The 115343-nt window shown below is 59.5% G+C and carries 91 protein-coding genes, 3 tRNA genes, 1 pseudogene and 1 riboswitch (2 of these 96 running past the window's edge); of the genes and pseudogenes, 46 read left to right on the top strand and 49 right to left on the bottom strand.

Annotated features, from left to right (window positions below; all coding sequences use genetic code 11):
• A protein-coding gene (locus SFUM_RS06255) for an ArnT family glycosyltransferase (protein WP_011698063.1) crosses the window boundary here: on the top strand, positions 1-640 show its 3' portion. 1148 nt of this gene lie to the left of the window's left edge; 640 of the gene's 1788 nt are visible here — the last part of the coding sequence; its start codon lies off the left edge, out of view; it ends in the stop codon at positions 638-640.
• 396 nt (positions 641-1036) lie between these two features.
• Here the strand turns inward: SFUM_RS06255 and glgP are convergent, their stop codons facing one another.
• Together glgP and SFUM_RS06245 are read right to left on the bottom strand one after the other, a co-directional pair.
• The gene (glgP, locus tag SFUM_RS06250; RefSeq protein ID WP_011698062.1) at positions 1037-2653 is read right to left on the bottom strand and encodes an alpha-glucan family phosphorylase; all 1617 of its coding nucleotides are present in this window, start codon (positions 2651-2653) and stop codon (positions 1037-1039) included.
• 497 nt (positions 2654-3150) lie between these two features.
• The gene (locus SFUM_RS06245) at positions 3151-3636 is read right to left on the bottom strand and encodes a hypothetical protein (RefSeq protein ID WP_011698061.1); all 486 of its coding nucleotides are present in this window, start codon (positions 3634-3636) and stop codon (positions 3151-3153) included.
• Positions 3637-4385: 749 nt separating this feature from the next.
• On the opposite strand from SFUM_RS06245, the gene SFUM_RS06230 reads away from it, so the two are divergent.
• The 3 genes from SFUM_RS06230 to SFUM_RS21495 all read left to right on the top strand — a co-directional run bounded on the left by SFUM_RS06230 (position 4386) and on the right by SFUM_RS21495 (position 9608).
• Positions 4386-5900, top strand: coding sequence for a PAS domain-containing protein (locus SFUM_RS06230; protein ID WP_011698059.1), 1515 nt, complete (start codon positions 4386-4388; stop codon positions 5898-5900).
• Between the two features lie 486 nt (positions 5901-6386).
• Positions 6387-6716: a substrate-binding domain-containing protein gene (locus tag SFUM_RS06225; RefSeq protein ID WP_011698057.1), complete on the top strand. Its 330-nt coding sequence runs from the start codon at positions 6387-6389 to the stop codon at positions 6714-6716.
• A gap of 153 nt (positions 6717-6869) precedes the next feature.
• Positions 6870-9608, top strand: coding sequence for a hybrid sensor histidine kinase/response regulator (locus SFUM_RS21495; protein ID WP_011698056.1), 2739 nt, complete (start codon positions 6870-6872; stop codon positions 9606-9608).
• A gap of 185 nt (positions 9609-9793) precedes the next feature.
• Here the strand turns inward: SFUM_RS21495 and SFUM_RS06215 are convergent, their stop codons facing one another.
• From SFUM_RS06215 to SFUM_RS06205, 3 genes are all read right to left on the bottom strand, one after another.
• Positions 9794-10132, bottom strand: a complete 339-nt coding sequence (locus SFUM_RS06215; RefSeq protein ID WP_011698055.1) for a hypothetical protein — start codon at positions 10130-10132, stop codon at positions 9794-9796.
• A 676-nt stretch (positions 10133-10808) separates the two neighbouring features.
• A complete protein-coding gene (locus SFUM_RS06210) occupies positions 10809-11573 on the bottom strand; it encodes a methyltransferase domain-containing protein (protein WP_391899312.1) in 765 nt (254 codons plus the stop codon).
• A 295-nt stretch (positions 11574-11868) separates the two neighbouring features.
• Positions 11869-12417 carry a hypothetical protein gene (locus SFUM_RS06205; RefSeq protein ID WP_011698053.1) on the bottom strand — a complete coding sequence of 183 codons (549 nt, stop codon included), beginning with the start codon at positions 12415-12417 and terminating at the stop codon, positions 11869-11871.
• Between the two features lie 672 nt (positions 12418-13089).
• Between SFUM_RS06205 and SFUM_RS06195 the strand changes: the two genes are divergently transcribed.
• Positions 13090-13422, top strand: coding sequence for a YegP family protein (locus tag SFUM_RS06195; RefSeq protein ID WP_011698051.1), 333 nt, complete (start codon positions 13090-13092; stop codon positions 13420-13422).
• Between the two features lie 190 nt (positions 13423-13612).
• Positions 13613-14245 (top strand): cyclodeaminase/cyclohydrolase family protein, encoded by a 633-nt coding sequence (locus SFUM_RS21490; RefSeq protein ID WP_011698050.1) that lies wholly within the window; start codon positions 13613-13615, stop codon positions 14243-14245.
• A 132-nt stretch (positions 14246-14377) separates the two neighbouring features.
• Here the strand turns inward: SFUM_RS21490 and purN are convergent, their stop codons facing one another.
• Positions 14378-15160 carry a phosphoribosylglycinamide formyltransferase gene (gene purN, locus SFUM_RS06185; RefSeq protein ID WP_011698049.1) on the bottom strand — a complete coding sequence of 261 codons (783 nt, stop codon included), beginning with the start codon at positions 15158-15160 and terminating at the stop codon, positions 14378-14380.
• 732 nt (positions 15161-15892) lie between these two features.
• Here purN and SFUM_RS06180 point away from each other — a divergent pair.
• Complete coding sequence (locus SFUM_RS06180) at positions 15893-17788, top strand: adenylate/guanylate cyclase domain-containing protein (RefSeq protein ID WP_011698048.1); 1896 nt, start codon at positions 15893-15895, stop codon at positions 17786-17788.
• A 764-nt stretch (positions 17789-18552) separates the two neighbouring features.
• Complete coding sequence (locus SFUM_RS21485) at positions 18553-19038, top strand: DUF2889 domain-containing protein (protein WP_011698047.1); 486 nt, start codon at positions 18553-18555, stop codon at positions 19036-19038.
• 37 nt (positions 19039-19075) lie between these two features.
• Here SFUM_RS21485 and SFUM_RS06165 read toward each other — a convergent pair whose 3' ends face one another.
• The 9 genes and pseudogenes from SFUM_RS06165 to SFUM_RS23280 form a co-directional block, all read right to left on the bottom strand.
• Positions 19076-19960 (bottom strand): heterodisulfide reductase subunit A, encoded by an 885-nt coding sequence (locus SFUM_RS06165; RefSeq protein ID WP_011698046.1) that lies wholly within the window; start codon positions 19958-19960, stop codon positions 19076-19078.
• 231 nt (positions 19961-20191) lie between these two features.
• Positions 20192-21859, bottom strand: coding sequence for an FAD-dependent oxidoreductase (locus SFUM_RS06160; protein WP_011698045.1), 1668 nt, complete (start codon positions 21857-21859; stop codon positions 20192-20194).
• 269 nt (positions 21860-22128) lie between these two features.
• Entirely contained in the window at positions 22129-22338 is a 210-nt protein-coding gene (locus SFUM_RS23910) for a winged helix-turn-helix domain-containing protein (protein WP_279614600.1), read from the bottom strand.
• 210 nt (positions 22339-22548) lie between these two features.
• A pseudogene (locus tag SFUM_RS23905) lies at positions 22549-22863 on the bottom strand (hydrogenase iron-sulfur subunit); the annotation flags it as partial.
• A 116-nt stretch (positions 22864-22979) separates the two neighbouring features.
• Complete coding sequence (locus tag SFUM_RS06150; RefSeq protein ID WP_011698043.1) at positions 22980-24653, bottom strand: CoB--CoM heterodisulfide reductase iron-sulfur subunit A family protein; 1674 nt, start codon at positions 24651-24653, stop codon at positions 22980-22982.
• A gap of 102 nt (positions 24654-24755) precedes the next feature.
• Complete coding sequence (locus SFUM_RS23475; protein WP_435051180.1) at positions 24756-26294, bottom strand: FAD-dependent oxidoreductase; 1539 nt, start codon at positions 26292-26294, stop codon at positions 24756-24758.
• Between the two features lie 90 nt (positions 26295-26384).
• Entirely contained in the window at positions 26385-27512 is a 1128-nt protein-coding gene (locus SFUM_RS06135) for a (Fe-S)-binding protein (protein ID WP_011698040.1), read from the bottom strand.
• Positions 27509-27928 (bottom strand): hydrogenase iron-sulfur subunit, encoded by a 420-nt coding sequence (locus tag SFUM_RS22895; protein WP_150109620.1) that lies wholly within the window; start codon positions 27926-27928, stop codon positions 27509-27511. Before SFUM_RS22895 ends, SFUM_RS06135 begins: the two co-directional genes overlap by 4 nt.
• Before the next feature lie 135 nt (positions 27929-28063).
• Positions 28064-31282 carry an FAD-dependent oxidoreductase gene (locus tag SFUM_RS23280; protein ID WP_435051179.1) on the bottom strand — a complete coding sequence of 1073 codons (3219 nt, stop codon included), beginning with the start codon at positions 31280-31282 and terminating at the stop codon, positions 28064-28066.
• A 657-nt stretch (positions 31283-31939) separates the two neighbouring features.
• Here SFUM_RS23280 and SFUM_RS06110 point away from each other — a divergent pair.
• Both SFUM_RS06110 and SFUM_RS06105 read left to right on the top strand, forming a co-directional pair.
• Complete coding sequence (locus SFUM_RS06110; RefSeq protein WP_011698035.1) at positions 31940-33130, top strand: pyridoxal phosphate-dependent aminotransferase; 1191 nt, start codon at positions 31940-31942, stop codon at positions 33128-33130.
• 10 nt (positions 33131-33140) lie between these two features.
• A complete protein-coding gene (locus SFUM_RS06105; protein ID WP_011698034.1) occupies positions 33141-34043 on the top strand; it encodes an SPOR domain-containing protein in 903 nt (300 codons plus the stop codon).
• A gap of 274 nt (positions 34044-34317) precedes the next feature.
• Here the strand turns inward: SFUM_RS06105 and surE are convergent, their stop codons facing one another.
• From surE to SFUM_RS21480, 5 genes are all read right to left on the bottom strand, one after another.
• Complete coding sequence (gene surE, locus SFUM_RS06100; RefSeq protein WP_011698033.1) at positions 34318-35070, bottom strand: 5'/3'-nucleotidase SurE; 753 nt, start codon at positions 35068-35070, stop codon at positions 34318-34320.
• Positions 35048-35629 carry a 2-oxoacid:acceptor oxidoreductase family protein gene (locus SFUM_RS06095; protein ID WP_011698032.1) on the bottom strand — a complete coding sequence of 194 codons (582 nt, stop codon included), beginning with the start codon at positions 35627-35629 and terminating at the stop codon, positions 35048-35050. The genes surE and SFUM_RS06095 overlap by 23 nt, the downstream gene beginning before the upstream one ends.
• A gap of 58 nt (positions 35630-35687) precedes the next feature.
• Complete coding sequence (locus SFUM_RS06090) at positions 35688-36530, bottom strand: 2-oxoacid:ferredoxin oxidoreductase subunit beta (RefSeq protein ID WP_011698031.1); 843 nt, start codon at positions 36528-36530, stop codon at positions 35688-35690.
• Between the two features lie 95 nt (positions 36531-36625).
• On the bottom strand, positions 36626-37771 hold the full coding sequence (locus SFUM_RS06085) for a 2-oxoacid:acceptor oxidoreductase subunit alpha (protein ID WP_011698030.1): 1146 nt from the start codon (positions 37769-37771) through the stop codon (positions 36626-36628).
• A 123-nt stretch (positions 37772-37894) separates the two neighbouring features.
• Positions 37895-38233, bottom strand: coding sequence for a 4Fe-4S dicluster domain-containing protein (locus SFUM_RS21480; protein ID WP_011698029.1), 339 nt, complete (start codon positions 38231-38233; stop codon positions 37895-37897).
• Positions 38234-38929: 696 nt separating this feature from the next.
• Here SFUM_RS21480 and SFUM_RS06065 point away from each other — a divergent pair.
• The 6 genes from SFUM_RS06065 to SFUM_RS06030 all read left to right on the top strand — a co-directional run bounded on the left by SFUM_RS06065 (position 38930) and on the right by SFUM_RS06030 (position 47294).
• Positions 38930-40435: a sigma-54 interaction domain-containing protein gene (locus tag SFUM_RS06065; protein WP_011698028.1), complete on the top strand. Its 1506-nt coding sequence runs from the start codon at positions 38930-38932 to the stop codon at positions 40433-40435.
• 392 nt (positions 40436-40827) lie between these two features.
• On the top strand, positions 40828-42408 hold the full coding sequence (locus tag SFUM_RS06060; RefSeq protein ID WP_011698027.1) for an acyl CoA:acetate/3-ketoacid CoA transferase: 1581 nt from the start codon (positions 40828-40830) through the stop codon (positions 42406-42408).
• A 495-nt stretch (positions 42409-42903) separates the two neighbouring features.
• On the top strand, positions 42904-44328 hold the full coding sequence (locus tag SFUM_RS06050) for a hypothetical protein (RefSeq protein ID WP_011698026.1): 1425 nt from the start codon (positions 42904-42906) through the stop codon (positions 44326-44328).
• Positions 44329-44478: 150 nt separating this feature from the next.
• Entirely contained in the window at positions 44479-44733 is a 255-nt protein-coding gene (locus SFUM_RS06045; RefSeq protein WP_041440008.1) for a hypothetical protein, read from the top strand.
• Between the two features lie 428 nt (positions 44734-45161).
• Positions 45162-46589 (top strand): sigma-54 interaction domain-containing protein, encoded by a 1428-nt coding sequence (locus SFUM_RS06035; protein WP_011698024.1) that lies wholly within the window; start codon positions 45162-45164, stop codon positions 46587-46589.
• Between the two features lie 258 nt (positions 46590-46847).
• Positions 46848-47294: a cache domain-containing protein gene (locus SFUM_RS06030; protein ID WP_011698023.1), complete on the top strand. Its 447-nt coding sequence runs from the start codon at positions 46848-46850 to the stop codon at positions 47292-47294.
• 165 nt (positions 47295-47459) lie between these two features.
• Here SFUM_RS06030 and SFUM_RS06025 read toward each other — a convergent pair whose 3' ends face one another.
• Both SFUM_RS06025 and SFUM_RS06020 read right to left on the bottom strand, forming a co-directional pair.
• Entirely contained in the window at positions 47460-48350 is an 891-nt protein-coding gene (locus SFUM_RS06025) for a universal stress protein (protein ID WP_011698022.1), read from the bottom strand.
• 13 nt (positions 48351-48363) lie between these two features.
• Positions 48364-49821 carry a sodium:proton antiporter gene (locus SFUM_RS06020; RefSeq protein ID WP_011698021.1) on the bottom strand — a complete coding sequence of 486 codons (1458 nt, stop codon included), beginning with the start codon at positions 49819-49821 and terminating at the stop codon, positions 48364-48366.
• A gap of 916 nt (positions 49822-50737) precedes the next feature.
• Between SFUM_RS06020 and SFUM_RS06015 the strand changes: the two genes are divergently transcribed.
• Positions 50738-51262 (top strand): hypothetical protein, encoded by a 525-nt coding sequence (locus SFUM_RS06015; protein WP_011698020.1) that lies wholly within the window; start codon positions 50738-50740, stop codon positions 51260-51262.
• Positions 51263-51387: 125 nt separating this feature from the next.
• On the opposite strand, the gene SFUM_RS06010 is transcribed toward SFUM_RS06015, so the two are convergent.
• The 3 genes from SFUM_RS06010 to SFUM_RS06000 form a co-directional block, all read right to left on the bottom strand.
• Positions 51388-52074 (bottom strand): MgtC/SapB family protein, encoded by a 687-nt coding sequence (locus tag SFUM_RS06010; RefSeq protein ID WP_244148099.1) that lies wholly within the window; start codon positions 52072-52074, stop codon positions 51388-51390.
• A gap of 302 nt (positions 52075-52376) precedes the next feature.
• Positions 52377-52991, bottom strand: coding sequence for a helix-turn-helix domain-containing protein (locus tag SFUM_RS06005; protein WP_011698018.1), 615 nt, complete (start codon positions 52989-52991; stop codon positions 52377-52379).
• Positions 52992-53420: 429 nt separating this feature from the next.
• The gene (locus tag SFUM_RS06000) at positions 53421-54188 is read right to left on the bottom strand and encodes an RluA family pseudouridine synthase (RefSeq protein WP_011698017.1); all 768 of its coding nucleotides are present in this window, start codon (positions 54186-54188) and stop codon (positions 53421-53423) included.
• Positions 54189-54306: 118 nt separating this feature from the next.
• Between SFUM_RS06000 and rsmG the strand changes: the two genes are divergently transcribed.
• The gene (gene rsmG / locus SFUM_RS05995; RefSeq protein ID WP_011698016.1) at positions 54307-55803 is read left to right on the top strand and encodes a 16S rRNA (guanine(527)-N(7))-methyltransferase RsmG; all 1497 of its coding nucleotides are present in this window, start codon (positions 54307-54309) and stop codon (positions 55801-55803) included.
• A 58-nt stretch (positions 55804-55861) separates the two neighbouring features.
• Here rsmG and SFUM_RS21475 read toward each other — a convergent pair whose 3' ends face one another.
• The 8 genes from SFUM_RS21475 to SFUM_RS05955 all read right to left on the bottom strand — a co-directional run bounded on the left by SFUM_RS21475 (position 55862) and on the right by SFUM_RS05955 (position 63957).
• The gene (locus SFUM_RS21475; protein ID WP_011698015.1) at positions 55862-56410 is read right to left on the bottom strand and encodes an OmpA family protein; all 549 of its coding nucleotides are present in this window, start codon (positions 56408-56410) and stop codon (positions 55862-55864) included.
• A gap of 709 nt (positions 56411-57119) precedes the next feature.
• Complete coding sequence (gene dsrP, locus SFUM_RS05985; RefSeq protein ID WP_011698014.1) at positions 57120-58277, bottom strand: sulfate reduction electron transfer complex DsrMKJOP subunit DsrP; 1158 nt, start codon at positions 58275-58277, stop codon at positions 57120-57122.
• A 10-nt stretch (positions 58278-58287) separates the two neighbouring features.
• Positions 58288-59070, bottom strand: a complete 783-nt coding sequence (gene dsrO, locus SFUM_RS05980; RefSeq protein WP_011698013.1) for a sulfate reduction electron transfer complex DsrMKJOP subunit DsrO — start codon at positions 59068-59070, stop codon at positions 58288-58290.
• Positions 59070-59483: a sulfate reduction electron transfer complex DsrMKJOP subunit DsrJ gene (dsrJ, locus tag SFUM_RS05975; protein ID WP_011698012.1), complete on the bottom strand. Its 414-nt coding sequence runs from the start codon at positions 59481-59483 to the stop codon at positions 59070-59072. Before dsrJ ends, dsrO begins: the two co-directional genes overlap by 1 nt.
• Positions 59470-61089 carry a sulfate reduction electron transfer complex DsrMKJOP subunit DsrK gene (dsrK, locus tag SFUM_RS05970; RefSeq protein ID WP_011698011.1) on the bottom strand — a complete coding sequence of 540 codons (1620 nt, stop codon included), beginning with the start codon at positions 61087-61089 and terminating at the stop codon, positions 59470-59472. The genes dsrJ and dsrK overlap by 14 nt, the downstream gene beginning before the upstream one ends.
• A gap of 8 nt (positions 61090-61097) precedes the next feature.
• Complete coding sequence (dsrM, locus tag SFUM_RS05965; protein ID WP_011698010.1) at positions 61098-62090, bottom strand: sulfate reduction electron transfer complex DsrMKJOP subunit DsrM; 993 nt, start codon at positions 62088-62090, stop codon at positions 61098-61100.
• Positions 62091-62132: 42 nt separating this feature from the next.
• Positions 62133-62669 carry an RsbRD N-terminal domain-containing protein gene (locus SFUM_RS05960; RefSeq protein WP_011698009.1) on the bottom strand — a complete coding sequence of 179 codons (537 nt, stop codon included), beginning with the start codon at positions 62667-62669 and terminating at the stop codon, positions 62133-62135.
• A gap of 385 nt (positions 62670-63054) precedes the next feature.
• Positions 63055-63957, bottom strand: coding sequence for a formylglycine-generating enzyme family protein (locus SFUM_RS05955; protein WP_011698008.1), 903 nt, complete (start codon positions 63955-63957; stop codon positions 63055-63057).
• A gap of 512 nt (positions 63958-64469) precedes the next feature.
• Between SFUM_RS05955 and SFUM_RS05945 the strand changes: the two genes are divergently transcribed.
• From SFUM_RS05945 to SFUM_RS05920, 6 genes are all read left to right on the top strand, one after another.
• The gene (locus SFUM_RS05945) at positions 64470-64931 is read left to right on the top strand and encodes a MarR family winged helix-turn-helix transcriptional regulator (protein ID WP_011698006.1); all 462 of its coding nucleotides are present in this window, start codon (positions 64470-64472) and stop codon (positions 64929-64931) included.
• A 234-nt stretch (positions 64932-65165) separates the two neighbouring features.
• The gene (locus SFUM_RS05940; RefSeq protein ID WP_011698005.1) at positions 65166-65957 is read left to right on the top strand and encodes a DUF169 domain-containing protein; all 792 of its coding nucleotides are present in this window, start codon (positions 65166-65168) and stop codon (positions 65955-65957) included.
• Between the two features lie 168 nt (positions 65958-66125).
• On the top strand, positions 66126-66728 hold the full coding sequence (locus SFUM_RS05935) for a VOC family protein (protein WP_011698004.1): 603 nt from the start codon (positions 66126-66128) through the stop codon (positions 66726-66728).
• A 434-nt stretch (positions 66729-67162) separates the two neighbouring features.
• On the top strand, positions 67163-67318 hold the full coding sequence (locus SFUM_RS23090; protein WP_153307203.1) for a hypothetical protein: 156 nt from the start codon (positions 67163-67165) through the stop codon (positions 67316-67318).
• A 380-nt stretch (positions 67319-67698) separates the two neighbouring features.
• Complete coding sequence (locus tag SFUM_RS05925; protein ID WP_011698002.1) at positions 67699-68364, top strand: MBL fold metallo-hydrolase; 666 nt, start codon at positions 67699-67701, stop codon at positions 68362-68364.
• Positions 68365-68415: 51 nt separating this feature from the next.
• Complete coding sequence (locus SFUM_RS05920) at positions 68416-69432, top strand: hypothetical protein (RefSeq protein WP_041439998.1); 1017 nt, start codon at positions 68416-68418, stop codon at positions 69430-69432.
• Between the two features lie 607 nt (positions 69433-70039).
• Here the strand turns inward: SFUM_RS05920 and SFUM_RS05915 are convergent.
• A complete protein-coding gene (locus SFUM_RS05915) occupies positions 70040-71233 on the bottom strand; it encodes a transporter substrate-binding domain-containing protein (RefSeq protein ID WP_049766301.1) in 1194 nt (397 codons plus the stop codon).
• A 549-nt stretch (positions 71234-71782) separates the two neighbouring features.
• Here SFUM_RS05915 and SFUM_RS05910 point away from each other — a divergent pair.
• The 6 genes from SFUM_RS05910 to SFUM_RS05890 all read left to right on the top strand — a co-directional run bounded on the left by SFUM_RS05910 (position 71783) and on the right by SFUM_RS05890 (position 77280).
• Complete coding sequence (locus tag SFUM_RS05910; protein WP_011697998.1) at positions 71783-72682, top strand: CoA transferase subunit A; 900 nt, start codon at positions 71783-71785, stop codon at positions 72680-72682.
• Positions 72682-72861, top strand: coding sequence for a hypothetical protein (locus tag SFUM_RS23465; RefSeq protein WP_011697997.1), 180 nt, complete (start codon positions 72682-72684; stop codon positions 72859-72861). Before SFUM_RS05910 ends, SFUM_RS23465 begins: the two co-directional genes overlap by 1 nt.
• A gap of 36 nt (positions 72862-72897) precedes the next feature.
• Positions 72898-73680 (top strand): CoA-transferase subunit beta, encoded by a 783-nt coding sequence (locus SFUM_RS05905; protein ID WP_011697996.1) that lies wholly within the window; start codon positions 72898-72900, stop codon positions 73678-73680.
• Between the two features lie 363 nt (positions 73681-74043).
• Positions 74044-75543, top strand: coding sequence for an MBOAT family O-acyltransferase (locus tag SFUM_RS05900; RefSeq protein ID WP_011697995.1), 1500 nt, complete (start codon positions 74044-74046; stop codon positions 75541-75543).
• Between the two features lie 58 nt (positions 75544-75601).
• Positions 75602-76687 carry an alginate O-acetyltransferase AlgX-related protein gene (locus SFUM_RS05895; protein WP_011697994.1) on the top strand — a complete coding sequence of 362 codons (1086 nt, stop codon included), beginning with the start codon at positions 75602-75604 and terminating at the stop codon, positions 76685-76687.
• Between the two features lie 326 nt (positions 76688-77013).
• Positions 77014-77280 carry a hypothetical protein gene (locus SFUM_RS05890; RefSeq protein ID WP_011697993.1) on the top strand — a complete coding sequence of 89 codons (267 nt, stop codon included), beginning with the start codon at positions 77014-77016 and terminating at the stop codon, positions 77278-77280.
• A gap of 20 nt (positions 77281-77300) precedes the next feature.
• Here SFUM_RS05890 and SFUM_RS05885 read toward each other — a convergent pair whose 3' ends face one another.
• The 3 genes from SFUM_RS05885 to SFUM_RS21470 all read right to left on the bottom strand — a co-directional run bounded on the left by SFUM_RS05885 (position 77301) and on the right by SFUM_RS21470 (position 79452).
• Entirely contained in the window at positions 77301-77906 is a 606-nt protein-coding gene (locus SFUM_RS05885; protein ID WP_011697992.1) for a hypothetical protein, read from the bottom strand.
• Positions 77907-77913: 7 nt separating this feature from the next.
• Complete coding sequence (locus tag SFUM_RS05880; protein WP_011697991.1) at positions 77914-78558, bottom strand: flagellar brake protein; 645 nt, start codon at positions 78556-78558, stop codon at positions 77914-77916.
• 396 nt (positions 78559-78954) lie between these two features.
• Positions 78955-79452 carry a PaaI family thioesterase gene (locus SFUM_RS21470; protein WP_011697990.1) on the bottom strand — a complete coding sequence of 166 codons (498 nt, stop codon included), beginning with the start codon at positions 79450-79452 and terminating at the stop codon, positions 78955-78957.
• A gap of 400 nt (positions 79453-79852) precedes the next feature.
• On the opposite strand from SFUM_RS21470, the gene SFUM_RS05870 reads away from it, so the two are divergent.
• Positions 79853-80302 carry a PPC domain-containing DNA-binding protein gene (locus SFUM_RS05870; RefSeq protein ID WP_041439995.1) on the top strand — a complete coding sequence of 150 codons (450 nt, stop codon included), beginning with the start codon at positions 79853-79855 and terminating at the stop codon, positions 80300-80302.
• Positions 80303-80405: 103 nt separating this feature from the next.
• Here the strand turns inward: SFUM_RS05870 and SFUM_RS05865 are convergent, their stop codons facing one another.
• A complete protein-coding gene (locus SFUM_RS05865; protein ID WP_150109446.1) occupies positions 80406-81173 on the bottom strand; it encodes a hypothetical protein in 768 nt (255 codons plus the stop codon).
• Between the two features lie 815 nt (positions 81174-81988).
• Here SFUM_RS05865 and SFUM_RS05860 point away from each other — a divergent pair.
• Together SFUM_RS05860 and SFUM_RS05850 are read left to right on the top strand one after the other, a co-directional pair.
• Positions 81989-83644 carry a DUF3943 domain-containing protein gene (locus SFUM_RS05860; protein WP_011697987.1) on the top strand — a complete coding sequence of 552 codons (1656 nt, stop codon included), beginning with the start codon at positions 81989-81991 and terminating at the stop codon, positions 83642-83644.
• Between the two features lie 1187 nt (positions 83645-84831).
• Positions 84832-86250 carry a DUF4115 domain-containing protein gene (locus SFUM_RS05850; protein WP_167321320.1) on the top strand — a complete coding sequence of 473 codons (1419 nt, stop codon included), beginning with the start codon at positions 84832-84834 and terminating at the stop codon, positions 86248-86250.
• A gap of 71 nt (positions 86251-86321) precedes the next feature.
• On the opposite strand, the gene SFUM_RS05845 is transcribed toward SFUM_RS05850, so the two are convergent.
• The 4 genes from SFUM_RS05845 to SFUM_RS05830 form a co-directional block, all read right to left on the bottom strand.
• Positions 86322-87968, bottom strand: coding sequence for an AMP-binding protein (locus tag SFUM_RS05845; protein WP_011697985.1), 1647 nt, complete (start codon positions 87966-87968; stop codon positions 86322-86324).
• A gap of 217 nt (positions 87969-88185) precedes the next feature.
• Complete coding sequence (locus tag SFUM_RS05840; protein WP_011697984.1) at positions 88186-90603, bottom strand: PAS domain S-box protein; 2418 nt, start codon at positions 90601-90603, stop codon at positions 88186-88188.
• Between the two features lie 363 nt (positions 90604-90966).
• The gene (locus SFUM_RS05835) at positions 90967-93714 is read right to left on the bottom strand and encodes a cation-transporting P-type ATPase (protein WP_011697983.1); all 2748 of its coding nucleotides are present in this window, start codon (positions 93712-93714) and stop codon (positions 90967-90969) included.
• Between the two features lie 197 nt (positions 93715-93911).
• Positions 93912-94337 (bottom strand): SRPBCC family protein, encoded by a 426-nt coding sequence (locus SFUM_RS05830; RefSeq protein ID WP_011697982.1) that lies wholly within the window; start codon positions 94335-94337, stop codon positions 93912-93914.
• Positions 94338-94721: 384 nt separating this feature from the next.
• Here SFUM_RS05830 and SFUM_RS23270 point away from each other — a divergent pair, with 384 nt between their 5' ends.
• Positions 94722-94886, top strand: a complete 165-nt coding sequence (locus tag SFUM_RS23270) for a hypothetical protein (RefSeq protein ID WP_167321319.1) — start codon at positions 94722-94724, stop codon at positions 94884-94886.
• A 170-nt stretch (positions 94887-95056) separates the two neighbouring features.
• Here SFUM_RS23270 and SFUM_RS05825 read toward each other — a convergent pair whose 3' ends face one another.
• The gene (locus SFUM_RS05825) at positions 95057-95458 is read right to left on the bottom strand and encodes a pyridoxamine 5'-phosphate oxidase family protein (RefSeq protein WP_011697980.1); all 402 of its coding nucleotides are present in this window, start codon (positions 95456-95458) and stop codon (positions 95057-95059) included.
• A 288-nt stretch (positions 95459-95746) separates the two neighbouring features.
• Here SFUM_RS05825 and SFUM_RS05815 point away from each other — a divergent pair, with 288 nt between their 5' ends.
• Together SFUM_RS05815 and SFUM_RS05810 are read left to right on the top strand one after the other, a co-directional pair.
• The gene (locus tag SFUM_RS05815; RefSeq protein WP_011697979.1) at positions 95747-97837 is read left to right on the top strand and encodes a M1 family metallopeptidase; all 2091 of its coding nucleotides are present in this window, start codon (positions 95747-95749) and stop codon (positions 97835-97837) included.
• A 7-nt stretch (positions 97838-97844) separates the two neighbouring features.
• Positions 97845-98702, top strand: coding sequence for a ChaN family lipoprotein (locus SFUM_RS05810; RefSeq protein WP_011697978.1), 858 nt, complete (start codon positions 97845-97847; stop codon positions 98700-98702).
• Positions 98703-99285: 583 nt separating this feature from the next.
• Here SFUM_RS05810 and SFUM_RS05805 read toward each other — a convergent pair.
• Both SFUM_RS05805 and SFUM_RS05800 read right to left on the bottom strand, forming a co-directional pair.
• Complete coding sequence (locus SFUM_RS05805) at positions 99286-100194, bottom strand: hypothetical protein (RefSeq protein WP_041439982.1); 909 nt, start codon at positions 100192-100194, stop codon at positions 99286-99288.
• Positions 100194-100532, bottom strand: coding sequence for a hypothetical protein (locus tag SFUM_RS05800; protein WP_011697976.1), 339 nt, complete (start codon positions 100530-100532; stop codon positions 100194-100196). Before SFUM_RS05800 ends, SFUM_RS05805 begins: the two co-directional genes overlap by 1 nt.
• 182 nt (positions 100533-100714) lie before the next feature.
• On the opposite strand from SFUM_RS05800, the gene SFUM_RS05795 reads away from it, so the two are divergent.
• On the top strand, positions 100715-101647 hold the full coding sequence (locus SFUM_RS05795) for a tyrosine-type recombinase/integrase (protein WP_208597112.1): 933 nt from the start codon (positions 100715-100717) through the stop codon (positions 101645-101647).
• Positions 101648-101661: 14 nt separating this feature from the next.
• On the opposite strand, the gene SFUM_RS05790 is transcribed toward SFUM_RS05795, so the two are convergent.
• Positions 101662-101749, bottom strand: a tRNA-Leu gene (locus tag SFUM_RS05790).
• Between the two features lie 363 nt (positions 101750-102112).
• On the opposite strand from SFUM_RS05790, the gene SFUM_RS05785 reads away from it, so the two are divergent.
• The 8 genes from SFUM_RS05785 (at position 102113) to SFUM_RS05745 (ending at position 110895) form a co-directional block, all read left to right on the top strand.
• Positions 102113-102185, top strand: a tRNA-Ala gene (locus tag SFUM_RS05785).
• A 468-nt stretch (positions 102186-102653) separates the two neighbouring features.
• Positions 102654-103586, top strand: coding sequence for a hypothetical protein (locus tag SFUM_RS05780; protein WP_150109445.1), 933 nt, complete (start codon positions 102654-102656; stop codon positions 103584-103586).
• Between the two features lie 89 nt (positions 103587-103675).
• The gene (locus SFUM_RS05775; protein ID WP_011697973.1) at positions 103676-105046 is read left to right on the top strand and encodes an SBBP repeat-containing protein; all 1371 of its coding nucleotides are present in this window, start codon (positions 103676-103678) and stop codon (positions 105044-105046) included.
• Between the two features lie 224 nt (positions 105047-105270).
• A complete protein-coding gene (locus SFUM_RS05765) occupies positions 105271-106614 on the top strand; it encodes an SBBP repeat-containing protein (RefSeq protein WP_244148097.1) in 1344 nt (447 codons plus the stop codon).
• A gap of 208 nt (positions 106615-106822) precedes the next feature.
• Complete coding sequence (locus SFUM_RS05760) at positions 106823-108214, top strand: SBBP repeat-containing protein (RefSeq protein WP_011697971.1); 1392 nt, start codon at positions 106823-106825, stop codon at positions 108212-108214.
• A gap of 569 nt (positions 108215-108783) precedes the next feature.
• Positions 108784-108859 (top strand) — tRNA-Ala (locus SFUM_RS05755).
• A gap of 132 nt (positions 108860-108991) precedes the next feature.
• The gene (locus tag SFUM_RS23265) at positions 108992-110086 is read left to right on the top strand and encodes a glycosyltransferase family 4 protein (protein WP_011697970.1); all 1095 of its coding nucleotides are present in this window, start codon (positions 108992-108994) and stop codon (positions 110084-110086) included.
• Positions 110083-110895 (top strand): polysaccharide deacetylase family protein, encoded by an 813-nt coding sequence (locus SFUM_RS05745; protein WP_011697969.1) that lies wholly within the window; start codon positions 110083-110085, stop codon positions 110893-110895. The genes SFUM_RS23265 and SFUM_RS05745 overlap by 4 nt, the downstream gene beginning before the upstream one ends.
• A gap of 153 nt (positions 110896-111048) precedes the next feature.
• Here the strand turns inward: SFUM_RS05745 and SFUM_RS05740 are convergent, their stop codons facing one another.
• From SFUM_RS05740 to cbiQ, 3 genes are all read right to left on the bottom strand, one after another.
• Positions 111049-111528 carry a hypothetical protein gene (locus tag SFUM_RS05740; protein ID WP_011697968.1) on the bottom strand — a complete coding sequence of 160 codons (480 nt, stop codon included), beginning with the start codon at positions 111526-111528 and terminating at the stop codon, positions 111049-111051.
• Between the two features lie 285 nt (positions 111529-111813).
• The gene (locus tag SFUM_RS05735; protein ID WP_011697967.1) at positions 111814-112614 is read right to left on the bottom strand and encodes an energy-coupling factor ABC transporter ATP-binding protein; all 801 of its coding nucleotides are present in this window, start codon (positions 112612-112614) and stop codon (positions 111814-111816) included.
• Complete coding sequence (gene cbiQ / locus SFUM_RS05730) at positions 112611-113423, bottom strand: cobalt ECF transporter T component CbiQ (protein WP_011697966.1); 813 nt, start codon at positions 113421-113423, stop codon at positions 112611-112613. Before cbiQ ends, SFUM_RS05735 begins: the two co-directional genes overlap by 4 nt.
• Positions 113424-113908: 485 nt before the next feature.
• Positions 113909-114083: riboswitch (cobalamin riboswitch) on the top strand.
• A 589-nt stretch (positions 114084-114672) separates the two neighbouring features.
• On the opposite strand from cbiQ, the gene SFUM_RS05725 reads away from it, so the two are divergent.
• Positions 114673-115343, top strand: partial view of a sirohydrochlorin cobaltochelatase gene (locus SFUM_RS05725; RefSeq protein WP_011697965.1) — the 5' portion only. Its footprint extends 214 nt past the window's final position; 671 of the gene's 885 nt are visible here — the first part of the coding sequence; its start codon is at positions 114673-114675; its stop codon lies beyond the right edge, outside the window.

Genomic DNA, 115343 nt, shown 5'->3' with positions numbered 1-115343 from the left:
GCTGACGGGAATCCTATCCATGTGGCACGGCCTGTCCACATTGACGCCGGAGCAGTTCAGCCGTTCGGTCTATGGTTCCAACCCGTTCCCCGAATCCGTCGCCGTCGCCGAATACATCGCAAAGAACACCGGCGCCGAGGAGCGCATCGCCGTCCTGGGGTCAGAGCCCCAAATCTATTTCTACGCCCATCGGAGGCCGGCGACCGAGCACATTTACATGTACGGGCTGATGGAACCTCAGCCCTTCGCGCTGCGCATGCAGGAAGCCCTGGTCGCACAGGTGGAGAAGAGCGAGCCGCAATTCATCGTGCTGGTGTTGGTTTCCACCTCCTGGCTCCAGCGCGGCGTCTCGGAGAAGAAGGTGTTCGGCTGGATGAGGGGCTACCTCAACACATACTACCAAGCCGTCATGACGGCCGAAATCCAGTCGGACCGCACCGTATGGTCGGTCGATGAGGACGTTCGGACCTCCCAAGGGAGGCGCGGATCGAGTCGGTTGATCGTCTACAGAAGGAAACCTGCCGACTCTTCTCACAACAGAGAGGGAGGCTCCGGCCTGGTGCGGCGTCCTGCGGGATGGGGAAGCGATTCATACCGGGGTGCGTTCAAGAGTACGCAACACCTGCCCGGCGGGAGGTAACGCGGGCGGGGATAAGACCCGCCCCTGCGGACCGCGATGGGCGGCAGGGCAGGGTGGAATCTACCATCCGGAGGACTAACCCCACCCCTTGCATGCGGACCGATGGGCCGGTCAGGCGGTGCAAGGGGAGGGCTTATTGCCCTTTCCGCCCGCTGCACCCATCTTGAACGCAACCCGGCATCCCGGGGCGGACGGTGTCCCTTGGTGCACGACGCCTTTCCGGCAGCCTTGATGCATTGCATGTCGTGTTTCGCGGAGGCATCGAGACGCCGCGGGCATCAACCCCTCGTTTCGCATCGGGGGCGAGGCGAGGGCCGGGTGGTCTTGGTGGAAGCCGGTTCCCGCCCCCGTTTCCCATCGCAGGGGAGGCCCGCGTGATGCACCTGGAGCGAACCCTCAAAGATAATATTTTTGCACGTACTCCCGCACCATGCGGTGCGTATTGAACACGGGCGTGATGTCGGTGATGGAGCGTTTCATGATGGACAGCCACTGCCTGGGGTTGGCGTAGTAAGTGGTGACCATGTCGTCCAGGTCCTGGTAGAAATCCGCGGATGCCTGTTCGTCCGTCTGATCTTCGTCGTCTCCGATAGCCCAGCCGTTGACCCGGTTGTTGCACGCCTCCCGCCACCATCCGTCCAGGACGCTCATATTCACGCCGGCGTTGAAACAGACCTTCATGCCGCTGGTACCGCTGGCCTCCCGGGGGCGCCTGGGTGTGTTGAGCCACACGTCCGTTCCCTGGGTCATGAGTCCCGCCGACCAGATGTTGTAGTTGGGCACGAAGACCAGTCGGAGCTTCTTTTCATACTGTTTGCCGGTGTTCACGATTTCCTTGATCAGCTCCTTGCCGGGGGCGTCCTGTGGGTGCGATTTGCCGGCGAAGATGAACTGGACGCGGTCGAACGAGAGATTGAAAAGGAATTCGAGGTCGCTGAAAATCAGGGTGGCGCGCTTGTAGGCCGCAGCCCTCCGGGCAAAGCAGATGGTGAGGATCTCGTCGGTGAAGCCGGCGCCGGAAACGGAATTGACATAGCTGATCAGTCGTTTCTTGGCCTTGATTTTCGCCGTCTTGACGGCTTCATCGGGAATGGTCAGGGCCTCAGCGAGCCTCTCCGGCTGCTGACGCCAGCCGGGAAGATGCTCGTCATAGAGGGCCTTGAAGTCCGGCCCGGTCCAACTCAGATGATGGACCCCGTTGGTGACATGCCCGATGGGAAATCCGGGGAACATCTGGCGGGATATTTCCCCGTGGAGCTCGCTCACGCCGTTGCTCGCCCTGGACAGGTTGAGGGCGAGCACGGTGGTGTTGAGCAGGTCGGCGCCCGCCAGTCTCTTGATGTTGGAAGGCAGATAGGTGCCGATCACCCGCGTCGCCAGTTCGTAGGTGAACTTGTCGTGGCCCGCCGGCACGGGGGTGTGAGTGGTGAAAACGCATTGCTGCCGGACCTTGCTCTCGTCTCCTCCGCAATCCTGCAAAAGGGCCAGGGTGAGGAAAACGGCGTGTCCTTCGTTCATGTGGTAGGTGGTGATCCCGGGCTCGAGACGCTTGACGGCGAGGTATCCGCCGATTCCGAGGACCGCTTCCTGGCAAATCCGGGTGTGTGTATCGCCGCCGTAGAGATACTGGGTGATGAGACGGTCTTCGGGGGCGTTGATCTCCAGGTCCGTGTCCAGAAAATAGATCGGCACGCGTCCTGAAATGCCCACGGTATTGTATTTCCAGACCCCGATATGCACGTCCCGCCCCTCGATCTTGATGGTGACCTTGAAAGGCAGGGGCTCCATGAAGGCGCGAGGATCGAAATACGGGTAGATCTCCTCCTGGCGCCCCATGGGATCGATGCTTTGGATGAAGTATCCCCGCTTGTAGAGCAGGGTCACGGCCACCAGGGGAATGTTGAGATCGGCGGCTGATTTGATGTGATCGCCCGCAAGGATTCCGAGACCGCCGCTGTAGGTGGGAATGTTCTCGTTCAGGCCGATTTCCATGCTGAAGTAACCAACTTTCATTCGCATTTCCTCTTTCGATTCTGCCTGGATCGATGCCGCCTGCGTGGAAAACCCGCCGGTACCGCATTCGGTGCCGCCGCCGTCGGAAGCCGAAACACGACTCCGCGCCGCCGCGGAACGAACCGCACCGAGAGAGCGCCGCGCTCCCTCGATGTTTCCGTTATGGCAATGATTCCGTATTGAACAAGCGACTGAATTTTTCTTTATACCATATTTTGTCCGGGGAGCAACAACCGTGATTGTCCGCGTGGAAAGCGGTTGGAATGTGCGAACCGGCTCCCCGATCGACCGCCGCGCGGCGGCCTTGGGGTCACGATGGATGTGCTTTCAGAGCGGTCGGAGACCCCCGGGCATACGGCATGCAGCTCAAATCGATGATGCCGGAAAGCAGCGGCCGACACCGGAGGATCAGCCAGCAGGCGGGAGAGCTCGGGTCCGTACTCCATCCGGCCCATGGACGGGGTCCGAGGATTCGAGCGCGCGGGGACGGGGGCGCGTCATCCGAAACATCCGGACAGGACGCCGAGCACCTCTTCTTCAACCGTGTCCTCGGTGATCTCATCCAGGGTGTACACGTTACGCTGGCCGGAGCAGCCTTCACGACCCGGCGTCGCGATGCTCACGTGGGTCCAGACTTCCTGCCTGCCGCCGTCCGCGATGAACGAAATGGTGGGACGCTCTCCCGGCCGGGCACGAACGCCGTCCGGGAGGATTTCCATCTGGATGCGCGCGCTCAGGATGCAGCCCTGTTCGTCCTGCGATTCATGTCGCTCGGTGATTTCGCAACCGTGGCCCTTGGACCTGATCAAATCGGCCAGTTCCTTGTAAGCGGGTCGGATGGTTTCCTTGATTTTTCTGTCGAACCGCTCCAGGAATTCCTGGCGCCCGGTCCCTGCCTGCTGCCGTTCTTTTCGGTCTTGGAGCTTCCTTTTCTCGTATTCGTCGAACAGCTCCTGAAGCCGGCGCTTCGTGCTGGCTTTCATGTCCTCAATCCTCCCTTGAAGTCGGCGCACACCCATATCTACACCAAACCGAACGAGTCACCAACCGGAAACTCTCCACGCTCAAGGCCAGACCGGGAGCATAAGCAATGTGAAGCATCCACGACGAACGGGACCATCGTGGTCGGGGTTCTGCCGGGAACACAAGAGCCGCGGGCTGTGCTGCCGCCTCACCCACACAACCGGTCGTCAAAACGGCCGCAAGAGAATGCGCCCCCCTCCTGAGAGCCGCTTTGGGGGCGATAGCGCGGGTACGTCTTTGCCGGACGAGCAACTTTCGTCCGGTTCGACGCGGCGGCGGGGGGGGTTCCGAGTCGAAGCGGCGCGGCGGTCGTGCTCGGAGCATATCCGCGGGTGATGAGAAGCGAAGCGACGAACGCCTGATTATCATAGTACAATGTTGGAGGGAACCGTCATGCGGCGAGTCGTGCCGGAGAGAAGAGAAAAGACTTTCACCCCCGTTTCTTGTGCCGGACCGGAAGACCGTTTGCCTGGTGGAGAAGAAGGAGGAGGGGATGGCGATCCCTTCCCTGATGGAATATAATGACAGGCATCCCGGGATGAGGGATCGAGAAATGGGCCGCAGCCCTTCGGACTGTTTCGAGTCGGGGCCCGACCCGTTCGAAGCGCGTCGGGGCCGCACCGCCGGCTTCACCGGCGTGTTTGCGCGCTCACAGTCCTGTTAAAGCAACCGTTGGGACCGCTGTTTCCAGCATTGTTAGGGGATACCCATGACACATCAGAAAACTTACGACGATGCGGAGAAGATCATGATCTGCCAGGGTGACATCGATTACCAGGGCATCGTGAAGCACATCAACGACGGCGTCGTCATCATCAGGGAAGGGATTGTCGTATTTGCCAATACGGCGTTTTACGAGATGGCGCAGCGCGGCCCGGAGGAGGTCATTTCGGTGGATTTCGCCCGGTTCATCGCGCCGGGCAACCGGGAGGAAGTGACGAGCTACCTTACCGAGCGGCTTTTCAGCGCGGGTCTTTCCGACCGGATCGAATTCGTCATGCCGAGAACGGATGGTGAGGCAATCATCGAAATGAAGGTGAACGTGGTGGAGTGCGGGGGGAGCCCCGCGATACTCGGAGCCCTGACCGATATTACCGAGCGCCGCAAGACCCGCCTCGAACTGCAGCGAATCAAGGCGCGGTTCGAGAGCATTATCCATTCCATGAATGAAGTCGTGGTTTCCCTGTCACCGACCGACTACTCGATTCTTGCGATCAATCCCGCCGCCGAGGCGCTCTACGGGGTCCCGCTCAGGGATTTTGCAAGCGGCGAGAACCAGCTCATGAGCTTCGTGCACCCGGACGACCGGCAGAAAGTGCATCAATTTTACCGGAACATGCCCGAGGCGGAATTCGACGAGCTCCAGTACAGGGTGATCAGCAGCAACCGGAGGGTGAAATGGGTTCGGGATGAAGGACACGTCGTTTATTCGGACAAGGGGACCATCCGCAGAATCGATCACGTGATCAGGGATATCACCGAGGAGAAGAGGGCGAGCGACGCGCTCAAGCTGAGCGAGGCGAGATACCGGGATTTCTTCGAATCGACCAGCGATATGGCCTATGCCGTGACTCCGCAGGGAGACTTCATCGACATCAACGAAGCGGGTCTGAAGCTTCTGGGCTTTGAGAGCCTCGACGAGGCGATCGAGAGCAACGTCTCCGATTCCTACGTGGATCTTTCGCAGAGAACCGGACTACTGGAGGAGCTCTACGAGAAAGGCTATGTCGAGGGAAAGCACATCAAGCTCAAGAACAAGGCCGGCGAGGTCTTCGAAGTTGCGGTCACGGCACGGGCCAAGACCGACGAATCAGGGAGGCTCCTCTACTACGACGGCATCGTGCACAACATCACCAGGGCCCTGGAAGACCAGAGAAACCGGGTCTTGCGCAACGCGGCGGGAGGCCTGTGCCATTATCTCAACACACACCTGATGCAGCTCAGCAATTCCAAGGACGCCATCGGCGAGGAGATCGAATCCCTGGGAACGCTCATCGAGGAACATGCCCGCGGGGAGAACCCGAGGGAAACGGCGGAACGGATGAAGGAAATCGTGGAGAGCATGCAGTTTTTCCATGCGGGTGTTTCGGAGGCCTACAAGAAGATTTCCGAGGTGACCATGGCGTTCAACAAGGCGTTCCTCTATCGCGAAGAGTCCTACCTGACGAGCACGATCCTCGACATCTTCAAAGCCTACGGGTACGAAGGAGACGACTTGAAATAGCCCCGAAGGCGGGGGTCGGAACGTCGGCTCCGCGCGCCGCTCCCTGCTCTTCCAGGACCCGCGGAAAGCGGGAGTGAGGATCGAGACGAGTTCCACGGTTCAGTCCATCGACGGCGATCGGCTGCATTTCCTTCGGACAACCGAAGACCCTCCGACGGCCGACACACTTTCGGGAATCGACACGTTCGTCCATGCGCCGGGTGCGCGATCCTTCGCTGACCGAAAGATCCTTGTCTTTCGCCGCCGGTGTGGGGAACTCTTTCTGAGCAAGTCCAAGGCGTTGTCAAGACATCACGCAAATGAGCCGGGAAAGGCGTTTCTTTCCTTCCCGGCGAGCTTTTGTCGGCACATCCGTGTTCGTTATGTGCCGTCGCGCGTGCAAAATGAAAATACATCGTATCTTCCAATAGTTATTAATCTTCGTCTTATTTAATAATAAATGCGGGAGAACTCTTTGCCGATAATCAAGGAAGAGTCGCTCTGATCATGAAGGCGCTGTCGAATGCCTTTTTCGGCAGAATGAAGACCGGCGCAAGGAATTGCGCGTCGCTTCGCGGGATTGCGCCGGAGGTGTTTGGAATCGAAAGGGAAAGCGATGTGGAGCACCAGATTGCCATTGTGGACAATCTGATCGCTCGAGGCTTCCGTGCCATCGCCATCGCCCCGGCGGATTCCAGGAAGTTGTTTCCCGTCTGCAAGAAAGCTCTGGACAAAGGCGTCATCGTGATCAACATCGACAATCCCTTCCGCAAGGCGACTTTGGCGGAGCACGGCATATCGATTCCTTTCGTGGGATCGGACAACGTCAGGGGCTGAGCGGCAGGGCAAGCTGACTGTAGGAATCGTTCAGCAGCCGGAAGAAACGGGACGGATTGCCGTGAAGAGCGCGGTTGAAGTTCGGCGGGGCGACCGGCTGCCTCCGTTGAAACCGGTGGAGCTCAAGTTGTTGAAACAGTAGGCAGGGTGAGGATGTTCAGGACGATAAACAGCAAATTCTATCTCATAGCGGTTCTGCTGTTGTTGCTGTTCGGCATCGGATACACGGAGGTGGCGATCTTTCTGGACCGGCAGGCGAAAGGCGTCCAGCGTGGTCTCGGCGCAAGCGCGATCGATATTGAAATCCAGGCCCTCAAGGGCACGTTCTGGGAGGTCCGTTTCTGGGAGAAGGCGGTACTCGCTCAGAAACACCCCGAAGCGGACAAGCGGTTCGGCGAGCTCATGCACGTCACGCGAAAGCGTATCGAGGAACTCAGTCTCGGGTCTTTTTCGAGCGTTCTGGCCGAGCCGGTTGCCAGGATCAGCCTCCTCCTGTCGGAGTACGAGACCTCTTTCACCCGCCTGATGCAGTTGAAAACCGAGCAGCGGATGAATCAGACGGATTTCGCGGCCAACGAGCAGGCACTCGTTTCATCCGTTCTCATGGGCGGGGAGATGGGCCTCATGAAACCGCTGTTCAACCTGGCCCGCTTTCACGGAAGTTATCTGCAGCACCACCGGGATTCGGAATACCAGGCCCTCGGGGCGGTTCTGGATTCGATGGCGGCAAGGCTCTCCGATTCTTCAGCCGGTGACGGCCGCGTGAAAACGTATCTGACAAAATACCGCAATCACCTGGACCGTGACTTTGCGCTGGAGAATGAGCTCGATGTGATCAACCGGCGTTTCGACACGCTGAGCATCGAACTGAGCGACCTTTTCACGAGCATTTCAAGGAAGACCGGCGGGCTGTCGATGGCGGAGGCCCAGTCGGTTGCCGACATGAGGAATCTGCTCAATAAATCGCTGTTCATCTCGGCGGTCTGCGGCGTGGCGATGCTGTTTCTTATTTTGCGGATCCTGGCGCGAAAACTGGTGAATCCGATCAAGGCGATCTCCTCCGTTGTCTCGCAGGTCCAGGCGGGTAACCTGGATGCGCGTTTCGTTTCCCGGGACCGCGACGACATCACGGATTTGGGATTGACCTTCAACAGCATGCTGGACACCATCAAGCGCAACAACCAGCACCTGGTTTCATACAAACTCGACCTGGAAAGAAAAATTCGGGAGTTGGCCAACTCCGAGGAGGAACTCCGCAAGCACCGCGATCATCTCGGAGAACTGGTGGACGAACGGACCGCGGAACTGGGCGCGGCCATCAAGGAACTGAAGTTGGAGATGGCGGAACGCGCACAGGCGGAGAAGGCGCTGCGGGAGAGTCGGGAAGTCTACCGCACGCTCATCGAGACCATCCCCTACGGGGTACAGGAGGTGGACCTGTCCGGGTGGATCATTTTCACCAACCCGGCACACGATGCCATCTTCGGTTATTCCCACGCCGAGATGCTCGGAATGAACACCATCGATCTGGTCATCGAAGGGGCCGACCGCGGCCTGCTCAGGCAGTTCTTCACCTCCGGAGCGGCCCAGCAGCCGCCGCCGAGCACGCGCATGTTCAGGAGCGCCACCAAGGACGGCCGGGTCATCGATCTCCAGGTGGACTGGAATTACAAGCGAAACGAACTCGGAACGGTGGTGGGATTCATCTCCGTCATCACGGACGTGTCCGAGCGCAGAAAGCTCGAAGCCCGCCTCCGGCAGGCGCAGAAGATGGAGGCCATAGGCACGTTGGCAGGTGGAATCGCCCATGATTTCAACAACATTTTGACGCCCATCATCGGCTACACGGAATTGGCCCTGGCGCGGATGGGCTCCGCCGAGCACGCGCAGCGGGATTTGCACCAGGTGCTCAAGGCGGCTCAACGGGCCAAGGATCTCGTGAACCAGATATTGGCCGTGAGCCGTCACGATCGAGAGCAGGAGCGAACGGCCGGGGATGTGAGCACGATCGTCGAAGAGGCGCTCAAGCTCTTGAGAGCCTTGATTCCAAGCACCATCGAGGTCAGGCAGAATCTCGATCCAGGCATAGCGCTGGTGGACGCGACTCAAATCCACCAGGTGTTGATCAATTTGTGCACCAACGCCTCTCATGCCATGAACGGCACGGGAGTGCTCGACGTCAGCCTGACCGGGGTCCAGATCGGGAACCCCGGTTCCGCGCACATTCCGGATCTCGATCCGGGATCGTACCTGCGGCTGAGGGTTGCGGACACCGGGCCTGGAATGGATGCGGCCACCCTGGAGCGCATCTTCGATCCCTATTTCACCACCAAGGCGGTGGGCAAGGGGAGCGGGCTGGGACTGGCGGTCGTGCACGGGATCGTCAAGCGACACAGAGGTGCCGTCACGGTCCGCAGCCGCCTGGGGCAGGGCAGCATCTTCGACGTGTATATTCCGAAAATCGAGGACCTGCCGAAGGAAGCGGCGGACGTCAGCCGGGAATTGCCCACCGGCACCGAGCGGATACTCCTGGTGGACGACGAACAGATCGTGGTTGACGTGGGCACGGGGATGCTCGAGGAACTGGGGTATCGGGTCGAGGCCGTGACGGACAGCGAGCAGGCGCTGAAAACCTTCCGGGCCAGGCCGGAAGACTTCGATCTCATCATCACCGACTACACGATGCCGAACCTGACCGGGACCGGCCTTGTCCGGGAGGTCTTCAAGACGCGGGCGGACATGCCGGTCATCCTTTGTACCGGCTTCAGCGAGCAGGTCACCGAAGAAATGGCCAAGAGCATGGGGATCATGGAATTCGCCATGAAGCCCCTGGATTGGACGCGCCTGGCTCAGATGGTTCGTCGCGTGCTCGACGCGCAAAAGGATTCGTGACGTCTCCTCCACGCGCGGGAAGGAAGCGGATGCCGACGGACTTTCAAGGCATACAAGGCCACGTCTTCCCGACGCGCGGGAAGGAAGTGCTGCCAGGTGCGGGGAAGAGCCATCTCCGGATTCTGCCCCGCCGATCGGATGGCTGAAGCGATCCCGAGGGCGGGGGAAAGCCCGCCCGATCCGGCCTATCGGGCTCTCACCTCGATGGCCGAGATGCGGTCGATCGCCACCAACGCGTCGTAAAACTCCTTCTGGCTCAGCTTCGCCAGGTGCAGCAGGTTGCCCTTGACGTCATTCACCACGCCGGTCATCGTCTGACCCGAAGACAAAATGACGGTCACGCTTTTTCCCTTGAACGCGGCCAGGTTATCCGCCATCGATGAATTGACGTTGAGCTGAACCGCCTGTTGTGATTCCGCGCCGGCTGCCCGTACGTTCCGGGACATCCCAATCAGGCTCATTCCAAGGATTATCGCCGCGGCGATCAGGACAATCTGCCGGTTCCTTCTTCCCAGTTTTCTCATGATCGTCTCTCCCGTCGTTGTTTGCACTCGATGGCCTTCTTCCGTCGGTCCAGGCGAAAACATTAGACAATTTACAGCTCCGTGTCCATGGGAATCGGTATTGCATAGAGTCGCGGGCAAATGCGCCGAAGCCTCCCGTGCCGAGCTCTTATACGAAGTTACCTAGAAAATAGATTCCCGGGTGAGTCTGTTTTCATGCTTCGCGGGTGTCGCAGGGGGCATGGATAATTGCGTTCAAGATGGATCTTTCAAGCACAAAAGAGCGGGGGAATGATTCCCCCGCACCCCCCAAGTTTCGGCCACACGCGCAAGCGCGTGAGGCCGAGTGCTCGGCGCTGTCGGCGACTGGCCGAAGGCCGCCGCCGCAGCGCCACACGGAGCCGCGAAGCGGCGAGGGGGTGTGGGGGATACGTCCCCCACGCTTTTAGAGTATCATTTTGAACGCAATTATCCATGCCCCCTGCGACTCCCCTCTTTTCCACCAACTCATTCGTTGCGGCGTTGCGCCGTGGCGTGAGACCGGGTTGCGTTGAAGAAAACAGCATCGGGCGGGCGGGCATAAAGCCCGCCCCTTGCTACGTATGATCCGCGTAACAGTCCGTAAAGGCCAAATTTATCCCAACCCGCGTCACCTCCCTCTGGGCAGGTGTTCTGTCATCTTGAACGCTGCTCGGTATCAGGCAATCGGGGTCGCGGGCTTCTCGGCTCGAAACAGCACCCCTCTCGTTACCGAGGAACTGTCGAACCCCGTCTCGGCGACCAGTTTCACGGCCGTCAATCCGGCCTCGTGCATCATTGCCAGGAAATCCTTTCCCGGTATGGCTCCTCCACGTCACCCGGCCCAGGTTTCGACCATGGATTTCGCATCGGAGGGCGGTTCGGTTGTCAGGACCTGGTCCGCCATCATGAAACGCCCGTTGGGCTTGAGCACCCTGATCACCTCCCGAAGCGCTTGCAGCTTGTCGGGCACGAGATTAAAGGCCCCGTTCGAGATGACCACGTCGAAGCTCGCTTCCGGGAAAGGCAGATTTTCCGCGGAACCTTCGACAAAGCTCACATTCTTGAGTGAAGTCCTGCTCAGGTTCCGCCTGGCCCGCTCGAGCATTTCGGGTGTGAGATCCAGGCCCACAACCGCCCCCGCGGGGCCGGTCATGACTCCGGCGACGATCGCATCCACGCCGGCGCCGCAGCCTATGTCCAGAATACGCTCCCCCTTGCGGATCCGTCCCAGGGAAAACGGGTTTCCGACCCCGCAGTACGAGGCAAGAACATCCTCGGGCAGCGCCTCGATGATTTCGGGGTCATAGTTCTGTCCCTCCAACCCCGCGCGGCCGGTGGGGTACCTGAAGGAACCCTCGGGGCTGAGGGCGACTTTGCGGTATTTGCGACCGATTTCGTCTTCGATCCGTTTCCTGTCTTCAGGAGTGAACGTCATGTCCATGGCAGGTTCCATCCTCAGCATCGTTGTCCTCTCGTTGTGTGCCCGGATTCCGCCCGGGCGATCTCGACCACTGCCTTGTCCTGCCGCTTGTTCCTTATGTTGGGAGACCTGTCCGGAATCCCCGGGATGTTGCGGTCGGGCTCGGGATTGCCGGGCGGCGAAACCCGATGCCTTCGTGAGGTTTCCGTTCCCGCACGCCATGGCGGCGTTGCCTTCAGGATGGTAAGAACCCGCCGATCAGGGGCGACATCCGTCGCGGGCCTTTTTGCTGCCGTTGCTTCTCATCGGCGGCGTCTCATTGGGCGGCCTCCGGTGACAGGACCCGGAGCAGGAACAGGACAAGGGAGCCGATGCATATCCAGCTCGACAGTATGATGCCCAGAATGGCGATCACCATCTGGGCCAGGTGGGGCCTCATGAAGACGATGCGGTGTTCGTGATCCTTCGGCCGAGGTTCTCCCGAGCCGACGAGCAGGAGGGTATATCGCCCGGGCATCGGCAGTTCGAAGATTCTCATTTCCATCCTCACCCGCGTGAAACCGGATGATCTCGCATGGAACCAGGTTGTCCGGCCCTTGACGGGAGTGCCGTCACCCGTGCTCAACCGGAAATCGACGCCGGCGAAACGCCTTGTGAACAGCGGTCCCTCGATACACAGGACGACCCGGCCCGATTCCGGGAATTCGATTTCCTGCTGCTCCAGGAGCGAAACGCTTACGATCTCGTTCTCCGCGCGGAGACGGATCACGTTCTTGATGAAAGAGACGAGCAACAGGATTCCGAAGGGGAGGAGCAGCATCGATATCCATATTCCATTGCGGTAGAGAAATTCGAAAAACGACATGCCTGCCTCCAGTTCGCATCGACTCGGAGTCCGCTTTCGATCGCTTTGCGCACGGCTTCAGGACGAACCGGGACATGCGGGGGGGATGCCGCGTCGCCCGTCTTCCATTGTCCGGTGAGTCTTGGAACCCATCGACCATTCCTCGGACGAGAATGTCCAGGATTGAAAATCTGTCGATTGACGCCATTCCCGTACGATTGTAGTATACTTTCAATATTAGAGCATGTTTTTCGCTTCAAGAGACGAACCATTCATCAGTTCCATGCGCGCAGATCGATCCGCTCCGTGTTTCCTTTCCAACGATTGAGGCGAAAGAATGACGGCAAGTGCACGGGCAGGCCGTTTGGAGGCTTCTTCCTCGAAGGACCCGGAACCCGGATCGATGAGGCGGAATACGTCGAGCGAAAAAGCATCGGGGCATCGGGTCCGGGCGGACGGGGTCCCGTCCGGGATCGCGGTTTATGCCGGTTGCAAGGCCTCCGGAGGCGATGAAGCACATTTGGTTGAAATGACAAGGGTCGGGAGAAATGGACGGGGCGATGCCGCGGTCCGCTCGCGACAGGCCGGGTTGTTCCTGTCCGGCGTCGCACGCCGAGCGAGCGGAGCGTGTCGGGGTGCATGATTCCTTCTCGAGAAATCGTTGTCGGCAACCTTCGTGAAAGGAGCACTGAAATGGCAGGATGGTATGAAGTGAGCGAAAGCGCCAAAGGTCAGTTCCGTTTTGTTCTCAAGGCAGGCAACGGTGAAATCATCCTCACCAGCGAGCTGTACAAGACCAAAGCCTCGGCCCTGAACGGCATCGCCTCGGTTCGGACGAATTGCGCTTCGGACGAGCGCTACGAGAAAAAGGAAGCCGAAAACGGCAAGTTCTACTTCAACCTCAAGGCGGCCAATCACGAGGTCATCGGTACAAGCCAGATGTATGCATCCAAGGGGTCGCGGGATGACGGGATCGCCTCGGTCAAGGCGAACGGCGCGGCAACGACCACCAAAGAAGTCGTCTGATTCTTGCCGCGGTCCGAGAGAGGGTGGACTCCCTTCCGATGGACCTGCAACCTTTCGGAGGCGACATCGAGGAAGGATGCCGTGTCCGGCATCCCGTGCCTGCAACGCGAACATCGCACCGGCCGGCCGGAAAAGCCGCTACGGAAAGCCCAGCGGTGCCCGGGCCGGCGGAAGTTGAGGTGGTTTTCCCATGAACGAGCCGTTTCTTCTCGCCCTGTCCAAACCGGAACCCTCGCCCGGGGGGGGAGCGGCCGCTGCGTACAGCGCGTGTCTGGGCCTCGCCCTTCTCAAAAAGGTGATCAACCTCGAACTCCTTCGTCCGGAGGTTTCTGAAGAGCTCGTCTCCATATGGGACGACCTGCTGGAACAGACGGAGGTCGCCGAGGAGATCCTGGAGCGGCTGCTCCACGAAGATTCGAGGGCTTACGTGGATTTTACCGAAGCAAGGTCCGGCGGCACGGAGGACTCGTTCTCCGCGGCCCTGGAAAACCTCATTGACTGTCCTTTCAAAATCATGGAACAGTCCTGTCAGGGCCAGGGGCTCATTTCCGAGGCGGGAAAGCTCTGCAAGCGATATCTTCTTTCAGACCTGCTGGTTGCGGGGGAATTCTTCCTGGCGGCGGTGCAGGGGGCATGTCACATTGCACGTACCAATCTCTATCTTGTTCCCGACGACCCATCCAAGGAGGGGCCGTACGCCGGAACGAGGGACAAGATTCTTCGGCTGCAGAACTGCTGTCAGGACGCTTACGACATGGTTCAGGAACAGATCCGGCTGAGAATCAGGCTGGGCGGGAGCGCGCCCGGCAGCCCCGCGCTCTGAGCGGTCTGCTCGGCGCCGCCTGCGGGTGATTCGCGCAGGGCGCCGTGATTGGGGCCCGAGGGGACCCCGATCGTCGCCGGTTCCCCATCCTGCTTCCCACGAGCGGGATTGCGCCGGGAATCGAATGCCCCGCTACGCATTTCCGGGCAGGATGTTCACAAGGAGCCTTCCCGTGGCGCTCCTTCCCAGGCTGAGCCGTTTTTCCGCGTAAAGCCGGATGCATTTGGGATAGAGCTCGCGTTCGAGTTCGAGTCCCTTCTGTTTGACGGTGCTCACGGTATCGCCCGGTTGGATCTTGAAGGCCTCCTGGTCGATGATGGGACCGCTGTCCACGCCATAATCCACGAAATGCACGGTACAGCCCGCCACCTTGCAGCCGTAGCGCAGCGTCTGTCCGTAGCCGTCTATGCCCGGGAAAGCGGGAGAAAGCGTGGGGTGCAGGTTCATGATCCTGGGAATTGCGGCTCCGCGGTTGATTCTCTCGATGAAATAGGGGGTCAGTCTTCGCACGAATCCGGCAAGCACCAGGAGATCGAAAGGATACTCGGCCATTTCCCGGAGCATCTGCGCTTCGGCGATCACTCGCGTCTTCATGCGAAATTCGAGATTCTCGCGAGTCATCTCCTCGGGGGAATAGAGCCTCTGCTTGGTCATTATGTCGTCAAAATCACAGTCCGACGGCAGTTGAAGCGCTGCCGGCTTTTGGTGGTGCATCTGCCTGATGGCCCCGTAATCGACCAGGAGGCAGGGAATGCCGTGTCGTCGGGCTCGAGTGAGCGCCTGGGCATCGGGGTTGTCCGAGCACACGAACACGACCCGGCCCTTGATGCGACCCGTTTCGCACGCATCGATGATGGCCTGAAGCTTGTTCCCCTTGCTTGACACAAGCACTCCGATGCGAATACCTTCGAGCATCCTCGTAACTCCTTTCCGGATTCCTCCCCCGGCAGGAACACCGTGGTTCCTCCGTGCCGCGTTTGAATGCAATTCCGCGCACATTCTCCATCTTCAGATGGAGGCGCGTTTTGAGCAGAAAAAGTTCCCTTTTCTGGAAGCCTCGCACGGATGAGGCTGCGGGTCTTCGATACAGCCTCTCGGTTCGCTCGGCCGATTCACTGCGGGACCGTGCAATGACCTGCCCGTGTCTTGAGCGGGTGCCGGGTGCATTTGCAGGTTGCAGGGCTGAGATTCACCGTAGTCGGTGTGCGAAAATCAGGCAGGAAGAGCATTCGGCGGACATCTGAACCAGAGCGATAAGGAATTCGTCTCTATGGGAACAATCGCGCCACGTCGTGTTACCTTGACTTCATGATTTCAGGCTCCTTGCTTCCGCTTTCCTTATACTCCCATTCCTTTCAAAATGTCTCAGAAAAAATCCCGGTTCCCCTGTGGGGTCAAACCTACACTTTTGACAAATCGGGTTTTCACCGAAATTTGTCAAAAGTGTAGGTTTGACCCCGCAGGATACGCTGAGTTGCACGTTGCTCTCAGTGGTTCCAAGCGATATATTCACATTAACGGGGGCTCGATAGTGTGCCCGATCTATGCCTGACCTCATCGAATTCACGCTCAGCCATTCTCAATGCGGACGACATGATCGCTCTGGACTGTCTCTTGGTCTTATCCAAGCCGTGCGGAGGGAATTCCATGGGCACAAATGGTTTCAAACGCAAGCTCGCGGCCATCCTCAGCGCCGATGTGGCGGGGTACAGCCGCCTCATGGGCGAGGATGAGGCGGCAACGGTTAGGACCCTGGAAGCGTATCGGCGGGTCATCTCGGATTTGATCCAACAGCATCGCGGCCGCGTGGTGGATTCTCCCGGGGACAACATCCTGGCCGAATTCGTCAGCGTGGTGGATGCAGTGCAATGCGCTGTCTCGGCGCAAAAGGAGATCCAGGCCCGCAATACGGAACTGCCTGAAAACCGGAGAATGCAATTCCGCATCGGAATCAACCTGGGGGATGTGATCGAAGAGGGAGATCGCATCTACGGCGACGGCGTGAACATCGCAGCAAGGCTGGAATCCCTGGCCGACCCCGGGGGAATCTGTGTCTCCAAGACTGCTTTTGAACACATCGAGAGCAAGCTTCCGCTGGGGTATGAGTATCTTGGGGAACAGACCGTCAAGAATATCGCCAAACCCATATGCGCTTATAAGGTCCAGATGGAGCGAAGGGTGACCGTGAAGGATCATGCCGAGGCGAAGTCAAAGGGGGGCACGTGGCATAGGCCCTTGATCGTTGCCTTGGCAGGCGTTCTTCTGATCACTGTGGTTGCTGCGGCACTTTGGCAATTCGACTTTCTCCCGGTCCGCACGCGGGTGGACGATACTACGGTGCAACGGATGGCTTTCCCGTTGCCCGACAAGCCGTCCATCGCGGTGATGCCCTTCGTGAACATGACCGGAGAGCAGAGCCAGGACTTCTTCTGCGACGGGTTGAGCGAAAGCCTGATCGCGGCCCTTTCCAGGGTGCCGGAGCTTTTCGTCATCGGGCGGGATTCCACCTTCATCTACAAGGGAAGGGCGGCGCCGATGCGGCAGGTGAGCGAAGACCTCGGGGTGCGGTACGTTCTGGAGGGGAGCGTGCAGAGGGCCGGCGACCGGGTACGTGTCACGGCGCAGCTGATCGATGCCCTCAAGGGTCATCATCTCTGGTCGGAACGCTACGACCGGAACGTCAAGGACATTTTCGAGCTGCAGGACGAGATCTCCATGAAGATCCTCACCGAACTTCGCGTGAAGATCACCGAGGGCGAAGCAGCTCGCATACTGCCGAAGGGAACGAACAACCTGCAGGCCTACCTGAAGGTTCTCGAAGGGGAATGGTACAGGAATCAAAACAACAAGGAAGCGAACAACGTGGCAAAACGGCTATACCACGAAGCCGTGGAACTGGACCCGGCTTACGCGATGGCTTATGTTGGCTTGGCCAGGGCGCAGGGGTTCGATGTATGGCTCGGCGCCAGCAAATCGCCCAAAGAGACTCTCGCCGATGCAATGAAATCAGCCCGGAAGGCGATCGAATTGGACGATTCCTCAGCTGAGGCCAATGCCGCAGCCAGCGCGGTCCTTGTGGCAATGCGCGAGCATGAGAAGGCGATAGAGGTTGGAGAGCGGGCTGTGACGCTCAACCCCAACAGTGCCAATGCCCTCTACACCCTTGGTATGGTTCTGAACTATGCCGGGAGGAGCGAAGAAGCCCTTCCTCTGCTTCGACAGGCTGTTCGATTCAATCCCGTCGTCCCGAAGTACTACCACCATTTCAGCACCGCTTGCCGCGAAACCGGGCGGTATGAAGAGGGGATCGCCGCACTGAAGACATCACTTGGTCGAGTCCCCGACGATGTTCTTGCAAACGTTGTTCTGGCGACTCTTTATGTGTACGCAGGGCGTGAAGATGAGGCGCGGGCCGCCGTCGCGGAAGTCCGCCGCATAGACCCCGGGTTCTCCCTGGAAAGGTTCGCAAGGGGGTCCCCGTGGAAAGAAGGGCCAAAGAGGGATCGCTTCATTGACGCCCTCCGCAGGGCGGGGCTGAAGTAGGGCCAATGCCGCAGCCATGCCCAGGCCGCGCCTTGATTCCATCGAAAACAGCTTCAACGCACGGTTCTCGTCCATGGCGTTGAGACCCCCCAGCTTCCTTTTTCCGCCGCTGTCGATCATTTCCGCTCGGCCGCTTTTCGCGAACAGGAATCGGATGTTCCGACAGGAGCCTCCGTGCGGTCATGGCTCGCCAGCGTACTTCACCCAGTGAACGGCAACGGTTTTCGGCTGATAGCCCGCCGCCTTCGGCAGCGGGTGGAGACCCCCTGCTTTTCCGACCTTCTTTAGCCGATTCTGACAGTTCGCGCGGCAGACGGGCTCCCGGCTCTTGCACTTGTGGGCAAGTTGGACGATACTGGATTCAATCGAGTTGCAGAAGAGCATGTCCGCGGTGGGGCCCGGCCCCGGGGTCATGCTTATAGGACCGGCAATTTGGGGAGGCTTGATTCCCTGGCCGTCAAAGCGGGCGCAGAAGGGGGGACAGTCCTGTGCGATAGACGGATCGAGACGGATTCTGACGTCATAATCGTCGCGTTTCCGGAGAATTAAGTGGGGAAGCGCCGGCGCAGATCAGGCAAAACGGGTCGGGCAAGGCCGAGCAAGTTGGGCAAAGCAGGAGGGGCAAAGCCGGTGCGCGGTGAGAAGGGCGACGGATGAGCACCAAGCGGGCGGTCGGGCGTCCTGGGGGACTCTGAGGACTGAGGATCGTCAATGGAGACTCCACGAGAAATGAATTTGTCAAAAGTGTAGGTTTGACCCCAATTATGGATATTTTTCAGCGAAGCATTCATCTGAACGCGAAAAAGACCGATGATGATCACCTTCAGGTTGCGGGCTCACTGTTGGACCTTGAACACTCGTTCCATCTGGAGCTCACGGTTCGGGTCTCGACACATACGATCGTGGCGGCCACAGCGTCGATGAGCAAGGCGCCGCTCACCCTCTGCTATTCCGTTCTGGGGAGTCTCGACCAGCTGAAGGGTCTGTCCATCGAACGAGGAATCATCAAGGAAATACGTTCCCGGCTCGGGGGGCCGAAGGGTTGCACCCACCTCATAGAGCTTCTCAACGATGCCCTGAGATTCACGTCCATGCTGCTCATCGGGGAAGCCGCGGGCTACGGGTCCAGGTTGGGAGAGGACCTCTCGGAAGAAGAGATCATCGCCCAAGGCAAGAAAAGGCTTCGCAACACCTGCTTCGTGTTTGCCGAGGAGCAGGGGGAGTGCCCGGGATCAAACCTGCACAATTGACACATTGAAACTGCCGGATACCGCTTGAGGTCGCTCTCTACACCTCCCCGGCCAGCGCCACGGCTTCCTTCTCGGTCGTGATGACACCGGCCCCGTCGCCCACGAGGAAACTCGCGTAGCTCAGGGTGAGGCCGAGGCTCTTGCCCAGGTCTTTGAGCTCCCTGGGTACCTGGGGCTGGGTGAGGAGGACGACGAGGTCGAAGGCGGCCGTTTCGTCGCCTGCGCCGAAGGCGACCTGGATGCTGCCGTCGGCATTCCCTTCCACGCCTTTGACCGGAGATTCGACGACCTTGGCGCCGTTCAGTGACTGTTGCGTCGCCCCGGCTTCTTTGAGGACCGCATCGAGACCTTCCGCGAAGAAGGTCACCTGTGCGAGGGGGAGCTTGCGCTTGACCAGGATGGCTTCATTCACGCCGAAGATCACGGCCGCCTTGTGCATCCGGGGAGCGGTGGAGGAGGCGTAGCTTTGAACGAAAGCGATGCGCGACGGGATGTCGCCGTCCAGCGGACGGATGATCAGACCGGCGCTCGGCCCGGAGTCGCTCAGCATTCGTTCGAGCTGCAGATCGGTGATCACGTTCAGTTCCCTGCCCAGTCCGTACTTGCGATCGACACGGTCGACGGCTCGTTCCACACCCGGGGACACGATGACCGAATCCGCTTCCAGGTCGAAGACCTCGTCCTGCATGTCGAACACGATGGCTTCCGGCTTGCACTCCGCCCAGCACAGGGCGCACCCCAGGCAGCGACGGCAGCTCAGGCAGCGCTTGGCTTCCTTGATGGCACGTTCCTCGTCGAAGCCGAGCTCGACCTCCTTATTATTCATCCGCCGTTCATCGACGTCGATTTCGATATGATGCTGGCGGGCCTTCGGGATGTCCTGGAATTCAACGATGTAGCGCCCCTTCTTTTCGTACAGCATACTTTACCTCTCGGCAGGTCTCGGATTCATTCTTTGCGGTCCAATGATCCATAGCTTGTGAGTCATGCCCCGTGCGTCACCATCGAGCGATGGTCCCGGCGGCGGCGCAGGCGCAGCATTTTTTCCGTCCGGCGTTGTCATCGGCTCGTTGAGAGCTTTCCTCGAGGCTCACGGTCGTTCGCAGGAAGGCTCCCAGGAGGCCGGGATGCCGGGAAACAGCCGCCTGTGCGATCATTTGCGCCGGGCTTTCAGGTAGGCGATGATGCCTGATGCCGCTTTTCTTCCGCCCGCGCAGGCCCGGATGGCGATGTCCGGCCCGGTTTCCACGTCGCCGGCCGAAAACACCCCCGGCACGTTCGTCATGAAGCTCGATTGGTCCACGCTGAAGGTGTTCCACCGCGTGATGCTGAGCGGGCTCCCCTCCGGAACGAACGACAGGTCGGGTCTCTGGCCGATGGCCGGGATGAGGGTTTGCGCCTCGACGACGAATTCCGACCCTTGGATAGGCACCGGGCGGCGCCGGCCGCTGGCATCCGGTTCGCCCAGTTCCATGCGCAGGCATTTCAGCCCCGTCATGCGCCCGTTCTCGCCGATCACTTCCACGGGGGCCACCAGGTACTGGATCTTGATCCCTTCCTGCTCCGCGGCGTCGATTTCCCACGGGCTCGCGGGCATCTCCCGTTTGGTGCGGCGGTAGAGGATGTGGACTTCGTCGAATCCCGCCCTCCAGCTCACGCGGGCCGCATCCATGGCCACGTTGCCGCCCCCGATGATGATGACCTTGCCCTTGGCTTTCAAGTCCTTGCCCATGTTGGCGTCGCGCAGAAAATCCACGCCGTCCACCACGCCTTCCATGTCCTCACCCTTGATCTGGAGTTTCATTCCGGCGTGCGCGCCCACCCCCAGGAATACCGCGTCGTATTCCTTCAAAATGTCCTCGTAGGCCACATCCTTGCCGATCCTGGTATTGCAGCGCAGTTCCACGCCGTGCGATAGGATCCAGTTGATCTCGCGCATCAGGGTCGGGGTGGGCAGACGGTACTCGGGAATGCCGTAACGGAACATCCCGCCCGGCTCGGGCAGGGCCTCGAAACAGACCGAACGATAGCCGGCTTTGGCCAGGAAATAGCCGCAGGTGAGCCCCGCGGGTCCGGCCCCGATGATGGCCACCTTTTCCTTCCGGAATTCATCCGGGATTTCCACCGGGGCCTTGATGTCGTTGAGCATCTCGTAGTCGGCCACGTAACGTTTGAGCGTGCAGATGGAGATTGGTTCGTCCATGGTGCCGCGGTTGCACGCGGTTTCGCACGGGTGAGGGCAGACCCGGCCGATGGAGAGGGCGAACGGCAGCCGCTCGCGAATCTTGGCCAGGGAAGCTGCGTAGTCCCCGTCCGCGATCAGGCCGACATAGGAGCGGATGTCGAGGTTCGCCGGGCACGTGGCCTGGCAGATCGGCATGTCTTCCTTGAAGATGTTGTAGTCCCGCGTATCGGGGTTGAAATAGTCGATGGCGGTCCGGAAGCCGATGCCTTCGTTGAAATCGTCGTACATGTGAATGGGGCAAACCCGGATGCAGGCCCGGCAGTCGTTGCACTTTTCGGGGTCGACCCGGGGGGCGCGCCGCCGCACTCGAAAACGGTACGTGCCGTCGCCGGCGCTCGTTTTTTCGACGGCGGCGTTGGTGATCACCCGGATGTTGGGGTGACGCTTGAGCGCCTCGACGTTCGGGTCTACAAAAGAAGTATCGTCAGCGATGATTCGAGTCTGCGGGATGTGCCCGCCCCCAAGACTCGGAAGGGACTCGACCAGGATGACCTTATTTCCGGCCTCGGCCTGCTTCAGGGCCTCGCCCACACCTGCCGGGTCGCCTCCAAAGATGATCACGCGTTTCTCTGACACAGTCGGTATCCTCCAAAAAAATGATGGGAGAAATCTTCATCCACGGTGCCGGTCGGCTGCCGGCCTGGTTCTGCCGGGGTCCTACAGGATTTATAAGTCCTATGGGTTCAATAGGACCTATTTTATGTATAGGACCTATTTTATGTATAGGACCTATTTGACTCAATAGACCTGTGGAACTCTCATTTTTCAGCCCTTGCCCGACGGCCGCGGCCCCATTCGCCGCGGCTTCGGGCTCGCCCGCCCCCTCTCAGGACATGCCGAGCGATTTAAGCCGCGGCGGAGGCAGCGGCCTGTTCAGGAACGAGCCTGTACACGGGCGATGGTCCCTCGATGCCGTCCAGGGCCACGAAGCCCCGTCGCTGCAGCGCGAGGACGTAGCGGAGCACGTGCGGGGCGGGAAGCTCCAGCCGCGCGGCCAGGTTCTTCACCGCCGCCGGTCCGTTCTTCAACTCGCCCAGGATCTGGCGGGTGGCCATCTCATCCATGATGATGGTGTCCAGCGTCCGCCACATCTCGTGTTCCGTGAAACGCTCCCCGTACTTGTTGCCCATGGTGTTGAACTCGGTGAACTTGCCCACCACCCACCGGATCTTTTCCTTCTCGAGAGCGATCCTGGCAACGGCGAGCTTCGCCTTCAATTGAGGCAGGGGCAGCCGGTCCCCCGTGCCGAGCGGTCCCAGTCGGGCGATGTCCCGGTGAAACGCGGTCACCAGGTTCACGAAGCGTTCGCCCTCGGCGGACGAGCACTGGTTGAAGGCGACCCGCGCGGGATTGAGCCCCGCGTAGGCGAGGGTCCTCCCGGCGACCCCGACTTTGACCTTGCCCTGAAAGTTGCCGGAGATGTAATGGCAGTCGCCGAAATGGCACCCCACCACCATCAGGCCGTCCGCGCCATCGATGAAAGCGTCGGCAACCATTGTCGGATCGACGCGCCCCGTACACATCAAACGGATGATTCTCACATCCGTCGTATATTGCATCCTGGAAACTCCAGCGAAGTCAGCCGCGGCATACCCTCACCAAGTGCAGCAGAGAACCAGGATTTTCGGAGTGAAATCGGACATAGGAAATTACCTCCCCCGTTTGTGGTCAAAAGCCGGTACCTCGACATTGGACTCTATTTTTCCAGGAAAGCCTTGATCTGCTCCCCGATTTGCCTGTCCGTGTACGAATTCACGGTCAACGCGTGCTGGTAACACGTTGCGGCGCAAACGCCGCAGCCCTTGCAGGCCACGGGAATGACCTTGACCTTGCGGCCCTTCTCGGTGCGCACGATCTCGAGCGCTCCGTATGGGCACAGGGCCACGCACAGCCCGCAGCCGCGGCACGCGTCCTCGTCCGCAAGAGTCGACACGATGGGTTCGACGGTCATCACTCCTTTGGCCAGCGGGATGGACGCTCGCGACGCCGCGCCGAGCGCCTGGGAAATGGCTTCCCGCACCGTGGCCGGGTAGTGCGCGTTGCCGCAGAGGTAGACACCGTCGGTGGCGAAGTCGAGCGGTTTGAGCTTCACGTGCCCTTCGAGGAAAAATTTATTCTCGTCAACCGATACGCGGAGCAGCTTGGAGATGGCCTCGTTGTCCTCTCCGGCGATCAGGGGCGTCGAGAGCACCACCAAGTCGGCTGAGAACTCGAGCTCGCGGCCGAGCAAGTGGTGGAAGACCTTCACCCGGCCTTCCTCCACCACAGGTGGCCTTTCGGGATTGTACTTGATGAACAGCACGCCCAGCTCCTTCGCGTGCGCGTACATGGCTTCATTCTCCGTCCCGTAGGCCTGGATGTCGCGGTAGAGGATGCGCACCGCGGTGCCGGGGCTGCGTTCCTTGATTTCGATGGCGTTTTTGATGGCCACCATGCAACAGATCCGCGAACAGTATTTGCGTTCCTCGTTGCGCGCGCCGGCGCACTGGATCATCACCACGCTTTTCGCGTGGAATGCGTTCGCCTTGAGCAGAGACTCGAATTCCAGCTGGGTGACGACCTTCTCTCCGTCGTAGCCGAACAGCCCGACGGGTCTGAGCACCTGGGCGCCGACGGCCACGATGATGACGCCGACGCCGAACCCGTCGGTTGCGCCGCCGCGATCCACCGTCACGCCGAAGTGCCCGATGTAGCCCGACACCTCCGTCACGGTGGCAGGCATCATCAACTTGATGTTGTGATTCCTGCGGACGAGGTCCGCCTGCCGTTCGGCGAGCGTCGAGGCTTCTATTCCGGCCGGGGCAAGTTTGTCCAGGGCGAGGAGCATGCCCCCGAGTTGGTCGGTCTTTTCCACCAGGTAGACCTGGTATCCGCGATTGGCCAGGGCGAGGGCCGCCGTCATACCCGCGATCCCGCCGCCGATCACCATGGCGTTGGGGTCCATGGCCGATTCGATGGGAACCTGCGGTTCGAGCAGCGCGGCCTTGGCCACGCCCATGCGGATGAGGTCCCTGGCCTTGGCGGTGCCCTCTTCGCGCTCCTGCATGTGCACCCAGGAGCACTGGTCGCGGATATTGACCATCTCGAACAGGTAAGGGTTGAGGCCCGCTTCCGCGCAAGTGCCCCGAAAGAGCGGTTCGTGCGTCCGCGGGGTGCACGACGCGACCACCACGCGGTTCAGCTTCTCCTGGCCTATGGCGGCCTTGATCTCGTTGATGCCGCCTTCGGAACAGGTGTAGAGGTTTTCCTTGACGTAGACCACATTGGGCAGCGTCCTGGCGTATTCAGCCAGTTCCTTGACGTTCAGGTAACCGGCGATGTTGCTGCCGCAATCGCAAACGAAAACTCCAATCCGAATTTCTTCAGCCAATTTAGCACCTCATGGTAATGAGCCCGAGCGGAGACCTGAGAGCCTGCCGTGCAATCCGCCCGGCACGTCCCCCCGCATGCCTCCTTGCCCCCGGACGGCCGTTCATTGTCCTGCCGCCGCAGCCTGCCTTGCAGGCGCCACAATCTCGGCGGCCTTGGCCGCTGCGCTGCTGGCCTGGGCCACCGACTCCGGAATGTCCATCGGTCCCTGCGCGCAGCCGCACACGAAAACGCCGGGGCGCGTCGTGTTGAGCGGAGCCAGCGGGTCCGTCTTGAAAAAGCCGTTCCCGTCCAGTTCCACTTCAAACATTTCGGCCAGCGGCCGTGTGCTCACGGAAGGCACGCAGGCGGTCGCCAGCACCACCATATCGAAGGACTCCCCGATCACCTGCTGCTGCGTGGTGGATTCAAACCAGACCACGGGGTTTTCTCCTTCACCCTCGGTGATCTCGGCGACCCGGCCGCGCACGTAGCGGATATTGGCCTGCTTGCCGCCGCGCAGCTTGTATTCCTCGAACCCGCGCCCGACGGCTCGCAGGTCCATGCAGAAGATCGACGACGTGACTTCGTTGTCGTGTTCGTGGGCGATCATGGCCTCCTTCACCGAGTGCATGCAACAATAAGATGAGCAGAAGCGGTTGTGCCGGAAGTCCCGGGAGCCGACGCACTGGATAAAGGCCAGGCGCTTGGCGGTCTGAGCGGCGGCTTTTCTTGCCCGCATCGTCGCGAGCTCCGCCTCGAGGCTTTCGAGCTTCCCGGCCGACTCCGCCCACTGCCTGCTCTCCTCATCGGATGCGGCGCCCGATGCAACCAGCCCCGCGATCTCGGCGGAGGCCTTGCCGTGCTTGTCTTCCAGTTGCTTCACCTGGCGCCCCAGCTTTTTCACCTCTTTCTCGGCGTCTTCGATGTCCTTCTCCAGGGCGATTTCTGAAGGCCGCTCCAGGTGGCCCGCCGTGGGTCCGCTGGCGCTCAACAGCCGTTCGAACTCGAGCGCAGTCACGACGTTGGGGATCCGGTCGTAGCCGTATTCCGGCATCACCGAAGGGTCGAACACTTCGTATCCGGTGGCGAGGATGACGGCTCCGACCTCGATTTCCAGCTCCCGGTCCTTCTGTTCGTAATCGATGGCGTTGGCCTGGCACACCTTGGCGCAGACGCCGCACTTCTTCCCCTGGCCCAGTTGCCGGCATGCGGCCGCATCGATGGTGAAAACCGATGGAATCCCCTGGGGGAAGTACTTGTAAATCGCCTTGCGGCTCCCCATCCCGGCGTTGTAGGCGTCCACCACGGCCGTGGGGCACTTCTCCGCGCAGGCGCCGCAGCCCGTGCAACAGTCTTCCTTGACGAACCGCGCCTTCTTGCGGACCTTGACCTTGAAGGAACCCGCTTCTCCACTCACCTGTTCGACTTCGCTGTAGGCCATGAGGTTGATTCGGGGATGTCGACCGACATCCAGCAGCTTGGGCGAGAGAATTCAGATGGCGCAGTCGTTGGTGGGGAAGGTCTTGTCCAGCTGGGCCATCTTCCCGCCGATGCTGGGAAGCTTCTCGACCATGTGCACCCGGACCCCCATGTCGGCCAGGTCCAGGGCAGCTTGAATTCCGGCGATCCCGCCGCCGATTACCAACACGTCGTTGCTCACTGTCCACCTCGTTGTTTCTCTGGTTGCGATCCTGCCGTTTCGTATCCGTCATCCGCCGAGCGCTCGACCGTAACGGCCGGAGGCGTCCGGTCATTTGTGCATAGTTTCCGCGACAAAAGTGGTCAGATCCTTTATGCCGATTTCGAGGTCCATGCTCGCGAGTGCGCAGTTGAGATGGATCTGGCACTTGGGACAGGCGGTGATCAGGGTTGAAGCCCCTGTGCTCTTGGCTTCCCGAAGTCGTTCCACCTGGATCTGCTTGGAACAGATCGAGCAGTTGGCCCAGCCGCTGGTGCCGCAGCAGACGGCGTTTTCACGGTTGCGTTCCATTTCCACGAAACGCGAGCCTTCCACCTTTTCCAGGATCCTGCGCGGGCTGTCGTAAATCTTGGCCATGCGCCCCAGCCGGCACGGGTCGTGGTAGGTGAAGGTCGATCCGCCGTCGACGAGCTTGATGGCCCCGTCGGCGATCAATTCGCTCAGGAAGTCGTAGAAATGGACGAGCTCGAAATCGAGCTTGCCGAAGTACTGGGGGTAGTGGTGCTTGAAGGTGTAGTACCCCTCGGGGCAGCTGAAAACGACGCGCCTGGCCCCCGACTTCCGGATCAGCTCGATATTGGCGGAGGCGAGTTTCCTGAACGTGTCGGGCCTGCCGTTCCAGAGCATGTCGTGGCCGCAGCAGGCTTCCTCGTCGGACACCACGGGGACGACGCCAGCCGCGTTGAGGATCTTGAGCACGTTGCGGCTGGTGGTCAGGCTGTCGACGCCGATGTCCCGGAATATCACGTCGAAGTAGGGCATGCAGCCCACGAAGAAAAACGTGTCGCCCGTTTGCGCGATCTCCCCGGCCTCCCTGGCCCAGGCCGTTTTGTTCTGACGAATGCCCTGGGTCTGCATTTCCATGACGGTCTGCAGCATGCCGTGATGGGACAGCAGCGGGGAAGTGCCCCGCCTGGCGGCTTCCTCGCGCAGCGCCCGCATGAATTCGGGGAAATCGATGTTGGTCGGGCAGCGCTCGAAGCAGCGCCCGCAGGTGAGGCACGACCAGAGCTCCCGGTCTTTGAGCAGTTCGTCTCCCAGGTCCAGCAGGGCCTTTTCGACGATGATCCTCGGGGAGAACGAAGGGTGCACCCTGGAAACCGGGCAACTTCCGGTACAGACCCCGCAGTCGAGGCAATAGAAAGTCCGATACGTCTTGATTGCTTCTTCTACATTCATGCTGCCGCTCCAACCGAAGATTTACCGAGCTTTTTGACTTTATTGGTGAAATTGGTGACGATTTCGGCAAAACGGGCCCCTTCGGCCGAAGAAACCCACTGCAGCTCCAGGCGTTCGTTATCGATTCCCATCAGGCCGAGCAACTCGCGGGTCATGCTCACGATCCGTTCCGCTTTCTCATTACCGTCCAGGTAATGGCAGTCGCCGATGTGTCACCCGCTCACCAGGATGCCGTCGGCCCCCAGCTGGAAAGCCTTCAGTATGAAATCGGGGGACACGCGGCCGGAACACATGACTCGTATCACCCGGATGTTGGGCGGGTACTGGATGCGGCTGACGCCGGCCAGATCCGCTCCGGCGTACGCGCACCAGTTGCAGCAAAAGGCAATGATTCTTGGCTCGTACTCGGCACTCATGTCGTATTCTTCCTCTATTGTGGGCTCCATAATGGGCAGCAACCCGTTGAGCGGGAGATCGCCGCCGCTCCACCCCGTCCCCCGTTTACGGCCTGCCCCGAACCAATCGGCCCGGACCGGGGCCCGCTCCGGGGGCTATTTGCAGAGCGCGGCCTCCACCATCGTGAGAACTTCCTTGTCGTTGAAATGGCGTATCGCGGCCGCACCCGTCGGGCAGGCCACGGCGCACGCGCCGCAGCCCTTGCAGAGCGCTTCCTGGATTTGCGACACGAACACTCCCTCCCCGACTTCCACCAACTGCGGAGAGCCGTAGGGACAGACGTCCACGCACTTGCCGCACCCGCGGCACATGGTCTGGTCCACGCTGGACACCACGCCCTCGACCTCGATGGTTTCCTGGGCCAGGATGGTTGCGGCCCTTGCCGCGGCCGCCTGCGCCTGGGCGATGCTCTCGTCGATGGACTTGGGATAGTGTGCAAGGCCGCAGACGAAGACGCCGTCGGTGGCAAAATCAACGGGCCGCAGCTTCATGTGCACTTCCAGGAAGAAATGGTCCTGGCTCAGCGGAACCTTGAAAAGCTGCGCCAGCTTGTCGGCGTCCCTGGTCTGAATGGCGCTGGCCAGAGTGATGAAATCGGGCCTCAGCGTGATGGGCCGCCGAAGCACGTGGTCCATCACCGTGACCTCAAGGCGCCCGTCGTCGATTTCCCGGACAACAGGCTTGTGTTCGAGGTCGTAGCGGATGAAGATCACGCCGCGTCGTCGCGCTTCCCTGTATAGGTCTTCACGCTCTCCGTAGGTGCGGATGTCGCGGTAGAGGATGGTGACGTCCATCTCGGGGTTGAGCTCTTTGAGCTCGACGGCCTTCTGCACCGAGAAGGTGCAGCAGATCCGGCTGCAGTGCGGGCGATCCGGTTCGCGCGAACCCACGCACTGGATGAATACCGCGGAGGAAGCCTTCCTGACCAGGTCGGTGTCCCGGGCCTTGTCCAGATCGTGCCAGCGAAAGACGCGGGAGTTCTTGCCGTAAAGGTATTCGTCGGGATTCAGGGAATGAGCGCCGATGGCCAGTATGGTGACCCCGTGTTCGATCTCGACGCCGTCGCCGCCACCGCTCGCGATGGTCGTCTTGAAATTGCCGACGTATCCTGATGTGGCGGAGATCGAGCTGTTCAGATGAACCTGGATGGCCTCATTGTCCTGAACATCCTTGACGAGTTGCTCGAGGAAAGAAGGTATGTCCTCGCCCTTCCAGGTGCGCGTCAGCTTGAGCGCGTGGCCGCCGAGCCGGTCCTTCTCCTCGACGATATGCGCCTGAAATCCCTGGCGCGCCAGCGTCAGGGCGCTCATCATTCCGGCCACGCCGCCGCCCACGATGAGGGCGGCGCGGTTGACGGGCACGGAAGGCATCGACAGGGGTTCGATGAGGGCGGCCCTGGCAACGGCCATGCGTACCAGGTCCTTGGCCTTTTGCGTGGCTGCATCGTGGTCCATGGCATGAACCCAGGAACACTGATCCCGGATGTTGGCCTGCTCGAAGAGATACTTGTTGAGCGAGCTGTTGCGGATGGTTTCCTGGAACAGGGGTTCGTGGGTCCGTGGGGAACAGGCCGCAACGACCACTCGGTTGAGATTCTGCTCCTTGATGACGCCGACCAGCTTGTCCTGCGCGTCCTGGGAACAGGAGAACAGATTTTCCTGGACGTAGACCACATTGGGCAGCCCGCTGGCGTACTCCACCACCTCCGGCACCCGCACGACGCTCGATATGTTGACGCCGCAGTTGCAGACGAAGACGCCGATCCGAGGGTCCTCCGACCGGACGTCGCGCTCCTCGGGGAACGTCTTCTTCTGAACCAGGGTGTGGCGCGCCGCCGCCAGGTTGCTCGCCGCTGCGCCCGCGGCCGCCGATGCTTCCATTACGGACACCGGAATGTCCTTGGGGCCCTGGAGGACGCCGCAGGCGTATATGCCCGGTCGGGATGTGGCCACCGGGGCGAAGCTGCCGGTTTTGGCGAACTGATAGTGATCCAGCTCAATGTCCAGTTTCCCGGCAAGCTCCCGTACCTCCGGGGAGGACTCGAGCCCCACCGACAGCACGACCAGGTCGAATTCCTCCTCCGCCGGCTCACCTGATTCCTTCACGTAGCCGAGGCGGAGATTGCCGGTCCCGATGTCCGGTTCGACGCTGTGGACGCGCGAACGGACGAAACGGACGCCGTTGTCCCTCGCCCGGTTGTAGTACTGTTCGAATTCTTTCCCGTACGTACGCATGTCCATGAAAAAAATCGCGGCCTCGAGGTCGCCTCCGGCGTGTTCCCTGGCGATGACCGCTTCCTTGACGGCGTACATGCAGCACACCCCGGAGCAATACCCGTTGTCGCAAACGTTGATGTCGCGCGACCCGACGCACTGGAGCCAGGCGATCCGTTTCGGCTCGTGCTCGGCCGCCAGCTTGTTCGTAAGCTCGGCCAGGGCGGCCCCAAGCCGGCCGCGGTGTTCGATCCCACCGGCAGGGGAAGAGCCGTCTTTGTCCCCGGCCTGCCTGGTCCGGCGATCGAGCTTCTCGATCTCCGTTTCGAGAGCGGAAATCTCCTCTTTAAGGACCAGTTCGGAAGGCCGGTGCAGATGGCCGGACGTGGGACCGCCTGCGCTCAAAAGCCGTTCGAATTCGAGTGCCGTCACTACATTGGGGTGCGTTGCGTAACCGTACGTATCGATCCGGGTGGGGTCGAAGGCCTGGAATCCGGTAGCCAGAATGACCGCGCCCACCTGGAGGTTGAGTAGCTTTTCCTTTTGCCCGTAATCCACCGCATCCGCCGGGCAAACCTTGGCGCAGATGCCGCACTTCTTGCCGTGTCCGAGCTGGCGGCAGTTTTCCGCGTCTATGGCGTATCCGGATGGGATCGCCTGGGCGTAATACTTGTAAATGGCCTTGCGCTTGCCGAGCCCGGCATTGAAGGCGTCGATCACAACAGTCGGGCACTTGCCCGCACACGCGCCGCAGGATATGCACTTGTCCAGGTCCACGTACCGGGGTTTCTGCAGCACCTCGGCGTGGAAGTTGCCTTCCGTGCCGCTGAGGCTTTGCAGCTGCGAGTTGGTCAAAAGGTTGATGTTCAGATGCCGGCCGACCTCGACCAGCTTGGGCGAGATGATTCACATGGCGCATTCGTTGGTCGGAAAGGTCTTGTCCAGTTGGGCCATGCCGCCCCCGATCGCCGGACCTTTCTCCAGCAGGTGAACGTAATAGCCGGAATTGGCGAGATCGAGAGCCGCCTGCATTCCGGCGATGCCGCCGCCGATGACGAGAACGGAACCGACTACCCCACTACCATGTTCTTTCACGATCATAGTACCTCCCGAGGGGAAATGACTTGGAGGCGAAAGGTCCTGCGGAGGTGCCCGCAACAATGTGCAGACCGTTCGCAATTAGCTCGTAACAGCTTAAATGTTCATAATAAAATTTCTATCATCCCGACTACACAATCTTCGGACAAAGCACTGTTCGGGAAAACCACCGCTCCGAAAACTCAGGCAACGCGGATGCTCTTTCGGTGGAAAGGTTGAATCGGGGCAGCGGGACAGGGAACTAGAGAGCTATATTGACAAGGCATTTTCACATGAAACGGGCAATTCTGGCAAGCAAAAGATGACTTGAAATGCAAAGCGCTCAGTGGAGCCACAAACACCTCGACATCGGAAACGGGATGCGCTGCAATCGTCTGCTTCGACACTGACGAGTGATACTCCGATTTTCAGAAGATTTCAATCCCGATGCTTCCAGGGTCGCAGGGTTTCGAGACGGCTCGGGGAGACTTCGCGATACCGGCTCGAAGAAGCCGCGCGGAGGGGTTGCGCTTTCGCGGTTCGGCGCGGCAACCGGGCTCTTAAGTTCTTGCATCGATGCGTCCATGTCCCTTATAGTGTCGTGTAAGGGTCGTGCGCCGCGCGCGCACGGTCACGGCCGCGGAGCGGCGAATCTTATCGTGGGTGCGGAGGAGTGCGAACATGGCAGTGGCCCGAAGAATGCTCGATTACATGGAACGATCGTCCTGGATTCGAAAAATGTTCGAGGAAGGGGCACGTTTGAAGAAAATACACGGCGAAGACAAGGTATTCGATTTCAGTCTGGGCAATCCGAACGTTCCTCCCCCCGAACTGGTGAAGCAAAAGCTGCGCGAGCTGGCGGCCAGGGACGAACCGGGCATGCACGGCTATATGCCCAACGCCGGCCTGGCGGAAACGCGCCAGGCGGTGTCCGCGTACTTGTGCACCGAGTATTGCGTATCCATGGCGCAGGATCACATCATCGCCACATGCGGCGCCGCCGGCGGGTTGAATATCATCCTGAAAGCCCTGCTCGATCCGGGTGACGAGGTGCTGGTTCCCGCGCCTCATTTCGTGGAATACGGTTTCTATTCGGAAAACCATGGAGGGACCCTGAAGTCGGTTCCCACCCGGGAAGATTTCACGCTCGACCTGGACGGCCTGGAAAGAGCCATCGGGCCGAAAACCAAGGTGATCCTGATCAATTCCCCGAACAACCCCACCGGGCAGATTTATTCCGAGGAAGAGATCAAGCTCCTCGGGGAGCTGATTTCCCGCAAGAACTATGAACTCGGACACATCATCTACCTGGTCTCGGATGAGCCCTACCGCAGGATCGTTTATGACGACTGCCGGGTCCCCTGTATTTTCGCCCATTACGAAAATTCACTCATCACGACCTCCTACTCCAAGGATCTGTCGCTACCGGGGGAACGCATCGGGTTTGTCGCGGTCAATCCTTCGGCCGACGAAGTGCAGAAGGTGCTGGGGGCGCTGACGCTGGCCAACCGTATCCTGGGTTTCGTGAACGCACCGGGGCTGATGCAGAGGCTGATCGTTGAGCTTCAGGGAATTTGCGTGGATGTCGGAATATACCGGCGCAAGAGGGACCGGCTGGTGAGCAGCCTCCGGGCGTTCGGATACGAGCTGGTGGTTCCCAAAGGCGCCTTTTACCTTTTCCCCAAGAGCCCGTTGGCTGATGACGTGCGGTTTGTCCGGATCCTTCAGGAAGAGAACATCCTGGCGGTTCCGGGAAGCGGGTTTGCGGGGCCCGGCCATTTCAGGCTCGCCTATTGCGTCGATGACCGGACGATCGAAGGGGCCCTGCCGGGATTCGAGAGAGCCTGTGCGAAAGCGCGGGGAATGGTGTAGAAGGTGATTTATGTCACAGAAGAAGAGACTTTTCGTAAAAAAGAATCCCCAATCCGGGGATCGCTCCTCTTTGAGGGTCTTCATCTGGGCCGGCGTTGCGCTGGTCCTGCTGTTGGTGGTCACGCCGCTCGTTCTTCGCCAGAAGGACGACAGGAACGGCGTCAGGCCGCCCACGGAGAAGGCAAAAGTGGTCAAGAACATTCCCAAGGCTTTCGCACCGCCGACGGGCGGCTCGGCGCAGCCGCCCGGAGCTGCTGACGAATACCCGCGCGGTCCCGCCTCTGTTCAGGGTGCGCTTCCCGATACCGGGTCGTCATCCGGGCCCGCTGTTGTCCCGGAACCGGGGACCGTCGCTCCGAAGGTGGCCGACGGAACTGAGGCCCTGCCGGCAAAACCGATGACGCCGCAGCCGTCCGAACCCGTCCCGGCGGAGCCTGCGCCCTCTGTCGTGCCGCGGCAGCCGGTGGAACCCGCTCCTGCCGCCGGCGGTGTCCGGGAAAGAGAATCGACCGGTCAGCCCAAACCCGGTCCGGCCGCCATGCCTGCGGGCGATTCCGGGCAGCGGACGGCTTCGATCGTTCCCGATGCCCGGGAGCTGAAAAAGCTGCCCCCGGGTGTGGCTCCTCCCCTCACTCCCGATGCATCCGGCGCTCGGAAACCATCCCCTGTGCGAAAGGGGAAGTATGCCGTCCAGGTGGGAGCGTTCAAAGAGAAGAAAAACGCCGACGAAATGCAGCGGCAACTTCAGAAGAAAGGTTACCAGGCGGAAATCAAGATCAGCTCCAATCGCGATCTGGGCCAGCTCTACGTGGTCGTCCTCAAACCGGTCGAAAGCCTTTCCAGGGCCAACACCCTTATGGAACAGATAAAGCACGAAGAGAAGGTGAAGCCGATGCTCATCGAATCCCGGTGAGCGATCCCTTCAACGTGCACCGTCGGGCATCAACCCTGTTCCGCCTTGTCCCGCATCAGCTCCCAGATGATGCACCGGGAGCGGTGGCGGCAGTATAGTGATGCGTCCGTGCACAGGGGGGTCGTTTCAAGGCAGGAGGCGCAGTACCCGTATGCGTATTTCTCGCAGGCTGCAAGCGCCCTCCTGTCGGGATGGAAGCGACACCGCTCGCGGCTGCGACCGGAGGCGACTTCACCGTGCGGAGGGGGTTGAGGGCCGGTGTGATCCCTCGCGCTCAAAGGTTCCACTTTCCCAGTGTGTCGATCATTTCATAATGGGTCAGATCGTGGTGGATGGGCGTGACGGAGATGTAGTCCCGGGCAAGGGCCAGCGAGTCCGTCGCGGGATCGTCGTCCCGCAGCAGGGCGGAATTGGTGAGCCAGTAATATACGTGGCCTCTTGGATCGATCCGGCGGTCGTACCTTTCGACCATTTTCATGTGCCCCTGCCGCGTCACCTTGACACCTCGTATCCGGTCGGCCGGCAGGTTCGGAACGTTCACATTGAGGCATACTCCGGGGGGAAGCCCCTCTTTGGCCACAATGCGCAGCAGCCTGGGAACGAACTCGGTCACCGCGCTGAAATCGGTGGGTTGGAATGAATCAATGGATACCGCCATGGACGGTATCCCCATTACGGCAGCCTCGGTGGCCGCGGATACGGTTCCGGAGTATATGACGTTCACGCCGACGTTGGCGCCCATGTTCACGCCCGAGACAACCATGTCCGGCGGGGGTGACATCAACTCGGCGACGGCGATTTTTACGCAGTCGGCGGGCGTTCCGGTCAGGGCGTGACCGAAAAAATGCCCGTTACGATGCACGGGCTTCACGCGAAGGGGGTCGAGCCAGGTGATGGCATGCCCCACGGCGCTCTGTTCCGTTTCCGGGGCCACCACCGTTACATCGTGTTCTTCGATCAACGCAAGGTAAAGGGTTTCTATCCCTTTCGCATAGACACCATCGTCATTGGTCAATAAAATTCTCATAGGATTGTCTGTCCGCCTTCTCCTGCAAAACCAGCTTGGCAGCCTCGATGCCCTGTGCCAGCGCACTCTTGTTCAATTGTTCCGTTCCGGCGGGAACACGGTTCAGTACCGCCGCTTCCAGACTGTTGAGGGAAACCACTCCGCTGATAGTGGCCAGAGCACCCAGGGCGATGATGTTGGCCACCATCTCTTTGCCCAGCTTCTCTCTTGCAAGCTGGGTAAAAGGAATGCCCATGGCGATGTTCGTCGGCAGCTGTTTCACGAACGTCGAATCCACGATCAGTATGCCGTTCGGTTTCAGGTCGAAGAAGAAGGCATCGCAGGACCTCTGGCTCATCGCCAGCAAAAGATCGGGCTTGACCGCCTTGGGGTAGTCGATCTCCTCGTCGCTGATGACCACTTCCGACTTGCTCGCGCCGCCTCTTGCTTCAGGCCCGTAACTCTGTGTCTGACAGACGAATTTCCCGTCATAGATTCCAGCGGCTTCGGCAAGTATGATGCCGGCTACGATCAGTCCCTGTCCTCCCGAACCGCTCAGCCTGATCTCGTATCTTGTCATGTTTGACTCTCCATGCGTGCGCGATAAAGGCGCGGCCTTCCCGGCGCGCCCGCGGGGCTCAGCGCGTCTTGGACAGGGCGGTCCTGGCCGCCTCCCTGACCTTCCGGTACTCCTGGGTGTAGATCGGCATGTCCCGGTCAACCAGTACGCCGATCGTGAACTTGTCCTTGAGCTCTTCGGGGCTCATGGAGGCGGCCTTTTCCACATGAACCGCCGACTCCTTCTGCCGGCGCAGCATCTCCACGGCGCCCCCCATCTTGTTTCTTCTCCCGAACTGGGTGTGACAGTGACTGATCACCTCCACCACGGAGAATCCGCGTTTGTATAGAGCTTTCTCGATGAGCTCATCCAGGAGGGCGGCATGATATACGGTGCCCCGGGCCACCATGCCCGCTCCTGCCATGACGGCGAGCTCCGCGATGGAAAACGCATGTTCGATGTTGCCGTACAGGGCGGTCGTGGCGTAGGAGCCGTATGGGGTGGTCGGTGAGTACTGTCCGCCGGTCATCCCGTAAATGTTGTTGTTGACGACGATGGCCGTGAGGTTGAGATTCCGGCGGGCGGCATGAATGAAATGGTTGCCTCCGATGGCCGTGGCGTCGCCGTCCCCCATGATCACGATGACGTGAAGGTTCGGATTCGCCAGCTTGATCCCGGTCGCAAAGGTCAATGCGCGGCCGTGAGTCGTGTGGAGCGTGTTGAAATCCACGTAGACCGAGATCCTTCCGGAGCAGCCGATGCCGGAAACGACAACGATCTCGTCCTTCTCGAAGTTGGTTCTGCCGATGGCCCGGATGAGCGATCCCAGCAGGATGCCGTTCCCGCAGCCCGGACACCAGACATGGGGGAATTTCTTGTCATGTCTCAGGTACTTGTGAATCAGTGTCGTGACTTCCGCCATATCATCCTCGCAAGATTGTCGTCGCCGGGACGGCAAACCCGATGGGAGCCGTCGGGAACCGAAATCAACGGACCGGACACGGAGGCCGGGCGGCCTCACAGTTTCATCAGCCGGGTGAGGATCTCCTGGGGAGTGATCAGGTTCCCGTCGATGCGGTTCAGCGTTTCGACCCGCGTCATCCCCTGGTTGATTCGCTTCACTTCGCGGGAAAGCTGTCCCATGTTCATTTCGGGCACCAGAACCGCTTTGACCCGTCGCAGCACGGGTTCCAGCGCCTGGCGCGGGAAAGGCCATATGGTGACGACCTGAATCAGGCCCGCCTTGACGCCGCGTTCCCGTGCCTCGCGCACGGCCCTGCGCGCCGATCGCGACACCGACCCGTAGGCGATCACCGCCACTTCGGCGTCCGCCGTCAATTCCTCCTCCACCAGCTGGATGTCCATGAAGTGCTGGTTGATCTTGCGGAAAAGACGGTTCATGAATGCGACGATTTCGTCCGGGCGCTGCGTCGGGAAACCCCTTACATCATGGACCAGCCCCGTGACATGATAGCGGTAGCCGTCTCCGAACGCGCTCATCGGGGGGACTCCGCGGCTGTTGTCTTCGTAGGGGATGTACCAGTCCGGGGGCATGTTGGGACGGATGCGATCGACCACTTCGAGTTGTTCGGGGTGTGGAAGGTGAATCTTTTCCCGCGTATGCGCGACCACTTCGTCCGCCAGGATAATGACCGGAGTACGGTATTTCTCGGACAGATTGAAGGCTTTCAAGGTGATGCCGAAGCAGTCCTGAGTGGTGGAAACGGCAAGAACGATGATGGGATGATCCCCGTGAGTCCCCCAGCGCGCCTGCATCAGGTCCCCCTGACTCACGTTGGTCGGCAGTCCCGTGCTCGGTCCACCCCTCATGACATTCACAATCACGCACGGAACTTCGGCTGCGCATGCGAAACCCAGATTCTCCTGCATCAGCGAAAACCCGGGGCCGCTGGTGGCCGTCATCGCCTTGGCACCGGCGAGCGACGCCCCGATAACCGCTCCGAGGCTCGCGATCTCATCCTCCATCTGGATGAATGTGCCGCCCACGGCCGGCAGCCGGTACGACATCGCCTCACTGATTTCCGTTGCGGGAGTGATGGGATAGCCGGCAAAAAATCGGCAACCGGCGGCCAGGGCTCCCTCCACGATGGCTTCGTTGCCCTGCAGCAGAAGCTGACGCCCGGGACTCTTGATAGCGGTCAAATTCGTCACCTCCTTTCAGTGGGCGGGAAACGCCGATCATCTCCGCCAATCGCCATTCCGGGGCGGCGTGAGGATGAAAATGCCCAACCTGGCGGATGGGCATTTCGCACGATGCATGTTGAATCAGAGCTCCGCTTCCTCGGCGGAAGGATGCTTCAACGGTTTGACGCTGATGGCGAAGTCGGGACAGTGCAGTTCGCACCAGCCGCAACCGGTGCAGCGTTCGGGCTGCGCCACCAGAGGCGAGCCGTCCTCGTCCAGGCGGATGCATTCCCTCGGACAAAACGCCGCGCAAATGCCGCAAGCCTTGCACCATCCCTTAAAGATATCGATATGGAAAGCTCTTTTGCCCTTGTTCGCCTTGCCCTCATTCTCCTTTCCGCCTTCGTGCTTCCGCGAGCCCGTTCGGGCTCGTGAATTTCCGCTCCCGCTCTTTTTCCCGACAGTCGTGTTCTTTGACATCGCGGCTCCTCAATCCCCGAATGTACCCTTGCGTTTCCACGTAGAGTATAAAGAATTTCACTCCACAAACAAAGCCCAACCTTCCTTGTCGTGAATGGTTTGCAAAAGATGAACCACGCGCCGCCGATTCCGTCCGCGCGCAATAGGCCTCCCGCGCGGGTGCATTCGGCGGCCGGGTTCGACTTCCGCATCCACCGGCGTCTGATACCCGTTCGCGTTCAAGGCTCCTGCGGGGGGCATGGCCGCCCGGGCTCCTTTCCGCTTCGCCGGGCGGCGGACCCGCCGTTGGCGCGCCTCGACGCGGGACGGGAAGGGACAAGGTTGGCAGACACGATTTAACGTGAAATAATTGATGGCAAAAATTGGCTTGAACGACGATTCTTTTAATGAAGAAGGAATCACGGCCCCCTCTGAAGGTCCGCGGTTCCCGAGGAAAGGGATCGATCGATGAATTGCGGAATGGGACCGCGTTCGAAAAATGCGTTTCAAGAAAGGCGAGGGCGCATCGCATTCTCGCGCGATCGACGAGTCGCGAGCGGTTCATGATCGGCGCTTCGCCGATGCATGGTCGGCACCTGAATTGCATAAGCAACTCGGGAGGGTCCGGCATTTAAACCGGATTTTTCGACGGACGAGCGGTGGTTCTTCCGCGCGGACGGCGATGTCTGACGGTTTTCGCATCAGGAGGTCCTGACGATGGTAAGTAGGCTCAATCCTTGCTTTTCCGCCATGGCGAAAACGGAAGGTTCGGCGAATAAGTGCCTCGACTGTGAACTCGAAGACATCCTTGAGGCCTCCCACGACGGCCAGTTCATCAGTGACGGCGAAGGCAACATTGTCATGGTGAATTCGGCATGGGAGCGGATCTGCGGTATCCATCGCGACTTTGTCGTCGGCAAGAACGCCCGCGATATGGTCGCCCAGAAGTTCTACACCGAGTCTTCCGTCATCGCTGCGATCGAGGCGAGAAAGAAAATCACGATCATGCTCGAGATGACCCGTGGAGAGAAGATCGGGCAGAAAATCATGGCCACCGCGATCCCCATCTGGGGGGAGGACGGCGAGATCAAGCGTGTTGTTGCAAATATCCGGGATATTACGGAAATTCTCTATCTTAAGGATCTTTTGGAGAAGACCAAGCAGCTCAACGAGATTTATGCCGCCGAGCTCGAACAGATGCGTTTTCAACAATTGACCCGGAACTGCGACGTCATCGCCAGGAGCCCGGAGACGAGGCGGGTCCTGGAGATGGCCGCACAGGTCGCCAAGGTGGACTCCACGGTCCTGATCATCGGGGAATCCGGCGCCGGCAAGGAAGTGATCGCCAATGCCATTCACCGGCTCAGCCAGCGCAACGAAGGCCCGCTCATCAAGATCAACTGCGGCGCCATTCCCGAAAACCTGCTTGAATCTGAACTCTTCGGCTACGACTCGGGTGCGTTTACAGGGGCTCGAAAACAAGGCAAACCGGGCATGTTCGAACTGGCGGAAAAGGGGACGCTCTTTCTCGATGAGGTGGGCGATATTACACTGAATTTACAGGTGAAGCTGCTGCGTGCCCTTCAGGATCATTCGATCATGCGCGTGGGAGGCCTCAAACCCGTCCCGGTCGATGCCCGCATCGTGGCGGCGACCAACCGCAACTTGCGCGAAATGGTCTCTTCCGGAGCCTTCCGCGAAGATCTCTACTACCGGCTGAACGTGGTCTCCATCGAGATCCCGCCCCTGCGGGAGCGCAAGGAAGACATCCCGCTGCTCGTCCAGTATTTCCTGGAAAGGATCAACAAACGCTATCAGTTCAACAAGCGCTTCTCCCCGGCGGTGGTGGACCAGTTTCTCTCCTATTCCTGGCCGGGTAACATCCGCGAGCTCGAAAACGTCATCGAACGCATGCTCGTGATGACCGAAGACGAGGAGCTTCACGTCCGCCACTTGCCCGCCTATATCCGCAACCAGGCGCTGCCCCTGGAAGGTGGGATGGTCGTTCCGGCAAACCTGCCGCTCCACAAAGCCATCGAACAGGTCGAAAAGCAGTTGATCGAACAGGCGCTCAAGAAATACGGAAGCACGCGCAAGGCCGCTGCCGCTCTGAAGCTCAACCAGTCGACGGTGGTGCGCAAGATCAAGCGCTACAACATTGCGGTCTGCCTGGAAGGGGACAAGATGCAAACCTGCTTCGAAGACCCCAGACTGAAAATCTGAAGCCGCCCGGGTGCCGCCGATGCGCGTCGGTGCCCGTTGCGGCCCGGATTTCCCGCCAATGCGTGAATACATCGATGAAGTGATGCTTTTCAGATCGGACGATGCCTCAAGGCATCACGTCATGTAACTGCTTGAATTATCCGCCTACTTCTCTCTCATGGGGATTCTGCATCCGTTTTTCGATGCCTCGCGGCATCGTTTGCAGCCCCGCCTTGTGCTTCCTGCCGTGCCTTGCCGTGTGCATTCTTGGCGCGTCACGCAGATCTCCGGGGTTTTTGGCCGACCTTGCGAGTCTGGCATAACGTTTGCCTTATCAAGCGGTTAGCCGATGTGCTGTCCGGCATGATGCCAACATGAGGGAACGGGGAACGAAAGGGAGAGGAGGTCGACAGATGGCGAAGTTCATGTCTGCCGAGGAGGCGGTCAAACTGATCAAGAGTGGGGATACGGTCGCCATATCGGGATTTGTGGGGATGGGTCATCCGGAGGAGCTATCGCTGGCGATGGAGAAGCGGTTTCTTGAGACCGGAGAGCCGAGGGACCTGATATTGACGCACGGTGCCAGCCAGAACGACGGCAAGTCCAACTGGGGGTTGAACCGGTGGGGCAAGGAGGGGCTGATCCGAAAGGTGATCTCGGGGCACTGGGGGCTTCAGCCGGACATCATCCGTCTGGCGGTGGAGGAGAAGATCGAGGCGTACAACATTCCGCAGGGGACGATCATGCACCTCTACCACGCCATCGCTTCGAAGAAGCCCGGGGTATTGACGCACGTGGGATTGAAGACGTTCGTGGATCCGCGGGAGCGTTGCGGGCGGTTGAATTCGATCAGCAAGGACACGTACGTGGAGCTGATGGAAATCGGGGGCAAAGAGTACCTGTTCTACAAGGCGTTTCCGGTGAACGTGGCCATCGTGCGCGGGACCAGCGCGGATGAGAACGGCAACGTCTCCATCGAGCACGAGGCGATCTCGCTGGAGTTTCTGGCCCTGGCGCTGGCGGCCAAGGGGAGCGGGGGGATCGTGATCGTGCAGGTGGAGCGGCTGGTGCAGGCGGGAACGATCCATCCGATGATGGTCAAGCTGCCCAAGGTGCTGGTGGACGTGGTGGTGGTGGCCAAGCCGGAGAACCACTGGCAGATTCCCATGGCCGAGCAGTACAACCCGAGTCTTTGCGGGGAGACGCGGGTGCCGCTGAGCGCCGTGACGCCTCTGCCCATGAGCGAGCGCAAGGTGGTGTGCCGGCGGTGCGCCATGGAGCTGGTGCCCGATGCGGTGGTGAACCTTGGGATCGGGATGCCGCCTGGAGTGGGGGTGGTGTCTGCCGAGGAGGGGATCAGCGGGAGCCTGACCATGACCGTTGAGCCCGGAGTCATCGGGGGCGTGCCGCTGGGTGGGTTGTATTTCGGCACGGCGGTGAACCCGGAGGCGATCATCGACCATCCCAACATGTTCGACTTCTACGACGGGGGCGGGCTGGACCTGGCCGTTCTGGGAATGGCGGAGATGGACCGGTTCGGCAACGTGAACGTGAGCAAGTTCGGGCCGCGCATCGCGGGATCGGGGGGATTCATCAACATCACGCAGAGCACTCCCCGGGTGGTGTTTTGCGGGACGCTCACGGCCAACGGGCTCAAGGTGGAGGTGGGCAACGGCAGGCTCAAGATCGTCACCGAAGGCAAGGTCAGGAAGCTGGTGGACAAGGTCGAGCACATCACGTTCAGCGGGGAGTACGGGCGCAGCAGCGGTCAGAAGATTCTCTACGTGACGGAGCGCGCGGTTTTCGCGCTGAGGCCCGAAGGGGTGACGCTCATCGAAATCGCGCCCGGAGTGGACCTGGACAAGGACATCCTGGCGCAGATGGAGTTCAAGCCCCTGATCGCCCCGGATCTCAAGCAGATGGACGCGCGCATATTCGATGAGAAGACGCCCATGGGCATCAAGGCGGAGATACTGGGCAAAAACGGCGGCTGATACCGAAACGGAAGTTGGCGGGGTGGAAGTCGGAGCACACAACGCACGGGGAGGGAGAACTGCTCCGGGTGTCAACCCGGAGTCTGCATGTTCGCCTGTACGGCAGGGTTCAGTGCGGGGACAGGGGGGCGGATCGGTTCTGACTGCGCGGGCCGTCTGGAAAGCGACACGTGGCGGGTCGTTTGCCCGCAGGTGATCGCCGTAATGTGCCGGAAGGTTCGGCGCGGGGCGTTCGGAGTCAGTCTCGGATATGGCAAGTGTCCAGCTTGAAGGAAGGGAGGTGGTGATCGCCATCATTGCGAAAGCTCCAACGCAAGACTTTCCGGGTGCGGCTGCATTCCGCCCGGATACCGGCTGCCTCGAGGCAGAGGGATTGAGTGCGGCTTTGCGCGGGGGGCAACATCGTCGTTTTGGGGGGATGGTCGAGGGCGTTGCTGTCTGTTGAGACACGAAAAGGGTTCTTGTGGGGAGGACTCCTTTACAGGAGAGGAAAACATGCAAACGATCAGATCTGGAGCTGTCGCAAGGGAATATGGGGAAGAGCAGCCGTATGTCGGCGGAAAATTGAAGCTAAGGATACCGTTTATCCACTACCGGGTCGAATACCAGGATTTCATCCAGGGTGCAATCCTGTGTTGTGTGCCGTTGGGCATTGTGCCTGCTTTGAACAAGGTGCTGGGGATTCCTATCGAAGTGGCCGTCTTCATGGTCATGGTGAACAATTTTCTCTACCTGCTGCACACTTCTTTCGGCGACCCGTCCATCGCAGGCTGGATCACCGCCGGCATCCCGCTCTACATCACCTTCCTCACCGGCTTTTCGGAGGGGCCGGAACGGATCCAGGCCATGATCGCCCTGCAGGTTCTGGTGGGACTCATTTTCCTGATCCTGGGCGGCACCGGTCTTACGAGCAAGGTGGTCAAGCACTTTCCCATCAGCATGCGGGCCGGCATTTTGCTGGGTGCCGGTTTCGCATTCCTGCAGCGGGTTTTCGATCCGTCCCAGCCCTTTGTCAGCAAAATGCCCGTTTCCTTTTTTTCGGCGTCTTTCGGGGGGCTGTTTATCCTCTTCTCAGACACGGCTCAGCGTTACAAGAAAAAATACGGATGGTTCGCATGGGTGGCGAGCTTCGGCCTTGCCCCCGGGTTTGTCATCGGTTACGCCGTCGGGTGGCTGACCGGTGAAATCCCTTCGCCGGTCGGAGTTTTCGATCGCTTTTTTATTGACATGCCCGTCGGCAAGATGATCGGTTCGATCAGTCTGATGTCCGTGGGCTGGCCGTCGCTCAATCACTTCGCGGCTGCTCTTTCGCTGGCCGTGGTGGCTTATGTGCTCGCCTTCGGCGACATCCTCGTCCTGCAGGCTCTGGCCGACGATGCCAACGAGGCCCGGCCCGACGAGAAAGTGGTCGTGGAGGTCTCCCGCAACCACATCATCTGCGCGATCCGCAATTTCATCCTGGCAACCTTCGGACCTTACCTTCCGCTGGCCGGACCCCAGTGGACAGGTGGTCAGGCCCTGGTGGTGAATCGCTTCAAGAGTGCGACGCCCCAGGAGGAGCCATCTTACTGGGGCGGCGCCACCTCGATTTTCTGGGGCATGAGCATTGGTTTGGCCATCCATCCGATTGTTCAGTTCATACTGCCGGCCAAGGACATCGGCTTTGCGCTGACCCTGCTGATCCAGGGCTATCTGTGCGTCTATCTGGCTTTTGCCATGTGTCAGAACAACCTGCAGCGGGGGATTGCGGGCATCATGGGCGCGGTGCTGGTGACTTCCAACTACGTCAAGCTGTGGAACAACCCTTTGTGGTCCGGTCCCACCATGGGCCTGCTGGTCGGCGCGGTGATGTATTTCACCTTTGAACACCATTTCGGAGCCAAAGCGATCCCGGAGCCCGCTGTGGCCAAGAAAGATTAGGGGCGTTCCGTCGCGGGGCGTAACGGACCGATGAAAATCGCCCCAGTCCCTTTGCCAAAAGGGTGCTGGGGGCGATTTTCTCGAGAACCGCAAGAAAGCTGCCGGCAGCCAATCCGCGTTCCCTGCGACTGCGGGCGGAAGGAGATCGACATGGCGCAAAACTGGAAAGAGCAGGCGAAAAGGAACTGGATCATCTTTGGCAAGGCCGGTCTGCCCTATACCCTGGTTGGTATGGCGATCGTGTTTTTGGGCTTCTACCTTCTGAGGCGTTACCTGGGCGACAGTGAATACCTGGGCACCGCGCTCCTGATGTGGTTCGCCTTGTTCTGGGTCGTCTACCAGACCCTGTTTCGAAGGCGGGTCCAAAGGGTTGCCGACGGCTTCAAGAAGGCGCCCTCAAAATGATTGCCGGGATTGGGATCCGAACACGCCGTGGGAAGCGGCCTCACCGTGCGGAGCAAGGTTCAGGGTTCGGTGATCGAGACAATGCCGTATCCTTGGCCCCGTGTGATTACCGTGTTCCGTGAGGCATCGATGGAACGTATCGGTTGCGCGGATTCCACTCATCCGGCGAAGCCCCGCGGGGGCTCGGGCGATCCGGCTTCGGCCTCGCTTCCGCCTCCACCCGGCTGAATTGTCATTCCTCATGTTTTGAAATCAGTATATATAAATCAGGCGCGGACGACTCTTCATACCAGGTTGCGTTCAGTGCATCGGGCGGGCATTATGCCCGCCCGCGCCACCTCCCGCCGGGAAGGTGTTGTGTAATCTTGAACGCACCTCGGTATCGCCATCCACTTCCGATTTCCAATGAACCGATTCCGGAGGGATCGATGGGAAACGCGGGCGAAACGGACAAGACGATTCGTGAGCGGGCCGACAAATTCCAGAGCATCTTCGAAAACTCGACCATGGGGATTTTTCAGTCGAGCCTGGACGGTCGATTCCTCGCGGTCAACCCGGCTTTCGCCAAAATCTTCGGTTATGCATCGCCCGAGGATCTCATAGAATCGATACAGAGCATTGATTCCCAGTTCTACAGGCGCTCGGAGCAGAGAGGGAAGATTCTGTCGGCCATCGAGAACAAGACCGGGATGGCGAGGTTCGAGGCGGAATTCCTCCGTAAAGAGGGGACCGTCATCACCTGTTCGCTGAGCATCCGTGCCATTCGTGACGGCAGCGGCGCCATCACTCACCTCGACGGCTTCATCGAGGACGTTACGGAAGCGACGCTCCGGAAGAAGGAGATTCAGGAGCGGACCGAACACCTCAGCAGGGAAAACCTCCGCCTGCGCAACATGTTCAAAGACCGATACCGGTTGGGGAAGATCGTCGGCAAGAGCGCGGCCATGCAGGAAGTCTTCGAAGGCATACTGCAGGCAGCCGGCACCGAAGTCGCCGTCATGATCCACGGCGAATCGGGAACGGGAAAGGAACTGGTCGCGAACGCCATCCACGATCTCAGCCGCCGCAGGAGCCGCCGCTTTGTTCCGGTAAATTGCGGCGCCATTCCCCTGCACCTGCTTGAAAGCGAGTTCTTCGGCCACAGGAAAGGCGCCTATACGGGGGCTGTTTCAGACACAAGGGGGTTTCTGGAACGAGCCGACGGAGGGACGTTGTTTCTTGACGAAGTGGGGGAACTGAGCCTCGATATGCAGGTGAAACTGCTGCGGGCCCTCGAGGGCGGCCACTACTTTCCCCTCGGTGAGAGCAGGCCGGCGGAATCCGATTTTCGGCTGATATCGGCCACCAACCGCAATCTGAAGGATATGGTGAGGGATGGGAGAATGCGCGAGGATTTCTTTTTTCGGATCGACATCGTTCCCATCGATCTGCCACCCCTCCGGCAACGTCGCGAAGACATTCCGCTCCTGATCGATCATTTTCTGCGCCATTTCACGGGGGCCGAGAATCCTCCCGTTCTTCCGGGTAAAGTCCTGGAGGCTCTTTATAAATATGATTACCCCGGCAACATTCGCGAGCTGCAGAACATTCTGCAGCGTTATCTGGCGACGAAACGGCTGGGCCTGCTGGGCTCCATGGAGCATGAAAGGGCGGCGGAGATCTCCGGGCAGATGGAAGAAGCGGAGGTTTCCCTGCACGATGAAGTCTCGCGCTTCGAAAAAAGCGTCATCGAAAAAAATCTTGTTCGTCATCGGTGGAACCGGATTCGAACTGCGGCTGCATTGAAAATCGACCGCAAGACCTTGTATACCAAAATGAAAACCTATGGGTTGCTTTCTCCCGGTCGTGGGGAGTAAACGCCTCAGTTGATGTATCGATAGCTATTTCCAATAGTTGCTTTAGAAATCCTATCCGGTTGGGGCCGTGCCGCCCCATACCTCTTCTCAATCAGACCTCAGCCACATCCCTTATTGCGAGATTTATCGTTTAATTAAAGATAGTTATGACTGCGGCACATCTTGTGCTCTCCATGGAACCAACGGGACCTTTCAGCGCCTTGATCGGTTGTTGGGTGCCGCGCGGATTTGCAGACCAACAAGCAAAGGAGAGCGGAAATGAACACTCGTGAGCGTGCGGAGGCAAGAGACCTGGTGAGGAAAGCCGTCGCGTTCTGCGAAGATGCGGGCAGGGGCGCGGCTCTGGCTGAGATTGCCGACAGGAACGGCCAATTCGTCCGGAATGGTTACTACTCCTATGCATTGGACCTGACGGGAACGGTTTTGGCCCACCCTTTCGCTACCGAGCTGACGGGCCGCGATTGCATCAAGCTTGAGGATTCCAATGAAAAACCTTTCATTCGAAGGATCCTCGATATCGCGAAGAGCAAAGGTTATGGTTTTGTCGACTACCTATGGCATAGACCCTCTTCCAGGGAGGAACTCCGCAAGACCGTCTACCTGGAGCGCGTGGAGGACATGGTTTTTTGCTGCGGGTTCTATACCACCGAGCAGGATTATCTGGTAAGCCTTTTCAAGTGTTATGATTATGCAGGTCCGATGTGACGGGAGGTCGTCCGGAAATATTGGCCCCCGGATGCGGTTGCCGGGAACCCGCGACGATTCTCCGATTCGCGGCGGACGAGAGGAGAGAGGCCCGCGGGGTCGGGCTCCGCGCCTTCTCCGCCTCTGTGGCAAAGCAGGCGTGGAGAACGACGCCTGCAATCCACGCTACGGGATCAGCAGGGTCGGAAGTTCCGACGCCTGGGCCACCTCCTGGGACAGGCTGCCCTGAAAAAAGGCTTGGATCCGGTCTTTCGCGGTGGTGCCGAGAATGGTCATGGTGGAGTTGAGCTCGTCGCTCAGCCGTAGAATTTCCGAGACTTTGTCCCCGGCGGCAAGATGCGGCTCGCTTTCGATCCCCGCCTGCCTCAGGATTTCGCACAAGCGGTCGAGGCGGTTCCTGCTTTCGGCTTCGATCCGTTGCCATTCCGATGCCCCCTGATCCTTGGATATCTTCACCTCCTCGACATGGACCAGGTCCACCTTCCTGACGGCATGCTTGAAAGCGATGATGAACTGCAGGGCATGTTCCGAAGGCAGGGACCAGTCGGCGGCAAACAGCGGCCGCTGAAAGGGATGCTCATTGAGACGTTTGATGCATTCACCCTCCGTGTCGCAGATCACCATGTGTTTGGTGACGAAGATGGGTATCTTCCTGGTCCTCCTCATCAATTCAAGCGTGTGGGAACCCGCGAAGATCCTTTCGATACCCGTCCGCCGGGTGCCGCCGCACGCGATGAGGTCCACCCGCTCCGCTTCCGCAAGCTTCATGATTTGCGGCACGGGATCTCCCACCTCGATGACGACCTTTACTTTCACTCCCGCCCTGGCGAGGTCATCCCGCCAGTCTTCGAAGCGAATCCCGGCTTCCACGCGCAAGCGCTCTGCCTCGTCTTTCAGGTAGCCTCCATACGCCACAAAAGCCACCTCATCGCGCGGAATAATATGTGTCAGAAGGATCTCCTCCAACCCGGCCAACTTGAGATCCAGGAGGGATTTGAGCGCCTCGAGGTTCATCTCGTCGAATTTCGTGGCAAACAAAAGCTTCCTTATGTTCACGGAAATTCCCTCCTTATTGGAAGAAGATAAGGGTGACCAAAACGAAAGTCGTGCACAAAACGGGAATAGAATACTTGAACATGTACCCGAAGAAGCTCGGCATGGGGGTCCCCGCTTCCTCGGCAATGGATCTTACCATGAAGTTGGGCGCATTGCCGATGTAGGTGTTGGCTCCCATGAAAACCGCTCCGCACGAGATGGCCTTGAGGTAGATCGCGTTCTCGGCGATAAACCGAGGCACCGCCACTGACTCCGGCATTCCCGGGTAGAATCTGCCCAGCGCGGTGCTGAAGAAGGTCAGATAGGTGGGAGCATTGTCCAGGAAGCTCGAGAGGATTCCGGAGGCCCAGAAAAAGTGGGCCGGCTCCCTGACGGCCTCGATGACAAAATCCGCCGCGCCCTTCGACCCGGCCTTGAGAACAAGGAGGCACGGCACCATGCTGATGAAAATACCCGCGAACAGGTATCCGACCTCCAGGATGGGAGCCCAGGTGAAGTCGTTGTCTTCCCTGACATTCGTTGCCGTTGTCAGGAGCGACAGAATTCCCATGAGGACCAGGATCCCGTCACGAACCATGTCCGCGACGGTACAATGAGCGCCGAAAATATCGACCGAACCCCAGTCGGCCAGCCCACTCATGAGAACCGCCCCGACAATGCCGGCCAGAAACAGGAAATTGAGTGATCCGTCCAGGCGCAGAGGCTCCTTGGCGTCTTCTTCGACCGGCGGGGTCACGCCCTCTTTCTTGTACATGTAGAAGTCCAGGAGAAAATACATGCCCAGAACGATCGCAACCACCACCAGCATTTCCGGGAGGAGGTTGAAGGTCCAGGTGAAGGGGACCCCGTGGAGGAATCCCAGGAACAAGGGCGGGTCTCCCAGTGGGGTCAGGCAGCCGCCGATATTGGCCACCAGGAAAATGAAAAAGACCACCATGAAACTACGGTTCCTGCGGTAGTTGTTGGCCCGCAGAAATGGCCGGATCATCAGCATCGCCGCCCCGGTGGTGCCCATCCACGAGGCGAGCACGGTGCCGATGAGGAGCATGAAGCTGTTCACCGCCGGGGTTCCCCTAAGCGTTCCCCGCAGGAGGATGCCTCCCGAGACCGTAAAGAGCGCCCAGAGAAGGATCATGAACGGCACGTAGTCGGCGATCATCACGTGGTAAAACTCAAATCCCGCCGTCCCGCCGTACGCCGCCACCATGGGGATGGCGGTCAACAGCGACCAGAAAACGGCGACCTTCCCGAAATGGTGGTGCCAGAACCTCGGCATGAAAAGGGGCATCAATGCAATGGACAGGAGCATTCCCACAAAGGGCAGCCCGCTGTAGATGGGGAGTCGCTCGCCCAGGCCGCCTCCGTCGCCGCCACCCGGCCCCGATGCCAGCGCCGGCGACGCGGTTCCTGCCAGACAGAGCGACAAGGATATCAGCGAGAAAATGAACGTCAGCCGTTCTCCACGATGCATCGTCTCTCTCCTCATTCGGATTCCCTCTTGTTCCTTGACGGGATTCGACCCAAACACAAGCCGACTTCCGAGTCGAATGTTCCCGACGGATCATCGCGACGTGATTCCGGGCATGTTTCCTTCGCCGCGGAAGATCTTCGAGCAAGAGGCATGCCATCACGGGCGGCGCATTTTCACAACATGAAGCCCCCGGCCGGTTCGTCGCCCCCTGCAATTCCGCCGGAAGCTTGTGGGAATGGCGAGGGATCGCTGCGCGCGTCGTTGTCGGCAGAGCGCATTGGTGTCAACACGAGAGGACGTGAAACATCCGCCCGTATTCGCTCCTTCCGCTTCCCGCAAAGGTGCCGCGCGGCTTCTGATATTATCTGCCGAGCCCGGAACCCCGATCGAGGGGCCGATCGACGACAATCGGCCGGAAGTGGAAGAAAACCGGCAGCCGTCGATGTGGATTCCCGTCACAAAAAACGGGGCGAATATCCCCGTGCGGTTAGAGCAGGTGCCAACGAACAGGGGGGCTCATTGCCCTTCTCGTGCGGGGTTGACCCGCGTCCCAATCCTTTTGCCATGTTTGACCGTGGACTTCAACCCATTCTCCTCCCGCGACGGTTTCCACCGAAAAAAGGGGGAATGCACCCGACCGGGACTCGTCCGGCGCCACCAGCCCCCTGGTGTGCGTTGCGAGCAAAGATCGCTTGAGATTTTCCGCATCGAGGAATAGTATCGAAACATTATCGCAGGCGTTCTGCCCGGGGAGCGATCCGGTGGATACGGGCCGGTGTCCTGGTTGAGGATCGGGTGCGGCTCTCAGGCTTTTCCGGGCATGAAGCGATGAGGTCGCTTTCCCGTGCGTCACACGGCTGCACGGTTTCGGGGGAGGTCTCTTGGCACTGGCGAGGGAGAGGGAGAGGGGGCTTTCATGAAATTGGCCAGGACGGTTGTTTTGTGCGTTGCGGCTGTCGTGCTTGTGTCTTCCTGTCAGTACATGACGTTGCGCAAGTACATGACGACGGGAGACGTGAGATTGACCCGCATGCAGATGCCCGATGTGGTGAGAGAAGGTCTTCCTTACGATGTGCGGGTGTCGTTTGACGCCGAATTCACTCCCCAGTTCAAAAAAGCCTGCTTCCGCTGGGTTGCGGAAACCATGTCCGGCGTATCGCCGGCACTCTACTATCACGCGGCTCCGGTAAGCAGCAATCAGCCGATAGGATCCCCCGGGTCCCAGTGGCAGAATGAAGCGGCCGAACAGTCTTCGCCCGAGCTTTGCGTCGGGCCCGAGAACATCCGAACCAACGTGCCGGGTGAGTTGTACGTCAGGATTTACCCAAAGGACCTGCAGCCGGGAACCAACAAACTGGTGGGATATTTTGAATACGTGCAGGATGGTGAGGTGTTCACAACGAACAAGGTTTCAACCCGCGTCCTGATGGGAGACGAATAAGGCGGCCGGTCCATGCCCCCCGGGACCGTAGTCCCGCCCTGTCTCGAGCGCGGCGGCGGGAGATCGGTGCCGCTCGGGTGGCGCAAGCCGGGGTGCCGTGCCGGTGATAAACTTTCCGGCACCCCTCAAGGCACATCGCTTTCTTCCCACGCTATTTCCCTCAGGCCGGGCACTTCTCGTTGCAGTTTTCCCACGATCATTCCGAAGCGAGCATTTCCCTTGCTGCTCAAACGCAGGCGATAGGTGACCGTCTGCGAGGCGATGTGGTGCCTGTAATTGATGAAGATCAAATTGAACTCGGGAAACTCGGCGATGATACGGCGTATCTTCTTGAGGGGCTGTTCCGAGCTGAAACAGGTCAGGGTAAGCACGGTGAACTCGTCGTGGGCGAAGACGATTTTCAGGAAGCGAAGATTATAGAGGATGAGCAGGCTGATGAGCGTCGTGTAAATTGCGGGAAGCAGGTACCCCGCGCCGACGGCCAGGCCGATTCCCGTATTGAGCCACAAGCCCGCGGCCGTTGTGAGACCCCTCACCGTGCCTTTGCCCTTGATGATGGCTCCGGCACCCAGGAAGCCCATGCCCGCGATGGCGTAAGAGGCGATCCTGCCCGGATCGACACGCACGACCGAATTGATGTCGAGATCGATGAAAAGCTCTTCCATGTGTAAGGAGAGCATCATCATGAGGCACGAACCCATGGCAACCAGCAGGTTGGTTCGCAGCCCGGCGGACTGCCCATGGGATTCGCGTTCGAAACCGACGGCTCCCCCCAGAAGGGCGGCAAGCACGAGCTTGCCTAAACAGATCAAGGATTCCTGCCAGTCGAACATCTCTCACCCATGTCCCGGACACCGCCCGCCATATCGACTTGTGCACCCCTGCACCCACCCCGGGGCACGTCCCCGACCGCGATGCCAATAGAACGGCAAGACGGAACGCCGATCGCTTCTTCCGGGAGAATATCGGAACAACGCAATGCCGTCCCCGGCAGAATCTCCCGGCCGCCGTCTTGCGCATCGGCATGTTGCGGCAAATCCGCAACGGTTTCCAGGGATGAATCAAAACGCCCAAAGTCGGAGGATGGCGCGAACGCCCGAAAATCCCGGGGATGTCAGTACGCGTGCCGTTTGCACACCACGGCGAGTGCCCGGGCCGTTTCATTGCCAACACGCCTGAAACTGTGGCTGAGCTCGGATTCGATATAGATGCTGTCGCCGGGGTCTAAGGTTTCCACCCGGTCGAGAGTCCTGAACTCGACCTGTCCTTCCATCACATACAGGAACTCCTCTCCCTCGTGGCTCAGGAAGACCATCTCCTCCTTCTCCTGGGTCGGAAATTCCACGAGAAACGGTTCCATGCTCTTGTTCGATTTCTTGGTCTCCAGAGCGGTATAAATATAATGAACCAGCCCCTTCTCCTGGTGAGGTCTCCTGTCCAGGCGCACGCGCTCCTTCTTCCTGGTGATGGCGATCCTGTCGTCTTCAACGCTTTCCTGGAAAAAATGCCCCAGGGCCACCTTCAAAGCCCGGGCAAGCCTGAACAGCGTCGCCACCGGAGGGACGACCTTATTGTTTTCGATTTGTGAGAGGAACGGTTTGGAGAGGCCCGTCTTGACGGCCAGGTCCTGAAGTGTCAGATGATTCTTCTGCCGGAGCTCCCTGACTTTGTTCCCGATGTTGAAAGCCTTGACCGCAATGCTGATGTCTTCGTCATTTGTCTGTACCATTCACTTGTCCCCAATGTCTTCACGGTCCCGATACCCGAACGTGCAGCGCCTCAGCAGGGAAAATCGACGTTGGGCCCATTCGACTCGGCTGATTCTAAACTAAGTTTCACCGGATAAAAACACAAAAAGGGCGGCAGCTCCGGGGCGTGCGGCAGAGGTTTCATACAATTTACCTGGAAAATAGATTCCCGGGTGAGTCTGTTTTCATGCTTCGCGGGTGACGCCGGCGCCATGGGGAATTCCGTTCGGGATGACAGCATTGGGCGGGAGAGGGCATAAAGCCCTCCCCTTGTCTGACGGGCACATCGATCCGTAGGGGCGGGCTTTATGCCCGCCCGCGTCACCTCCCGATGGGCAGGTGTTGTGTCATCTTGAACGCACCTCGGTTTCAGGCCCCTGGCTGAGACCGAATCACGCATCCCTTCGGGCTCACATCGAGGTGCCTGAACCGGGATCGAGCAATGGTTCGAGCTCGGACCAGTTCCAGGGGGGGGCACCCGTCTCCTCGCGGGTGGACGGCCAGGGCCAGGATTGGGGCAAAGGGCAGCGCAGCAGCAGGCTCTCTTTTCGAGTGGGGTGTTCCAGTTCGAGTTGCGTCGCGAAGAGTGCCACCTGCCGGCCGGGCAGGGGAGCGGACGCACCGTACCGCAGATCTCCGAGGATGGGGAAGCCCAGGTGGGCGAGCTGGAGGCGGATCTGATGGTGCCTTCCGGTTTCCAGTTCGATTTCCAAGAGGCTCCGGGAGCCGGCCACATCCAGCACCCGGTAGGACAGCCGGGCTTCCCGACTTCGCGGAGTCGCTTCCGCAACGATGACGCTGGACCGTTCGTCGTGCCTTTCAAGCTGGTTCACCAGGCGGCCGGCGGAGGGTGTGACGTCCCCTTCCGCGACGGCAAGATAGTGCTTCCGAATCCGGCCCGAACGGAATTGCGCGCTGATTCTGGCCGCTGCTTTGGATGTGCGGCAAAAGAGGACGACGCCGGCAACAGGTCTGTCCAGCCGGTGCACCATGGCGAGAAATACTTTGCCGGGCTTCCCACAGCACTCCTTGAGCCATTTCTTGCCGAGATCGAGGAGCGACGCCTCCCCGGTCCGATCTCCTTGAACGAGCAGGCCCGCTGGTTTATAAAGACCGAGCAGGTGATTGTCTTCGTAGATGATCGGCCACAGAGGGTGGTAAAAGCATTCTGTCTTCATAGTCTCCCGCGACACGACATCGACGGCCGGCGCTCCGTTCCGCGAAGGCGATACGCTTCGCCGGTGCCTTGGACCGGCGTCGGCATGATGTGTCCTCAATGCGATCAGGAGCCGGTTGATGCGAAATGGAACCATCCGCTATCCGGGAAGCGACGCCGCCCCCGGTCCCGACGAGATGTCGGCGATACTCAGGCGCTGCGGGATCCGACTTGCTCCGGCCCGGATCGGGCAATTGTGGACATATCATCAACTGCTCAGGGAATTCAATCCCGAACTGAATCTCACCCGCATCCACAATTTCGCCAACATGGTGTTGAAATTGTACGTCGATTCGTTACTGCCGATGAATCTGGTCGAATTGCCGTCCCCGCTGATGGATCTCGGGACCGGCCCGGGGATGCCCGGAATTCCCATCAAGATCGCGATGCCCGAGCTGGAGATCGTGTTGGCGGAGAGCAGGCAAAAGAGAGCGGCGTTCCTGAAGATGGCGGTGGAACGGCTGAAGCTGGAGAAAGTGGAGGTTGTCGGGAAGAGCGTCGGGTCAAGTTTTGAGGTTCCGGTCAAAGGCGTGATCACTCGGGCCGTGGAAAGCGTCGGGGCGACCCTCGAGCGGATCGCGGGGTGCCTGGACAGGGACGGGCTGGCGATCTTCATGAAAGGACCGCAATGCGATGCCGAGATCGGCGAAGCACTGAAGCGGTTTCGGGGCGAGTACCGGCTGTGGCGGGACATCCATTACACCATTCCGCACACTCGCAATGAGAGGCGGCTGGTGGTTTTTCAGCGCCTCGGCCCGCCAACGCGGATTCGAAAAGAGACGGCGATGAAGCGACACGGTTTCAGGAAAATCGAAAGTGAAAACAACGATCTCTATCGGGACATTCGGAAGCTTTTGACTTCACGCGGGATCCGCAAGCAGCAGCGGGCATTGGTGTCGGGATCGAAACAGGTTCACGAGACCCTGAGGGATTTCCCCGATGATTGCCTGGCATGGATCGCTCCAGGCCAGGAGATGCCTCCCCCGGAAGGTGCACCGGGGCACATGAGCTGGTATCAAATGGCTCCCGCCCTGTTCGAGACCCTCGATGTCTTTGGGACGCGAACCCCGCTGCTGCTGATCAAGGTCGGGGAAATCGAAACATGGGACCCCGTGGAGGGGTTCCCGGCGGGATGCAGTGTTCTGGTACCGTTTCAGGACCCGGAAAACGTCGGAGCGGTCATTCGATCGGCGGCGGCATTCGGCGCCGTTCAGGTGATCCTGCTCCGCGAGAGCGCACACCCATTTCATCCCAAGGCATTGAGGGCTTCGGGAGGTGCCGTCCTTCGGATGAAGCTTCGAAACGGCCCGCCGTTGGAGAACCTCCCGGAAAACCTCCCCATCCTGCCGCTCTCGGCGGAAGGGCGGGACATCACCCGGCATGTTTTTCCGGCCGCCTTCGGTTTGCTTCCCGGTCTGGAAGGGCCCGGACTCCCTGATAACTGGAGGCGGAAGTCCTTTGCCATTCCAATCTGCAAGGACGTCGAATCGCTGAACGCGGCCACTGCCGCAGCGATCGCACTGTATGCCTGGTCTCGGTCCGGGTCGCAGACGAAGCACTCCCCAGCGCCGGCGTGAGGTCCTCCGGACCCGTCGACGGCGGCGGCCGACCCGCAGACCGCCCCGGGTTCAGGCGCTAGAGCGGCGCTATGGTGATGGTGACCCGCCGGTTGGTTCGTCGGCCTTCATCGGTAGCATTGGTGGTGAGCGGCTTGGAATCCCCGAAACCGCGCGCCCTGATCCGGGCGGGATCGATGCCTTTGCCGACAAGAACGTCCCTCACCGCCGTGGCCCGGGATTCGGTGATCTCGTGGTCGTATTTTTCGGAACCGGTGCGGTCCGTGAATCCGTCCACCTTGATGGATGTTGCGGGATATTTCGCGAGAACCTCGGCCACGGGAGCGATTCGAGCGGGCGCATCCGGTTTCAGTTCCGTTGAATCGTCAGGGAAAAGGACGCCGCAATTGAAGGTGATGCACAGCTTGTCCTGCTCCCTTTGGATGCTCGTACCGTCGGCACGCGTCATTCGCTGCACCAGCTCGGCTTCCTGCCGCTCGATGTAACCGCCGGCGGTGGGTGCCAGGGACTTGTTAGCGTCCTTGGAAGATTCTCCGGGCATAAGGGAAGCGCAGCCGGACATCATGAAGGCGATGCATGCGAGCAAAACGAAGCAGTTGGTTCTCAAGGTGAATCTCCCCTGTATCGCGCTGCCCGGATGATTGCCGGGCACGCCCCTTCGAGCCCGCTTCACCCCCGCAAGACCTCGCCCGAGTCGCCATGCCCGGCGCCGCGTCATTTCCGCGAAAAGGCACCGTGTGACCTCGACAGCGAGCCGGCGCGTGCTCTCTTCCCCGCAAGAGAGTGGTATTGCGCGGACTTCCACAAAAAAACTCATACCAGATTCCTCGGGCAAAAACAATCGAGCATCTGTGCGAGGCCCGGGGTCAAACCTACACTTTTCACTTTTCGCGAATATGCCGCAGGCAGGGGGATGCGGGGCTTTCGAAGTCCTGGCGCCGACAGGAAGGAAAAGAGTGGCCGGTCGCCGTGGGGAAGGCAGCGGGGATTTTATGCCGAGGTGCGTTCAAGGTAACACAACAACCGCTTGGCGGGGGGGGCGCGGGTAGGGATAAACCTTGCCATTACGGACTGTTACGCCGATCATACGTAGAGGCGGGCTTTATGCCCGCCCGCCCGACGCACCCATCTTGAACTCAATTCCCCGTGGCGCCTGCGTCACCACAAGGCATGCAAACAGTTTCACCCGGGAACTTATTTTCCAGGTAAAATTGTATCAGGCCGGACTTTGAATCCGGGTCCGGGAAGAAAAAGGGCTCATGCGAACGCATGAGCCCTTGAACGATACCCGGATTGAAACAATCAGGGGCCGCCGGTCAGGATGCGACTTCCTCCTTCACGGTGACCGCGATCTTGTAAAGTATGGTCAGGATGAAAAAGCCGGTCGCCCACACTCCCAGCGCAATCATCAACTCGGGAACGGTCGGCACGTACTCCCGGACCTGGTCGAACGGGTTGGGAATGAAACCGGCGACCACGAGACCCAGACCTTTCTCGAGCCACATGGAGAAGAAGACCGCGGCGCAGGCGATCTTCAGGGTGTATTCATCCTTGCGCGTCTTCGGATTGATGAGGAGCACCAGCGCCACTACGGCCAGGATGGCAAACAGCCACATGAACGGGACGAGCTTGCCGTGGCCTTCGAGTCCCACGAACAGGTAGAGCAGCGAGTGCATGTGGGATGGAATGCTGCTGTAGAAAGCGGTAAAGAATTCCAGGCCCACGAAGAACACGCTGATGATCATGGCGTACGTCACGATCTGCGACAGCTTGTCGATGGCTTCCTTGCCGGCGTCGAACTTGGTGTATTTCTTGAGGAAGAAAGCCAGCAGGATCAGCAGGGCGGGACCGGAACAGAACGCCGAGGCGAGAAAGCGGGCGGCCATGATGGCCGTCAACCAGTAATGCCGGGCCGGAAGACCTGCGTAAAGGAAGGCCGTAACCGTGTGGATGCTGACTGCCCAGGGGATGGAGAGGTAGATCAGCGGCTTCACCCAGCTCGGATAGTGCACGCCCTTGCGTTCCGCCTCGAGCACATTCCAGCCGATCAGGATGTTCAGGAAAAGGTAGCCGTTGAGGACGACCATATCCCAGAACAGGACCGAATTGGGTGTCGGATAGAACAGCACGTTCAACATGCGCATCGGTTTCCCGAGGTCGACAATGATGAACAGGAGGCACATGGTGACGCAGGCGACCGCAAGGAATTCCCCCAGGATGGTGATCTTGCCGAACACCTTCACATCGTGCAGGTAGTAAGGCAACACCACCATGACCGCGGATGCGGCCACGCCGACGAGAAAGGTGAACTGGGCGATGTAGAATCCCCAGGAAACATCCCTGGACATGCCCGTGATGGTCAGACCCTTGTTCCACTGGAGCAGGTAGGCGGCAAACCCCAAACCCATGATGATGAGCAGTCCGCCCAGCAGCTTATAGTATTTTTGACTCCCGGTAAATGCTCGTTCAAGCATAAGCCACCCCTCATACTATGTAATAAACGTTGGGCTGAGTCCCGAGTTCGGGTTTCCGCCTCATGGTGAATCGCTCCGCGAGAACCTTCCGCACGTTGGAATTCGGGTCCTCGACGTCCCCGAAGATCAAGCCTCCAACTTTGCAGGCTTCGACACAAGCCGGAAGCAGGCCGACTTCGAGTCGTTCCGTGCAGAAATTGCACTTCTCGACCACGCCGCGTTCTCTGGTCGGGAAACTCATGTTGAGCTCCGTCTGGATGTGCGGACGCGGATCCTGCCAGTTGAAACTTCTGGCCCCATACGGGCAGCCGGCCATGCAGTAGCGGCAGCCGATGCACCGGTGAAAGTCCATCATGGTGATCCCGTCCGGGGACTTGAAGGTGGCCTTGGTGGGGCAGACCCTCACACAAGGGGGATTGGCGCAGTGGTTGCAAAGCATCAGGAAGGGCTTTTCCTTCATTTCAGCCGGGATGAATTCGTTTTCCTGGCCGGTGAAGGCGTGGTTGAACTGCTCGGGCCAAATCCACTTGATTTCTTCCTGCTCGTCCTTGATATCGGGGACATTGTGCACCGTGTGGCAGGCAAGCACGCAGTCCTTGCAGCCCGGTTTGCCCATCTCCCAGCATTTCTTCATATCCACGACCATGGCCCATCTTTTTGCGACCAAACGCCGGGGATCAGAGGAAAATGCGGGCCCCTTTTCCTGGGCGAGCGCTTTGACAATCGGCAGGCTTCCCAGCCCCAGAGCACAAACACCGCCGATTTTCAGAAAGTTCCTTCTGTTGCTTTCCATCACTTGTTCTCCTTCGGGGCAATATGACAAGTCCAGCAGTAGGGCGTTGCATTCAGCTCCAATCCCGCGTACGTATGGCATTGGTCACAGAATTGAGTCTTGTTCGAATGGCATCTCATGCATTCGTTCTGAAGACTCATGGTGTACTGCTTTCCGTCGGGCGCGGTGTAGACCCTGATCCCGTTGCGGACGACCTGGGTTCTCCAGTCGTTGAGTATCTGCATGTGCTGGGGGCGCATTTCTTCTTTGGACAGAAGGCACTTCTTCTCCGGCATGCGCTCGATGACCACGGTGTCGATCTTGGGTTGCGGCGGCGGAGCGGCTTTGCCCATGTTGTACCACAGCGGGAAAGTCGCCATGCAGACAAAGATGATCAGCCCGGCGAGTATCGGTTTTGCGTTATACATCTTCATCGTCTACCTCCTCCATTCCAGGCAGGGGCTCACCGCGGAGATCGGTGGTCCTCTCCGTTTCGCCCTCCATCACCAGGGCGTTGCCCACGAGCTCATGAATGCCGGTGACCCCGACGTCCGGCACCCAGTAGTTCATCGACGCAGTGAGGACCGCTCGATCGATGGCGCAGATGCAGGCGAGCATGTTCACGTCGTGCTTGTCGTGAACGTACTTCACGGCATTGGCCCTGGGGAGTCCGCCACGCATTCTCATTTCCATGAATTCGTCCGTGTTCAGACCGGAACCGCTGCCGCAGCAGTACGTCTGCTCCTTTATCGTCTCGGGGGGCATTTCGAAGAAGTTGTTGCACACGTTGTTGATAACGTAACGCGGCTCATCGAAAAAGCCCATGCCGCGGGCGGGGTTGCACGAGTCGTGATAGGTGACCCGCAGCCCGTCGTTGCGGCTTGGATCGACCTTCAGCTTGCCGTTCCGGATGAGGTCGGCGGTGAATTCCACGATGTGGATCATCTTCGTCGACTTGGCGTTGTCGAAGACGGTGCCCGTGATCGGCGATTTCGGGACTTCGAGGAAATCGGCGGGACCGTTCATGGTATCCATGTATTGGTTGATGACGCGCCACATATGGCCGCACTCGCCGCCGATGATGTATTTCACGCCCAGCCGCTTGGCCTCGGCGTACATCTTGGCGTTGAGCCGCTTCATCATCTCGTGCGACGTGAACATGCCGAAGTTGCCGCCCTCGGAGGCGTACGTGCTCCAGGTGTAATCCAGGCCGATTTCGTGGAAGAGCATCAGGTAACCCATGAGGGTGTAGGTGCCCGGGTCTGCGAACACGTCTCCGGACGGAGTGATGAAGAGGATTTCCGCGCCTTTCCGGTTGAAGGTGGGTTCCACTCTCACCCCGTTGACCCCTTCGATTTCGTCGACGAAGAAATCGATCATGTCCTTGAACGCATGCGGTTGAATGCCGAGATGGTTGCCGTTGTGGAAACAGTTGGCGGCAGGGCCGACGATCCAGTCGATATTGAGCCCGACAAGATTGAGCAGTTCCCGGCCGATCATGGTCACTTCGGCGGTGTCGATCCCGTAGGGGCAGAAAAGGGAGCAACGGCGGCATTCCGTGCATTGGAAGAAATAAAGGAACCATTCTTTCACCACGTCGATGGTGAGCTCCCGGGCGCCGGCGATTCTGCCGAGGATCTTTCCCGCCTGAGTGAATTCCTTGCGGTATACCGATCGGAGCAGCTCCGCCCGGAGCACCGGCATGTTCTTCGGATCGCCCGAGCCGAGGTAAAAATGGCACTTGTCCGCGCACGCCCCGCACCTCACGCAGATGTCCATGAAAATCCGCAGAGAGCGGTACTTGTGCAGGCGTTCGCGCAATCCCTCCAGGAGGATTTGCTTCCAGTCCGAGGGCAGCTTCCAGTCTTCATCCGCGGGAGACCATTCGCGCGGGTTGGGCAGATCCAGCGCTTCAAGGTTCTTGATCTTCCCGGGGTAGCACCAGGTCCCCGGCTTGAACTCGACCGGGGTATCCATCCACCCCGTATGGGGGAACTTGTGTGCGATTTCCAGTTCGTTGGGTTTAGGAACCTTTGCCATCGTCGTCTTTACTCCTTTTCCACTGGTAGGCCGGCCTCTATCATCTTATCCCTGAAATGATCCTCGTATTCGGCGTAGGTATGGACCTTTACGGGATAGTTCCACGGATTGATGTGCCTCTTGATGCGGCTGTCATTGGGCAGGTTCCTCGTGGGGCTGAGAAATACGCCGCCCAGGTGCATCAGCTTGCTGAAGGGGAAATAGGCAATCAGCGTGCAGACCAGGAAGAAGTGGATGTAGAAGAGCACGCCGATTCCTTCCGGCACAGCCGGACGGAAAGTGACCAGGTTCATCGTCAGTTCCTTGACCTTGAGCAAGTCCAGCTTGAGGAAGTAGCGCATCAGGATGCCCGTGACGCCCACCGCCAGGAGGAGAAAAAGCGGAAAATAGTCGGCGGCAAGCGAGATATAACGCACCTGGGGAATCACGACCCGGCGGATGAAGAGGTAGGTCACGGCGACTACAAACAGCATGTCGGTGATGTAGACGCCGGGAAGCCCCAGTTGCAGGATGCCGTCCATCCTTTCCGTCAAATGCACGAAGCCCGGCACCGGCTCGGCGAAAAAGCGCAGGTGCCTGACAAGGATCAGGAGGAACGAGTAATGGAAAGCCAGCCCGGCCAGCCAGAGCCACTTTTCCCACTGGTAGACGAGCTTGGGGCCCTCCTTGAACTCGAACTTGGTGTTGCGGAAAAGAGAGCGGAACAAAAGCACCTCGAGTGCCATCCTGCCCACCGTCTGGGCGACGGTCGTCGGGTTGTCGAGCTTGTTTTGTTTGATCCACGGCAAGGACTTCTGCTGCCCCCCTGTGGTGGGAATGCGGAAGGGGACCGGGGTGCTCGCCCATTTCAGGACCTTGAAGATCACCCCGCCCAGGAAAAAGAGGATGGCTACGTACGGGACAATGACCCCGAAAACATAGTACAAGCCAGCCGCCTTCACTCCCAGGAATACAGCCAAAACGAGCGCTATCACTAAGAGTAAAGAAAATTTCATGCCCATTTACAATCCCTCGTTTTTGAAAAGTTAATTCAACCGACGGCACTATTGGTTCGGGTCAGGCTTGCGCTCCGGGAGCTCGGCAATGAGGTTCGCCCGTTGCAGAAGCCTGTAAGTCCGGTTCTTGACCTCGTTGATCCGGACTTCACTCAATTTCTCTCGGCACTGCATATAAATGTCAAAGGCGAGAAGTGCCAGTCCATCCACCTTTGCGTCGAACGCCAGGATTTCCTCCGGTGAAACCGGGTTCTCCCGGCCCTCTTTGCGAACCGCCTCGCGGGCGATCCGCTTCAAAAGGAAGATGAAGGCAACAGCCTGGGAGGGAATGAAATCCTGGATAGCCCTGATTCGGATGATCTTGTCCAAAAGCGGCGCCATTTTTCCAGGATCGTTTCCGCCGAGCAGTTCATCGAAAATTTCGCGGGTTGCATGACGGAGCGTATGCCCGACGGGGTTGGCGAATTGGCTCTTTTCTCTGGCAAGCAACTGTGCAGTCTCCGGAGGATACGTCTCCGCGATCATCTGGAACCACTGCTGCACCAGCGTGCCTTTTCCCTTCAACAAAATCGACTCGAGATTCATACCCAGGATGTCCTCGGACGGCCGCATCGGCCGTCATCTAAACAATTGTTCTTACTGCCGATTCCCGATCGCTCCATCCCCCCTCTCACATGATTTCAAGCACCCCAGGACATAAACCAAGAGTGTGCAAACTGCTCAGTGGCCGGATTGTGCATAATTGGCGTGAATACGGCACGCTAATCCAAACGTAATTCCATGTCAAGAACGAAACCGAGCCATATCACAGAATTGAAACAGGTTTGCGACGGTCGTCCTCCTCATCGATCACGGGGGGGCAGGGAGGCCGAGCAAAAGGCGAGTGCTGAGACAGCGCTGCAAGGGCCGACACGTTCCAGTCCTGTCAAAGTCAATCTTTATTAGCACGAAAAGCCTATCCTATCAACACTTAAGGTGCGCGCATCAAACGAAATCCCACATCGTTGCCGCGACGCTCCGGCACCTGCAGCGTCTCTCTGGCGGCGCAGCCGCGCAGACCCGGCCCGCTGTTCCATCCATTGCCGCGGACCACCCGGATCGAATGCTTCGCCGGTACGACTTTGTTCATTGCATGGTCGGACCCGGTTCCGGAAATGCACACATCTTCGCACCATTCCCAGACGTTTCCCACCAGGTCGTACAACCCGAACCGGTCAGGCCGCAGGCTGCCGACCGGTGCCGTGTGGACGTGACCGTCCCGGCACGCGCGGGTTTTCCAGGCAGGAAAGGACTCCAGGGCGGTTGCATCGGCGACGTTGGCCTGCCGGCACACGGATTCCGCATCCGGCGATGATTCGGCTGACTGCCGATCGCCGCATGCGTATTCCCACTCCGATTCCGTGGGCAACCGAAAATGCTCCCGATTCTTCTCCGAGAGCCACTTGGCCATCGCCTTCGCATCGTTCCAGGAGACGTTCACCACGGGATGACGGTCATCCTGGGGAAATCCTGAGTTCCTCCAGTCCTGTCCGGCCCTCTTTTCCCACTGTCCGGAGTACGCCCACGAAAAGCCCTCCCTTTCGGCGTCCGTGCGGTAGCCCGTCGCCTCGATGAAAACTCTGAACTGTCCGCGGGTGACCTCGTGTATTCCGAGCCAAAAGCCGCCGGTGCAGAGGGTTGAAGAAGAGGATCGGCCGGTGTCCGCGGGACAACGGAATTCGAAACACCCGGCAGGTATCCGGACGAATTCCATGCCGGTGAGCGGTTCCTTCCATGTGATGCTGCCGGGTTGGGCCGCTGCGGATTCGATGAACGCCGAGAGGCCGATCCAGAAACAGAGCGCGCCGACGAACGAAGCAATGAATCTTTTCATGAGAATCCAGTCGCCATGGGGAATTCGTGATCGTGGCCCAGAATGCGTAGAGGGCGTCTTCCGTGTTTACCCGCCATGGCGGCCGGAGTCAAGCGGCGCGGTTCGGGGGAAATCCCGCAAATGCCCAAACGCTGTCGCGCGGGCACAAGACAAGCGATCCCCTCCGAAGCGGGCGCGGCGCCGAAAGGAATCGGCGGATCCGGGGAAGCGAAGGAAGGCTTGTGCCGCCGGTCCCTCCATCGGTTCTCGGGAGCCGGAGGGGCATCGTATCGGCTTTCCGGTCGCACGGCCCGCTCCCTGCGCACGGCATCTCGACAGGCCGGTTGTCGACGGGATCCGCGCGGGGTGCTCCGGGGGGGCAGCGGGTTGATGCAGCGCGGAGCGGCGAAGTTTCCGGTTGACGGGAACGGCCTGCGTGTATATACACGTTATGGGCCGGCTTCATTCACCGAGCCTCATCCGGGGTGAAGCCAGGTCCGAAGCCCCACCCGCGGCGCACAGGAGAGGACGACATGAAACCGTCTGCTACGGACACTCCGGATCATGCCAGATGTCTCGAAATAGGGCGGACCTGCGCGTGTTACAGCCTGCGGAAGGCCGCCCGCGCCGTCACCCGGCTCTATGATGATTTCCTGAGGCCCTCCGGCCTCAGGGTCACCCAGTTTTCCGTGCTCATGACGGCCAGAATCCGCGCCCCGATCACGCTGACCCGGTTGGCTCATCTCACGGTCATGGATCGCACCACCCTCACCAGAAATCTCAAGGTCCTCGAAAAGAAGAAGCTCATCAAGACCGAACCGGGAGAAGACCGCAGAGAGCGTCAAGTACGCCTCACCGACCTGGGGGAGGAGAAGCTCGTTGAAGCCATACCCCTGTGGGAGGAAGCCCAGTCCCGCATCACAAGCGGTCTGGGAGAGGAGCGCATGGATGGTTTTCAAAGGGATCTCCTGCGGGTTGTCTCCCTCGCCCGCTGAGAGGAACTCCCTGCACCGCGGCAGACGCATCGGCTTTTGCCTGGTCGAATTGTATCCTTCGGACAGGGTGCGCGAACCAGATCAATCCCCGACCGGGCCGCAGTCCCGGGCGGCTGCGGGGGGGGGGGCGGGTGATGACTGCCTGCCGGGACAAGAATTGACCCGGCCGGAGGAGTGGCTCACCCCGGTGGGAGAGTCGCTGTGGAGTTTCCCGGAACCACAAGGAGAAGGTCCATGAACCAAAAAAATTTCAGCGAAGCGGCGGAATCCGTCCGCAACGATCTCAGGCTCAAGACATTCCCGGTTGCCGCAAAGTTTCTCGAGGAGAAAAAGGGATATCCCGAGAAGACTTGTTGGCCTTCCACGACCCTGGGGAAGCGAATCGCACTTTGCCAGGGGGTCACCATGGCCCGCAACTACGGCTGGACCGTGGGGATCGGAAGGGAGGACCTCGTCTGCGTTCCGGCAGCCATCGTGTTCGGTATGAGCGACGCATCATCCCCGCCGGCATCGCTTGGGCGGCTTTTCTGCGACACAGGGTTTTCCTCCGGCGAATCCACGGCCGAAAAAGAAGCGGCATCGATGAGCCGGTTCGAGAACGGAGAAATCCGGGCCGTTCTCGTCGCGCCTCTCGCCAGGACCGCGTTTGAACCCGATACGATAGTGTTCTACGGCAACCCGGCCCAGATGATGCGCTTCGCCCAGGCATGGTCGTATGTCAGGGGAGACAGGGTTCCCGGCCATTTCGGGGGGAAGGTGGAATGCGACGAGTACCTCATAGCTCCCTTCAAAACGCAATCCGCGCGGATGGTCCTGCCGGGAAACGGGGAACGGATTTTCGCGGCGACGCAGGACGACGAAATGGTGTTCGCCATTCCCGGCAGCGCTCTGACGGATCTGATCGAGGGACTGAAGGCGGCGGGGAAGGCCGTGGGAGCGCGCTACCCGGTGACTCCCTACCAGAACTTTCAGCCCGATTTTCCAAAGGCGCACAAGAAGCTCGGCGCGGAAATCGGGGTCCTGTAGTCGGAGAACCTGCGGGATGGGAGAAACGCGACGGGACGGCGCGAAAGCCTTTCTTTGCGGCCCGCAGACTGAGCCGTGTGCCGGCAGGTCTTTTCCCTTCAGGGCTTTGTAAGGCCATGGGGAACGGGACACGGCCGGAACGCATCGATTTTCGCGGGGAGCGGCGCAATGGCAAAGTATTACGGAATACACCACCTGGCGATGGCAACGGGGGACATGGACGCAACGATACGATTCTGGAGGGATCTTCTCGGAATGCGTCTGGTGGCCGGACTGGGCAAGCCCGGGTACAGGCACTACTTCTTTGAGATTTCACCCGGCCATCACATTGCCTTTTTCGAATGGCCCGGGGTGGAGCCTGTTCCTGAAAGGGATCACGGCCAGCCGGCGGCGGGGCCTGTTGTTTTTGACCATGTGTCATTCGGGGTGGGGTGCGAAGATGATCTCTGGGACCTCCGCGACCGAATCGAAGCTGCGGGCTCCTGGGTTTCGGAGGTGATCGATCACGGCTTCATCCATTCCATTTATTCTTTCGATCCAAACGGAATCCCCATCGAGTTCAGCTGCAGGGTGGAGGAAGAGGACCCGGCGCACATCCCCCGGATGGTGGACTCATCCCCCTCATCGGTCACAAGGGAAGGACCCGGCCCGGTGGCCGGGAAGTGGCCCGCAGTCGTGCGACCGACCCCTCCGGATGAACGGGAGATATTCCCGGGGGAGGGCAGGGAACTCGTCAGCGGGCAAAGAAAAGACTGGTGGCGGAATCCATGAGGATGGGCAGCTTGCGGCCCGGGGCCCGCTTGTGTTCTCTCCCGGCCCCGGGACAGTCTCCGTTGCGCTCCGTTTCAAGAGTTGGAAGGAATCCCGCCTCATTCGGGTAACGAGGGCCCGTAGTCTGCGGACAAAGCAAATCGTCTCGTCGTCAGTCCTGCCGGATTCGTTCCCCGGCTCTTCCAACGCCCATCGAGTGCTGCCTGCCCGCATGGCGGAACGGTTGCCTGACCGTGGGGAAAAAAATGCTCTCCTTCAGTCTCCGAATGTGATATGTGGGCGTGCGAATCTCGCACATCGGGTGAGGTGGTGTGGCAAGGCAGAGGGTCCGTCGGGCGGGAGAAAATCGTGTGCCGCGAACAAGGGGCTGAGAAATGGTTGACCATTTTGCTGATGATCATGGTATTATTAAAGTGGCACAACAGAGGGGCGAAATGGACAAGCCGAAGAAGACGGTCAAGGGATTCACTGTCAACAGGCGATGCGATTCCTGTGGAACGCGGGTTGACATTGCCTGCGACAGGGGGGACAAGTGCATGCTGAAGTGCTCGCAGTGTGGGAAAGAGTATATGTTCTACCTGAAGACCTGATCGAAGCGGCGATGTCTGCGCCGTTTCCTTCCTGCCTGGTTTGACTTGCCCGAGTCTTCCAATGACGTAAACATCCTGCCCGGTTTTCGGGAACACACGACGCTGCAAGGTCCATGGAATTTGGGGAGAAGCCTGCCGGCGAAGACGGATGGAACCTCCGATTGCGCAACAACAGTGCCGGTCGAACTCGGGCGGCGGCGTACCGGTTCCGGATTTCGCCTGAAAAAGTTTGATCTGTCCTTGCGCCATGATTAATTTGACAGCCATCCGTATCGGCGCGGGTTCGCCCCGCCCCGGGCCGGTGGTCAAGTCGATCCGGACATGGGAAGTAACGCCGAAGAGAATCGTTCTTACCGAACCGGCAAGTGAGAAGGGACCTGATGAAGATCACCCGGGAAATCTACCAGGTCGCTGGTGAAGGCCTGTCCGCGGCCGAGGATGCCGCCGCATACCTGATCGTTTTCGGGACGCATGCCGCGATGGTGGATGCGGGATGCGGCTGGAGCGTTGATCGGATCTACGGCAATATTCTCGAGTGTGGTGTGTCCGGGGAACAACTCGAATACCTTCTTCTCACGCATTGCCACTTCGATCATACCGGCGGCGCTGATGCGATCCGGCGAAGGACGGGGTGCAAAATTGTCGCTCATGCATTGGACGCCCCGTTTCTGGAGCGGGGCGACGGCGAGGTGACGGCGGCCGGTTGGTACGGGGCTTCGCTGAAGCCGTTCCCGGTGGACGTGGTTCTGGAGGGTGAAGAGGAGGAGATTCTGCTCGGGGAAAGGAGCATCCGGGCCATACACACGCCGGGGCATTCCCCCGGATCGGTGGTCTACCTGGTGGAATCGGACGGCAAGAAAGTCCTTTTCGGCCAGGACATCCACGGCCCTTTGCATGCGAGCCTTCTTTCGGACCGGGGGAAATACCTGCGTTCCCTGGAATCCATCCTTTCGCTTGAGCCCGACATCCTTTGTGAAGGTCACTACGGTGTGTTCCAGGGAAAGAAAAGAAGCGCGGACTTCATTCGACAATTCCTGAACGATTGAAAGCGGACGGTTCGAGAAGACTGCTTCCAGGCCGGCGGAAAACGATGCGGCATGCGGGAAACCGTTGCCGCCTGCCTGGCGGGGCTCGACGATCGTCCGTTGACGTGTTTCGAGGCACAGCCGATGATGGAAATTCTGCCGAGCGGGATACCGCTGCGGGCGTTGCTCACGCTCCTGACGTGGTCTCTTCTTTCGATCGTATCGATCGAATCGACGGCCGGGGTGCGTCCGGTGTTCTGGTTTCCCGCCGAGGAGCAGTCTCCTGACACCTCGAGAAAGGATAACTTCCCGAGGGAGGTGGAAGGGGACATTGAAACGCTGTTTCGTCACGGGCCTTTTCTGCTGACGGTGAAAAAGGTGCCGGAGGGAGGCCGGTTCAAGGTCGAGGTGAGAAAAGACGGCAGGACGCTGTACGGGGACGAGTCTCATTATACCGCGCCGCCGGTGGATATCGTCGAAGACTTGCCGCACAAGGGATGTTCCACGCTGGTGGCCTATTGTTTCTCGGGTGGCGCACATTGTTGCACGAGGGCTATTCTGTGCACGATCTGCGGGCCGGAGGAAAGCATGACCGTATTCGACCTGTCGAACCTCACCGAATTGATTATTTCCCCGAGGGGATCGGGAGAGCCGCCGGAGGTGAGCCTGCTGGACTACCAGTTTGCCTACTATCATGCGAGGGATGCATCCTTGTGGTTTCCGTTCTCGCAGTCTCCGGCCATGGAACGGTTGCTCGTCTACGGCAACGGCGGCTGGAGGGTGGACAGGCCCGGTGAGAACAAGGGCTTTTATGAGCGGATCATGGCCAGAAACGGTTGCATGGAAAAGGTCCGTATCCCGGCCCCGCGGGCAGAAGGAGAAGAGGCGTTGGAAATGGCCGCTCAGGCAATCGAGTGCGCCTATTATGCCATGATGGCGGGAGAAGACACGGACGTGCCGGGGAAAATCCTCAAGGACCGATTGCCGCGAGCCTGGCAGTCGGAGTTTGTGAGCCTCCTGCAGGATATCAAGCGTGCCGTGGCGGACTTCAGCGCGATCAGAAAGAGCTATAAAAGCCAGGGGAGATGATCCGGCCGGGTCTGCCCGAGTGGGTGGTCACGATCCGGCCTGGGGCATCGAAGCCGTGGGCTGGGCTTAGCCCAGCCGCGTGCCCGAGTCAGCCCACCCTTGATACGAAGTTGCGTTCAAGAGATGGATCTTTCAAGCACAAAAGAGCGGGGGAATGATTCCCCCGCACCCCCCAAGTTTCGGCCACACGCGCAAGCGCGTGAGGCCGAGTGCTCGGCGCTGTCGGCGACTGGCCGAAGGCCGCCGCCGCAGCGCCACACGGAGCCGCGAAGCGGCGAGGGGGTGTGGGGGATACGTCCCCCACGCTTTTAGAGTATCATTTTGAACGCAATTATCCATGCCCCCTGCGACACCCGCGAAGCATGAAAACGGACTCCCGAGGGAGTCTATTTTCTAGGTAAATCCGTATGAGTACCCATCAGCCGGCGTGGACGCCGCGATCCGGCCCACTTTGCCGAGCCCCGGGACGATGGGCCCGAGCGGTCTCGATGAGGCTTTCCACAAAACTGTCCATGACACCGGCGACACCCCGAAGCATGAAAACAGGCTCGCCCGGGAATGGATTTTCCAGGCAACTCTTTTCGTTGAGGAACTCCTCCCGGGCACGCTAGCGGTCTTCAATTTCCCGCATGAGCGGCGTCGTCCTCTCCCGGACGCGCTTTTCCAGTTCATCGCGCGCCCGCCTGAGTTGCTCTTCCGTCCTGATGCGTTTGGCGATCTCCTCGCGCAACGCCTCCGTCTTGCTGTTGACCAGGGACTTGAGAAGCCTGTTCCATACCACCATCGCGGGAAGCAGTACCAGCACGATCGCAAGAGCGGTGAGCACGCAGGCCCGGAAGCTCGTTTTCCGGAACGGCGACGGAGTCTCGAACCGTATCCATTTTCTGTAAATGAGGTCGCGTTCTCTTTGACCGATGCGGGACAATGCCTTCTCGAGGATGCCCGATAACTCGGGCCAGTCGCTCCGCACGGCTAACGCCATCCGGTATGAATATCCTGTGTTCCCGCCGAAATGCAGATTGGAGATGCCCAGTTTCTCAATGTGGTAGACGGCACTCGCAAGATTGGCCACAAAGGCGTCGACGGTGCCGAAGGACACCTGTCTCAAACCCGTGCTCACGTCCGGAACGGGGATCAGTTTGAGCTCGGGGTAGTGATTCACCAGAAAATCATGGTCGGCGTATCCGTCCACAACGGCGACCTTCATCCCTTCGAGCTGCTTGGGCGTCAAGGATTCCGCGACGTTCTCCCGGACGATGATCACTGAGGGAAATTCGATGAAAGGCGAAGTGAACAGCATGTAAACGGATCTTTGCGGCGTCGCGGAGGCGGCGCCGAACATGTCCACGGTCCGGTTCCTGGCTGCAACCAGGATATCCGACCAGTTGGAAATCCTTACGATGTTGAAATCGATGCCGAGGGTGGTTTCGATGATTTTGACATAATCGGCGGCAATGCCGCCGTAGTTTCCCCGTTCATCGAAGAACTCGATGGGCGGGTAATCGGGGTCGGGGGCGAGGTTGATGAGAGGGTGAGCGGCCAGCCATTCGATCTCCTGTGGGGTGAGAAAGCTCCCCTGCGGAGGATCGAATGCACATGCGAACTCCTCGTGGCGGGAGGAAAAATTGCCGTACATGAAGAGCAGACAAGCGGGCAGGATCGAGAGCAGAACATACAGGGCAATTCTGTACTTGAAGAGATGGTTTGTCCTCGGGGGAAGGCTTTCGGATTCCCCGGAGCCGCCGGGATACTTCAGAGACCCGATGGGATGAGGCGCACGTTCGTTGCTGTTTTGAATCATGCTTGCCATTTTCCGGATAGCGCACCTGGGTGAACGCAGGGGTTCCGCCCCGCGTTGCGCACTTGGGAAGAATGCCCGGCGGGTGCGTTCGAAAAGCTTCCGACCGCTCCCGATTTTCACTCGAGGTTGATGGGAAACCTCCATGAGGGATTTCGGCTGATTCTCGAGCGGACTTTAAAACGGGCCTCCGTTCATTGCCGGCATGCATCGGTCACGGTTGATCTTCCATGGCAAGAGGGGACGGGCAATTCAGCCGGAGCGTCACCGTTTGAGCGGCATGGACGATGGATTTGCCGATGGAGGACACGAAAGGCTGCCTGTGGCAAAACATCTTGAAATCACATTCAAAATATTCAAACAGGGAGGCGGCGCATGGCTCAGGGAGGGGGGACCGGACGAACTTGTGACTTGACCGTTTTGAGCCATTCTTGTATACAGGCCATTGTGAAATAAAGCTCATATCAGTTTCCTTAGAACTCGAATGCTCTTTTGGGGAAAAGTGGAGAAGCGAGAGACAGTGCGTATTCAACTTGAAGCCGGAGGTCGGGAATGAAAAACAATGCAAGCTCCTTCATTGGGAAAATCACAAGCCTGGATGAAACATCATTGAAGGTGGGACAGGAACCCTTCTCCTGGTGGGGACCCTCGCCCGAGCAGGCGAGGAAGGTCATGGTTCATAAGTCGAAGGCGTTGAGCGACAAAAGAACCACCATCAAGGATGCCGTCAACAAATACGTCAAGGACGGGATCAACATAGCCATCGGTGGATTCGTTAACACTCGTCCGCCGGTTGCTTTCATCCATGAAATCATCAGGCATGGGGCAAAGGATCTGACACTCTCTTTTCAGTCCAATTCGATCTGCCCCGAGCTGTTGGCCGGAGCGATGCTTCTGTACCCCGATCATCTGTCCATCAAGCGGGTGGAGCTGGCGTGGTGGGGTTATGAAGTGATCGGCATCGCGCCGCTCTTTCGGCATCTGTGCGCCAACGGGATGATCCGCATCGACGACTACACCAACTACGGCATGTCCGCGAGATTCAAAGCGGCGGCGATGGGGCTGGAATTCCTCCCGGTGAGGGATCACGGCGGCGCCGATATGGAGCTCGTGAACCGTGGGATGATGGTTGAGAGCCCCTTTTCGGGAAAGAACTGCTACCTGGTTCCCGCGTGCTATCCGGATGTCGGGCTGCTCAACGTAACCGCTGCGGATATGCACGGAAACTGCCGCATCTTCGGCGCGCACTGCACCTGCCCCGAGATCGCCATGGCCGCCGCCCATACCCTGGTGACCTGCGAGCAACTCATCTCCAACGAAAACATCAGGACCTATCCGAACCTGACGGAAATACCCTACACCGCGGTGGACGCCGTTATCGAGCAGCGTTTCGCGAGCTTTCCCGGGGCGTGCTACGGATTCTACTGGGGTTCGACATGGAGCACATCCTGATGTTCCGAAGCGCCTCCGACGAATTCAGGAAATCCGGAAAGAAAGACGCGTTGAAGAAATACTACGACGAATACGTTTTCGGATGCGAGACCTACGACGATTTCCTCGCCAAGCTGCCCTACAAGACCTTCAAGAAGATAAAAGATCTTGATGGCGGACAGCCGATCATCCTCTCCTAGCCGTTCAAGTGCCGAATCCATAAGGAGGTTTAGACCATGGCCGAATATACGCCGTTTGAAATGATTGCATACACCGGTTCGAGAGTGCTTGAAGACAATACGATCGTGTTCGTGGGGACGGGTCTGCCCATCATCGCGTCCATTCACGCGCAGCTTACCCATGCGCCGGGTCTGGGGATCATATTCGAGGCGGGACCGCTGACGCCGGTCCTGGAGATGGGCATGCCGCTCTCGGTGGGCGACACGCGTGCATGCCGAAAGGCATGCTATCTGAAGGGGTTGAGCTCGGTGTTCGAGCTGACTCAGAGAGGGCACGCCGATTTCGCATTCATCGGCGGCGCGCAGATCGACATGTATGGAAATGTCAATTCGACTTTCGAGGGCGGCACCTACACCAAGGCACAGACCAGGTTCCCGGGGAGTGGGGGAGCGGGCGCCATGGCCGCCAACTGTGAGAAGTCGATCATCATCATGGCACTCGAGCCGAGAAGATTCGTAAACCAGCTCGATTTCGTCACCAGCATCGGCTTCGGAGACGGGGCCGAGAACTACAGGGAGAAAGCCGGCGTCATGGGCTCGGGTCCCTATCGCGTCATCACCAATGAAGCCTTGTTCGGATTCGATGAAGGCACGCGCAGAATGATGCTGCTCGAGGTTGCTCCGGGTAGAACGGCCGACGACATCAAGAAGAAAGTCAGCTTCGATCTCCTGGTTTCCTCGGACCTGAAGGAAATGGCGCAGCCCACGGAGAAGGATCTTCGCCTCCTGAGGGAAGAGTGCGATCCGGACGGATTCTTCCTGGCGAGAAAGCTCAAATAGTCACGCCCCGATAATGTCTCCGTCGTATCCCCGGCCTCGGGAGGCCGGGGATACGACGTGCGCAACGCATCCCGCCTGCCGCTTCGTGCCTCCGTTGTTTTCCGCGCGCCTCCCGCCGGATTGCTGAAGGAAGATGCATGCGTGCGTGAAAAGAACGCAAATCGAGCCGTCCGCGTCAAGCGATTCGAAGACAGACGAGCTTTTCCGAAAAGGAGCGAAACGTGCTTCCCGACTGAAACGTGCTTCCCGACTTGATTGAAGCTTGTTTTTGCACTATTCTGCCCATCGCGCGGCTTTGAACGGGGGTCCCGCTTTTGCGCGGGTTTTTCGGGCATCGGGGCGGAAGTCGCGGAAGAGGCTCTCATGGTTTTCAGCTCCTTGATTTTCCTGTTTTTCTTTCTTCCGGTCGTGCTGACCGTCAGCCTGCTGCTCAGACCTTCGTGGCGCAACGCCTGGCTTCTGGCGGCCAGCTTCTTCTTCTATGCCTGGGGCGAGCAGGGCTACGTATTCGTGCTGTTGTTTTCCTGCCTGTTCAATCATGCCTGCGCCGTCTGGCTGCGACGGCTTGATGACGGCGAGCCGGGGTGGGAGCAAGGGCAGGCCGGGGCGACAAGAGGGGTCCGTGCGCGGGCCCGCAAGGCGGTCTTCGTGGCGGGGATCGCGCTGAACCTCGCTTTGCTGTGCTTCTACAAGTACACCCATTTTCTCCTGGAAAGCATGAGCCCCGTGTTCGCACTGATGTCCGTCGGTCCGGTGCATCCGGACAAGATGCAGGTACCGGTCGGCATATCGTTTTTCACCTTCCATGCCATTTCCTGCCTGTGCGACGTCTACGCCCGAAAGATCGAAACCGGCCGGAGCTTCTGGAATTTCGCCTTGTATTTGTCATTTTTCCCCAAGATCCTGGCCGGGCCGATTTTCCGGTTCAGGGATGCGGCGGCGCAGTTGGTCGCACGGGTTATGACTTTCGAGCAGATCGCCCGGGGGGTTGAACGGTTTATTGTCGGGCTGGGAAAGAAAGTGCTCATCGCAAATCCTTTGGCGCTCGCGGCCGACACGGTCTTCTCCCTCCCCCAGGCTGAGCTTTCCGCCGGCCTGGCCTGGTTCGGGCTGCTCTGCTACACTTTTCAGATATACCTGGATTTTTCCGGCTATACCGATATGGCCATCGGACTGGGAAAGATGTTCGGATTCGAATTCCCGGAGAACTTCAATTACCCGTATTTTTCGCAGTCCGTCCGCGATTTCTGGCGCAGGTGGCACATCACTCTGTCGCAATGGTTCAGAGACTACCTGTACGTTCCCATGGGGGGCAACCGGCATGGAGCGCGCAGGGAATACTTCAATCTGCTCGTGGTGTTCCTGCTCTGCGGATTATGGCACGGCGCGAACTGGACGTTCGTGATCTGGGGCGTTTGGCACGGGTTGTTTCTGATCGCGGAACGAACGGCCTTCGGACGAATGGTTGAGGCCGCCTGGCGACCGCTCCGACAGGCTTATGCCATGGGTGTGGTGATGATCGGGTGGGCGCTCTTCCGGTCCGATGGAATCGCGCAGGCCGGGACCTATATCGCGGCGATGTTCGGGTTTTCGGAGCCGGTTCCTGGGAAATACCCCGTCGCCATGGTCCTCAACCGCGAGGTGCTGCTCGCCCTGGTTGCCGCATCGCTCGTGTCCTTGCCCGTTTGGTCGACCATCCGTGCCCGCGGTTCACACCTTCTGCCTGCGGTCGTCAACTCCGGCAGGGGGACCATTCCGGGTTGGCGGTGCTCGTACGTGGTCTTCCTGGGGATTGTTTTCATGCTCTCGTCGATGGCGTTGATGGGTGGAACCTACAATCCCTTCATCTATTTCAAGTTCTGAAACCCGGAGGTTGTGAAGCTAAGCCCCGGAGCGCTTAGTGTGGCGGGAAACGTCAGGTATGGTGAGAACCCCAACGAAAATCCTTCTGGTCTGCCTGTTGATCCTCATGTGGTTTCCCATGGCGGAGATGAACTTGTGCATCTTCAAGGAATATGAGTATTCCGAGAACCGCGAATTGGCGAAAGAGCCCGAATTGAAGGCGGAACTCTCCGCCCTGAGGCGTTTTCCCAAAGACTGCGAATCCTTTATCGGCGACCATCTCGGCTTTCGATGCAGCCTCATCCGGCTCAACAACATTCTCAGGGTGAACCTGCTCGGAGTTTCTCCGGTGCCCAGTGTCGTGATGGGCAGGGATTCCTGGCTGTTCTACCGCTCGGAGGTCTTCCCGGACGGGTTCACTTTCAATGACCACTGCGGCTTGATCCCGCTCTCCGAGACCGAGCTCGACGCTTTGCGTGAACGCATTGAGTGGAACCATGAGCTGTTTTCAAGAAACGGTATCTTCTATATCGTGGTGATTGTGCCGAACAAGAACACGATCTACGGGGAATTCCTGCCCGAAAGCATTGTAAGGAACGGCAATCCGACGCGGCTCGAACAATTTTCGGAATACATGCGCAATCACTCGCGGGTCAAGGTCATGGATTTGAGAAGGGCGCTGCTCAACGCAAAAAAACTTCATCCGATTTACTACAAGACGGATTCTCACTGGAACGATTTCGGCGCCTATACCGGCTACCGCGAGATTATCGAAGAACTGTCGAGGGTTTTCCCGGGCGTCCGCCCCATATCGATCGAGAACGAAAAGGTCTCGGTGCGCAGGACTTCTCCGGGCGGCGACCTGGCGCAAATGCTGCTCATGGATGATCTCATCGATGAGGACCTGAGTACCGCGTTCGAGATTCAACCCGATACGGGCGGGAGAAAACTGGCCAAGCTGTTCTTCAGGCATGATTCTTTCGGGGACGGTCTCTACCGTTATTTCTATCCCCACTTCCAGAAAGTGGTGGGAGCGGCCCCGTTTGTTCCCTTCAACTACGACAGGATTCTGGCCGAACGGCCTGAGGTCGTTCTCCATGTGTTCGCGGAAAGGTACATTACGCTGGCCCTCCATGACGACTTCTTCTACGAAGGAGCCCCTTAGTTGCTTGCCGGGCGGTCGAAGATTCCACAAAACGGCTGCTCCCACGGTTCGATTCATTTCCGTGCGCCGAAAGATCGACTGAGATCCGTCCAGGGTGAATGCATTGACTGGATTTTTCCCCCGCGAGAGGGTAAGTACCTTCTCATGGGCGTTTGCAGGCGTGGGGCGACGCATTGTTTCGGCATGGGTGAGGCGGCTGGAGAGGCGCGGAGGCCGAAGGGGCTTGGTGCATCTCCGGGGGAGGATGGTTTTCGGCGGCTGGTCCCTCGGGCGATGCCCAAAGGCCGGCCGATCCGTGGATGAGGATGAATGGCGGGGAGTAAAAGATGAGCAAGGAAGAGCTTCTCCTGGAACTCGAAGAGGAGATGAAGCATTTTTTCTGCAAAGGGATAACGGACGACTTCATACGTTTCTCCATGGAAAATGCCGTGGAGTCCTTTGTCCGAAAGGAAGCGGCCCGAATGGGCGAGGATGAGCTGCTCGAGAAGTTCGGCACCATGGAGGATGCCTTCAAGCTGTTCATCGAATTCCTGAGAGGAAAAGGAGTCGGCGGCAAGAAGCTGGCGGATTACTATCGCCGCAAGAATCATTGACGGTTTGCTGCCTCGCGTTCTCACCGTCCGGCGATGCGGCATGCACGCTTGATCCCCTCGCCGAGGCGAAAAAGGGCTTCGATCTCATCGCCCGCGGCGATTTGCATCGCATGGAGGCGCGTGGGGGGAAAACTCTTTTCGAGGTCCGGGCACAGGTAATCGACGCAGAGCATATGGCGGGCGAAAAGGGTGCATCCTTCGGGACCCAGAAAGAAGCAACTGTCGGGTCTTGTCCCGGTCTTCGGCAATTCGACCCCAATGAGCAGGTTGACCACCAGGATCATGGTGTCGATTTTTTCTTCCAGGCCGACACTGCAGCAGCTGCCGTGAGGCTCGATGCGGTCGCACCTGGCGCACGCCTCGGCAATTCCGAGACGTCTCATCATCGCGCGGGCATGGTCCGAACAGTCTCGAAACCGCTGCAATAGTGCCGCAATAGAAGGCCATGCCCGGATCGATTCCCCCCGGTCGGCGAAAAACCGTTGTGCCGTGTCGATCCTTGAGGCCACGGGCTGAGGGTGGTGCGAGCCGCGAACGGTTTCACCCGGAGGATGCGCGTAGTGCTCAAGAAGGAACCCGTCGAAAGAGGACTCCACCCAGCAGTCGCGATTGAATCTGTATTCCATGGGGCGGCTATTTCAAAAGGAAGACGGACGCATCGACAAAATCACTCAGCTTTTCCAGCAATTCCGGATCGGGGTCCTGGAATTGCAGGCCCAGAATGGCATTCCTGCCGTCATGGCGAACGCTTCTCACCTGGCCCTTCAGCTCCTGGGGGTGTGTGTCTCCGGGCAACAGGATCTGCATGAGCAGGTGCTTTTCCATGGGCAGTCTGCGAAGGTCTTCCTCGCTCATCCCCCGGGAAACGAAACGGCATCCTCCCTTGCTGATATCCGTCACATTGCCCTGAAAGACGGTCGCATCCACTCGCGCCGTGGCCGGAAACAGGCAGTCGATCCGTGGGTGGGCCCTCAATTCATGTCGGTCCACGGCTTGCGGGTAGGTGAGGATCAGCAGCGGCAGGGAACGAGAGTGGAAATCGATGATGGAGGATGCAAAGCCGTAAAGGTTTCCGGAATACTCGAAGCTCACCCTGATCGCGGTGCCGGGGAGCAGTTGGTCCTCGAACCCGTCGAATTCAGGAAGACGAGCGATAAGAAAGGCGCCCGGGTCAATCCCGACGAGTCGGCTGCTCAGGCGCGAGGAACCGGAACCGAGCTCGATTTCCATGCGGCTTCCAATTTCAAGCGAAAGACGTTCGCCATGGTTGAGTCTCATAACAACCTCCCTGTGATTCAATACGACAACCACGCTCCGCGGGGCTGCCTCCCGCGCGGGAAGCACGCGTCGCCGCGGGCGCCTCGCGATATGAAACCGAGAAGGAATGAGAGAATGCCTGAAAAATGAGCCCGCGATTCGCCTCCCCGGGACAGTGTCCTCGTCGAGGCTCATCGCCGGAATGATGTTGGTTGCTTCAGTGCGAAACGGGCCGGAAACAAGCGCCAGATCAACATGCTGTCCCAAAAAGGAAAAGCCTGTCCGTGCATTGGGCCGTTAGACCCCAGAAAGGTTCTTCGCAACGGCCGAACAAAGCCGGATCAGGATTGCACCCGTTCCTGCAAAGACGAGGACCGACCCCCGATGCCGCAAACAGGATTGCCGTCGGAAAGACCGTCACAGGTTGAATACGCGTTCCAGTTCGCGAAGCTCTTTCTCATCGGCGATGCCGAATTTCATGGCCGCGTCGATTTTGAAAAGCGCAAAAACACCTTTCCCCCGAGCGTGGACGATCCCGTTTGAATTGAGGAGGAATCCCTCCATCGCGACTTCGCGATCGCTCCTGACCTTCGATATCCTGCCTTCCGCCCTGAGTGTCGTGCCCACGGGAACCGGCCTCAGGAAGTCAACGGCGATGGACTTTGTCAGGACCAGATTCTTCGTCAGGTAGATGGCCGACCAGCCCATGATTTCGTCGAGAATGGTGGACAGGATTCCTCCATGCGCGAAATTCTTCCATCCGACCATGTGATCGGGAATGACGATTTCCGAAAACACCGACTTCTCATCGGTATGGAATATCATCCTCAGGCCGTGGGGATTCTCGGAGCCGCACCCGAAACAGCCATGACTGAGCCTGGTGGGGAGTTCTCTGTATGGTTTCGGTTGATCCATCCATGCCTCGAATCACGGAACGCGCGATATGGTTTTCCGCGAAGCGGACGCCAATCGCTGCCGCCTTCGCCCTTCCTGTTGCAGACAATCAATATATACCCGGATTCTCCCGTGAAAAGATTTTTTTCAACAGACCGTTGAATAAACATGCTCCGGCGGCAAGTTTGTTTTGAGGTGACGTCCTCTCGCGGGGTAGAATCGCCCGGACCACGCGAGTGTCGGTTCGAAAGGGACTGGTTTTGCTTTGCCGGAAAGTCTTCGGGGCCTGCGTATTGAGTTGCCGGAACCGGGGCCGTTTCAGGGGATTCGCTCGGTTCGTGCGACCGCCGCGAGGAATCCGTGCATGGGGTGGGGATCGCGCGGAACCAATCGGGATGACTGTGGAGAGTGGAGGAAACGCATGCAGTACGGTGTTGGGGAAATGGGGCGCATCTTCGTGTTGCGCCTGGAAGAAGGGGATCAGTTGCCCGACATAGTGGAGCAATTCGCCGAGGAACACGGTATACAGCGGGGACTCGTCTTCTACGTGGGGGGCGGAGCCGACGGCAGTCGCCTGGTGGTTGGGCCCCGGGAGAATATGGAACAGGGGATCGTCCCGATGCTGCACACTCTGCGGGGAGTCCATGAAGTGCTGGCCGTGGGGACCCTTTTCCCCGATGATGCGGGAGTCCCGGTGCTGCACCTGCATGCCGCCGCCGGCAGGGAAGACAAGGTTGCCGTCGGTTGCGCCCGCGCCGGCGTCAAGGTCTGGCTGGTGGGGGAAGTCGTCTTGCTCGAGATCGCCGGGATCGAAGGGCGACGGGAAAAGGAAAGGGGTTTCTCACTGCTCAGGTTTTCCTCTGATGAATGACTTTTCCCGGGGCGACGATTGCGCGTGGATTCCGCGGACCGCACGACCGGGGCACCGCGAATGAAGAGGATGCGTCAGGCAGGGAAATCTCCGAGAGGGATGCTCAGCGATTCATGAAGATCACTTTGACATCGGCAAAGCGCTTGACGAACTGCTGGACCGTAGGGGTGAGCTTCTTTTTGAATTCATCCCGGTTGCTGAAATAGAGTACCTTCTCTCCCTGCGTAAGGATGGCGGCGTGAACCCCTCCCTCGCGGTCGATGTGGAGAATTCCCTCTTCCAACGCATCCTGTCGAGGCGCCATGCCAAACCCGTACAGGTCTCCATCCGCGTCGACTCCGACCTTCCCGGACACGCGGAGATTTTCCACCAGTTTCGGGTAGTAGGCTTTCAAGGTGTTTTCGACCGCCTTTCCCAGCTCCGGATGCTCGAGGATGTCCTGGATCCGTTTGCCGGAGAAGGACGCGAGGGCGTCGAAAACACTGGATTGATCTTCCTGCCGGGAGGATGCCGGGGAAGACACGCCGGGCTGGGCGGCGGCCGGGAAAGCCGGCTCGGGTGCGGACGTCGTTTCCCGTTTTTCCACGGGCGTTTCCGGCGGCCTAACCGTCGGTTTCCCGGTGGGGCCAGCCGGAGGAGAACCCCAGGCCCGCAGACCGACGATGGTCTCTTTCATTACCGACACGCTGTCCAGATACACCCTGTTCAACAGACTCTCGAGTCGATCGGCATTCCGGGCGACATCGCGCGCCGCCTCCCTGGTTTCATTCCGGAGCTGAGTGGAAGAACGGTAAAACACGATGGAAAGCCAGATGGCCAAGACCGCCAGGATCAGAGAAGCGAGAGCCGCCACCAGCGAAATGATGTCCATATGATCTCTCGAAGTGGTATCGGTTCGTTCGTTTCCCGCAGTTGCCGCGATCGCTGTGCCGGGGGGGCCTTGAGTGCCCCGGGGACCCGGTGGTCCGGGCGGCCCCGGGTCGCCGCGGGGGCCTTGCATGCCCGGGGGACCGGCGGGCCCCTGTATCCCCCGCTCGCCCGGCATTCCAACTCGGTTCCAGGACAACGGGGTTTCAGACCGCTTACATTGTTCCGGACCGCTGACGTAGCGTACCGTGCCCGTGTGCTTGTTCGAACAGGCATGGATGATGTCTTCGGCGAGTTCCCCCCGGGCGATTCCAAACGAGACCAGAACGGAAAAGAGAATAAGGGCGGAAATCGGCCTGTGCATAATCCATCTCTTTCATTCATCGGCGGGAGCCGCCGGTCGCCTGGAAAGGGGGTGTCAATCGGTTCAAGTGTGCATAAAATGTCACACTATCGTTAACAGGTAAACTCTTTTCCTATCGTCCACGGAAAAACACGCAGTCGTGCCCCCTGCAGCCCCTGTCAGGCCGCCGCGAACCGTCGATTCCGATTCGCACGGACGGCGCATGAGAAAAGCCCGGGTCGAGCCTCGCTCTGCAACCGGGCGATCCCGCCTCCGGCGCGATCCGTTACAGGGCCGAATACCGCACGTGCCCCGCTCCCCCTCGTTGAACGTTGCCGTCAACTTGTTTGCAAAGGAACATTCGTTCTGATATATACTTTCCGCTGCACTCGTCAACGGTTATGGCGCCCGCCGGTCGGATACCGGGTACCTGTCGGCTGGAGCCTGAACAGGCCATTCATGGATGAGGATTCCGCATGGATAAGGATAGGTCGTCGGTGGGAATCGCGGGAAGACGAACCGTTTGTATCTTTGTCGTCCTGGCAGTGGTCGTTGCGGGTTTATGTATTTCGAACAGAGCCTTGGGGCAGAATCGGGATTCCGTGCCGGGGTCACGGGCCGTAGAGGCCGCGGGCAAGAGCGAGACGACTCCGTCCGAGGGGAAGCCCGAATCAGGCATGACCCTGGAGCGGGGCCGCTCCGTTTACACCAACGCTCAGCCGTTGCACAAGAACTATTTCCGGACGGGCCTCGAAACCGCCGCTTTTCTTGCTATAGCAGCGGGTTACTATTACGGGACTCTGGAAGACCGCCGCTGGTATGAATACACCATTCCGAAGGGCACGTTTGAGGCGCGCTTTGAAACGGGCGATGCCTACAGGCTTGACAACAACGACTGGGACAGCAACGTAGGCCATATCGCCGCCGGGACCGGCTATTATCTGTTGGCCCGTACCAATGACCTCAGCCTCACGGAGTCCTTTCTCGTTGCCGCCGGTGCTTCGACCTTCTGGGAGTTGTTCGGTGAGTTGCGGGATGAATTCAGTATCAACGACGCCATCATGACCCCCATCGGCGGTTTTGCCATCGGTGAACCCATGTTCCAGCTGGGGGAGTTTTTTCAGCACAGCGCTCCTTCAATTCCCAACCGGGCTCTGGGATTCCTTTTCGGGCCGTCCGCGGCCATTCATCGCTGGCTGGACAATACCACGCCCAAGGCTCCCGAGAATGTCGACAAGTACTGTCTGACCACCGACGCCTGGCATCGCTTCCGGGTTTTTGCGGGCGGGGGCGGCAGCTATTCGCCGGACGCCGACAAATTCCGCTCCGAAGCTCAAATGGGCTTTGATTTTGAAGTCATAACCGCGGAGAAATTCGGCAAGCCGGGCGAGGCAAGCATCAACTACCTGGACGGGGTGTTCAACGAACTGGCGTTCCAGGCGGCCCTGGACGGCAGCACCCTGGTCGATCTCAGGTTCTTTTCCAAGACGGCATTCCTGGGCCATTATGAACAATGTATCTCCATGGACAAGGAATCGCAGACTCTGCGGGGAACCAGCCTGTTTGTGGGCCTGAGCAGCGCATTCGAATACTACAACCATTCCTTCATAGGGATGAGAAGAGAGGACAGGCAGGCGATCTGCGACCTTGTGGGGCCAACCCTGATCGCGGATTTCTACCGTTGCGGTCTCCATGTCCGGGCCACCGCGGAACTGTATCCGTCCTTTTCGATGGTGACGCCCGCTGCGGGGGCGCTGTATGACGAGACTCACAATATTTCCGGCGTAAAGAGCGTTTATCGATTCGAAAGCTATTACTATGCCCTGGGCGCGACCGCCGGCGGAAGAGTGGAAATGGAATACGGTCCATTCGGTCTGGACGGTCGTGTCCGATACCATTACTTCGACTCCATTGACGGTCTCGACCGCTTCGAGGACTCGCGGGTGACCGACGATATCGAGTTCCAGGACCAGCGCCTGGGGCTCCAGCTGACGTTGTTCTACGCCCTTCCCATCGAGAACTTCAAACTGGGGCTGAGCGCGGAGAAAATCTACCGGTGGAGCGACATCGACACCATGGCCTGGAGCGGCGACGAGACCAGGTTCTTCGGCAATGTCGTCTTCGAGTTCTAACGCCGGGTGCGGGCTCTATGCTCTCCGCACGATGTTCTGATATCCGATGGGTTCCCGGTGCCGCTCCGATCCGGGGGGGGCGTCCGAACAAAGCTTCAATCCGCTTAAATGCCCCGTGATGCCGGCTTGCCCGGGGAATGGATTCCCGGCGCATGTATTGTCATGCCTCACGGGTGACGCCGACGCCATGCCCGCTGCAACTCCGACCGAATGCATGCGCACTTTCCTGAAAAATATTCATAACTACATGAAGATACGGGTTATTATTTCCTGCAAGGGGTGAACGTCCGCACGCCTTGGGGGCGGGCGGGTCTGGAGCAGCTTCGGCACGAGGCCTGCAATACGGCAGGACTTGTGGAAAGCAATGATAAATTTTTGTTGAAATTTATAAATTACCGATATTTAATTTAGCAGCACCAGGCCGTTGGACATGTCAAGCGGATTTCGTGGAACAGACTTCGGGGACTGTGGTGCAAGCCGGGCGCCTGATACAAGAGCGTCAAATGGACAAACCGGTCAAGGATACGAAAGGCGTGAGACAGATGTCGGAGCCCCTAGAAGGAAGACGCGCGGGTGAGGAGAAAAGACTCTGCCCGAGATTCCTGACCGCCGACGGTTTGACCAATACAGCCGAGCGGTGGCGCCCCACGGGAATTCTTATTTGCAGGACGGAGACATCTCGGAGTGTGCCCGATGTGGAGAAGTCCGCCTCGGGGCAGGCCGATTCCCGCGGGAAACATGCCCAAGCCGGGCCTTTTGAGAAGATCAGTGATATGTATATCATTGATTTTTCGGAAAAGGGTGCGCAAGTCTATTTTGAGTGCGACAATCAGGCGAGAATCCTGACCAGTGAATTTTTCCTTCAAGTGGGTATCACCAGGGTTCCTGTTTGCCCAAGCTGGTATCAACTGTCTCCTAATGGAAACACCGCTGGTTTTGAATTCAATCATCAACCGGAGCACAGCTGTGATCTTGCACATTTACTGGTTTATTTGAGTGATGATCTGTTAAACTTTTTGATCAATGAACACATTCCGTCATTGACTCCTCTGAACAGCCAAGTATGCACCTATGCTTATCTGAGTATATTCTATAACTTAAGGCTGAAATTCCTTGAATGTATTGCTTTGTTTAACAAAGCCAGGGAACGTGTTGAGCAGTTCGTAAATTCCCATCATCATGAAGAGATGATGCACATATTCCTTGAGTTTGAGAGCTTGAGATCGCTGCATCTCAAACAGGCGAGGGCTTTATCCAAAGACAAGGATCCGAATGCCACGCTGGAACCTTTTGTAAAACCATTCCGGGAGCTTGGGTGCGGTATATCCTGGAAAGCTCAACAGCTCCGGTTTCACGAAAGCGACGTATTGAGTGTTCTTGCAGACTCCATCGTTTTCTGGGACTGGAAAGTCCATCCCTCCTGTGGGCTTGCCGAACGCGTGAAGCCTGCCCACGATGCGTTCATGGCCCTCAGAACCATTTTGCCGGGCGTGTTCGAAGGCGAAGCGTTCGACAACCAGTTCGACTACTATAGCTTTTTGATCCGTTCGACAACGCGGCTCAAGAACAGGCTGATCGACCTCGTGTCGGCTCCTATGTCCAGTGTGGAGACCGCGAGGGTGAGGGGCAGGATGCCGGAGCTCCTCGCTTCCCGGGAGTCCGACCGGGTTCCTGCGCTGGGCACCATCCCTCGGTTGATGGAGAAGGGGCGGTTCGAAGAAATCGGGACTCCCGCCCTGGAAGAAAAGCTGGTCGAGGCGTACGGACAGAGCCTGGGTGTGGAACCAGCCTCCGGAGAGGGGGACATCACGGTCAAGGGGCTTCAGCTGCCTTACGGGCAAAGTATTCCTCCGCCACGGGTCGGGCCGGGTCCCATTCGGCCGTACAAGTATCTCGCCGTCCTTCTTGCGGCAGTCGTGGCATTCGCCGTCGCAGGCCTTCTGAGCCGGCCGGGGATGCAGGTTTTTTGGAAAAGCCGGGATGTCGGCACGGACCGCGTGAGCACGCGGACAGTTCCCTCCGATGCCGTGCCGCAAGAGGCGCCGCCCCGGGAGTCTGAGGCCGGGAACGGCGTGGAGGCGAAAGTCGAGAGCGGTGTGCAGCCGAGTGTTCTCCCTTCCGATACGGTTCCCGACTCGGTGTCCGAGTCATTGACGGGGGACATCTCCGGCGGGGAGCCCGAACGTGTGGCGGAGGAGGGGGGCGGGAACGAGGCGCCGAAGCACGAGGCTGCGGCCGATGCCGCGCCTGCCGATTCCCGGGAGGCAGCTCTTCCCGCAGGTGAGGTTGTTGAAGAGCCGTCGCCGGAAACCACTCCGGCTGCTCCCTCGCGCAAGGAGTTGGTGCACAGATTCGAGATCGAAGCAGGCCAGAAGTGCTGGATTCAGGTGAAGATCGACGGCGAGAAGGCCTGGAGCGCCATGATGAAGCCCGGTGACCGATTCGACTGGGAAGTGAAAGAGCGGATCGACATCCTGGTCGGGAACAGCGGCGGGGTTCGAGTGAAGTGGGATGGTCAACTGCTTGGCCAGGTCGGCATGGTGGGCCAACCCGTGCGGTTGACTCTCCCCAATCCCCAGCTGATTTCAAAGGTCAAAGCGGACTGATCCCGTTGCGGGGTCTCCCACCGGAGCCTGCGCGTTCCCGCCCATGCTGCCGCCTCGAGCGCAGGTTCTTGTCAGGCGTCCGGAAACAATCGCGCCGCCTCCTCCCTCAGCTTGAATTTCTGGATCTTGCCGCTTGCGGTCATGGGGTATCCGTCCACGAAGGCGACGCACTTCGGGATCTTGTATCGGGATATCTTGCCACGGCAGAAGTCGATCACGTCCTGGGGCGAGTAGGAAGAACCGTCCTTGAGGATGACGAAGGCGCACACCTCCTCGCCATACTTCGCGCTCGGAACTCCGACCACCTGGACGTCGCGAATCCCTTCCATCCCGTACAGAAATTCCTCGACCTCTTTCGGGTAGATGTTTTCTCCGCCGCGAATGATCATATCCTTGTGCCTGCCCGTGATGGCCACGTACCCATCCTTGTCCATGACGCCAAGGTCGCCCGAATGCAGCCAGCCCTGTTGGTCAATTGCCTGCATGGTGGCTTCGGGCATGTTGTAATACCCCTTCATCACGATATAACCCCGGCAGCAGACTTCGCCCGGTACCCCAAGGGGAACCGGGGTGCGAAGCTCGGGATCCATGATGCACACTTCAACCCCCGGCATGGCGCGACCGACCGTTTCGCAGCGCTTGCGAATGTCGTCGTTCACGCGGGTCTGGGTCATCCCCGGGGATGATTCCGTGAGCCCGTAGACGATGGTGATCTGTCTTGCGTTCATCTTTTCGATGACCCGGTTCATGATCGGGGCGGGGCAGGGGGACCCCGCCATGATGCCGGTCCTCAAGGAGGCGAAGCTGAACTTGGGGAAAAGAGGGTGGTCCAGGATCGCGATGAACATGGTTGGAACACCGTAGATCGCGGTGCATCGCTCCTTCTCCACCGCGGTCATGGCCGAAACAGGATCGAATCCCTCGAGAATGACCAGGGCGGAGCCGTGATTCACGGCGGCCATGACGCCGAGGGAACACCCGAAACAGTGGAACAGGGGAACGGGGAGACAGATGCGGTCCTCGGGGCCGAAGAGCTGGTTTTTCCCAATCCAGTACCCGTTGTTGACGAGATTGAAATGGGTCAGCATGACGCCCTTCGGAAAACCGGTGGTTCCCGACGTATACTGCATGTTGACAACGTCGTGCACGTCGAGTTCCTCCTGCCTGGCCCTGTACTGCTCGTCATCGGTCATGACGCTCAGCGCCAACACTTCGGCGACGGAATACATTCCTCTGTGCTTCTCATGGCCCAGGAAGAAGACCCGTTTTAGATGAGGGAACCTCGAGCTGCTGAGGTATCCCCTCTGTTGAGTCTTGAGCTCGGGGAGGAGATCGTAGAGAGTGAGAACGTAGTCGGTGTCTCTGAATCCGTCGATGATGAAAATGTTCTCGCACTCGGACTGTCTGAGCAGATATTCAAGCTCGGCGGTCTTGTACGCGGTGTTGACCGTCAGCAGCACCGCTCCCACTCTTGCCGTGGCGAACTGCAAAACAACCCAGTAAGGGACGTTGGTCGCCCAGACGGCCACCTTTTCGCCCTTTTTCACCCCAAGCGCCATGAGGCCCTTGGCCACCTTGTCCACCAATTCTCCGAATTCGCGATACGTGAGCCTGAAGTCGCGGTCCTCGTAGACGATGACCTCATTGTCGGGAAATCTCTCTATCGCACGGTCGAGAAGCTGTCCCAGAGTGGACGACTTGAACTCGAGTTCCTCCATGTGTTTCCCCTTTCTGATCAGATGTTCCGGCGGTCCTCATGCACCGAAGGCGAAGTCGTGCCGGGTACGGTCCGCTGAGCCGCATATCCGGTCCGGGCCCGAAATAGGCAGTGGCTGCAAAAGGGCCGCATGCGGGCAAAGCCGTCCTGACGGATCGCGCCATGCGGCGGAAAGCGTTGCAGGACCTGGCTTTCCACGAAGGATTGGTCGAAAGCGTTCAGGAAACGGGCAGATCCTTGGAAATCGTTACAAAAAACGAGGCTCCGCCGTTGGGGACCGGCTCCATCCAGACTCTTCCATTGTGCTGCTCGGCGATTTCCCTGACTATGGTCAGGCCCAGGCCTGCGCCTTCGACCCCCTTGGAGGTCTCCTGCCGTTGAAACACCTCGAAAATTCTCTCCGAATCGGCCCCCCTGAGCCCCCTGCCGTCGTCGGCAACGGACAGAATGTGACAGTCTTTGCCTTCCTCGTACCCGATTCGGATTCTGCTCAGGTGCTCGCCGCCGTACTTGAGCGCGTTGTCGACGAGGTTCCTGAATACCCTCAACAGGGAGAGCCTGTCAGCCGTGACCACCACGTCGGACTCGGGCAGCTCCCAATCGATCCGACGGTTATTGAACTGCACCGAAAACTCGTCCCGGAGCATGGCGAAAATCTCCTTGAGGGCAATCCTTTCAAACGATAGCCGCGCCTCTTTCGTTGCGATGTAGACGTTGATCTTGTCCACAAGCTCGGCGATGTGCTCGGACACTTTGAGGATTTGGCTGCAGTAACTCCTGCTCTTTTCATCGAGGACATCCCGCGTCTGCCTGTGGAGGCGCTTCGCGATGCCGTGGATTCCCACGGCGGGGCTCTTGAGGTCGTGCGCAACCGAGTAGGCGAAAAGCTTCAACCGCTCCTTCGCCCGCCTGCGCTCCTCTATTTCGACCTTGAGCCGCTCGTTTGCCCTTGCCAGTTCGGCGGTGCGCGCTTCAATCAGGTGCTCGAGGCCGTCTCGATATGCACTAAGCTCCCGTTCCACGCGTTTTCGCTCGGTGATGTCCCTGACCACTCCGCATATGACTTTTCGGCCTGCCAGCTCAAACGTGCTCGACGAGATCTCCGCCGGGAAAACCGTCCCGTCCTTTTTTCTGTGCGTGCGGAGCGGAACTTGTATCCCCACCCCGGAGAGCGTCTCCTTGATAACGACATCCGACTCGTCGGGTTCCGCCGTGATGTCGCGGTAACTCAGATCGAGAAATTCCTCACGCGAGTAGCCGTAGAGGCTCAGGGCCCTCTCGTTGACGTCGATCAACCGGCGGCTGTCCCCGTCGCAGACGAGAATGGCGTCCGACACCGTTTCGAAAAGCTGCCGGTATTTCTTCTCGTTCTCTTTGAGTGCCTCCTCGGCGCGTTTGCGGTCCGAAATATCCCGAATGGACTGGATAAAACCGATGATGTTCCCGTCCCTGCCGATGAGCGGAGCCGCCGTGGACCAGAGGTAAGCCCCTTTGCCCCGGTAGGCCCCGGGGACGTAAGCCTCGCCGTAAACCGTCGTGCCGATCCGCTTCACGAAATCATACCTGCTTTCGATTTCAGGTTCCTCGGCCATCACGAGATCGATGAGCATGGGTCTCCCGTTACCATAAAACGCTTTGGCATATGCGTAGTCACCTTTCCCCAGGATGTCGCTCTTCCGGACCCCGGTCATTTCTTCGATGGCGTGGTTCCAGTACGTCACCTTTTTGTCCCGGCCGATGACCAGGGTTGCGTCGGGCAGGAATTCAATGATGTCCTGAAGTTCCTGGTGGGCCGCCTGGAGCGCGAGCTCGGCTTCTTTTCGGTCGGTTATGTCTCGTATCACGCCCACGATGAATTTATTGCCGAAGCTGTCCGTGTAAAGGCTCTTTTTCGTGACGATCGTGCGGGTGCGTCCCTGGCCATCCGTTATCTGTTCCTCGTTTTCGTTCTCCTCCCCGGTTTCGAAAACGGCTTCATCCTTTTCCCAGAAGATGTCCACCTGCTCCTTGGGGAAGAAATCGTAGTCGGTGCGGCCGAGGATTTCCTCGCGCGTCCTGCCTGCAAGAGCGCACTCGGCGTCGTTGACCAGGATCAGCCGGTGGTATCTGTCCTTTACGAATATGGGGTCGCTGATGGAAGCGACGATCTTTCCCAGAAATTCCCTGGACTCCCGCAAGGCCTCCTCCGACTGCTTCTGCGCGGAGACATCCTCGAAGAGGCCCACCGCTCCCATGAATCCGCCGTCGTCGGTGTTCACTCGGCTGAACATGGCCCTGATGGGGGTTACTTTGTTTGCGGTCACGGACCGATAATCCCCTTCGAAATAGTTGGGCTCTCCCGAGAGGCCGGCGATTACCGCGGCTCTCATCTCCTCGTTGCGCAAGGACGTGGCCATATTGAATCCGAGGAGCCGTTCCCTGGGAGCTCCCACGATTTCGAGGAAACGCTCGTTGCAGTCCACGATCAGTCCGTCGCAGTCGAAATGGACGATCCCCAGCGGGGAATAGTTGAAGATCATCCGATAGCGTTCTTCGCTCTTGCGCAAAACTTCATTCGTTCGCCTGCGCGCGAGCGCATCCTCTTCCAGCTCGCGGACTCTGCCCGCCAGCTCTTCATAGCTCGGTTTCTGACTCACCGAAACTTGCCTCCGTTGATCACCACGGCAGAACTCCAAAGGCGAAAAGCCCCGCAAAATGGTCCAAGCTGCCGGGATTCGTATGAAGCCTGTCTTGGGCGTTCGTGTTTACCGGAACTCTGAGGGGGTGAAGCCGTTATAGGCGTTCGTCCGTATGTTGGGAAACCTTATAGCACCAAAGGAAAGAATTTGGAAGGATGGAATTGTGAAAAATAATGCAATGCTCGCCCGAAAGGATCACGGGAATGAGTCGATGGATGGAGGGGGTTCTACGCCCAGGAGCCCGCCGCACCGCTGGCTTGCCGGGACAGGCTTTGTACCCGCCGAATCGGCGCTCCGCGCCCTGAACCGTTCAACCCGGGTTCAAGGCGCTTTCCCGACGGCTTGCTCCTTGCCGCCCCCGCTCGTTCTCTGTCGCACCCATTTTTCAAACCCGATCACCAGGTAGACCGCCAGGCCCGTGGCAAGGATATATCCCCAGGCGTCGAGGGGGATCGGGGCACCGTGAAACATCCAGTTCATGGCGGGCAGATAGGTGTAGAGGAGCTGCAGGAGGACCATGAGTGAGACGCCGACAAAGAGCCACGGATTGGAGAAGAGGCCCAGCTGGAACATGGACTTGGTCAGCGACCGGCAGTTGAGCAGGTAGAAGATTTCGGCAACCACGAAGACGTTCACCGCCACGGTGCGGGCTTGAGCCTCGCTCGCTCCCCGGTGCAGCTCCCATTCGAAGAGGCCGAAACCGGCGGCGGTGAGCATCCCGCCCACGAGGATGATGCGCCAGAGAAGGTAGCGTGTGAGAATCGGCGTCTTCGGATCGCGCGGGGGACGCAGCATGATGCCGGGCTCTTTGGGCTCGAAAGCGAGGGTCAGCCCCAGCAGGACGGCGGTCACCATGTTGATCCACAGGATCTGGACGGGGAGGATCGGCAGCGTCGCGCCGGCAAAGATGGCCAAAAGAATCACGAGACCTTCACCCAGGTTCGTGGGGAGCGTCCAGACGATGAATTTGGTGAGGTTGTCGAAGACTCCCCGCCCTTCCTCAACCGCGGCTTCGATGGTGGCGAAGTTGTCGTCGGTGAGGATCATATCGGCGGCTTCCTTGGCCACCTCGGTACCGGTGATGCCCATGGCGATGCCGATGTTGGCCCGCTTCAACGCCGGCGCGTCGTTCACGCCGTCGCCGGTCATGGCGACGATGTGCCCCCTTGCCTGGAGCGCTTCGACGAGCGACAGCTTCTGCTCGGGGTCCACCCTGGCGAAAACCGGTGTCTCTTCAGCCGCCTCGATGAGCTCCGCGTCCGGCATTTTCGCCAGGGTTTTCCCGGTTATCGCCGCCTTCCCGGCCGGGGCAGAATCCCCGGCATCGATCAGCCCGATCTTTTCGGCGATCGCCGACGCGGTGATCGCATGGTCTCCGGTGATCATCTTGATGCGGATGCCTGCCGTGTGACACGCTTTCACGGCCTCTATCGCCTCAGCCCGCGGCGGGTCGATCATCCCCTGCAGCCCCAGGAAACGGAGGCCGCCGGCCACGTCCTCATGGTCGAACGGGGCCGATTCCGGGGAGATGTCCTTTTTCGCAAACGCCAGGACGCGCAAACCGTTTGAAGCCATCCTCCCGACCTCGGCCATCACCCGTTCCCTGTCCACCGGTTGAGCGGCTCCTGTCGCGTCGAGAGATTCCGTGCACCGCTCCAGGATGATCTCGGCCGCCCCCTTGACGTAGGCGATCGGGGTTTCGGCCTGCCCCGCATCATGCAAGGTCGCCATGTACTGGCGTTCCGATTCGAAGGGAATCACGTCGAGCCGCGGAAGCCGGGCCGCCTCTTCGTCGGCCGAGAGGCCCACCTTGGCGGCGACGACGATCAGGGCACCTTCCGTGGGATCTCCCTGCACGCCCCAGCGGCCTTCCTTTTGCACGAGGATGCTGTCGTTGCAGAGCAATCCCGCCCGCAAACACTCAAACAGTACCGGGGTTCCACCGTGGGTGATGGGCTCGCCCTGCTTCAGGACCGTTCCCGAGGGGTCGTAACCCGCGCCCGACACTTCGAAGGTTTCGTCGCCGGCGAAGATTTCCTGAACGGTCATCTGGTTCTCGGTCAAAGTCCCTGTTTTGTCCGTGCAGATGACGGTGGTGCTGCCCAGGGTCTCCACGGCGGGAAGGCGGCGGATGACCGCCCGTCGCCTGGCCATCCGCGCGACGCCGATGGCGAGCGTGATGCTCAACGCCGCGGGAAGCCCTTCCGGGATGGCTCCCACGGCCAGCGCGACTGCCGCCATGAACATCTCGAGAGCGGGTTGGCCTCGAAGAACGCCGATCAGCACCGTGGCCGCGGCAAGCGCCAGGATGGCGTAAAGCAGAATGTGGCTGAAGTGGGCGATCTTTTTTGTGAGCGGGGTCTGCAGCTCGGGTGCCGCGGAAATGAGCTCGGAGATCCGCCCGACTTCCGTGGCGTTGCCCGTGGCGACCACCACCCCGGTTCCCTGGCCGTAAGTGACCAGGGTCGAGGCGTAGACCATGTTGCGGCGATCGGCCAGCACGGTGTCACGGTCGAGAACCCCTCTTTTCTTCTTGACCGGTACCGATTCGCCGGTAAGGGTGGATTCATCGATCTGCAGATCCTTCAATTCGATCAGGCGCATGTCGGCGGGGACCTTGTCGCCCGACTGAAGGAGGATGAGGTCGCCCGGCACCACCTCCGCGGAGGAGATCCGGCGCCTGGAGCCGCCTCTCAGCACCGTGACTTCGGCCACCATGGTCTGGGCGAGGGCGGCGATGGCGGCCAAGGCCTTGGACTCCTGGAGGAAACCGATAGAGGCGTTGACCAGCACCACCCCGAAAATGACGCCCGAGTCGACCCATTCCCGGAAGGCGGCCGTCACCGCTCCGGCTGCGATCAGGATATAGATGAGGGGCTGATGAAGCTGCAGGAGGAATCGCATGAGGGGGCCTTTTCCCCCTTTGCCGGTGATGACGTTGGGTCCGAAGTGTTCCTGGCGGCGTTTGGCTTCGAATTCTTCCAGGCCCCTCTCCGGGTTGGTTTGAAGGAGCTCGCTCGCTTCCCCTCCCGGCATGTGGTGCCAGTGCTTTGCCATCAGCCTTTCCATATATGGGCCCTCCTCATGGTGTCTGTATAAAATCCGGGGAACCGGCGGTGCCGGCGAATGCAGGAATCGGCAAACCCGCCGGCGGCAGCGAATGTTCTTCATCTGCCGCTGCCCCGCGCATTATGGCGGTTGCCGTCCAGGGGATCGATCGGGCTCGGGATTGCCCTGCAAAGAGTTAAGGCTCATCCGCGCACCCGTCAAGACAATCCGGCTCTGTGCGTGGGGTCCGAATCGCGCTCGGCGAGCGAGCGGATGCGTTTCATGGCTGCAAGGCAGACGAGCAGGTAGGGAAAGGCGATGAGCGGCACCCCGAAAAGCAGGAGCGAGCGGTTTGCGCCAAGACTTTCCACCGTGTGCGTGGTCGCCGGAATTCCGAGAACGCGCCAGGACCACGTTCTTCCCGGTTCAAAGCGAGTCACGGCAAACGGCGCCGTGAATCCGAGAACGGTCCTCACACGGCCCGAAGAATGTGCCGTCAGGAAGCGCTCGGTGCTCTCAACGTCACGGATGGACGGTCCCCATTCGACCCAGCGCGACGTGTCGGTGAGAAGCGTCCACACCCGGTCGGCACCCGCACCGACCGGCAATCCGACCTCGATATAGGGGAAAACGATTCGAAGCACCGCCCCGTCCTCCAACCCTCATGGAAATGCATTTTCAGGTCAAAGACCAAAAATCCTCAGAGCAAGAACCAGCCGGGAGCATGCAGACCTCAGCCGAACGATTCCAGGCTCGGAGCGCCGATTCCCCCGGCTGTGCGCCCGTCCGCGATCGATCGACTCTTTTCTCGCCGCATGCGCGGGATCGCTCAATTTGGAGCGGATTCAAAGCGAGCGTGTTATAATGGAACGAAAAAGCTCGGGCAGCTGACGGCCCCGCCCCCGGCGCGCTTTGAGGAACGCCGGCGAGCAAGACCGGAAAGAGCCTGACGATTGTGTGGAGTTCAAGGACGTTCCCCCCTCACCGGCCTGGTCGATGCCGACCGGCCGGCCCGGAGATCGAAGCTTATGTGCCTGGAAAAGAAATCTCGCCCCAGCCCCCGGGCCTTCGTCGACAATTTGCGCGGGCCGCAACCCTGGAGCCGCAAGATCCTGATGCTGCTCCGCAACAACTGGAAAAAGCTGACGACCCTGCAGGATTGCTGCGGTCACCCGGGGGAGCCGGGATGCTGACAGCCGCCCGTCGGCCTCGGTGAGGCCGCGCCGGGAGAACAACCGAAAAACTGATCGTTCGGGGGAAAGCCGATCTTCAATACGACCTGGTCCCTCGATCCTGCCGTGGCCATCCCGGCCGGAAAAACCGATCGTTCGGGGGAAAGCCGATCTTTAACGCTATCGCGCGCTCAGGCCGCCGAACCGCCGGCACCGATGAGCGGCAGGGTCATGTCCACTCGAAAAAAGACGAGAAACCTCGGTCCGTCCTGACCGCCCCTGTCCGAAGGATGGGGCCGGCGGCGCAAAGTCCTCAACAGTTCCGTGTCCTGCTCTTCCTTCACTTTCGTCAGGTAGATTCTTTTTCCCTTGTAGCCGGAACCTGTCTCGATGAACAGGTACGCGGCGTGGGAGTTTTCCTGGAGGTTCCTGTGAGTGAGCTTATGGGGCATGATGAACGCAACGGTCCCGTCGGCCATGAAATGGGGGCGGGAAAAGACCGCCTGGTTTAGAAGACCGTCGCCGTCGGCGGTTGCGAGAATGCCGTGTCCCGATGCCTTTTCGAAATACTCTTTCAGTTCCTTCGTATCCATTTTCATCCTTTTCGTGTTCGAAAGCCGGGTTCGTTGTGCGGCCGCACATGCGCCTGCCTGTCAATTTAGCGTCGACCGGAAGAATATCAAGCCGTCGGATGGAGAACCTCGACACAAAAAACCGGGCGGTATTCGCCGGATGTGTCCCGGCGGATTCTTTCGTGCTTATCTTCTCCGCATACGGCGTGGAAAAGAATGCCGCCGTTTCGGGATTCATGGATTACGGGCCCTTTCCGGGAGAAGTCCGCCCGCATGAACAGACAACCGGCGATATGAGTGGGGGAAGTCATGGGTTCACTGCGCAGCGCCTTGTGGGCATTCATCTTGAGCGGGCTGCTTCCGGGGATTATCACGGAGGCGGGCGCGAAGCCCACGACGTCCATCCACTACGACATAGCGGTCCGCATCGAAACCGCTTCCGGGGCTCTCGAGGGTTCGGGCACCGTCACGGTGCGGGACGACGGCGCGATGCCGCCTGCCTTCACCCTGCGACCCGATGCGCGCGTCCATTCGGTGACCGGATCGGGGGGCGCCTTGCCTTACCGGTTCGAGGGAGGAGTACTCCGGGTCCCTCAGAGCGCCCTTTCAAGCCCGGGGGACCTGAGGATCACCATTCGGTACGCGGCCGCTTTTCATGACGCAATCCCCGGGGATCCCCTCTACACGGAGGATCCGACCTACGGGGTGACCGGCGTGATTTCCAAGCGGGGATTGTTCCTGGCGGATGATTCGGGATGGTACCCGAAGGTCCCCGGAGCCTTCGGCACATACCGCATCCGGGTCGACGTGCCCGCGGGGATGGAGGTGGTCACCGCGGGGACGCTCAAGGAGAGAACCCCTGACGGAGATCGCCTCGATTTCGTCTGGGAGATCGAGCAGCCCCTGCGCGGCGTTTCCCTTTCCGGCGGTCCCTACGCGGTGAAGACGGGCCGCGCGGGACGGATTCCTTCCTTTTTCTACCATTTCCCCGGCTCGGAACGGCTGGCGGAACCCTATCTGAGCGCGGTGAGCCGCTACATCGCGCTCTACGAGGAACTGTTCGGTCCCTATCCGTTTCCCAAGTTCGCGGTGGTGGAGAATTTCTTTCCGACCGGGTACGGATTCCCTTCTTATACGTTGCTGGGAAGCCAGGTCATCCGCCTTCCGTTCATTGTCGATACCAGCCTCGGCCACGAGGTCGCTCACTCCTGGTGGGGAAACGGCGTCTTCGTGGACTACGGGAAGGGAAACTGGTCTGAAGGGCTGACGACCTACGTTGCGGATCATCTTTACAAGGAAAAAATATCCCCCGAAGAGGCGAGGGAATACCGGGCACGAATCCTGCGCAATTACGCGACGCTGGTTTCTCCGCGCGAAGACTTCCCCCTCGCGGAGTTCGCGGGGCGGGACAGCCCGGCCTCCAGGGCCGTCGGCTACGGAAAGGGGGCCATGGTCTTCCACATGGCCCGAAAGCTCGCGGGGGACGAAGGATTCTGGCAGGCACTCAAGGACGTCTGCCAAAAAAGGCTGTTCCAGGAGACGTCCTGGAGTGACTTTGCGGATGCATTTGCCGCCCGGAGCCGGGGAACGGACTTTCACGCCTTTTTCAGGCAGTGGGTCGATCGCCCGGGAGCCCCCACCCTGAGGATCGACCGAGTGGAAGCGACCAAAGTCGCGCATGCCTGGAAGGTCCGAGGGACCCTTTTGCAGGAGGCGCCCTTTTTTGAGCTGTTTGTCCCCTTGCGGTTGGAAACCGAAAGCGGTGAGATTTTTGCCTCGGTGTTCGTCAAGGACCGGGAGACGACCTTTTCCATCGATGCGGGATCACGTCCCACGCGGCTTACGGTGGATCCCGATGCGGACCTTTTCCGACGCCTCCATCCCGAAGAGGTACCGCCCGACATCAATGCGATCAAAGGCTCGGATGCTCTTGTGGCGGTCATGGCAGCCGGTCAGGAGGTAATGCTGGACGGCGCCGCCCGTGCGCTCCTTTCCGGCCTCGGCCTGCAAGAGCTCGTCGTTGTCCGGGAGAGCGAGCTCCATCCGGCTCAACTGAAAGGCAGGGACCTGCTCGTTTTCGGTTTCCCCCGCACGAAGCAGCTGTTCGATGTTCTTCCCGGAAACCTGAAGGTGGCGACGGAGCACTTCACCCTGGACGAAACGGTCTACGGGGAGCCCGGCGACGGCGCGTTTTTCGCCCTGAGGTCCGGCATCGACACGAGCAGGAGCGCTGGGCTTTTTCTCGCCTTCTCCCGGGAAGCCGCAGACGTTCTGGCAAGAAAGATCCCTCACTACGGGTCCTACAGCGTCGTGGTCATCCGTGACAACAATGTGGCGGTCAAGAAAGTCTGGCCGGTGGCGGACTCCCCCTTGATCCACCGCTTTTCATTTAGGGAGTGATCCAGCTATGAAGCGAACGGCGATACTCGTTCCGGCAATTGTCCTCATCGTTCTGGTCGGCGGTTTGTTCCCGTGCCCGCCCGTTTCAGGGGCGTCGGACCAGGTGCTCCTGAGACTCTCCGACCGCAGGGAGGTCCGCCTCCATGAAGCCGTGTACGACTGGAAGTCGGTGAAAGTGGTCCTCGTGGGAGAGCTTCACAATGAGAAAAAGCACCACGAAATCCAGCTGGAGGTGATCAGGGCGCTTCATAACACCGGTCTCCAGGTGGCCGTCGGCATGGAGATGTTTCGCAGGGAGAGCCAGGGGGTGCTCGATGAGTGGGTGCGGGGGACCTTGTCCGAAGCGGCGTTCCAGAGGGCCTACTACGACAACTGGAACAGTCCGTGGCCCCTGTATGCGGACATCTTTCATTACGCCCGCGAAAAGAAGATACCCATTGTCGGGCTTAACGTTTCAAGGGAAATCACCCGCCAGGTGGCGGAAAAGGGCTTCGCGTCCCTCGGAGAAAAGCAGAAAAAGGATCTGCCGCCGGTGAGCTGCGCGGTGGACGAGAGCTACAGGAAATTCATCCGGCGGGCGATGGGTATTCACGGTCATCAGGGCATGAACTTCAACAACTTCTGCGAAGCGCAGATCCTCTGGGATGCGGCGATGGCCTGGCATACCGTTCAATATCTCAAGGCGCACCCCCAGCGGACGGTTGTCATTCTGGCGGGGAACGGCCACGCGTGGAAGCCGGGCATCCCGAAACAGCTCGAAGCGCTCTCGGGTTATTCCTGCCGGGTCATCCTGCCGCACATGCCGGGTAAATCCGATCGGGATTCCGCGACGGACCAGGACGCCGATTACCTCTGGATCGAGTGACCGCAGCGGGGTCAAACCTACACTTTTCACATTTTCTTATCAGGTCGAGGGGAATTCCCCAATGTTTCGGTTGCGCAACCAGGGGGCTGCCGGGCTTCCCTTTCCCGCAATCCTTGATAATTGACGGACGAAGCCCCGCCGGTCCCGAAGACGCACGCGGCGGGCCGTCGGCGGACCGACGATCGCTTATCCGGAGGTGCTGACCAATGGGTGGAGGTGGGGGCCTCGGACGGTTTTCCGCCGCGGAATGCGGGCCGAGGCGTTGTCCGCGAGGTTCGGGACCAACAAAAAAAGAGGCTGGCCCAAAAGACCTCACCCCTTAATTTTTCGTGGTGCCGGAGGAGAGAATCGAACTCTCACGTCCGCAAGGGACACTGGATTTTGAGTCCGAATAGGCAACACCCCATAAAACCCGCTCCCCGTAAAGCCTTACGGAGAGCGGGTTTCTAATTTTGATTTTTGGTTTCGTTAGGTCTTATTTGAAAATATTTGACCCTGTTGGGCACAATTTAGGCACAATCGGGCACGCCGCGACCGCCTGATTCCATGCGGGTCCGCGGGCACCCGGAAATGGGACTCGATGTTATCGTTTCCGCGTTTCTCGCACGACTGTTGAAGCCGACTGGTCGGGAAACAGGAACCCATGGGCGCTGACCTTAAACCGATCCGTTTCGGTCTCTCTATTGTTAGCAGGCTTATACAGAGCTTTCTTGATAAGTTCGGCCGCCTCATGATATCCTGTACTCTCCATGATAAAAAAGGCGATCCTCATCGTGGGGATAAATCCATTGGGATGCGAGATGTCGACCTCTTCCGGCCTTTTGATGAGTATCACCGCATTCGGAATGGTAGTTCTTAGCCTTTGAAATTTATTCCGGTACAGTTCAAGTGTCTCGTCGTATGGAAGTGCGAACACGGTCGGGTCAGCAATCTTCTCATCGGCACGCAAGCCCTCGATAAACGGTTGCGAGTTCTCGAGGAGCATCTTCTTCTTCTCTTTCTTAATGAGCGTCCCGGGGGTGGCCGGAACCGGAAAAGGACCGTCATCTTCCAGAATAGAAAGATCGCCTTTCCACACTGCAGTATAAACCCGGCCCTGCGTTGTCGTGATGGTCCGAGAATCCTTCGACTGGTACTCGGTAAGGACGATCACAGCCTCTTTCGTCCAATTGTCGGAAAAAAGTGAGTCAGCGTTCGTCCCGGCCTTCCGGCTATCAGCACCTTCGGGTGAACTGTCATCGTCAATTGAGTCGGCGTCCATCTCGGTATCCTCGGTGATGTCACCTTCAGGCGGTTGGGCTCGTTTCTGGGTGATGGCGCGTTCAGGTGATTGGACCCGAATGCTGTATTTTATGTGTTTGAGCGCTTCAGACCACACTTCGTACGCCTTCGGTGTGTCGTAGAAGGTATCACCCCGCTCGAAGCGGCAAAACGCCACCGGGTCACTGAATCCTTTCGGCACAGCCCATGAAAATCCCTCGAAGAACTCCATCACTTCGTCCTTTGCATGAGGTCCGACAATTCTTTCTTCACCTTCATAAACTTCTTCTTGGCCATTTCGACTTCCCGCTCAGCCTGCTGGTACCGATCCCTGGCGGACTCGATCGCCGTCCCGCGGATCATTTCGCTCACTTGGCAAAGGCAATCGGCGTTACCGCTGATGATCCCCGTCTTGTCTCCGGTCAGGATGCGTATGCGGTGCTTGCAGTGTTTTTCAAATTTTGCGCCCGGGCATGAGCAGCTTATGGTGATGTCAGGCCCCACTCTTATCAAGGTGACGGTATACGGTTCCGGAGCCGATCCTTGTATCAAGAACTGAAGGGAATCCATGAAATTCCTCCGCTGTGAGGCAAATAGAAACTTCCTGACACTCATACCACATTCTACGTCGTGACGTCTATTAATGCTCAACCCGAGTCCGGTGGGTTTCCGGCCGGCGTCCTGGCGTCGGTGCGTTGACGGCGCCGGCGTGGTGGGGCCCCCGCCCTTTTCCAAAACACCACGGCGACCATGTGAAGTTTGACGAACTCGCCGAGGACTTCCTGACCGACTACCGGATCAACCAGCGCAAGAGCCTGGAAAGGGCGGAAATCAGCACCAGGCACCTGAAGGAGAAGTTCGAGGGCATGCGGATCGCAGACATCACGACGGCCACCGTGAAGACCTATATCGAAGAGCGCATGGGCTCCGGCGCCGCGCATGCCACAATCAACCGGGAACTCGCGGCCCTGAAGCGAATGCTCAAACTCGGGGCCCAGAGCACGCCGCCCAAGGTTGACCGTGTGCCGCATATCCCCATGCTCAAGGAGCGTAACGCCCGGGAAGGGTTTTTCGAGCGCGCCGACTTCCTCGCCCTTCGCGATGCTCTCCCTTCCTACCTCAAGGGTGTGGTCACGTTCGGGTTCAAGACCGGGTGGCGAAAGAGCGAGATTTTGTGCCTACAATGGGCACAAGTCGACCTCGACAACGGCATTGTCCGCCTCGATCCCGGAGACACGAAGAATGACAACCCGCGGATGGTCTACCTCGACGAAGAACTGAAAGAGGTCTTCCAGACGCAGTGGATCGCCCGCAAGGAAACCGGCAAGCTCTCCGCCTATGTGTTCCCCAACGAGGCCGGCATGGACCGGATCAGGGACTTCAGAAAGTCCTGGGACACGGCGTGCACTGAAGCAGGGATCAGCGGCAAGCTCTTTCACGACCTGCGAAGGACCGCAGTCAGAAACATGGTCCGGTCCGGCATCTCGGAGCGGATCGCGATGAAGATTTCCGGCCACAAGACCCGGTCGGTATTCGACCGTTACGATGTGACCTCCGGTGAAGATCTTAAGAAGGCAGCATCCCGCCAAGAGGCCTACCTGCAAGAGCAAGATTCCGTCCTGGGCACAAAAATGGGCACAATCCTGAAAATCCGCAAAAAAAGAGGAGCCAACCAAAACGGCTAACTCCTTGATTTTCTTGGTGCCGGAGGAGAGAATCGAACTCTCACGTCCGCAAGGGACACTGGATTTTGAGTCCAGCGCGTCTACCAGTTCCACCACTCCGGCCCGTACTCGGGGACTATAAACAGAGGGCTTCGAGAGTGTCAAGGAAAATTGGGCCCGCGAAAAGCCTCCGCTCCGGCGCGGGAAGGCGATCGGGTGAAAGGGAAGGGCGACGGCGCACGATTGCCTGGAACGCCTAGTCCGCGTTCGAGTGTCCCCTGTCCCGCGGTCGTCTTTTCTTTTGCGTGTCCAGAATACGGCGGCCGTCTCCCGGCACCGCGACATGACGCGTCCGGCCGCCCGGGTTCCTTTTCATCCAGCCGATCTATCTCTGTGGATTGTGTCGGAAGACGATGTTTCTGGAAAAGTCGTGAGAAAAGACGATTGACAGAATCGATCGCTTCGAGTAACTTCTCAACTCCTCGTGGGGCTGTAGCTCAGTTGGGAGAGCGCTTGAATGGCATTCAAGAGGTCCGGGGTTCGACTCCCCGTAGCTCCACTCCAATTCGAATTCCAATCAGATATGACCCATTCTCAGCCTCTGCGCGCTTTTCTGGCGCATCACGAAGGCTGAAGGATGGGTCTCTGCTTTTTGGATGCCTCCCCTGCATGCCTTATGCGACAGCCCGTTTCTATTGTTTCGCAATGGAAGGTTTCCCCGCTCCGGAATGTCCTCAAGAGAGGGTGAACCGAGATGTTTCTTCCTACGGGCTTCCCGGCAGAAGCCGGATACCTCGCCTGGAGAACGGTGGAATCCGCCCAGGGGTACAATGTGGACGGCTCAGCCCGAAGGGCTTGCACCGACCGTTCGTTTCCTGAGAGCACCCCGGGAACGGTTGCAGCGATCCCGGATCATTCCGGATGCCGCCAATAGGTTGTTATCACAGGATTTTAGGGTGGAACGGAGCTCGTGAGTGCACTCCGGGGTTCTCTCGCGGCCGAGTCGAGAAGATTTTTCGGATTATTCGTGGCGATTTTCACAGCTTCATGGTATGGAATTGTACACTTTTGCCCGCTCAGTGAAGCGATTCCCGGCGGTTCCGGTTTTGCGAAACGCGCCGGGGCACGCTTTGGACGTTACGTCGCAAGAATTATCGGACAAAACCCATTATTGGATTCAAGATTTTGGAAGTCCTTGAAGCGGATTCCGCTTGCCCTGGGCGCTTTTGGTGCATCGCGGCATGAATTGCATCTTTCTGCGTTATATACATACAGAGGGGGGAACATAATGAGAAGATCGGTCGTTTGGGCGGTCATTGTCCTCGCGGTATTGGCCTTGAGTTCATCGGTTTCGGCGGCTACGGTCGACATCGTCAACTACTCGGCGCTCAAGCCCGGCAAGTGGTCCATCTTTCAGGAATCAGGCGGCACGTCCAAGCAAGGTTTCATTACGGTAGCCGGGGCGAGCGGGCAGATCGTCCGCAAGTATTACAACAACGAAGGAGCCGGCTGGACTTTCGATTCCTCCACGGTGTTCAAGGTGACGTCGACCAGTTTTCAAATAATCGGTATGAACGACGGAAAAGACATGTGGATTTTCGAACCTGCCTGCACATTTCCAAGGCTGCTCACGGTAAACCAGTCATACCATCGCAGTATAATCATGAGAAACAAGAGAACGAATGCGACTCAATTCACTGTTATATGTATATGTGTGACACAGAAAGGAATAACCGTCCATACCGCACCCGGAACCTTCTCCAACTGTATAAAAATTCGTAAATATGAATATTCCCCTGGTGTGATGAGAATGACCACCGAGTTGTACGCACCCGGGCGTGAGAAGTTGAAATCGTGGGTTTCCAAGATCAAGGACACCACGAACCCCGAGAAAGAAACCCAAAGCTCCTTCACCAAGGAACTGATCCAGTTCGGGGACTCCGATCCGCCGATTCCCTGATGCAATGGGGATTTCGGCGACAAGGGTGAACGCCGCCCCGATTCGATTCCCTGAAGCTTGAGGCCCATAGAACCACGAGGAGGAACCGCTTGAAGACTCCTGTCAACTTTCCAAGGCTTCCGAGAACAATCCAAATTGTCGTTCCACTGCTTTTCTTCAGCATCTTGAGCTGCCCGGCCGTGGCATCGGCGGGGTGGGTCCAGCGGTACGGCGGCGGGGGAGGGGACTTTGCTACGGGGATCGCCGTGGACCGCGGCGGGAACGTCTATGTCACGGGCGCTTCGGCGGGTTTCATATCGGGAAACTACACATACATCGATTATGCGACGATCAAGTATGACAGGTATGGAAACCGAAAGTGGGTGCGGCGATACAACGGCCCGAAGAACTACAATGACGAGGCCGCGGCCATTGCCGTGGACCCCGACGGGAACGTCTACGTCACGGGCAAATCGATGGGGCTCTCTTCAGGCTACGATTATGCAACCGTCAAGTACGACACGAACGGGAAGCGGCAGTGGGTGAGACGGTACAACGGCCCTCAGAACAAGAACGACAAAGCCATGGCCCTGGCCGTTGACGGCGGCGGGAACGTCTATGTGACCGGCCGTGTCGACGGCGATGATTACGGCCATTTTGCGACCATCAAGTACGATACGAACGGGAAACGGCAGTGGGTGAGGCATTACAAGGGGCCTTGGAACGCCAAAACCCCCGCCGCCATAGCCGTGGACGGCATCGGAAACGTCTATGTCTCGGGGGCAGCCGATCCGGGCACCTTCGACTATGTGACCATCAAGTACGACGCGGATGGCGGCCTGAAGTGGGAGCGGCACTACAACGGCCCGGGTGGGCTTTACGATATGCCCGCGGCAATGGCCGTGGACCGGAGCGGAAACGTTTATGTCACGGGAGGTTCGATGGGGTCGGAAGATTACGGCTCGCTGGACTATGCCACCATCAAGTATGACACGGAAGGAAACGAGAAGTGGGTGCGGCGCTACAACGGTCCTCGGAATGAAAACGATACGAGTAAGGCCATAGCCGTGGACTCCGCCGGCAACGTCTATGTGACGGGCGAAGCCGAGGGCATTTACTCATCCCTCGACTACACGACCATCAAGTACGACGCCGATGGAAATCGGCAGTGGATAAAACGCCTCCTGGGGCCTCGCGATGCGGTTGAGGTTCCCACCGCGATAGGCGTGGACTCTGCGGGCAACGTCTACGTGACGGGCCAGGTGGAGGGCGCCTCCGGGTACTGGAGGTATGGAACCGTCAAGTACGATACGGATGGAAACCGGCAATGGGTGAAGTTCTACTCGGGGGGCGGTACTAGCGTGGCCACTGCCATGGTCGTGACCGCCGGCGGGAATGTCTATGTCACGGGCATTTCATATGGCGCGTACTCCACCGACGCGGATTATGTCACCATCAAATACGACACGAACGGGAACTGAACGGTGAATCCGCAGGCGGCCGGGTTGAGACGTGGCTCGGGGTGCGGGAACCTCATGGACAACAAGCGTGACCCGTGACCTGGAACAGGACAAGCCGCCCCGATTGGATTCCCTGCAACCCAAAGCCCATGAAACCGTGAAGGAGGAACCCCTTGAAGATTTGTGCCGGCCTCCGGGCCAGAGCAATAAATCCCATGAGGATTCGGGCAACGCGAAGGAACCCCTTGAAGACCCCCTTCAGCTTGCCTGGATTTCCGAGACCGACCCTGACCGTTGCCTCGCTGTTATTGTCCTGCATCCTGAGCTGCTCGGCCGTTGCATGGGCGGGGTGGGTGCAACGTTACGGGGGAGGCGACTTTGCGACCGGGATCGCTGTGGACCGCGGCGGGAATGTCTACGTAACCGGCGAATCAACGGGTAACCACACCTACCTCGATTATGCAACCGTCAAGTACGACAGGTACGGAAGCCGCAAATGGGTGGCTCGATATAACGGCCCGAAAAATTACAATGACGAGGCTGCGGCCATCGCCTTGGACCGCGACGGGAACGTCTACGTCACGGGCACATCGATGGGACTTGATTCAGGCTACGATTATGCCACCGTCAAGTACGACACGAACGGGAAGCGGCAGTGGGTGAGACGGTACAACGGCCCTCAGAATAAGAACGACAAAGCCGTGGCCCTGGCCGTTGACGGCGGCGGGAACGTCTATGTGACCGGCCGTGTCGACGGCGAATCCACTTACAGCCATTTTGGGACGATCAAGTATGATACGAACGGGAAACGGCAGTGGGTGAGGCATTACAAGGGTCCCTGGAACGCCAGGACCCCCATCGGCATAGCGCTGGACGGCATAGGAAACGTCTATGTCGCGGGCGCAGCCGATCCGGAGAACTACGACTATGTGACCATCAAGTATGGTGCGGATGGCGGCCTGAAGTGGGAGCGGCACTACAACGGCCCGGGTGGGCTTTACGATATGCCCGCGGCAATGGCCGTGGACCGGAGCGGAAACGTTTATGTCACGGGAGGTTCGATGGGGTCGGAAGATTACGGCTCGCTGGACTATGCCACCATCAAGTATGACACGGAAGGAAACGAGAAGTGGGTGAGGCGCTACAACGGTCCTCGGAATGAAAACGACACGGGTAAGGCCATAGCCGTGGACTCCGCCGGCAACGTCTACGTGACGGGCGAAGCCGAGGGCATTTACTCATACCTCGACTACACGACCATCAAATACGACGCGGATGGAAACCGGCAGTGGATAAAACGCCTCCAGGGGCCTCACGATGCGTGGGATACCCCGACCGCGATAGGCGTGGACTCCGCGGGCAACGTGTACGTGACGGGCCAGGCGGTGGACGCTTCCGGACTCTCGAAGTACGGAACCGTCAAGTACGATACGGATGGAAACCGGCAATGGGTGAGGATGGAAGTGGTGGGCACAGCCACGGCTCTGGTCGTGACCGCCGGCGGGAATGTCTACGTCACGGGCGGTTCGCCTAATATGTACTCCGGCGCGGATTATGTAACCATCAAATACGATACGAACGGGAACTGAACGGTGAATCCGGCGGGGCCGGGTTGCGACGTTGTCCGAGGAGCAGGAACCCTATGGAGAGCAAACGTGACCCGTGACCTGGAACAGGACGAGCAGACCCGATTGGCTTCCCTGCAACCCAAAGCCCATGAAACCGGGAAGGAGGAACCCCTTGAAGATTCGTGCCGGCCTTCGGGCCAGATCAATAAATCCCATGAGGATTCGGGCAATGCGGAGGAACCCCTTGAAGACCCGCTCCGGCCGGCCCGGACTTCCGAGATTGCTCCTGATCGTTGCCTCGCTTCTCCTGCTCTGCGTCTTGAGCCTCCCGGCCGTTGCATCGGCGGAATGGGTGCGGCATTACGGCGGTGAGTATCGGGACGAAGCCAAGGCCATCGCCGTGGACTCCGCCGGCAGCGTCTACGTCACGGGCACATCGGCGAATTACGCAGAGGAGAATTTCACGTCCCTCGATTATGCCACCGTCAAGTACGACACGAATGGAAACCGAAAGTGGGTGCGGCGATATGACGGCCCGAAGCACTACATTGATCAAGCCGCGGCGATTGCCGTGGACCGCGACGGGAACGTCTACGTCACGGGCACATCGATGGGACTTCGTTCAGGCTACGATTATGCGACCATCAAGTACGACACGAACGGAAAGCCGCAATGGGTGAGGCGATACGACGGCCCCGCGGGCATGAACGACACGGCCACGGCTCTGGCCGTGGATGCCGCCGGCAACATCTATGTGACGGGCAAGTCGGAAAATTACACCTACCTCGACTATGCGACCGTCAAGTACGACGCGGATGGAAATCAGAGGTGGGTGGCTCGCTATAACGGCCCGAAGAGCTCCGATGACGAGGCGACGGCCATCGCCGTAGACCGCAACGGGAACGTCTACGTGACGGGCGCGTCGGTGGGAATGCAATCAGGCTACGATTATGCCACCGTCAAGTACGACGCGAAGGGAAACCGAAAGTGGGTGAGGCGATACAACGGCCCCGGCAACAAGGATGACAAGGCCGCGGCCATTGCAGTGGACCGGAGCGGAAACGTCCATGTCACGGGAGGTGCGGTTTGGCCCGATAATTATGGCGGCCTGAATTATGCCACCATCAAGTACGACACGAATGGAAACCGAAAGTGGGTCAGACGCTACAACGGCCCATGGAATGAGACGGACAGAGCCAAGGCCATCGCGGTGGACGCCGCCGGCAACGTCTATGTGACGGGTGAAGCGGGGACAAATAACTTATTATTCTTTGATTACGTAACCATCAAGTACGACCCCGACGGCAACCGGCAATGGATGAGACGCCTCGTGGGGCCGGACGGATGGAGCGACAGCCCCTCCGGCATGGCCGTGGACCCCGCCGGCAACGTCTGCGTGACCGGCCAGGTGGAAGGCGATCTGGGGCACTTGCATTATGGAACCGTCAAGTACGATACGAATGGGGTCCGGCAATGGGTGAGGTTCTACGCGGAGATCTCCGGCGCGGCTGCAGCCGTGGCCGTGGACGGCGGCGGCAATGTCTACGTCACGGGCCAATCATACTCGCGCGACAAATACCAGGACTATGCCACCATCAAGTACAACGCGAACGGGGACTGACCGGAACGGTTCTTCCTCTCGGGAGTGCCCGCCGGGCAATCCGTCGAAGCTGCGGCCCGCGGGTCGCGATACAATTTCGTGTTTAAGATGAGTGCATTGGGCGGACGGGGATAAAGTCCTCCTCTACGTCTGACGGGCACATCGGTCCGTAGGGGGTATCCCCGCCCGCATCACCTCTCGATGGGCAGGGGTTGTGTCATCCTGAACGCACCGCGGTCGTGAGACCCATGCCGGAGAGGGAAGCCCTCCCGCATCCATTGCGGAAGCGCTCGGTCATCGCTCCTGCACCGCGACCGCCAGGCCCTCGCCGGCATCGCGCGAGTTTGCCGATCCATGCCGGGGCTCGACTCCAAACCGCCCGCCCATCCGACCTTGTGGCCAACGATACACGAATGGCCCACTCGGAACCTGCCGCCGGCTTTTCACGAAGTCCGGTTCCACGCGGGACCTTGATTTTGGCCCTCTGTTGGTGTAGCATGCCTTTACGCCTTCCTTGCCCGCCGAGTGAGGGGGAGGCCGGAATCGACCGGTGACGGTCGGCGTCCGGCAAGAAAATTCTCGAGGATCGTGGGGCTGTAGCTCAGTTGGGAGAGCGCTTGAATGGCATTCAAGAGGTCCGGGGTTCGACTCCCCGTAGCTCCACCAGAAACGAACAAGGGTTGGCCGAATGAGGCCGACCCTTTTTTGCTTATGGAGCAAGAGGCCGCATCGTTTTCCGCGGATCCGCCCCCGGTTTTTCCCCGTGCGCTCGTTGGCGCTCGGAAGGATGGCCCGGCCATGAGAGTCGCGCATACGGAGAGCTCGATCAACCTCGGGGGCCAGGAGCTTCGGATCCTCGAACAGATCCGTTGGGCGCGCGATCGCGGGCATGAATTCTGGCTCCTGGCCAGGGAGGAATCCGCCGTCTACCGGGAAGCAGCCCGGCGGAACCTGCCGCGCCAGGTGGTTCCATTTCGAGGGTCCCTCAGCCCGATAGCCGTCCTCTCGCTCATACGTTTCGCAAAACGGCGCCGCATCGACGTCATCGACTGCCACAGCTCGCGGGATGCAAGCACGGCCATGGCGGCCCGGCTGCTCTCCATCCCGGTGGTTCGCACTCAACACGTCTGCGTCGCCCTCCGGGACGACCTCCCGCACCGGCTGACCTGGCGGCTGGGATCGGACCGGATCATCGCCGCATCGGGCAGCATCGCCGACCGGATCGTCAACCAGGGTCTGGGAAAACGTTCCCGAATACGCGTGGTCGGCGACGGCATCGACCTCGGGCAATTCCATCCCGGTGTGGACGGGCAGGCGGTCCGGGACGAATTCGGCCTCCCTCCATCCGCCCGACCGGTCACGCTCATCGGCATGATCCGGCCGGACAAGGGCCAGCATTACCTGGTCAGGGCCGTGGACGACATCGTCGCCCGGATTCCCGACGCCTGGTTTTTCATCGTGGGATCGGCGACCCGTCCGGAGTTCCTTGCCCGACTCGACGCCGAAATCCGGGGCGTCCGGCACCGCGACCGGATCGTCCTCACGGGGTTCCGGGAAGACGTGGAGCGGTTCATCGCCGCGAGCGACGTCATCGTGCTGACTTCCGAGATCGAGGCGCGGTCCCGGGTCATCCCGCAGGCGTTCGCGATGAAAAAGCCCGTGGTGGCGAGCCGCGTGGGCGGGATACCGGAGCTCGTCGAGGATGGCCGCACCGGCTTCCTGTATCCGTGCGCAGATGTCCGGAAGCTGGCTGAAACGGTCGTCGGGGTGCTCGATGATTTGCCCCGGGCCCAGGTGGAAAATGCCTACGCACTGGCCGTCAGGGACTTGTCCTTCGAGACGATGATGGCGGAGACGCTCGAGGTCTATCGGGAGGTCGCCGGGAGCAGGTGAAGATACGATCGGTTCCGGTTTGCATGTTTCATCATGTCAACGCAAACGCCGGTGACTTTCTCACGGTGAGCGTCCCGGTGTTTGCCGAGATGATGGGGAGGCTGCGCCGCGAGGGGTATGCCACGCTGAGCAGCGAGGAGTTCCGCGACTACATGCTCGGTGTGAGGGACGTACCCGCCAAATCGGTCCTGCTCACCTTCGACGATGCCTGGCTGGATGTTTTCGTTTACGCATACCCGATTCTGCGAACATTCGGGCTCAAATTCACCGTCTTCGTCGTTTCCGGCTGGGCCGACCTGGCGAGCATGCATCCCCGACAGGCTCCGCCCGAAGCGTTCCCCCCGCACCGGGAAGCGGAGGATCTTGTGCGCACGAAACGGGCCGGGGAGGTCGTGTGCAACTGGCACGATCTCAAGGAGATGACCGACGGCGGGCTTTGCTCGGTCGAAAACCACACGGCGAGTCATGGACGCCTGCCGGATGTCCGGTCGGACATCGCGGCGGGCCGGGAGGCACTTCGGCGCCACTTGGGAAGGCCGGGAAATCAGCTCTGCTGGCCGTCCGGCAGGCATGACCGACATTCCCTCGCCACAGCCCGCGCCCTGGGCATCGACGTCACCTATCTCGTGAGGCGCGGCGTGAACCTGGCGGGTTGGGGAGCCATGCGGGTCAAGCGGTTCACCGTGGACGACCGGGACGGGGACTGGCTCATGCGGCAGATCGAGATCTTCTCGAGACCCGTCTACGGGTATCTCTATTCCCGGATCAAGCCGGATCGGCTGATGCGGGAATGGTTCGGGAAGCGTTGAACACAGGGGAAGGGCGCCGCTCCGCAAGAGAGCGCAATCCAGGATCGAACATCCGCCCGACCCATGCCTGCAGGTGGGTCGTTGCGGCTGGCGGAGCCGGACGAACGGGCGCCGCACGACGTTCTTCCGGAGGCGATTCAGTCCGTGCGGAGTTTACTCCTCAACTTCGGAAGTGGGCTTCAGGTACATGATGTCTGAAGTGGGCAGCATTTCGATGCCGATCACCCTTCGTTCGTACTCGGTGATGCGTCTGGCCAGCACTTCGAGGGCCCCGAGAATCTCCGAAAAGGTCTTCCGGTCGTCCGGTCCCAACTCGTTGTTGGCGGTGACCCGTTTCATGAATACGAGTATATCGGCGAGTGTCTTCGCACAGTTGAAGGCATCGGCCGGTTCCTCGATCGGGCTCCCTTTCGAAAGGATTTCCGCGAGGTTGTTGTAGACCGCATCGCAGTCCCACCTGTAGGAGTCCTGCAATTGCGGACAACCCGTCTCCCCGTTGAGGGTGTCCATGATGGCCGCAACCCTGGCTCCGGGTTCCTCAAAACCGTGCTGGAACTGGTATTTAAGAAAAAGGTTGATCGTCTCTTCCAGAAGTCTGATGAGCTCCTCCGAACTGAAAGTGTATTTGCGCATGACCTTTCCTTGTTCACCAAATTCATGACCGGTCGTATCAATAGAACATGCCCCGAACGGGCGGTAGGTTGAGTCGGTGATGATGGGTCATGTTCCGGATTCTGCCGAGGGCCGCAAGAGGCATCCTGGTTCAGTCTAATAATCGGCAGACGTCTTCGCATATCTTTAATACTGAAAACGGAAAACCACAAGCTTCAATGCAATACCGGACGAAAAACAGGCCCGGTTTCGGGGAGGTCCCATGCGCCGGTCGACCGTGTCTCGCATGCGGCACGGAACACGACTTCAGGGGGACTCGTCCCCGTCGGGCGTGAATCCCTGCCGCGGACCGGACTCCCGCGGGCTGCACACGGGGCATCCCTGGAGGCGCAAGGGTCTTTCCAGCCGGGCGGAGTCGAGCAGTTCGTCGTTCTGGAGGATTTCCCGGGCGGGACCGTCGGCGGCCACCGTGCCCCGGTGCAAAACGATGATGCGGGAGCACAGGTCGAGGACCATATCGAGGTCGTGGGTGGCCACGATCACCGTGTGATGAAAGGTGCGCAGAAGCTCGATCAGCTGCCGCCTTGACTTGGGGTCCAGGTTCGAAGTCGGTTCATCCATCACCAGGATGTCCGGCGACATGGACAGGACGGAGGCAATGGCCACGGCCCTTTTCTCGCCTCCCGAAAGCCGGTAGGGGGGGCGATCTTTGAGGTGGAGGGCGCCGACCGTGCTCAGCGCGTTCGTGACGCGCCGGTCGACTTCCTCGGGCGGCAATCCGAGGTTCAGCGGCCCGAAGGCCACATCGTCGTACACGTGCGGCATGAACAGCTGGTCGTCGGCATCCTGAAAGACCATGCCCACCGTCCGCCGGACATGCTGCAGGGTCTTGCGGGTCAAGGGGAAATCGCCGATCCTCACCGTTCCGGACTGAGGGACGAGGCAGCCGTTCAAGTGCAGGAGCAGGGTCGATTTTCCCGCCCCGTTGGCGCCGACGACGGCAACGGTCTCCCCGTGGGTGATCCTGAAAGAAACTCCGCTCAAAGCCGAATGCCCATCCGGATAAGTATAGTGCAGGTCCCCGACTTCCACGATGTGGTGACTCATTTTGCCAGCTCCGTAATGGCGCCGCCGATCATTGCGGGAATATTGCTCAGACGCATCGCGATGAAAAGCAGGGTCCAGCCCAGCAGAAACCCCAGGTCAGCCGCTCTGAACCTCAACGCGCGCACGGTCCGGATTTCGCCGTCGAACCCGCGGCACAGCATGGCCCGGTGGATGCGTTGCGCCCGGTCGAAGCTGCGCAGAAGCAACTGGCCGATCATACTGGAAAAGACCGTCAACCCCATGCCCTTTCCGTCGAAGGAACGCAGTGAACGCGCCCTGCTCAGACGCGACGCCTCCTCGACCAGCACGAACAGGTAACGATAGAGAAACAGCAGTTGCACGACGAACACCTTCGGCACCCTCATCCTTTCCAGGGCGGCGCACACGCCGTCGAAGCCGGTGGTCGCAACCAGAATCAGGGCTGCGCTCACCGTCAGCGCAAATCGGACCAGGATCGAACCGAAAGAAATCCAGCCGCCGGATATTCCCAGCGGTCCCATTTGCACGAGAACGGCGCGGTCCAGCAGGGGATTGAAAATGCCGATGAGCACGGCAAAGGGAGCCGCGATCAGGATCTTTCGCAGGAGCCGGCCCGGCGGCAAGTTGCCGAGGGCGATCAGCACCACCGGGTAAAGAACGAAGGGGAGTAACCCGGATACTTCGTACTTGTCCACGGATACGACGGCAACCACGAAGATGAGGGCGGTGAGCACCTTGGCGCGCGGGTCCAGCCGGTGAATCGAGGTATCCTGGCGGGACAGGGCATCCAGGCTGTTGATCTCAAGAAAGGACGCATCGATATGAGCCATGGTATCTCATCAGCCCGGAGCGCCCGCGGGCCCCAAGGCGGCCCGGCCGGGCGTGCCGTGACGGGACCCGCATCGACGCAAACGCAACGATCCTGCGGGGCTCCCGAAGAAAAGCCGGGAATTCTCCCCTCGGGGATTTCCTCTGACCTTCGTGACCCGATTGTGAATACTGTAACCGAAACTGTACCGGTGAATCTTTTCGCTCCGGATTGAGAGGAAAATATCAACCCGGTCATTCCAAGTCAATCGGGTTGATGAGGCTGAATGTCCGGTGCTCTGCAGATGGTTGACATCTACGCGGCCGTCGGGCAGCGGGTCCGGCGTAACGGTGCGAACCTTGCCACTGCGATCCCGGCAGGCCGCGTCCGGGCATTTTATCCTCAACGGGCTCCCGGTCCTCCCCCGATGGCTGAAACGGAGCGCCGAAACACCTTTGCACGAAGTGCTTGACAACACGCTCGCTTTGCTGATAGACATAAAATGACCATGATTGGAGACGCTCAGGTGCTTTAGAGCTCAAAAGGGAATCCCGTGAAAATCGGGAGCGGTCCCGCCGCTGTGTACGGGGACGAAAGCCGCCGAGCCACTGGAGTGATCCGGGAAGGGGCGGCGAGTAGGGTGATCCGGAGCCAGAACACCTGCCTGAGGCGCAAAGGGCGCGGTACGCGGTTATACCGCCTGGCCTCGAAGGATCAAGTAAATCCGGGTGCAATCCTTGGAACGAATCGTTCCAGGGATTTTTTTTTGGGGGAAATCACGTGCACCTTCGTCCCACATGCGAAGAATTTCCCCTCCTCAACACTCTCATCAACCTCTCAACCACCCGGGGGCCCTCCCCCGGGTGCCTCTTTTTTGGCCCCGCGTCGTTCCCGCAAACGGCCCTGCGGCGGGGACGAGCGTTTCCATGCCGGTTTCCCAGCCTGAACGGGCGTGGGGCCGTCCGAATCCTTCCAGGCGCGAGTCAGCGCCGCAAGACATGCGGCGGCTGAAAAGGGACGCAATTCCCCATGGCGCCGGCATCACCCGCGAAGCATGAAAACAGACTCTCCCGGGAATCTATGTCCAGGATAATTTATCATGAGGCTCGCCGCGCCCGCGAAACACGTTCGATTGCGCCGGGTCGGCCGCTCAGGTTCGCGCGGCTGTCGTGCGGCTTGTGTAGAGACGGCCGAACGTGTATGGTTCGATTGCACGACGGCGTGCGGCGTGCAGGGTGAGAACGATTTCAATGCAAGGAAGGATGGCCTCGATGCAGACACCCTGGTTTTTGATGAGCGCCCTGATGATGCTGGGCCCGTTCGCTTCGGAAAGGAGCTTCGTCTCCGGCGGAGGGCGGGACCGGCCGGCCCGCCGGGCGATTCTCCTGGTGGCTTTCGGGACGAGCGTTCCGGAGGCGCAAAAGTCCTTTGACCGAATCCAGGACGGGGTGGAGGCCGCTTTCCCGGGCGTCGAGGTCAGGTGGGCTTACACATCCCGCGTCATCAGAGCGAAGGCCGCCTCCCGGGGGCGGCGCCTGGATTCGCCCGAGACCGCTCTTGCAAAGCTGATGGACGACGGATACACCCATGTCGCCCTGCTCTCTCTCCATGTGATTCCCGGAAAGGAATTCCACGAGTTGTACCGGAACGCCCGGCTCTTCGGGGATATGGCGGGTGGGTTCGAAAAGATCGAAATCGCCATGCCCCTCATCGCATCGCATGAGGACACGCTCCGCGTGGCGCGCGCGCTTATCCGGCGCATTCCCGGGGAACGAAAACCGGAGGACGCGGTTGTCTTCGCAGGTCACGGTACCGGGAAGCATCCGGCCGATGCGGTCTACGGGGCCATGGACCGCGTGTTGAAGGAAGAAGCCCGGAACGTCTTTGTGGCCACCGTGCAGGGATATCCGTCCATCGGGGACGTCGTCCCGAAACTGGCGGA

It is taken from the genome of Syntrophobacter fumaroxidans MPOB, assembly GCF_000014965.1.
GTDB classification, from domain to species: Bacteria; Desulfobacterota; Syntrophobacteria; order Syntrophobacterales; family Syntrophobacteraceae; genus Syntrophobacter; species Syntrophobacter fumaroxidans.
Note: the sequence above shows the minus strand (reverse complement) of the source record. Positions and strands in the feature narration are given on the sequence as shown.

What these genes read in the sequence shown, in the direction of transcription:
- SFUM_RS05760 (WP_011697971.1), top strand. Translation starts at nt 106,823, where the DNA reads ATGCGGAGGAACCCCTTGAAGACCCGCTCCGGCCGGCCCGGACTTCCG.
- SFUM_RS06230 (WP_011698059.1), top strand. Translation starts at nt 4,386, where the DNA reads ATGACACATCAGAAAACTTACGACGATGCGGAGAAGATCATGATCTGC.
- SFUM_RS06000 (WP_011698017.1), bottom strand. Translation starts at nt 54,188, where the DNA reads ATGAAGACAGAATGCTTTTACCACCCTCTGTGGCCGATCATCTACGAA.
- SFUM_RS05885 (WP_011697992.1), bottom strand. Translation starts at nt 77,906, where the DNA reads ATGGAATACAGATTCAATCGCGACTGCTGGGTGGAGTCCTCTTTCGAC.
- dsrK (WP_011698011.1), bottom strand. Translation starts at nt 61,089, where the DNA reads ATGGCAAAGGTTCCTAAACCCAACGAACTGGAAATCGCACACAAGTTC.
- rsmG (WP_011698016.1), top strand. Translation starts at nt 54,307, where the DNA reads ATGCGAAATGGAACCATCCGCTATCCGGGAAGCGACGCCGCCCCCGGT.
- SFUM_RS05955 (WP_011698008.1), bottom strand. Translation starts at nt 63,957, where the DNA reads ATGAAAAGATTCATTGCTTCGTTCGTCGGCGCGCTCTGTTTCTGGATC.
- SFUM_RS06090 (WP_011698031.1), bottom strand. Translation starts at nt 36,530, where the DNA reads ATGGCGGAAGTCACGACACTGATTCACAAGTACCTGAGACATGACAAG.
- SFUM_RS05945 (WP_011698006.1), top strand. Translation starts at nt 64,470, where the DNA reads ATGAAACCGTCTGCTACGGACACTCCGGATCATGCCAGATGTCTCGAA.
- SFUM_RS06205 (WP_011698053.1), bottom strand. Translation starts at nt 12,417, where the DNA reads ATGTCGTTTTTCGAATTTCTCTACCGCAATGGAATATGGATATCGATG.
- dsrP (WP_011698014.1), bottom strand. Translation starts at nt 58,277, where the DNA reads ATGCTTGAACGAGCATTTACCGGGAGTCAAAAATACTATAAGCTGCTG.
- SFUM_RS05960 (WP_011698009.1), bottom strand. Translation starts at nt 62,669, where the DNA reads ATGAATCTCGAGTCGATTTTGTTGAAGGGAAAAGGCACGCTGGTGCAG.
- SFUM_RS23910 (WP_279614600.1), bottom strand. Translation starts at nt 22,338, where the DNA reads ATGGCCACCCGCCAGATCCTGGGCGAGTTGAAGAACGGACCGGCGGCG.
- SFUM_RS06135 (WP_011698040.1), bottom strand. Translation starts at nt 27,512, where the DNA reads ATGAATGTAGAAGAAGCAATCAAGACGTATCGGACTTTCTATTGCCTC.
- SFUM_RS21480 (WP_011698029.1), bottom strand. Translation starts at nt 38,233, where the DNA reads ATGTCAAAGAACACGACTGTCGGGAAAAAGAGCGGGAGCGGAAATTCA.
- SFUM_RS06035 (WP_011698024.1), top strand. Translation starts at nt 45,162, where the DNA reads ATGGGAAACGCGGGCGAAACGGACAAGACGATTCGTGAGCGGGCCGAC.
- SFUM_RS05815 (WP_011697979.1), top strand. Translation starts at nt 95,747, where the DNA reads ATGGGTTCACTGCGCAGCGCCTTGTGGGCATTCATCTTGAGCGGGCTG.
- SFUM_RS05870 (WP_041439995.1), top strand. Translation starts at nt 79,853, where the DNA reads ATGCAGTACGGTGTTGGGGAAATGGGGCGCATCTTCGTGTTGCGCCTG.
- SFUM_RS05740 (WP_011697968.1), bottom strand. Translation starts at nt 111,528, where the DNA reads ATGCGCAAATACACTTTCAGTTCGGAGGAGCTCATCAGACTTCTGGAA.
- SFUM_RS23265 (WP_011697970.1), top strand. Translation starts at nt 108,992, where the DNA reads ATGAGAGTCGCGCATACGGAGAGCTCGATCAACCTCGGGGGCCAGGAG.
- SFUM_RS05845 (WP_011697985.1), bottom strand. Translation starts at nt 87,968, where the DNA reads ATGGAGGAACTCGAGTTCAAGTCGTCCACTCTGGGACAGCTTCTCGAC.
- SFUM_RS05860 (WP_011697987.1), top strand. Translation starts at nt 81,989, where the DNA reads ATGGATAAGGATAGGTCGTCGGTGGGAATCGCGGGAAGACGAACCGTT.
- SFUM_RS06105 (WP_011698034.1), top strand. Translation starts at nt 33,141, where the DNA reads ATGTCACAGAAGAAGAGACTTTTCGTAAAAAAGAATCCCCAATCCGGG.
- SFUM_RS06245 (WP_011698061.1), bottom strand. Translation starts at nt 3,636, where the DNA reads ATGAAAGCCAGCACGAAGCGCCGGCTTCAGGAGCTGTTCGACGAATAC.
- SFUM_RS05920 (WP_041439998.1), top strand. Translation starts at nt 68,416, where the DNA reads ATGCGGGAAACCGTTGCCGCCTGCCTGGCGGGGCTCGACGATCGTCCG.
- SFUM_RS06110 (WP_011698035.1), top strand. Translation starts at nt 31,940, where the DNA reads ATGGCAGTGGCCCGAAGAATGCTCGATTACATGGAACGATCGTCCTGG.
- SFUM_RS23465 (WP_011697997.1), top strand. Translation starts at nt 72,682, where the DNA reads ATGTTCCGAAGCGCCTCCGACGAATTCAGGAAATCCGGAAAGAAAGAC.
- SFUM_RS05865 (WP_150109446.1), bottom strand. Translation starts at nt 81,173, where the DNA reads ATGGACATCATTTCGCTGGTGGCGGCTCTCGCTTCTCTGATCCTGGCG.
- SFUM_RS05835 (WP_011697983.1), bottom strand. Translation starts at nt 93,714, where the DNA reads ATGGAAAGGCTGATGGCAAAGCACTGGCACCACATGCCGGGAGGGGAA.
- SFUM_RS06020 (WP_011698021.1), bottom strand. Translation starts at nt 49,821, where the DNA reads ATGCATCGTGGAGAACGGCTGACGTTCATTTTCTCGCTGATATCCTTG.
- SFUM_RS05915 (WP_049766301.1), bottom strand. Translation starts at nt 71,233, where the DNA reads ATGATTCAAAACAGCAACGAACGTGCGCCTCATCCCATCGGGTCTCTG.
- SFUM_RS05910 (WP_011697998.1), top strand. Translation starts at nt 71,783, where the DNA reads ATGAAAAACAATGCAAGCTCCTTCATTGGGAAAATCACAAGCCTGGAT.
- SFUM_RS06005 (WP_011698018.1), bottom strand. Translation starts at nt 52,991, where the DNA reads ATGGTACAGACAAATGACGAAGACATCAGCATTGCGGTCAAGGCTTTC.
- surE (WP_011698033.1), bottom strand. Translation starts at nt 35,070, where the DNA reads ATGAGAATTTTATTGACCAATGACGATGGTGTCTATGCGAAAGGGATA.
- SFUM_RS06045 (WP_041440008.1), top strand. Translation starts at nt 44,479, where the DNA reads ATGGCGCAAAACTGGAAAGAGCAGGCGAAAAGGAACTGGATCATCTTT.
- SFUM_RS06215 (WP_011698055.1), bottom strand. Translation starts at nt 10,132, where the DNA reads ATGAGAAAACTGGGAAGAAGGAACCGGCAGATTGTCCTGATCGCCGCG.
- glgP (WP_011698062.1), bottom strand. Translation starts at nt 2,653, where the DNA reads ATGAAAGTTGGTTACTTCAGCATGGAAATCGGCCTGAACGAGAACATT.
- SFUM_RS06180 (WP_011698048.1), top strand. Translation starts at nt 15,893, where the DNA reads ATGGGCACAAATGGTTTCAAACGCAAGCTCGCGGCCATCCTCAGCGCC.
- SFUM_RS21485 (WP_011698047.1), top strand. Translation starts at nt 18,553, where the DNA reads ATGGATATTTTTCAGCGAAGCATTCATCTGAACGCGAAAAAGACCGAT.
- SFUM_RS05825 (WP_011697980.1), bottom strand. Translation starts at nt 95,458, where the DNA reads ATGGATACGAAGGAACTGAAAGAGTATTTCGAAAAGGCATCGGGACAC.
- SFUM_RS06015 (WP_011698020.1), top strand. Translation starts at nt 50,738, where the DNA reads ATGAAATTGGCCAGGACGGTTGTTTTGTGCGTTGCGGCTGTCGTGCTT.
- purN (WP_011698049.1), bottom strand. Translation starts at nt 15,160, where the DNA reads ATGCTCGAAGGTATTCGCATCGGAGTGCTTGTGTCAAGCAAGGGGAAC.
- SFUM_RS06095 (WP_011698032.1), bottom strand. Translation starts at nt 35,629, where the DNA reads ATGACAAGATACGAGATCAGGCTGAGCGGTTCGGGAGGACAGGGACTG.
- SFUM_RS23090 (WP_153307203.1), top strand. Translation starts at nt 67,163, where the DNA reads ATGGACAAGCCGAAGAAGACGGTCAAGGGATTCACTGTCAACAGGCGA.
- SFUM_RS05800 (WP_011697976.1), bottom strand. Translation starts at nt 100,532, where the DNA reads ATGGATTCCCTTCAGTTCTTGATACAAGGATCGGCTCCGGAACCGTAT.
- SFUM_RS05895 (WP_011697994.1), top strand. Translation starts at nt 75,602, where the DNA reads ATGGTGAGAACCCCAACGAAAATCCTTCTGGTCTGCCTGTTGATCCTC.
- SFUM_RS21470 (WP_011697990.1), bottom strand. Translation starts at nt 79,452, where the DNA reads ATGGATCAACCGAAACCATACAGAGAACTCCCCACCAGGCTCAGTCAT.
- SFUM_RS05940 (WP_011698005.1), top strand. Translation starts at nt 65,166, where the DNA reads ATGAACCAAAAAAATTTCAGCGAAGCGGCGGAATCCGTCCGCAACGAT.
- SFUM_RS05905 (WP_011697996.1), top strand. Translation starts at nt 72,898, where the DNA reads ATGGCCGAATATACGCCGTTTGAAATGATTGCATACACCGGTTCGAGA.
- SFUM_RS06225 (WP_011698057.1), top strand. Translation starts at nt 6,387, where the DNA reads ATGAAGGCGCTGTCGAATGCCTTTTTCGGCAGAATGAAGACCGGCGCA.
- SFUM_RS05735 (WP_011697967.1), bottom strand. Translation starts at nt 112,614, where the DNA reads ATGAGTCACCACATCGTGGAAGTCGGGGACCTGCACTATACTTATCCG.
- SFUM_RS23270 (WP_167321319.1), top strand. Translation starts at nt 94,722, where the DNA reads ATGTGCCTGGAAAAGAAATCTCGCCCCAGCCCCCGGGCCTTCGTCGAC.
- SFUM_RS05850 (WP_167321320.1), top strand. Translation starts at nt 84,832, where the DNA reads ATGATGCACATATTCCTTGAGTTTGAGAGCTTGAGATCGCTGCATCTC.
- dsrJ (WP_011698012.1), bottom strand. Translation starts at nt 59,483, where the DNA reads ATGAAGATGTATAACGCAAAACCGATACTCGCCGGGCTGATCATCTTT.
- SFUM_RS21490 (WP_011698050.1), top strand. Translation starts at nt 13,613, where the DNA reads ATGAACGAGCCGTTTCTTCTCGCCCTGTCCAAACCGGAACCCTCGCCC.
- SFUM_RS06050 (WP_011698026.1), top strand. Translation starts at nt 42,904, where the DNA reads ATGCAAACGATCAGATCTGGAGCTGTCGCAAGGGAATATGGGGAAGAG.
- SFUM_RS05890 (WP_011697993.1), top strand. Translation starts at nt 77,014, where the DNA reads ATGAGCAAGGAAGAGCTTCTCCTGGAACTCGAAGAGGAGATGAAGCAT.
- SFUM_RS21495 (WP_011698056.1), top strand. Translation starts at nt 6,870, where the DNA reads ATGTTCAGGACGATAAACAGCAAATTCTATCTCATAGCGGTTCTGCTG.
- SFUM_RS05880 (WP_011697991.1), bottom strand. Translation starts at nt 78,558, where the DNA reads ATGAGACTCAACCATGGCGAACGTCTTTCGCTTGAAATTGGAAGCCGC.
- SFUM_RS05805 (WP_041439982.1), bottom strand. Translation starts at nt 100,194, where the DNA reads ATGGAGTTCTTCGAGGGATTTTCATGGGCTGTGCCGAAAGGATTCAGT.
- SFUM_RS05810 (WP_011697978.1), top strand. Translation starts at nt 97,845, where the DNA reads ATGAAGCGAACGGCGATACTCGTTCCGGCAATTGTCCTCATCGTTCTG.
- SFUM_RS06065 (WP_011698028.1), top strand. Translation starts at nt 38,930, where the DNA reads ATGGTAAGTAGGCTCAATCCTTGCTTTTCCGCCATGGCGAAAACGGAA.
- SFUM_RS06165 (WP_011698046.1), bottom strand. Translation starts at nt 19,960, where the DNA reads ATGCTGTACGAAAAGAAGGGGCGCTACATCGTTGAATTCCAGGACATC.
- dsrO (WP_011698013.1), bottom strand. Translation starts at nt 59,070, where the DNA reads ATGGAAAGCAACAGAAGGAACTTTCTGAAAATCGGCGGTGTTTGTGCT.
- SFUM_RS06060 (WP_011698027.1), top strand. Translation starts at nt 40,828, where the DNA reads ATGGCGAAGTTCATGTCTGCCGAGGAGGCGGTCAAACTGATCAAGAGT.
- SFUM_RS06195 (WP_011698051.1), top strand. Translation starts at nt 13,090, where the DNA reads ATGGCAGGATGGTATGAAGTGAGCGAAAGCGCCAAAGGTCAGTTCCGT.
- SFUM_RS05935 (WP_011698004.1), top strand. Translation starts at nt 66,126, where the DNA reads ATGGCAAAGTATTACGGAATACACCACCTGGCGATGGCAACGGGGGAC.
- dsrM (WP_011698010.1), bottom strand. Translation starts at nt 62,090, where the DNA reads ATGGGCATGAAATTTTCTTTACTCTTAGTGATAGCGCTCGTTTTGGCT.
- SFUM_RS05925 (WP_011698002.1), top strand. Translation starts at nt 67,699, where the DNA reads ATGAAGATCACCCGGGAAATCTACCAGGTCGCTGGTGAAGGCCTGTCC.
- cbiQ (WP_011697966.1), bottom strand. Translation starts at nt 113,423, where the DNA reads ATGGCTCATATCGATGCGTCCTTTCTTGAGATCAACAGCCTGGATGCC.
- SFUM_RS05900 (WP_011697995.1), top strand. Translation starts at nt 74,044, where the DNA reads ATGGTTTTCAGCTCCTTGATTTTCCTGTTTTTCTTTCTTCCGGTCGTG.
- SFUM_RS06030 (WP_011698023.1), top strand. Translation starts at nt 46,848, where the DNA reads ATGAACACTCGTGAGCGTGCGGAGGCAAGAGACCTGGTGAGGAAAGCC.